The 115,343-nt window shown below is 39.7% G+C and carries 119 protein-coding genes, 1 tRNA gene and 1 rRNA gene (1 of these 121 running past the window's edge); 14 read left to right on the top strand and 107 right to left on the bottom strand.

The annotated features are described in order from the left end of the window. The 4 genes from QM923_RS07735 to pbp2a form a co-directional block, all read right to left on the bottom strand. Nucleotides 1-79 (bottom strand): 16S ribosomal RNA (locus tag QM923_RS07735); the annotation flags it as partial. 229 nt (nucleotides 80-308) lie between these two features. After that, nucleotides 309-380: transfer RNA gene (locus QM923_RS07740), tRNA-Glu, on the bottom strand. A 67-nt stretch (nucleotides 381-447) separates the two neighbouring features. After that, the gene (locus QM923_RS07745; RefSeq protein WP_036756170.1) at nucleotides 448-927 is read right to left on the bottom strand and encodes a sigma factor; all 480 of its coding nucleotides are present in this window, start codon (nucleotides 925-927) and stop codon (nucleotides 448-450) included. Between the two features lie 184 nt (nucleotides 928-1,111). Then, nucleotides 1,112-3,337, bottom strand: coding sequence for a penicillin-binding protein PBP2A (gene pbp2a / locus QM923_RS07750; protein ID WP_414291457.1), 2,226 nt, complete (start codon nucleotides 3,335-3,337; stop codon nucleotides 1,112-1,114). Nucleotides 3,338-3,425: 88 nt separating this feature from the next. Here pbp2a and QM923_RS07755 point away from each other — a divergent pair, with 88 nt between their 5' ends. Then, a complete protein-coding gene (locus QM923_RS07755; protein WP_414291458.1) occupies nucleotides 3,426-4,301 on the top strand; it encodes an RluA family pseudouridine synthase in 876 nt (291 codons plus the stop codon). Between the two features lie 66 nt (nucleotides 4,302-4,367). On the opposite strand, the gene gap is transcribed toward QM923_RS07755, so the two are convergent. From gap to mnmA, 52 genes are all read right to left on the bottom strand, one after another. After that, nucleotides 4,368-5,378, bottom strand: coding sequence for a type I glyceraldehyde-3-phosphate dehydrogenase (gene gap / locus QM923_RS07760; RefSeq protein ID WP_414291459.1), 1,011 nt, complete (start codon nucleotides 5,376-5,378; stop codon nucleotides 4,368-4,370). Nucleotides 5,379-5,687: 309 nt separating this feature from the next. Beyond that, the gene (adhE, locus tag QM923_RS07765; RefSeq protein ID WP_414291547.1) at nucleotides 5,688-8,339 is read right to left on the bottom strand and encodes a bifunctional acetaldehyde-CoA/alcohol dehydrogenase; all 2,652 of its coding nucleotides are present in this window, start codon (nucleotides 8,337-8,339) and stop codon (nucleotides 5,688-5,690) included. A 299-nt stretch (nucleotides 8,340-8,638) separates the two neighbouring features. Further along, nucleotides 8,639-9,052: an MORN repeat-containing protein gene (locus tag QM923_RS07770; protein ID WP_414291460.1), complete on the bottom strand. Its 414-nt coding sequence runs from the start codon at nucleotides 9,050-9,052 to the stop codon at nucleotides 8,639-8,641. Further along, on the bottom strand, nucleotides 9,045-9,482 hold the full coding sequence (locus QM923_RS07775; protein WP_414291461.1) for a low molecular weight protein-tyrosine-phosphatase: 438 nt from the start codon (nucleotides 9,480-9,482) through the stop codon (nucleotides 9,045-9,047). The genes QM923_RS07770 and QM923_RS07775 overlap by 8 nt, the downstream gene beginning before the upstream one ends. Nucleotides 9,483-9,530: 48 nt before the next feature. Next, nucleotides 9,531-9,851 carry a preprotein translocase subunit YajC gene (gene yajC / locus QM923_RS07780; protein ID WP_049494404.1) on the bottom strand — a complete coding sequence of 107 codons (321 nt, stop codon included), beginning with the start codon at nucleotides 9,849-9,851 and terminating at the stop codon, nucleotides 9,531-9,533. A gap of 115 nt (nucleotides 9,852-9,966) precedes the next feature. Then, entirely contained in the window at nucleotides 9,967-11,943 is a 1,977-nt protein-coding gene (gene tkt / locus QM923_RS07785) for a transketolase (protein ID WP_414291462.1), read from the bottom strand. A 118-nt stretch (nucleotides 11,944-12,061) separates the two neighbouring features. Further along, entirely contained in the window at nucleotides 12,062-12,682 is a 621-nt protein-coding gene (locus QM923_RS07790; protein ID WP_414291463.1) for a ribonuclease P, read from the bottom strand. 52 nt (nucleotides 12,683-12,734) lie between these two features. After that, nucleotides 12,735-13,691: an RNA-binding cell elongation regulator Jag/EloR gene (jag, locus tag QM923_RS07795; RefSeq protein ID WP_414291464.1), complete on the bottom strand. Its 957-nt coding sequence runs from the start codon at nucleotides 13,689-13,691 to the stop codon at nucleotides 12,735-12,737. Between the two features lie 14 nt (nucleotides 13,692-13,705). Beyond that, nucleotides 13,706-14,521, bottom strand: coding sequence for a YidC/Oxa1 family membrane protein insertase (locus QM923_RS07800; RefSeq protein ID WP_004251132.1), 816 nt, complete (start codon nucleotides 14,519-14,521; stop codon nucleotides 13,706-13,708). After that, complete coding sequence (gene rnpA, locus QM923_RS07805; protein ID WP_025169334.1) at nucleotides 14,496-14,867, bottom strand: ribonuclease P protein component; 372 nt, start codon at nucleotides 14,865-14,867, stop codon at nucleotides 14,496-14,498. Before rnpA ends, QM923_RS07800 begins: the two co-directional genes overlap by 26 nt. Before the next feature lie 309 nt (nucleotides 14,868-15,176). Continuing rightward, on the bottom strand, nucleotides 15,177-16,514 hold the full coding sequence (locus tag QM923_RS07810) for a PFL family protein (RefSeq protein ID WP_414257345.1): 1,338 nt from the start codon (nucleotides 16,512-16,514) through the stop codon (nucleotides 15,177-15,179). A gap of 9 nt (nucleotides 16,515-16,523) precedes the next feature. After that, nucleotides 16,524-16,790 (bottom strand): ACT domain-containing protein, encoded by a 267-nt coding sequence (locus tag QM923_RS07815; protein ID WP_006149010.1) that lies wholly within the window; start codon nucleotides 16,788-16,790, stop codon nucleotides 16,524-16,526. Nucleotides 16,791-17,053: 263 nt separating this feature from the next. Next, nucleotides 17,054-17,440, bottom strand: a complete 387-nt coding sequence (rplQ, locus tag QM923_RS07820; protein WP_414291465.1) for a 50S ribosomal protein L17 — start codon at nucleotides 17,438-17,440, stop codon at nucleotides 17,054-17,056. An 11-nt stretch (nucleotides 17,441-17,451) separates the two neighbouring features. Next, nucleotides 17,452-18,387, bottom strand: a complete 936-nt coding sequence (locus QM923_RS07825) for a DNA-directed RNA polymerase subunit alpha (protein WP_004251121.1) — start codon at nucleotides 18,385-18,387, stop codon at nucleotides 17,452-17,454. A 43-nt stretch (nucleotides 18,388-18,430) separates the two neighbouring features. Further along, on the bottom strand, nucleotides 18,431-18,814 hold the full coding sequence (rpsK, locus tag QM923_RS07830; protein ID WP_001118385.1) for a 30S ribosomal protein S11: 384 nt from the start codon (nucleotides 18,812-18,814) through the stop codon (nucleotides 18,431-18,433). Between the two features lie 17 nt (nucleotides 18,815-18,831). Next, nucleotides 18,832-19,197: a 30S ribosomal protein S13 gene (gene rpsM / locus QM923_RS07835; RefSeq protein ID WP_004251117.1), complete on the bottom strand. Its 366-nt coding sequence runs from the start codon at nucleotides 19,195-19,197 to the stop codon at nucleotides 18,832-18,834. Nucleotides 19,198-19,214: 17 nt separating this feature from the next. Continuing rightward, nucleotides 19,215-19,331 (bottom strand): 50S ribosomal protein L36, encoded by a 117-nt coding sequence (gene rpmJ / locus QM923_RS07840; protein ID WP_001808836.1) that lies wholly within the window; start codon nucleotides 19,329-19,331, stop codon nucleotides 19,215-19,217. A gap of 24 nt (nucleotides 19,332-19,355) precedes the next feature. Next, nucleotides 19,356-19,574, bottom strand: a complete 219-nt coding sequence (gene infA, locus QM923_RS07845; protein WP_001029883.1) for a translation initiation factor IF-1 — start codon at nucleotides 19,572-19,574, stop codon at nucleotides 19,356-19,358. Nucleotides 19,575-19,691: 117 nt separating this feature from the next. Then, the gene (locus tag QM923_RS07850; protein ID WP_004251114.1) at nucleotides 19,692-20,330 is read right to left on the bottom strand and encodes an adenylate kinase; all 639 of its coding nucleotides are present in this window, start codon (nucleotides 20,328-20,330) and stop codon (nucleotides 19,692-19,694) included. A gap of 155 nt (nucleotides 20,331-20,485) precedes the next feature. Further along, a complete protein-coding gene (secY, locus tag QM923_RS07855) occupies nucleotides 20,486-21,796 on the bottom strand; it encodes a preprotein translocase subunit SecY (protein WP_414291466.1) in 1,311 nt (436 codons plus the stop codon). Nucleotides 21,797-21,808: 12 nt separating this feature from the next. Beyond that, nucleotides 21,809-22,249 carry a 50S ribosomal protein L15 gene (gene rplO / locus QM923_RS07860; protein ID WP_006154715.1) on the bottom strand — a complete coding sequence of 147 codons (441 nt, stop codon included), beginning with the start codon at nucleotides 22,247-22,249 and terminating at the stop codon, nucleotides 21,809-21,811. A 145-nt stretch (nucleotides 22,250-22,394) separates the two neighbouring features. Continuing rightward, nucleotides 22,395-22,577, bottom strand: a complete 183-nt coding sequence (gene rpmD, locus QM923_RS07865) for a 50S ribosomal protein L30 (protein WP_000057241.1) — start codon at nucleotides 22,575-22,577, stop codon at nucleotides 22,395-22,397. A 13-nt stretch (nucleotides 22,578-22,590) separates the two neighbouring features. Continuing rightward, nucleotides 22,591-23,085, bottom strand: coding sequence for a 30S ribosomal protein S5 (gene rpsE, locus QM923_RS07870; RefSeq protein WP_004251100.1), 495 nt, complete (start codon nucleotides 23,083-23,085; stop codon nucleotides 22,591-22,593). Nucleotides 23,086-23,102: 17 nt separating this feature from the next. Then, nucleotides 23,103-23,459: a 50S ribosomal protein L18 gene (rplR, locus tag QM923_RS07875; RefSeq protein ID WP_004251098.1), complete on the bottom strand. Its 357-nt coding sequence runs from the start codon at nucleotides 23,457-23,459 to the stop codon at nucleotides 23,103-23,105. A gap of 83 nt (nucleotides 23,460-23,542) precedes the next feature. After that, nucleotides 23,543-24,079 (bottom strand): 50S ribosomal protein L6, encoded by a 537-nt coding sequence (gene rplF / locus QM923_RS07880; RefSeq protein WP_016466460.1) that lies wholly within the window; start codon nucleotides 24,077-24,079, stop codon nucleotides 23,543-23,545. Nucleotides 24,080-24,266: 187 nt separating this feature from the next. Next, a complete protein-coding gene (rpsH, locus tag QM923_RS07885) occupies nucleotides 24,267-24,665 on the bottom strand; it encodes a 30S ribosomal protein S8 (RefSeq protein ID WP_004251095.1) in 399 nt (132 codons plus the stop codon). 213 nt (nucleotides 24,666-24,878) lie between these two features. After that, entirely contained in the window at nucleotides 24,879-25,064 is a 186-nt protein-coding gene (locus QM923_RS07890) for a type Z 30S ribosomal protein S14 (RefSeq protein WP_001085699.1), read from the bottom strand. Between the two features lie 17 nt (nucleotides 25,065-25,081). Continuing rightward, nucleotides 25,082-25,624 carry a 50S ribosomal protein L5 gene (rplE, locus tag QM923_RS07895; RefSeq protein ID WP_000013542.1) on the bottom strand — a complete coding sequence of 181 codons (543 nt, stop codon included), beginning with the start codon at nucleotides 25,622-25,624 and terminating at the stop codon, nucleotides 25,082-25,084. Nucleotides 25,625-25,647: 23 nt separating this feature from the next. After that, nucleotides 25,648-25,953, bottom strand: a complete 306-nt coding sequence (rplX, locus tag QM923_RS07900) for a 50S ribosomal protein L24 (protein WP_000497691.1) — start codon at nucleotides 25,951-25,953, stop codon at nucleotides 25,648-25,650. 177 nt (nucleotides 25,954-26,130) lie between these two features. After that, nucleotides 26,131-26,499, bottom strand: a complete 369-nt coding sequence (gene rplN / locus QM923_RS07905; RefSeq protein WP_002928796.1) for a 50S ribosomal protein L14 — start codon at nucleotides 26,497-26,499, stop codon at nucleotides 26,131-26,133. A gap of 25 nt (nucleotides 26,500-26,524) precedes the next feature. Then, nucleotides 26,525-26,785, bottom strand: a complete 261-nt coding sequence (gene rpsQ, locus QM923_RS07910; protein WP_000440801.1) for a 30S ribosomal protein S17 — start codon at nucleotides 26,783-26,785, stop codon at nucleotides 26,525-26,527. Between the two features lie 24 nt (nucleotides 26,786-26,809). Continuing rightward, entirely contained in the window at nucleotides 26,810-27,016 is a 207-nt protein-coding gene (gene rpmC, locus QM923_RS07915; RefSeq protein ID WP_000772918.1) for a 50S ribosomal protein L29, read from the bottom strand. A 9-nt stretch (nucleotides 27,017-27,025) separates the two neighbouring features. Beyond that, nucleotides 27,026-27,439: a 50S ribosomal protein L16 gene (gene rplP, locus QM923_RS07920; protein ID WP_002928793.1), complete on the bottom strand. Its 414-nt coding sequence runs from the start codon at nucleotides 27,437-27,439 to the stop codon at nucleotides 27,026-27,028. Nucleotides 27,440-27,442: 3 nt separating this feature from the next. Then, entirely contained in the window at nucleotides 27,443-28,096 is a 654-nt protein-coding gene (rpsC, locus tag QM923_RS07925) for a 30S ribosomal protein S3 (protein WP_000529936.1), read from the bottom strand. Between the two features lie 12 nt (nucleotides 28,097-28,108). Continuing rightward, the gene (gene rplV, locus QM923_RS07930; protein ID WP_000818137.1) at nucleotides 28,109-28,453 is read right to left on the bottom strand and encodes a 50S ribosomal protein L22; all 345 of its coding nucleotides are present in this window, start codon (nucleotides 28,451-28,453) and stop codon (nucleotides 28,109-28,111) included. A gap of 11 nt (nucleotides 28,454-28,464) precedes the next feature. Continuing rightward, entirely contained in the window at nucleotides 28,465-28,746 is a 282-nt protein-coding gene (gene rpsS, locus QM923_RS07935) for a 30S ribosomal protein S19 (protein ID WP_000533766.1), read from the bottom strand. A gap of 102 nt (nucleotides 28,747-28,848) precedes the next feature. Next, complete coding sequence (rplB, locus tag QM923_RS07940; RefSeq protein WP_000512910.1) at nucleotides 28,849-29,682, bottom strand: 50S ribosomal protein L2; 834 nt, start codon at nucleotides 29,680-29,682, stop codon at nucleotides 28,849-28,851. Between the two features lie 17 nt (nucleotides 29,683-29,699). Next, a complete protein-coding gene (locus QM923_RS07945; protein ID WP_001055347.1) occupies nucleotides 29,700-29,996 on the bottom strand; it encodes a 50S ribosomal protein L23 in 297 nt (98 codons plus the stop codon). Continuing rightward, entirely contained in the window at nucleotides 29,996-30,619 is a 624-nt protein-coding gene (gene rplD / locus QM923_RS07950; protein WP_000024549.1) for a 50S ribosomal protein L4, read from the bottom strand. Before rplD ends, QM923_RS07945 begins: the two co-directional genes overlap by 1 nt. Before the next feature lie 24 nt (nucleotides 30,620-30,643). Further along, nucleotides 30,644-31,270 (bottom strand): 50S ribosomal protein L3, encoded by a 627-nt coding sequence (gene rplC, locus QM923_RS07955; protein ID WP_414291467.1) that lies wholly within the window; start codon nucleotides 31,268-31,270, stop codon nucleotides 30,644-30,646. 82 nt (nucleotides 31,271-31,352) lie between these two features. Further along, on the bottom strand, nucleotides 31,353-31,661 hold the full coding sequence (gene rpsJ, locus QM923_RS07960; RefSeq protein ID WP_001284511.1) for a 30S ribosomal protein S10: 309 nt from the start codon (nucleotides 31,659-31,661) through the stop codon (nucleotides 31,353-31,355). A gap of 265 nt (nucleotides 31,662-31,926) precedes the next feature. Then, the gene (locus QM923_RS07965) at nucleotides 31,927-32,559 is read right to left on the bottom strand and encodes a uridine kinase family protein (protein ID WP_414291468.1); all 633 of its coding nucleotides are present in this window, start codon (nucleotides 32,557-32,559) and stop codon (nucleotides 31,927-31,929) included. Further along, nucleotides 32,556-33,152 (bottom strand): anaerobic ribonucleoside-triphosphate reductase activating protein, encoded by a 597-nt coding sequence (gene nrdG, locus QM923_RS07970; protein WP_414291469.1) that lies wholly within the window; start codon nucleotides 33,150-33,152, stop codon nucleotides 32,556-32,558. Before nrdG ends, QM923_RS07965 begins: the two co-directional genes overlap by 4 nt. A gap of 4 nt (nucleotides 33,153-33,156) precedes the next feature. Next, the gene (locus QM923_RS07975; RefSeq protein WP_414291470.1) at nucleotides 33,157-33,663 is read right to left on the bottom strand and encodes a GNAT family N-acetyltransferase; all 507 of its coding nucleotides are present in this window, start codon (nucleotides 33,661-33,663) and stop codon (nucleotides 33,157-33,159) included. A gap of 9 nt (nucleotides 33,664-33,672) precedes the next feature. After that, entirely contained in the window at nucleotides 33,673-34,173 is a 501-nt protein-coding gene (locus QM923_RS07980) for a GNAT family N-acetyltransferase (protein ID WP_414291471.1), read from the bottom strand. A 38-nt stretch (nucleotides 34,174-34,211) separates the two neighbouring features. Continuing rightward, nucleotides 34,212-34,352: a hypothetical protein gene (locus QM923_RS07985; protein WP_414291472.1), complete on the bottom strand. Its 141-nt coding sequence runs from the start codon at nucleotides 34,350-34,352 to the stop codon at nucleotides 34,212-34,214. 11 nt (nucleotides 34,353-34,363) lie between these two features. Then, nucleotides 34,364-36,571 (bottom strand): anaerobic ribonucleoside-triphosphate reductase, encoded by a 2,208-nt coding sequence (gene nrdD / locus QM923_RS07990; RefSeq protein ID WP_414291548.1) that lies wholly within the window; start codon nucleotides 36,569-36,571, stop codon nucleotides 34,364-34,366. A 125-nt stretch (nucleotides 36,572-36,696) separates the two neighbouring features. Then, nucleotides 36,697-38,250 (bottom strand): damage-inducible protein CinA, encoded by a 1,554-nt coding sequence (locus QM923_RS07995; RefSeq protein WP_414291473.1) that lies wholly within the window; start codon nucleotides 38,248-38,250, stop codon nucleotides 36,697-36,699. Between the two features lie 44 nt (nucleotides 38,251-38,294). Further along, nucleotides 38,295-38,429, bottom strand: coding sequence for a hypothetical protein (locus QM923_RS08000; RefSeq protein ID WP_024054483.1), 135 nt, complete (start codon nucleotides 38,427-38,429; stop codon nucleotides 38,295-38,297). An 87-nt stretch (nucleotides 38,430-38,516) separates the two neighbouring features. Beyond that, complete coding sequence (mnmG, locus tag QM923_RS08005) at nucleotides 38,517-40,433, bottom strand: tRNA uridine-5-carboxymethylaminomethyl(34) synthesis enzyme MnmG (RefSeq protein WP_414291474.1); 1,917 nt, start codon at nucleotides 40,431-40,433, stop codon at nucleotides 38,517-38,519. 8 nt (nucleotides 40,434-40,441) lie between these two features. After that, nucleotides 40,442-40,897, bottom strand: coding sequence for an NUDIX hydrolase (locus QM923_RS08010; RefSeq protein ID WP_414291475.1), 456 nt, complete (start codon nucleotides 40,895-40,897; stop codon nucleotides 40,442-40,444). A gap of 140 nt (nucleotides 40,898-41,037) precedes the next feature. Then, the gene (gene mnmA / locus QM923_RS08015) at nucleotides 41,038-42,159 is read right to left on the bottom strand and encodes a tRNA 2-thiouridine(34) synthase MnmA (protein WP_414291476.1); all 1,122 of its coding nucleotides are present in this window, start codon (nucleotides 42,157-42,159) and stop codon (nucleotides 41,038-41,040) included. 305 nt (nucleotides 42,160-42,464) lie between these two features. On the opposite strand from mnmA, the gene QM923_RS08020 reads away from it, so the two are divergent. Further along, the gene (locus tag QM923_RS08020) at nucleotides 42,465-43,268 is read left to right on the top strand and encodes a hypothetical protein (protein ID WP_414291549.1); all 804 of its coding nucleotides are present in this window, start codon (nucleotides 42,465-42,467) and stop codon (nucleotides 43,266-43,268) included. Nucleotides 43,269-43,446: 178 nt separating this feature from the next. Here the strand turns inward: QM923_RS08020 and QM923_RS08025 are convergent, their stop codons facing one another. Further along, nucleotides 43,447-43,644 (bottom strand): hypothetical protein, encoded by a 198-nt coding sequence (locus tag QM923_RS08025; RefSeq protein WP_414291550.1) that lies wholly within the window; start codon nucleotides 43,642-43,644, stop codon nucleotides 43,447-43,449. A 276-nt stretch (nucleotides 43,645-43,920) separates the two neighbouring features. Further along, nucleotides 43,921-44,547, bottom strand: coding sequence for an aggregation-promoting factor (apf, locus tag QM923_RS08030; RefSeq protein WP_414291477.1), 627 nt, complete (start codon nucleotides 44,545-44,547; stop codon nucleotides 43,921-43,923). A 240-nt stretch (nucleotides 44,548-44,787) separates the two neighbouring features. On the opposite strand from apf, the gene sdaAB reads away from it, so the two are divergent. From sdaAB to QM923_RS08045, 3 genes are read left to right on the top strand one after another with little or no spacing between them, the layout of a single operon-like run. Continuing rightward, the gene (gene sdaAB, locus QM923_RS08035; protein ID WP_004251057.1) at nucleotides 44,788-45,459 is read left to right on the top strand and encodes an L-serine ammonia-lyase, iron-sulfur-dependent subunit beta; all 672 of its coding nucleotides are present in this window, start codon (nucleotides 44,788-44,790) and stop codon (nucleotides 45,457-45,459) included. 8 nt (nucleotides 45,460-45,467) lie between these two features. Then, nucleotides 45,468-46,340 (top strand): L-serine ammonia-lyase, iron-sulfur-dependent, subunit alpha, encoded by an 873-nt coding sequence (gene sdaAA, locus QM923_RS08040; protein WP_414291478.1) that lies wholly within the window; start codon nucleotides 45,468-45,470, stop codon nucleotides 46,338-46,340. 23 nt (nucleotides 46,341-46,363) lie between these two features. Further along, nucleotides 46,364-46,996, top strand: a complete 633-nt coding sequence (locus QM923_RS08045) for an HAD hydrolase-like protein (protein WP_414291479.1) — start codon at nucleotides 46,364-46,366, stop codon at nucleotides 46,994-46,996. Between the two features lie 70 nt (nucleotides 46,997-47,066). Here the strand turns inward: QM923_RS08045 and QM923_RS08050 are convergent, their stop codons facing one another. The 5 genes from QM923_RS08050 to QM923_RS08070 form a co-directional block, all read right to left on the bottom strand. Then, nucleotides 47,067-47,471: a DUF805 domain-containing protein gene (locus QM923_RS08050; protein WP_414291480.1), complete on the bottom strand. Its 405-nt coding sequence runs from the start codon at nucleotides 47,469-47,471 to the stop codon at nucleotides 47,067-47,069. A gap of 74 nt (nucleotides 47,472-47,545) precedes the next feature. After that, nucleotides 47,546-48,010, bottom strand: a complete 465-nt coding sequence (locus QM923_RS08055; protein WP_414291481.1) for a DUF805 domain-containing protein — start codon at nucleotides 48,008-48,010, stop codon at nucleotides 47,546-47,548. A gap of 151 nt (nucleotides 48,011-48,161) precedes the next feature. After that, nucleotides 48,162-48,521, bottom strand: coding sequence for a DUF805 domain-containing protein (locus tag QM923_RS08060; RefSeq protein ID WP_414291482.1), 360 nt, complete (start codon nucleotides 48,519-48,521; stop codon nucleotides 48,162-48,164). A 159-nt stretch (nucleotides 48,522-48,680) separates the two neighbouring features. Then, a complete protein-coding gene (locus QM923_RS08065) occupies nucleotides 48,681-50,531 on the bottom strand; it encodes a polysaccharide biosynthesis protein (RefSeq protein ID WP_414291483.1) in 1,851 nt (616 codons plus the stop codon). A gap of 77 nt (nucleotides 50,532-50,608) precedes the next feature. Beyond that, nucleotides 50,609-51,439, bottom strand: coding sequence for a glycosyltransferase (locus QM923_RS08070; RefSeq protein WP_414291484.1), 831 nt, complete (start codon nucleotides 51,437-51,439; stop codon nucleotides 50,609-50,611). 219 nt (nucleotides 51,440-51,658) lie between these two features. Here QM923_RS08070 and QM923_RS08075 point away from each other — a divergent pair, with 219 nt between their 5' ends. From QM923_RS08075 to QM923_RS08100, 6 genes are all read left to right on the top strand, one after another. Further along, complete coding sequence (locus QM923_RS08075) at nucleotides 51,659-52,825, top strand: CynX/NimT family MFS transporter (protein WP_414291485.1); 1,167 nt, start codon at nucleotides 51,659-51,661, stop codon at nucleotides 52,823-52,825. 293 nt (nucleotides 52,826-53,118) lie between these two features. Continuing rightward, nucleotides 53,119-55,101, top strand: coding sequence for a retron Ec67 family RNA-directed DNA polymerase/endonuclease (locus tag QM923_RS08080; RefSeq protein WP_414291486.1), 1,983 nt, complete (start codon nucleotides 53,119-53,121; stop codon nucleotides 55,099-55,101). Between the two features lie 194 nt (nucleotides 55,102-55,295). Continuing rightward, nucleotides 55,296-55,622 carry a PadR family transcriptional regulator gene (locus QM923_RS08085; RefSeq protein ID WP_000273853.1) on the top strand — a complete coding sequence of 109 codons (327 nt, stop codon included), beginning with the start codon at nucleotides 55,296-55,298 and terminating at the stop codon, nucleotides 55,620-55,622. Beyond that, nucleotides 55,609-56,202 (top strand): DUF1700 domain-containing protein, encoded by a 594-nt coding sequence (locus tag QM923_RS08090; protein WP_414291487.1) that lies wholly within the window; start codon nucleotides 55,609-55,611, stop codon nucleotides 56,200-56,202. Before QM923_RS08085 ends, QM923_RS08090 begins: the two co-directional genes overlap by 14 nt. Then, on the top strand, nucleotides 56,195-57,142 hold the full coding sequence (locus tag QM923_RS08095) for a DUF4097 family beta strand repeat-containing protein (RefSeq protein WP_414291488.1): 948 nt from the start codon (nucleotides 56,195-56,197) through the stop codon (nucleotides 57,140-57,142). Before QM923_RS08090 ends, QM923_RS08095 begins: the two co-directional genes overlap by 8 nt. Before the next feature lie 30 nt (nucleotides 57,143-57,172). Next, a complete protein-coding gene (locus QM923_RS08100; RefSeq protein WP_414291489.1) occupies nucleotides 57,173-58,177 on the top strand; it encodes a DUF6574 domain-containing protein in 1,005 nt (334 codons plus the stop codon). Nucleotides 58,178-58,282: 105 nt separating this feature from the next. Here QM923_RS08100 and QM923_RS08105 read toward each other — a convergent pair whose 3' ends face one another. The 10 genes from QM923_RS08105 to QM923_RS08150 form a co-directional block, all read right to left on the bottom strand. Then, nucleotides 58,283-59,143, bottom strand: a complete 861-nt coding sequence (locus QM923_RS08105; RefSeq protein ID WP_414291490.1) for a DUF4299 family protein — start codon at nucleotides 59,141-59,143, stop codon at nucleotides 58,283-58,285. Between the two features lie 123 nt (nucleotides 59,144-59,266). Next, on the bottom strand, nucleotides 59,267-60,253 hold the full coding sequence (gene trhO, locus QM923_RS08110) for an oxygen-dependent tRNA uridine(34) hydroxylase TrhO (RefSeq protein ID WP_254804309.1): 987 nt from the start codon (nucleotides 60,251-60,253) through the stop codon (nucleotides 59,267-59,269). 293 nt (nucleotides 60,254-60,546) lie between these two features. Continuing rightward, complete coding sequence (locus QM923_RS08115; RefSeq protein WP_414291491.1) at nucleotides 60,547-62,037, bottom strand: ABC transporter substrate-binding protein; 1,491 nt, start codon at nucleotides 62,035-62,037, stop codon at nucleotides 60,547-60,549. A gap of 104 nt (nucleotides 62,038-62,141) precedes the next feature. Continuing rightward, nucleotides 62,142-63,062 carry a carbohydrate ABC transporter permease gene (locus tag QM923_RS08120; protein ID WP_414271868.1) on the bottom strand — a complete coding sequence of 307 codons (921 nt, stop codon included), beginning with the start codon at nucleotides 63,060-63,062 and terminating at the stop codon, nucleotides 62,142-62,144. 13 nt (nucleotides 63,063-63,075) lie between these two features. Continuing rightward, complete coding sequence (locus QM923_RS08125) at nucleotides 63,076-64,005, bottom strand: ABC transporter permease (RefSeq protein ID WP_414291492.1); 930 nt, start codon at nucleotides 64,003-64,005, stop codon at nucleotides 63,076-63,078. A 213-nt stretch (nucleotides 64,006-64,218) separates the two neighbouring features. After that, nucleotides 64,219-65,334 carry a DUF4767 domain-containing protein gene (locus QM923_RS08130; RefSeq protein ID WP_414291493.1) on the bottom strand — a complete coding sequence of 372 codons (1,116 nt, stop codon included), beginning with the start codon at nucleotides 65,332-65,334 and terminating at the stop codon, nucleotides 64,219-64,221. A gap of 218 nt (nucleotides 65,335-65,552) precedes the next feature. Next, nucleotides 65,553-67,433, bottom strand: coding sequence for a beta-N-acetylhexosaminidase (locus QM923_RS08135; RefSeq protein WP_414291494.1), 1,881 nt, complete (start codon nucleotides 67,431-67,433; stop codon nucleotides 65,553-65,555). Continuing rightward, nucleotides 67,427-68,296, bottom strand: coding sequence for an ROK family protein (locus QM923_RS08140; RefSeq protein ID WP_414291495.1), 870 nt, complete (start codon nucleotides 68,294-68,296; stop codon nucleotides 67,427-67,429). The genes QM923_RS08135 and QM923_RS08140 overlap by 7 nt, the downstream gene beginning before the upstream one ends. 84 nt (nucleotides 68,297-68,380) lie before the next feature. Further along, nucleotides 68,381-71,026 (bottom strand): alpha-mannosidase, encoded by a 2,646-nt coding sequence (locus tag QM923_RS08145; protein WP_414291496.1) that lies wholly within the window; start codon nucleotides 71,024-71,026, stop codon nucleotides 68,381-68,383. Nucleotides 71,027-71,211: 185 nt separating this feature from the next. After that, a complete protein-coding gene (locus tag QM923_RS08150; RefSeq protein ID WP_414291497.1) occupies nucleotides 71,212-72,492 on the bottom strand; it encodes a glycoside hydrolase family 125 protein in 1,281 nt (426 codons plus the stop codon). A 172-nt stretch (nucleotides 72,493-72,664) separates the two neighbouring features. Between QM923_RS08150 and QM923_RS08155 the strand changes: the two genes are divergently transcribed. Then, nucleotides 72,665-74,752, top strand: coding sequence for a GH92 family glycosyl hydrolase (locus QM923_RS08155; RefSeq protein ID WP_414291498.1), 2,088 nt, complete (start codon nucleotides 72,665-72,667; stop codon nucleotides 74,750-74,752). Between the two features lie 335 nt (nucleotides 74,753-75,087). Here the strand turns inward: QM923_RS08155 and polA are convergent, their stop codons facing one another. The 9 genes from polA to QM923_RS08200 form a co-directional block, all read right to left on the bottom strand. Continuing rightward, nucleotides 75,088-77,721 (bottom strand): DNA polymerase I, encoded by a 2,634-nt coding sequence (polA, locus tag QM923_RS08160; protein ID WP_414291499.1) that lies wholly within the window; start codon nucleotides 77,719-77,721, stop codon nucleotides 75,088-75,090. A gap of 64 nt (nucleotides 77,722-77,785) precedes the next feature. Further along, complete coding sequence (locus tag QM923_RS08165) at nucleotides 77,786-78,907, bottom strand: SH3 domain-containing protein (protein WP_414291500.1); 1,122 nt, start codon at nucleotides 78,905-78,907, stop codon at nucleotides 77,786-77,788. Nucleotides 78,908-79,001: 94 nt separating this feature from the next. Beyond that, entirely contained in the window at nucleotides 79,002-79,268 is a 267-nt protein-coding gene (locus QM923_RS08170; protein WP_004250994.1) for a Veg family protein, read from the bottom strand. Continuing rightward, a complete protein-coding gene (gene dnaB / locus QM923_RS08175; RefSeq protein WP_414291501.1) occupies nucleotides 79,265-80,623 on the bottom strand; it encodes a replicative DNA helicase in 1,359 nt (452 codons plus the stop codon). The genes QM923_RS08170 and dnaB overlap by 4 nt, the downstream gene beginning before the upstream one ends. 42 nt (nucleotides 80,624-80,665) lie before the next feature. Continuing rightward, nucleotides 80,666-81,118, bottom strand: a complete 453-nt coding sequence (rplI, locus tag QM923_RS08180) for a 50S ribosomal protein L9 (RefSeq protein ID WP_004250991.1) — start codon at nucleotides 81,116-81,118, stop codon at nucleotides 80,666-80,668. Continuing rightward, nucleotides 81,115-83,088, bottom strand: a complete 1,974-nt coding sequence (locus tag QM923_RS08185; RefSeq protein WP_462217787.1) for a GGDEF domain-containing protein — start codon at nucleotides 83,086-83,088, stop codon at nucleotides 81,115-81,117. Before QM923_RS08185 ends, rplI begins: the two co-directional genes overlap by 4 nt. 152 nt (nucleotides 83,089-83,240) lie before the next feature. After that, on the bottom strand, nucleotides 83,241-83,789 hold the full coding sequence (hpf, locus tag QM923_RS08190) for a ribosome hibernation-promoting factor, HPF/YfiA family (protein ID WP_006153348.1): 549 nt from the start codon (nucleotides 83,787-83,789) through the stop codon (nucleotides 83,241-83,243). Between the two features lie 79 nt (nucleotides 83,790-83,868). Continuing rightward, on the bottom strand, nucleotides 83,869-84,531 hold the full coding sequence (locus tag QM923_RS08195; RefSeq protein ID WP_414291502.1) for a ComF family protein: 663 nt from the start codon (nucleotides 84,529-84,531) through the stop codon (nucleotides 83,869-83,871). Beyond that, nucleotides 84,528-85,826: a DEAD/DEAH box helicase gene (locus QM923_RS08200; RefSeq protein ID WP_414291503.1), complete on the bottom strand. Its 1,299-nt coding sequence runs from the start codon at nucleotides 85,824-85,826 to the stop codon at nucleotides 84,528-84,530. The genes QM923_RS08195 and QM923_RS08200 overlap by 4 nt, the downstream gene beginning before the upstream one ends. A 55-nt stretch (nucleotides 85,827-85,881) precedes the next feature. Between QM923_RS08200 and QM923_RS08205 the strand changes: the two genes are divergently transcribed. Both QM923_RS08205 and cysK read left to right on the top strand, forming a co-directional pair. Beyond that, entirely contained in the window at nucleotides 85,882-86,517 is a 636-nt protein-coding gene (locus QM923_RS08205) for a YigZ family protein (RefSeq protein ID WP_414291504.1), read from the top strand. Between the two features lie 155 nt (nucleotides 86,518-86,672). Beyond that, nucleotides 86,673-87,599 carry a cysteine synthase A gene (gene cysK, locus QM923_RS08210; RefSeq protein WP_250307859.1) on the top strand — a complete coding sequence of 309 codons (927 nt, stop codon included), beginning with the start codon at nucleotides 86,673-86,675 and terminating at the stop codon, nucleotides 87,597-87,599. An 87-nt stretch (nucleotides 87,600-87,686) separates the two neighbouring features. Here the strand turns inward: cysK and tsf are convergent, their stop codons facing one another. The 25 genes from tsf to QM923_RS08335 form a co-directional block, all read right to left on the bottom strand. Next, nucleotides 87,687-88,727 carry a translation elongation factor Ts gene (tsf, locus tag QM923_RS08215; protein ID WP_414291505.1) on the bottom strand — a complete coding sequence of 347 codons (1,041 nt, stop codon included), beginning with the start codon at nucleotides 88,725-88,727 and terminating at the stop codon, nucleotides 87,687-87,689. A gap of 78 nt (nucleotides 88,728-88,805) precedes the next feature. Further along, entirely contained in the window at nucleotides 88,806-89,585 is a 780-nt protein-coding gene (rpsB, locus tag QM923_RS08220) for a 30S ribosomal protein S2 (protein WP_000268475.1), read from the bottom strand. 500 nt (nucleotides 89,586-90,085) lie between these two features. Further along, the gene (locus tag QM923_RS08225) at nucleotides 90,086-91,423 is read right to left on the bottom strand and encodes an ISLre2 family transposase (protein ID WP_044021360.1); all 1,338 of its coding nucleotides are present in this window, start codon (nucleotides 91,421-91,423) and stop codon (nucleotides 90,086-90,088) included. A 109-nt stretch (nucleotides 91,424-91,532) separates the two neighbouring features. Next, nucleotides 91,533-91,862: a hypothetical protein gene (locus QM923_RS08230; RefSeq protein ID WP_414291506.1), complete on the bottom strand. Its 330-nt coding sequence runs from the start codon at nucleotides 91,860-91,862 to the stop codon at nucleotides 91,533-91,535. 17 nt (nucleotides 91,863-91,879) lie between these two features. Then, complete coding sequence (locus QM923_RS08235) at nucleotides 91,880-92,260, bottom strand: replication initiator protein A (protein WP_002880113.1); 381 nt, start codon at nucleotides 92,258-92,260, stop codon at nucleotides 91,880-91,882. A gap of 26 nt (nucleotides 92,261-92,286) precedes the next feature. Beyond that, entirely contained in the window at nucleotides 92,287-92,559 is a 273-nt protein-coding gene (locus QM923_RS08240; RefSeq protein WP_414291507.1) for a hypothetical protein, read from the bottom strand. Further along, on the bottom strand, nucleotides 92,556-93,374 hold the full coding sequence (locus QM923_RS08245) for a ParA family protein (RefSeq protein ID WP_044021366.1): 819 nt from the start codon (nucleotides 93,372-93,374) through the stop codon (nucleotides 92,556-92,558). Before QM923_RS08245 ends, QM923_RS08240 begins: the two co-directional genes overlap by 4 nt. Nucleotides 93,375-93,496: 122 nt before the next feature. Next, nucleotides 93,497-94,087, bottom strand: coding sequence for a hypothetical protein (locus tag QM923_RS08250; protein WP_414291508.1), 591 nt, complete (start codon nucleotides 94,085-94,087; stop codon nucleotides 93,497-93,499). Between the two features lie 14 nt (nucleotides 94,088-94,101). Next, nucleotides 94,102-95,442 (bottom strand): CHAP domain-containing protein, encoded by a 1,341-nt coding sequence (locus QM923_RS08255; protein ID WP_033584673.1) that lies wholly within the window; start codon nucleotides 95,440-95,442, stop codon nucleotides 94,102-94,104. A 15-nt stretch (nucleotides 95,443-95,457) separates the two neighbouring features. After that, complete coding sequence (locus tag QM923_RS08260; protein ID WP_001107251.1) at nucleotides 95,458-95,709, bottom strand: hypothetical protein; 252 nt, start codon at nucleotides 95,707-95,709, stop codon at nucleotides 95,458-95,460. Between the two features lie 19 nt (nucleotides 95,710-95,728). Further along, on the bottom strand, nucleotides 95,729-97,675 hold the full coding sequence (locus tag QM923_RS08265; RefSeq protein ID WP_414277660.1) for a virulence factor: 1,947 nt from the start codon (nucleotides 97,673-97,675) through the stop codon (nucleotides 95,729-95,731). Nucleotides 97,676-97,685: 10 nt separating this feature from the next. Next, nucleotides 97,686-98,333 carry a hypothetical protein gene (locus tag QM923_RS08270; RefSeq protein ID WP_044021373.1) on the bottom strand — a complete coding sequence of 216 codons (648 nt, stop codon included), beginning with the start codon at nucleotides 98,331-98,333 and terminating at the stop codon, nucleotides 97,686-97,688. Next, a complete protein-coding gene (locus QM923_RS08275; RefSeq protein ID WP_000274176.1) occupies nucleotides 98,333-98,641 on the bottom strand; it encodes a DUF5592 family protein in 309 nt (102 codons plus the stop codon). The genes QM923_RS08270 and QM923_RS08275 overlap by 1 nt, the downstream gene beginning before the upstream one ends. A gap of 147 nt (nucleotides 98,642-98,788) precedes the next feature. Next, entirely contained in the window at nucleotides 98,789-99,070 is a 282-nt protein-coding gene (locus QM923_RS08280) for a BRCT domain-containing protein (protein WP_006151897.1), read from the bottom strand. 8 nt (nucleotides 99,071-99,078) lie between these two features. Continuing rightward, on the bottom strand, nucleotides 99,079-101,232 hold the full coding sequence (locus tag QM923_RS08285) for a pLS20_p028 family conjugation system transmembrane protein (protein WP_414291509.1): 2,154 nt from the start codon (nucleotides 101,230-101,232) through the stop codon (nucleotides 99,079-99,081). 123 nt (nucleotides 101,233-101,355) lie between these two features. Continuing rightward, entirely contained in the window at nucleotides 101,356-101,856 is a 501-nt protein-coding gene (locus QM923_RS08290; RefSeq protein ID WP_134805412.1) for an LptM family lipoprotein, read from the bottom strand. Between the two features lie 82 nt (nucleotides 101,857-101,938). Continuing rightward, nucleotides 101,939-105,067, bottom strand: a complete 3,129-nt coding sequence (locus tag QM923_RS08295) for a VirD4-like conjugal transfer protein, CD1115 family (protein WP_414277658.1) — start codon at nucleotides 105,065-105,067, stop codon at nucleotides 101,939-101,941. A 4-nt stretch (nucleotides 105,068-105,071) separates the two neighbouring features. Continuing rightward, on the bottom strand, nucleotides 105,072-105,317 hold the full coding sequence (locus QM923_RS08300) for a hypothetical protein (protein ID WP_000113751.1): 246 nt from the start codon (nucleotides 105,315-105,317) through the stop codon (nucleotides 105,072-105,074). A 170-nt stretch (nucleotides 105,318-105,487) separates the two neighbouring features. Then, on the bottom strand, nucleotides 105,488-105,925 hold the full coding sequence (locus tag QM923_RS08305; RefSeq protein WP_006154607.1) for a single-stranded DNA-binding protein: 438 nt from the start codon (nucleotides 105,923-105,925) through the stop codon (nucleotides 105,488-105,490). A gap of 76 nt (nucleotides 105,926-106,001) precedes the next feature. Then, nucleotides 106,002-109,700, bottom strand: a complete 3,699-nt coding sequence (locus tag QM923_RS08310; protein ID WP_414291510.1) for an SspB-related isopeptide-forming adhesin — start codon at nucleotides 109,698-109,700, stop codon at nucleotides 106,002-106,004. Between the two features lie 21 nt (nucleotides 109,701-109,721). Then, a complete protein-coding gene (locus QM923_RS08315) occupies nucleotides 109,722-110,534 on the bottom strand; it encodes an LPXTG cell wall anchor domain-containing protein (RefSeq protein WP_414291511.1) in 813 nt (270 codons plus the stop codon). Nucleotides 110,535-110,550: 16 nt separating this feature from the next. Further along, nucleotides 110,551-111,624, bottom strand: coding sequence for a hypothetical protein (locus tag QM923_RS08320; RefSeq protein ID WP_414291512.1), 1,074 nt, complete (start codon nucleotides 111,622-111,624; stop codon nucleotides 110,551-110,553). Nucleotides 111,625-111,637: 13 nt separating this feature from the next. Continuing rightward, the gene (locus tag QM923_RS08325; RefSeq protein WP_414291513.1) at nucleotides 111,638-111,976 is read right to left on the bottom strand and encodes a conjugal transfer protein TrbC; all 339 of its coding nucleotides are present in this window, start codon (nucleotides 111,974-111,976) and stop codon (nucleotides 111,638-111,640) included. Between the two features lie 91 nt (nucleotides 111,977-112,067). Continuing rightward, nucleotides 112,068-113,918: an AAA family ATPase gene (locus QM923_RS08330; protein WP_044021389.1), complete on the bottom strand. Its 1,851-nt coding sequence runs from the start codon at nucleotides 113,916-113,918 to the stop codon at nucleotides 112,068-112,070. A gap of 2 nt (nucleotides 113,919-113,920) precedes the next feature. After that, nucleotides 113,921-115,343: the 3' portion of a type IA DNA topoisomerase gene (locus QM923_RS08335; protein ID WP_414291514.1), read on the bottom strand. Its footprint extends 323 nt past the window's final position; 1,423 of the gene's 1,746 nt are visible here — the last part of the coding sequence; its start codon lies off the right edge, out of view; its stop codon occupies nucleotides 113,921-113,923.

Raw genomic sequence — 115,343 nt, forward strand, 5'->3', positions numbered from 1 at the left:
TCCTCCTTCAGCGTTCTACTTGCATGTATTAGGCACGCCGCCAGCGTTCGTCCTGAGCCAGGATCAAACTCTCATTAAAAGTTTGAGTTCTCACTCATTTCTGTCACTGACAGATTTATTGTTTTTTTCATTGTTCAGTACTACAACATCAGTTGTAGTGCCCTGCACATTGGTTCGTCTTGTTCAGTTTTCAAAGGTCTTTGTCTCTCACTTCTCTCGTGAGCGACAACTATATTAGTATATCACAGCTTCTAATCGTTGTCAATAACTTTTTCAAATTTTTTTCAACTTCTACTGCAACATACCCATAGTCCGTACGGGATTCGAACCCGTGTTACCGCCGTGAAAAGGCGGTGTCTTAACCCCTTGACCAACGGACCGTGAGCTTTTTAACTCTTTCTATTATACCCACTTTTTGAATCTTGTCAAGAACTTAAGATTATTTTTTTATCTTTTTGGAGAAAAATCTCTTAGCACATGCTTCAGTTCTTTCAACATTGCTTTTCTTCCTTTGAATCGCTCATCAGCTAACAATCGTTCAAATAACTCCAATTTTTCTTTTCCTAATCCTGCTCGATACTCTTTAAGCACTTCTTGTAATGCGTAAGACTCATCTATCAACAGCCCCCCTTCGCCTAAGCGATGGCTAATCTCGCTCACTTCTTCATAAGCTTGGCGATCCAATCTTCTTTTGTAACTTTCTTGTTTTCGAACTGCATCCAAAATTCGATTTCGAAACTTTGTTTTGAAGTAGGTATAAAATTCCTTATTTTTATTTTCCTTAAAATCAGGGTGATTTTCTAGTAATTCATGTAGGCAAATCATTCCCTCTTGATCCCAATCTTCTTTTTCCCATAAATGAAGGTAGTATTCTTTTCTACACTTATGTACAATAGCTTTTACTTCGTGGTAATTCATGTCTAACATAGTTGTTCTCCTTTTCTGCCATTAGTATAGCAGAGGTAGGGACGAATTATGACATTTCTTCTATTTTGTTATTTATCTTGTCTGATTTTATTTTTTTGAATGTTTGATATTTCGTTGGGATATCTTTTTAGACTTTTTAGGATATAAAAAGAGACAAGAGCTATGCTCTTGTCTTTTAAAAAAATTATTGGAACAAATCTACAATTGTATCCCAGACGGTTTTTGCCTTTTCTTTAATTTTTGCATCTGAAATAGCTTTTTCTGCTTCATCAATAAGGTTCTGTGCTCGACTTTGAATGTCACTTATAGAGTCAGTTGACTGCCCTCCACCATTGTCAGTTGACTGATTCGGAACATTTTCAGGAGCAATACCATTTATTTTATAGGCGTTTTCAACTGTAAATGTGCTTCCTGGTGTATAAGGAAGAATTGTTTCTGCCATACTTCTAAAAATATGAGCGGCGCCATTCGATGTCGAACCTGCTAGATAATGATTTTCATCGGTTGTCGGGAAACCAAGCCAGTGACTAATGACTACATCTGGCGTATAGCCGATAACCCACTGGTCACTCGTATACACCGGGTTGAAGGCCGCTTCTGTTGTACCTGTTTTCCCGGCCATAACATAACCATCTGGTGATGAACTTATCCCTGTACCGTTTGTGAATGTCCCTAGCATCATGCTAGTCATTTTATCCGCTACGGATTTATCTATCACTCGTTTTTGAGAATTCTTATGCGTAGCAATGACTTGACCACTTGCATTTTCAATACGTGTAATGAAATGTGCTTCAGGCATCAAACCCTCGTTTGCAAATGCTGCATAAGCTTGCGCCATTTGTAGTGGACTAGTTTCCACACCACCACCCAGTGCAACACCCAACACACGATCTACATTGGTTAAGTTAAGCCCGAATCTTTCACCTGATTCAAAAGCCTTGTCAATACCAAGTTCCTTAACCGTGGCTACTGCAGGAAGGTTTAGGGATTCAGCTAAAGCTTGGTACATTGGAACTTCTGGAGATGTTTTGATACCTGCGTAGTTATCTACCTTGTAATCACCATACTCCATAGTATGATTGTCCAACTCTTTATTTAGAGCCCAACCAGCTTCGACTGCTGGGGTATAGACAACTAAGGGCTTAATAGTCGAACCTGGGCTTCTTTTTGATTGAGTTGCATAGTTGAAATTTCGGAAACCAGCTTTATCATCTCCTGCTACACGACCAACAACTCCTCGAACTCCTCCTGTTTTTGGCTCTAGAGCAACACTGCCCGACTCAGCATGAGTTCCATCTTCTGCGGTTGGAAAGAGAGCTGTATTTTCATAAATGACCTGCATATTAGCCTGGTAATTCTGATCTAATTCCGTATATATACGATAGCCGTTGTTCACAATTTCTTCTTCAGTTAAATTATATTTTTCAATTGCTTCATTAACAACAGCATCAAAATAGGATGGATATCGGTAGTCTGAAACTTTACCTTCATAAGCATCTTGCAGTTGAGAGGCCATATCAACACCCGAAGCTTCCGCTTCTTTGTCTTTATCAATATAGCCAGCAGCGACCATGTTTTGTAGAACGGTGTCTCTACGATTAGTAGAATCTTCAATAGAATTCAAAGGGTTATACAATTCTGGCCCTTTAAGCATTCCAGCTAAAGTTGCAGCTTCATCAAGTGTCAGTTGAGAAGCTGAGACCCCGAAGTATTTTTTACTTGCATCTTCAACACCCCAAACCCCATTTCCGAAGTAGGCATTGTTCAAGTACATAGTCAGAATTTCTTTCTTACTATATTTTTTTGTTAGCTCCAAAGCTAAAAAGAATTCTTTCGCCTTTCTCTGTACAGTCTGATCTTGAGAAAGATAGGCATTTTTCGCCAACTGCTGAGTAATTGTAGAACCACCACCTGAGCGTCCGGCCGTCACTATCGCTAGGAAAAAACGAGCATAGTTAATACCATCGTTCTTATAGAAACTTCTATCTTCTGTAGCAATGACGGCATTTTGTAAGTCTTCACTGATGTTCGAAAGTTCGACATAGGTACCTTTTTGACCTGACAAGGCGCCTGCTTCTTTTTCCTCTCTGTCAAAAATCAGAGTGCGAGTTTTTAAAGCGTTTTGCAGGTCTGTAACATTTGTCGATTTTGCTAGAGCAAACAAATAAACCCCAACAAACAAGCTGGCACTAAGCCCAAGAATTAAAAAGATTTTTGTCAGATGATAGCGACGCCAAAATTTTCGAACAGGGCCAATTGCCCCCGCTTTCTTTCGTCCTGCTCTTGAACGCCGTAAATTGCTCGACACACTTTCTTCTTGTTCCATTCCATTCATTTCTGTTTTTTCAATTTCAGATTCTTCTTTTTTAAATAAAGAAAGAAATTTTTCAAATAAGGTATCTAATTTCATGCGTATATTTTATCATCTTCCCCATAGGAAGACAAGAATTTTGCTAGTTCCCCTGTCCAAATAAATTGATTTTTGTTACAATATCAGTATGAAATTTACCTTTACGATTCCCAACTCTCTACCCGAAATGACTGTCAAACATTTTCTAGAAGAACAGCTGTTAATACCTCGAAAAATAAGGCACTTTTTGAGAATCAAGAAACACATCCTCATTAATCAAGAAGAAGTCCACTGGCATCAAACGGTCAAGGCTGGAGATGAGTGCCAATTGATTTTCGACGAGGAAGATTATCCTACAAAAAAAATTCTCTGGGGAAATCCCAAACTTGTCGAAGAAGTCTATCAAGACCAACATTTAATTATCGTCAATAAACCTGAGGGTATGAAGACACATGGAAATCAGCCAGACGAGATAGCTCTTCTCAATCATGTCAGCGCCTATGTCGGCCAAACCTGCTATGTTGTTCATAGACTAGATATGGAAACAAGCGGTCTCGTACTGTTTGCGAAGAATCCATTCATTCTTCCTATCCTTAATCGCTTATTAGAAAAGAAAGAGATTTCTCGAGAATACTGGGCTCTGGTTGATGGAAGATTAGCGGCTAAGGACTTTATCTTCCGAGATAAAATCGGCCGCAACCGCCACGATCGTAGAAAACGAATAGTTGACCCCAAAAACGGTCAATACGCCGAAACTCATGTAACTCGGTTAAAACAATTTCAAAACAAAACCAGTCTCGTTCGGTGTAGATTAAAAACAGGACGTACTCATCAGATCCGAGTCCACCTATCTCACCACGGACATCCAATCCTCGGGGACCCTCTCTACAACCCACACTCAAAAAACAAGAGACTGATGCTTCACGCATTTAAACTATCCTTTATCCACCCTCTGACTTTAAATAAATTAAGCTTTACCGCACTCTCAGATACATTTGAAAGAGAATTAAAACAAAATGGATGATAAAATCATCCATTTTTTTAGATACAAAAAGCAAGACCGACTGGTCTTGCTTTTTTGACTCAGAAATTATTTAGCAATATTTGCGAAGTATTCAAGAGTACGAACAAGTTGTGCAGTGTAAGACATTTCGTTGTCATACCATGAAACAACTTTAACCAATTGTTTACCATCAACGTCAAGAACTTTAGTTTGAGTTGCGTCAAACAATGAACCGTATGACATACCTACAACGTCTGAAGAAACGATTGGATCTTCAGTGTAACCGTATGATTCGTTAGCAACAGCTTTCATAGCTGCATTTACTTCATCAACAGTAACGTTCTTTTCAAGAACAACTACCAATTCAGTTACTGATCCAGTTGGAGTAGGAACGCGTTGTGCAGCTCCGTCCAATTTACCGTTCAATTCAGGGATAACCAAACCGATTGCTTTAGCAGCACCAGTTGAGTTAGGAACGATGTTAGCAGCACCAGCGCGTGCACGACGAAGGTCACCTTTACGGTGTGGACCGTCAAGGATCATTTGGTCACCAGTGTAAGCGTGGATAGTAGTCATCAATCCTTCTACAACACCGAAGTTATCTTGAAGAGCTTTAGCCATTGGAGCCAAGCAGTTTGTAGTACATGAAGCACCTGAGATAACTGTTTCAGTACCATCAAGAATATCGTGGTTAGTGTTAAATACGACTGTTTTAACATCTGATCCACCAGGAGCAGTGATAACAACTTTCTTAGCACCACCAGCATGCAAGTGTTTTTCAGCAGCTGCTTTAGTAGCAAAGAAACCAGTTGCTTCAAGAACGATTTCTACACCATCGTTAGCCCAGTCGATTTGTTCTGGATCGCGTTCAGCAGAAACTTTAACGAATTTACCGTTAACTTCGAATCCACCTTCTTTAACTTCCACAGTACCGTCGAAACGACCTTGAGTTGTGTCATATTTCAACAAGTGTGCAAGCATAACTGGATCTGTAAGGTCGTTGATGCGAGTAACTTCAACACCTTCTACGTTTTGGATACGACGGAAAGCAAGACGACCGATACGACCGAAACCGTTAATACCAACTTTAACTACCATTAGTGATTTCCTCCTTATGAAAATCATGAAAATTTTATTGTGAAAAGAGTAACTTGAATCACTACAAATCACCTTTCAACAATCCTATTATATAACTATTTTAGTTTTATTGCAAGCGCTGGCCTTGATTTTCACTTCAGTTTTCTACTTTCTAGATACACAATTTTATATAGATTCCCTTTGTCAAAAGTCTATCAACATACATCTTTATAGTTATTTACAAAACTTTTTTGTTAAACTTTTAACCGCTTCTATTTTGAAAAACTATAAAAAGAGACAGGATTACTCCTGCCTCTGACCGATAATCAATTATTTAAGACGTCCTGGTCTTTCTTTGTAACCATAGTAAGCATCTTCGATGATTTCTTGCATATGATCAACCATTGGAAGACGTGGGTTTGCAGGTGAACATTGATCTTCATAAGCAAGGAAGGCCAATTCACGAGAATGTTCTTTCCATTCTTTCTCGTCAACACCTTGTGCTTTGAAGTTCATTTCGATACCTACGCGCTCACCGAGTTCGTAAACAGCTTTAGCATAAGATGCAACCCCTTCTTCTGGAGTAGAAGCTGGAAGTCCAAGCATACGAGCGATATCTTGATATTTCTCATCTGCACGGTAGTAGTTGTACTTAGGCCATGTAGCTGTCTTAGCTGGACGTGTACCATTGTAACGGATAACGTATGGAAGCAAGATTGCATTTGTACGTCCGTGAACTGTGTGGAATTGTGCACCAATCTTGTGAGCCATTGAGTGAGAAATTCCTAGGAAGGCATTAGCAAAGGCCATACCAGCAATAGTTGAAGCGTTATGCATTTTCTCACGTGAGTGGAAGTCTGCATTCTTAACTGAGCTTTCAAGGTTTTCAAATACGAGTTTGATCGCTTGAAGAGCAAGACCGTCAGTGTAGTCGCTAGCCATTTGTGATACGTAAGCTTCAGTCGCGTGAGTCAATACGTCCATACCAGTGTCAGCAGCAACAAATCCAGGAACTGTCAACACCAAGGCAGGGTCTACGATTGCCACAGTTGGTGTCAATGAGTAGTCAGCGATTGGGTATTTACGGTTGTTTGCTTTATCAGAGATAACGGCAAATGGAGTTACTTCAGATCCTGTACCAGATGTTGTTGGGATCGCAATAAATTTAGTCTTCTTACCAAGCAATGGGAACTTGAAGGCACGTTTACGGATATCCATGAATTTTTGTACCAAGTCACGGAAGTCCACTTCTGGTTGTTCGTAGAAGAGCCACATAACTTTGGCCGCATCCATTGGTGATCCACCACCAAGAGCGATGATTGTATCTGGTTTGAAGGAACGCATAATCTCAGTACCACGTTCAACTGTAGTGATATCTGGGTCTGGTTCTACATCTGCAAAGATTTGGTAAACAACCTTATTGCGACGAAGGTCAAGTTGTTCGATGATACGATCAAGGAAGCCAAGCTCTACCATAGCGTGGTCAGTAACGATCATGACACGCTCAACGTCACGACATTTTTGAAGGTATTGAATTGAATCACGTTCAAAGTATGTTTTTGAAGGAAGTTTCATCCATTGCATGTTATTTCTCCGTCTTCCGACTTTTTTGATATTCAAGAGGTTAATGGCGCTAACGTTATCCCCAACTGAGTTACGTCCGTAAGAACCACATCCGAGTGTCAATGATGGCAAGAAGGCATTATAAACATCCCCGATACCACCGAAAGTAGAAGGTGAGTTACAGATAACACGAATAGCTTTAACAGCTTTACCAAATTCTTTAGTCAGTTCTTCATCAGCAGTATGGATGGCAGCTGAATGTCCAAGACCGTTAAATTCAACCATTTGACGAGCTTTAGAAATACCATCTTCACGGCTTTCAGATTTCAAAACTGCGATAACTGGTGACAATTTTTCACGAGTCAACGGCTCGTTTTCACCAACTTCTTTACATTCTGCAGCAAGAATGTTTGTTCCTTCTGGAACAGTAAATCCTGCTTGTTCTGCGATCCAAGTTGCTGGTTTACCAACGATGTCAGCGTTCAATTTTGCACCAGCACAGTTTTTGCTATTTGCTTTCACACCGAAGCAGAATTCTTCAAGAAGAGCTTTTTCTTTTTTGTTTACAAAGTAAGTGTGGTAAGATTTTAACTCTGCTACAAATTCATCATAAATTTCTTTATCAATAATAACCGCTTGTTCAGAGGCACAGACCATACCATTATCAAATGATTTAGACATTACGATATCGTGAGCAGCTTGGCGAATGTTAGCTGATTTTTCAACATAAGCTGGAACGTTTCCGGCACCTACCCCAAGAGCTGGTTTTCCACATGAATATGCAGCTTTAACCATGGCATTCCCACCTGTTGCAAGGATTGTTGCAACACCTTCGTGGTTCATCAATGCGCTTGTTGCTTCCATAGATGGTTCAGTAATCCACTGTACACAGTTTTCAGGAGCTCCTGCTTTAATCGCTGCATCACGCACGATTTGAGCAGCGTGAGCTGATGATTCTTGAGCTGATGGGTGGAATGCAAAGACAATAGGATTACGAGTCTTCAATGAAATCAACGCTTTAAAGATTGCTGTTGAAGTTGGGTTTGTTGTTGGAGTGATACCACAAACAACACCAACCGGTTCAGCAATAAGAGTCAATCCTGTCACATCGTCTTCTTCAATAACACCAACTGTTTTAGTGTGGCGCATGTTGTTTACTACGTGCTCACAGGCAAACAAGTTTTTAGTCGCTTTATCTTCAAATACTCCACGTCCTGTTTCTTCAAAGGCATGTAGAGCCAATTCTCCGTGGGCATCAAGAGCTGCAACTGAAGCTTTTGCTACAATATAATCGACTTGATCTTGGTCAAGTTTACGCATTTCTTCAAGGGCAACTAAAGCTTTTTGCACCAAACCATCGACATGCTTTTCAGCAGCGAGTTTCTTTTCCTCTGGTGTTACAGTTTTTTTATCAGCCATATTTTCCTCCATAGCTTTCAAGGATTGTAAGTCCTTTGTTAATTTTTTCACAATCTTATTATAACTCTTTTTTCAAGATTTGTAAACAGTTTCATAGAAATTTCACAAACTTTTTTTATTCGCTTGTGAAAATAATTTTGCACAGCCCTACCCATACGCTTTTTAGCTTATACTTTGTGAATAATCCCATAAAACTTTTATTTTTCACAAACTTCATTGTAAAAGGGTATTGAAAGGCATCTCAATTTCCATGTAAGCGCTTTCTGTGGGTGCGGTATATTACCCCCTCTAAGAGGAGGTTATTGTGCTTGTTGGAAGAGCCCTTGTTTAAAGTCGCCTTCATAGACAACTTCTTGCTCTGTAGTCAGTTTTCCTTTTCCTTCAGCTTGGCCATTAACAAAGCCCCCTTCATAAACCCAGCCTTCTTTAGCTTGGTAGGTCCCTTTACCGTTAAATGCTCCATTTTTAAATTCACCAGTATAAGTGTCGCCATTTGAGAAGGTCATTGTGCCTTTGCCATTCATCTTTCCACGAACAATACTTCCATCATATACAAGTGAATCGCCATCCAGTTTTAAAACTCCTTGCTTAGGCATATTCCCTACAAATACAAATATAGCACAAAGAGCTATGACTACTACTGTTGCAATTTCCAAACGAGGACGCGTTATATAGACACTGTACTTATCATAGAATTTCTTTAAATTATCCATTTTTTGCCTCATTTTCTAAACGTGTTAGCCAAGCTTGGCAACCAGTTAAAACTCGATCATAAGTTTCATCAAAATCACCTGTATACCATGGATCAGGAACACCCTCAGAAGCAAATGCCTCTAGCTTGTGTTGTTGGTCTTGAGGACACATCCGAGTCAAATCTAGAAGATTGGACTCGTCCATTCCAATGATATAGTCAAAATACTCAAAATCTTTTTTAGAAATTTGTTGTGATGTTTTTGATGAATCGTAAGGAATCTCGTGAGCTTTAAAAATTTTCTGAGTTCCTTTGTGAATTGGATTTCCATGTTCCCAAGAAGAAGTTGCTCTACTTTGAATCTCATAATCATCGGTTAAAGATTTCATAACAAATTCTGCCATAGGACTACGGCAAATATTACCAAGACATACAAAAACAACTTTCTTCATTATTGTTCCCCATCTTCATAGAAAAAGGGGTATGAGATCCACCCCGTTTTATTCTTCAATCGCGCTTTCACCATCAACAACTGTACCTTCTGATGTAACAGCCTCTTTAAGTGGCAAGACAGATTTGATAGCTCCAAGTTCAAAAGTCAAGTAAACTCCGTCTACATCAAGTACGATCGTTCTGTTTTCGGTATCAACTTCATCAACTGTACCGTATAAACCACCGATAGTAATGACTTCATAGCCTTTTTGAAGTTTATTGAGACTCTCCATGCGTTTTTCAGCTTGTTTCTTTTGAGAACGTTGCATAAAGAACATCAAGGCAAACATCCCTACAAGCATAATCACAAATGTTAAATTTGGATTCATTGTATTTTCTCCTTTGTAATTCAGATAAAACTACTATATCAAATTTCACTATTTTTTACAAGATTGCACCTTAGTTTTAGTTCAATAAAAAACCAGAGCAAAGCTCTGATTTTTCTTATTTCAAGTTGTTTACAAGTTCTACTAAGTTTTCAACTGTAAATCCATACTCTGCCAACACTTTTGAAGCTGGGGCAGATGCTCCAAAGGTATCAATACCGAGAACTGCTCCATCAAGACCAACGTATTTATACCAGTTTTGAGTCGCTCCCATTTCAACCGCTACACGGCGACGAACTGCATTTGGTAGGATTTCTTCTTTGTATGCGACATCTTGTGCATCAAAGACATCCGTAGATGGCATGCTGACTACGCGAACTTTTCCACCTTGACTTGCCAATTCTTTAGCAGCTGCAACAGCTAGATTAACCTCTGAACCTGTTGCAATCAAAATCGTGTCAAAGTCTTTAGTATTTTCATAGACAACATAAGCACCTTTCGCAACCTTATTAAAGTCTGTTCCTTCTTCAACAGTCAAGTTTTGACGAGTCAAGACGAGGGCAGTTGGTGTTTTCTCACTATTCACTGCAAGATACCAAGCTGCTTGAGTTTCACGCGCATCTGCTGGACGGAAAACGTTGAGATTTGGAATCGCACGAAGTCCTGCCAAGTGCTCAATTGGTTCGTGAGTTGGTCCATCTTCACCAACTGCGATTGAATCGTGAGTAAAGACATAGGTTACAGGAAGACCTTGTAGAGCTGACAAACGAACTGCCGCTTTAAGGTAGTCTGAGAATACGAAGAAAGTTCCACCGTAAACTCGAAGTCCACCGTGAAGAGCCATTCCGTTCAAAACTGTACCCATTGCAAATTCACGAACACCAAATTGGATATTACGGTTCAAGCGATTTGCATCGTCCTGAAGTCCGTCAGTTTTGATGTAAGTCATATTTGAATGAGCAAGGTCAGCTGATCCACCAAGGAAGGTTGGCAATTTAGCAGCCACTACATTTAAAGCATCTTGGCTTGAGTTACGAGTTGCTTGAGAGAAGCCATTTTCTAAAGCTGGGAAGTCTTCTGGAGTCAATTCAACTGGATCACGTCCTTCGATGATGGCTTCCACTTCTGCAGCAAGCTCTGGGTAAGCTTCTTTATAATCTGTAACTAGTTTTGTCCATGCTTCATATGCTGATACACCTCGGTCCGCAACATTTTCTTTGAAATCAGCATAAACTTCTGCTGGGATTTCAAATGGTTCGTAGTCCCAACCAAGGGCTTGACGAGTTGCAGCAGTTTCGTCTGCACCAAGAGGAGCACCATGTACGGCATTAGTTCCTTGTTTGTTTGGCGAACCATAACCAATAACAGTTTTTACTTCAATCAGAGATGGTTTCCCTGAAACCTTAGCTTCTTCAATAGCTGCTTGAATAGCTTCTAAGTCTGTCCCATCTTCAACCAAGGCTGTATGCCAACCGTAAGCATTGTAACGATCACGAACACTCTCTGTGAATGAATCTTTTGTCTCACCGTCCAAGTTGATATCATTTGAATCATAGAGAACAACCAATTTGTCAAGTTTCTGCAAACCTGCGTAAGAAGCAGCTTCACTTGAGACACCTTCCATCAAGTCACCATCTCCACAGATAACATATGTGTAGTGATCAAAGATGTTATAACCTTCGCGGTTATACTTGGCTGCAAGGAAACGTTCTGCTTGTGCAAAACCTGTCGCAGTTGCAATCCCTTGTCCTAGAGGACCTGTTGTTGCATCAACCCCTGCTGTATGACCAAATTCTGGGTGACCTGGAGTTTTAGAACCCCATTGACGGAAGCTCTTCACTTCATCCATGCTCACATCTTCAAATCCAGAAAGGTGAAGAAGGGCATAGAGAAGCATTGATCCGTGACCCGCTGAAAGAATAAAACGGTCGCGGTTGATCCAGTTTGGTTGAGCTGGATTGATACGAAGTTCTTTAGTGAAAAGGCTGTAAGCCATCGGTGCTGCACCCATTACCACCCCTGGGTGACCTGAATTCGCTTTATTAATAGCGTCAATACCCAAGAAACGAATAGCATTAACAGATAGATTTGACATAGAATTTCCTTTCTCTTTGAGGTGATAAGTTTATCACATATCCTATTCTACTATTATATGAAAAAACAGATAGAATAGCAATAAAACAATTTACTATAAAATGACTCAGCCGATTATACTAATTCCTAGTAGCTTGATAGTAAGGCAATAATATTTCAAAAGCCCTATCCAGTTCATCTAAAATCTTATCTAGAGTTTCTTCATCGGTCACTGGAACATCAGCTTTTATTATTACTTTGCGAATCTCTTGGTTAGATAACTGTTGTCTTAAAAGTTGTCTATTTCCCTCAGTAGCTTGTACTCTATAGCTTTCATCGTTTTTCTGAACCCAATAATAGATTCCATCAACCACTGGGATATCCAATATTTTAGCCTGTTTTGACAAGGTAGTCTCATCTTTCTTTCTCTCTACAAAGCTGACTTCTATAGAGATTCCCCAATTATTCTGATTTCCATACAAACGAAGAGCCATCATGGGCTCTGTTACATACCCCTCTCTCTGTAAATAAACCCAGAAATGTGGTCGTAATCTCTGCGCTTGATTCATCCATTGACTGGTGGGGTGTAAATTCCAATCGGAATGCCTAGCTTGAAAACATTTCGCTAGGTGAGTAAATGCCTTTCGCGCTTCCTGCCCTTTTTGACGCAGGTCTAGCATTTTATCCTTTTCAGCTCCTGCTTTTTCAGGATTCCGGTACTGTTCCCCTTGATAAGCAAGATAGTCCTTGATTTCTTTCATTTTATTCCTTCTTTAGTTAGAAAAAAATCAGGTTTCCCCTGATTTTTCATTTTTATTCTGTGTCAACTACAACGTAACGATTTGGTTCGTCACCTTCAGAGTAGCTAGTAACACCTTCCATTCGTGAGATGATACGATGGATAATTTTACGCTCGCTGCTTGACATTGGATCTGTCATCTGACTACGGCCTTCTTCCAAGACACGTGTAGCTAATTTTTGAGCATAACTTTGTAACACTTCTGCACGATGTTCTACATAATCATTCACGTTGATAGTAATGTAGAAAGTTTTTGAATAACGATTGTAGAGGTAATTTTGTGCCAAAAGTTGAAGGGATTTCAAAACCTTACCATGGTAACCAATGATACGGCCTGGCTCATTTGTATCAATTTGCATGTTGATAGAGCGACGGTTAGAGGTGCTAGAAATAGTCCCCTCAACATCCATATCATCAATGATTGCTTGAACATAATTGGTTACTTCTTCAACAACCTTTTCGGTGTCGTATGTTGGCTCGACTTTCAAACCAAGAATTTCTAAGTCGCTGCCTTTTTCAGGCTCAACTTCATCTTGAGTTTCTTCAGGTTGCAATTCTTTTAAAACTTCAATATGGCCTGTTTCTTCTAAAATCGTGCTGGCTTCTTTATCATTCTTAAGAATTTCAGCCTTAACTTCTTCAGAAATTTCTTGGCCTTCTTCTTCAATTTTCTTGATAGCTGCAACTACATGTCCCAAATCAACGGTCGCTTCGCTGACTGTTTTAACTGGATCATTTTGATCATTAATTTCCTTTGGAACACCTTTGATTGCTTGCTGATTTGCTTTTACAACGGTTGTCTCACTGATTGCTTCGATATCAACTTGAGCTTGTTTTGTACCAAAAAGTCCAAAAAATCCCTTTTTCTCTCTCGAAACAACTTTGATATGAGCTTTCATTCTAGGAATATTTAATTCATTCAATCCCTTTTGGATTGCTTCTTCAACTGTTGAACCTGTAAATAATACCATTATCAGATTTCTCCTTACTTTTTCTTTTTCTGTGCTTTCTTTAGAGCTTTTCTTTTCTTAACTTCTAAATCCTTCTTAGCTTGCACATCAGCTTCACGCTCTGCAATGATTTTGAAGGGGTTGTTCAAAAGGTATGTTTGCAATACTTGATAAGCATTTGAAACCGCCCAGTAAAGAGCGACACCACTTGGAGCAGATATTGCAAAAAAGAAGATTATAACAGGCATCCCATACATCATACCTGTCATTGCACCATTTTTCTCAGGCAAAGCTTTATTTGAAAGCCAGCTACTGAGGAAGGTGAATAGGGCAGCTAAAATAGGTAGTACGAAAGTAGTATCAGCTCCACCTAGATTGAACCATAAGAAGTGGCCTGTCTTCAAAAAATCTACGTTTGATAAAGCTTGGAAAAGAGCCAATAGAATTGGCATTTGAATCAAAAGCGGCCAGAAGGATGCAGATTGCTTAATGCCTAATTCTTTAAATAATTTACGTGTTTCCTGATCTAGCTTAGTACGACTTTCCATATCGCGACCTGGATAACGTTCGCGCAATTCTTTGATAAGAGGTTGCGCCTCTTGCATTTTTCTGGAAGCCACCATTTGTGTTTGAAAGACTGGTAACAGTATTGTTCTAATCAAGACTGTGAACAGAATAATCCCTAAACCAATGCTGACATCAAATGACAAAAATCGAATAGTTTCAGCAAAAAAATAAACAAGTTTACTCCAAAAGTCTGCAGAATCTGCAGATACTTCACTAGTTGCACAAGCAGTCATTACCAACAAGGACAAACCTAACAAACTAGTCAATTGTAATTTCTTCTTCACTCTTATTTCCTTCCTGGTAAATCTTTGCTAATCTCAAAACATGAAGTAAGTTTTTTTCAATTTCTGCATATTCTAATAGTTCAACGCCTTTTCGAGCAATCACAACAAAATCGACATTATCAACAAGTTGATTACTATTTTGAATGAGAACATGCCGGATTCTTCTCTTGATTTGGTTTCTTGTCACAGCATTTCCTAATTTTTTACTGACTGACAAACCTACTCGAAAATGTGTTTCATTGTTTTCTAATCGATAAATAACAAATTTTCGATTAGCTACACTTGCTCCCTTTTTAAATATGGCGTCGAAATCTTTCTCTTTTTTTACACGAAAGCTTTTTCTCAAAAATTCTACTCCATCTAATAAAACTACTACTATTATACCATAATTTTTCAAAAAGCCAATCATGGCAAGGTTTTAGGCTGGTTTGACTTCGAAAAAAGTAGCCATTCTTAAAAAATTTGACCAGAATCAATGAAATTTTACTAGTTTTTTAAAGAATACAAAACAAAAGCCACTCTTACGAGCGACTTTTGTAGGAGATTATTATGAAAAAGTTTAGGATTTCTATTAAATAAAGTTAGGAGGTCTTTATTTAATGATTAGAGTATACACACCTATCCTTAAATTGAACTTAAATCATTTTATTTTTTATTAATTTTTAAAACTATGAATTGGAGCTGGAATCTGTCCTCCACGAGCAATGAAATCAGCCGAAGAAGCTCCATTGACTTTCATAACTGGGGCAGTTCCTAGCAAGCCACCAAACTCAATCATATCGCCTTCTTTACCCTTTGGAATGATACGGACAGCTGTGGTTTTCATATTAATAACACCAATTGCTGCCTCATCCGCAATCATAGCCGCAATCGTTTCTGCCGGGGTATCTTCTGGAATGGCAATCATATCCAATCCAACTGAACAGATAGCAGTCATGGCTTCTAATTTCTCAAGATTTAGGGAACCATTTTGCACTGCTGCTATCATACCCTCATCTTCTGAAACTGGGATGAAAGCACCTGACAGACCACCGACTTGGTTGCAAGCCATTACTCCGCCTTTTTTTACTTGGTCATTTAAAAGAGCTAAAGCGGCAGTCGTCCCATGAGTCCCAACTGTTTCCAGTCCCATTTCTTCCAGGACCCGAGCTACTGAATCCCCCACTGCAGGAGTAGGTGCTAAACTCAAATCAACAATCCCAAAATCAACACCTAGTCTTTCACTAGCCATCTGGCCAACTAATTGACCAATCCGAGTAATCTTGAAGGCTGTCTTTTTAACAGTTTCAGCAACTACATCAAAGCTTTGGCCGCGAACTTTTTCTAGGGCACGTTTGACTACACCAGGCCCTGAAACACCTACGTTGATAATAACATCAGCTTCACCAACACCATGAAAGGCTCCGGCCATAAAAGGATTATCCTCAACTGCATTGGCAAAAACGACAAGTTTTGCAGCCCCCATATCTGAAAGCTCAGCTGTCTCCTTGATAATTCGACCCATATCAGCTACAGCAGTCATGTTGATTCCAGACTTAGTTGATCCAATATTTACTGACGAGCAAACTTTATCAGTTTCAGCTAAAGCACGTGGAATCGAGTTGATGAGTATTTCATCTCCTTTTTGGTAGCCTTTTTGAACTAAAGCAGAAAAACCACCAATAAAATCTACGCCAATTTCTTTTGCTGCTCTATCTAAAGCTTTGGCTAATGGTACATAGTCCCTTGCATTTGTAGCAGCACCAATTAGAGAAATCGGTGTTACTGATACACGTTTATTGACAATAGGTATACCTAACTCAGCAGCAATTTCATCACCGACTGCCACTAAATTCGCCGCCTTAGTCGTAACTTTTTCATATATTTTATCTGCAGCTCTATCAATATCCGGATCAATACAATCAAGAAGAGAAATTCCCATGGTAATGGTACGAATATCAAAATTCTGCTCTTCAATCATTGCAATAGTTTCGGTAACTTGTCTAATATCCATAAGCACCTCCTAGATATTGTACATAGCATCGAAAATAGCCGCGCTCTGAATATTGATTTTGACATTCAAGGTCTGGCCAAAGGCTTCAAACTCATTTCTTAGTTGAGTAAAATCATGTTTTTCATCACTGGATACTACAGCCATCATGGTAAAGAACTCATCCAAGACAGTTTGTGAAATATCATCAATATTTAATCCTAATTCAGCAATCTTAGTCGCAACACCTGCAACAATACCACCCTTATCTTTTCCAACAACAGTTATAATAGCTTTCATATTGGTCCTCCATCTTCGAAATCATAGAAAAATAACCATATCTAAATTTTTCTTTTTTCTCAGTATAGCACATTTACTTCAAAAAAACTAAAAAACGCCTGCTTACGAAATTGTTCTTAAAAGAAAAACAATTTCGTAAACAAGCGTCTACCCTACCATCTTATGATGAGTGTTCCCGCTAGGACAAAAGTCCTAGCGGTAGACCAGAGCTAGACTAAGAGCACGAGGCTCCATCATCATAACACTCAACAAAATTGATGATTTTATACTAATTCGATGATCGCCATTGGCGCTGCATCACCACGACGTGGTTCAGTTTTAAGGATACGAGTGTATCCACCGTTACGGTCTGCGTAACGAGGTGCGATTTCTGAGAACAATTTTTGAAGTGCTGTAGTAGAAGTGTACTTATCAGTTACTTCATCATAGTTTTCAGATGCGATTTCATTACGTACGAAAGCAGCAGCTTGACGACGTGCATGCAAATCACCACGTTTACCTAGAGTAATCATTTTTTCAACAGTTTTACGGATTTCTTTAGCACGAGCTTCAGTTGTCACGATTGATTCGTTGATCAAAAGGTCAGTTGTCAAATCGCGAAGCATTGCTTTACGTTGTGAGCTAGTGCGTCCTAGTTTACGGTAAGCCATGTATTCCTCCTTTATTTATCTTTTAATCCAAGACCCAAATCAATGAGTTTGAGTTTCACTTCTTCCAAACTCTTGCGTCCAAGATTTCTTACTTTCATCATCTCTGCTTCAGATTTTTCTGTCAAATCATGCACAGTATTGATACCAGCACGTTTCAAACAGTTATATGAGCGTACAGACAAGTCAAGTTCCTCAATCGTACGTTCCAAAATACGGTCGTCCGATTCAGTATCAGCTTCTTTCATCACTTCTGCAGATTTAGCAATCTCTGTAAGATTTGTAAACAAATCAAGATGTTCTGTCAAAATACGTGCTGAAAGCCCTAAAGCATCTTCTGGAATAATAGTTCCATTTGTCAAGATTTCAAGGGTTAATTTGTCGAAACCATCATTGCTTCCTACACGAGCAGGTTCAACTTGATAGTTAACTTTTGTAACTGGTGTATAAATAGAATCTACAGCAAGTGTTCCAACTGGGGCATTATCTTTTTTATTTTCATCTGCAGGTACATAACCACGACCAGTGTTTACAGTCATAGTTGCTTTAAATGAAGCACCTTCTCCGATTGTGAAAAGATAATGATCTGGATTTACGATTTCAATATCACTATCAGTTAAAATATCTCCGGCTGTCACTTCAGCAGGACCTTCAACATCAAGTTCAATAGTCTTTTCGTCTTTTACATATGATTTAACTGCAATACCTTTAATGTTCAGAATGATTTGCATCACGTCTTCGCGAACACCAGGAATTGTATCAAATTCATGTAATACTCCATCGATATCGATAGATGTAACAGCTGCTCCTGGAAGAGAAGCAAGAAGTACACGACGAAGAGAGTTACCAAGTGTTGTACCGTATCCACGTTCTAGTGGTTCGATTACAAACTTGCCATAATCTTTATTTTCATCAATTTTTGTTATATTTGGTTTTTCAAACTCGATCATTTAGTTACTCCCTCTTAAACGAAAAGCAGTGTAAAGGTAATGATTATACACGGCGACGTTTTGGAGGACGAGCACCATTGTGTGGCACTGGAGTCACATCACGAATTGCTGTTACTTCAAGACCAGCGGCAGCAAGAGCACGAATAGCTGACTCACGACCAGAACCTGGACCTTTTACAGTAACTTCAACTGATTTAAGACCGTGTTCTTGTGCAGATTTAGCAGCAGCTTCTGAAGCCATTTGAGCAGCAAATGGTGTAGATTTACGAGAACCTTTGAAACCAAGAGCACCAGCTGATGACCAAGCGATTGCATTACCATGCACATCAGTAATCATAACAATAGTGTTATTAAATGTAGCGTGAATATGAGCAATACCAGATTCGATATTCTTTTTCACACGACGTTTACGTGTTGGTTTAGCCAAGACTTTTACCTCCTATATTATTTTTTCTTACCAGCAATCGCAACAGCTTTACCTTTACGAGTGCGAGCGTTGTTTTTAGTGTTTTGTCCACGGACAGGAAGTCCACGACGGTGACGGATACCACGGTATGAACCGATTTCCATCAAACGTTTGATGTTCAAGTTCACTTCACGACGAAGGTCACCTTCAACTTTAATTGCATCCACTTCACGACGGATAGCATCTTCTTGATCTGATGTAAGGTCACGAACACGAATATCTTCTGAAACTCCAGCAGCTGCCAAAATCTTTTGAGATGTTGCAAGTCCGATACCATAGACATAAGTCAATGAGATAACTACGCGTTTGTCATTTGGAATATCAACTCCAGCAATACGAGCCATGTTTTCTCCTTTCTATCTTATCCTTGACGTTGTTTGTGTTTTGGATTTGCTGGGCAAATTACCATAACACGACCATTACGACGAATTACTTTACAGTATTCGCAAATTGGTTTGACCGATGGTCTTACTTTCATTTCTTATCCCTCCAAGTTTTTCGATTATTTAAAGCGGTAAGTGATACGTCCACGTGTCAAGTCATATGGACTCATTTCAACAGTAACACGATCTCCCGCTAAAATACGAATATAGTTTTTACGAATTTTACCAGAAACTGTTGCTAAAATCTGATGTCCATTTTCAAGTTCAACCGTAAACATTGCATTCGGCATCGTATCGACTACTTTGCCTTCAACTTCAATCACATCGTCTTTTGCCACGCAAAAGTACCTCCCTAAATTTCGATTTGATGCCTCTAGACACAGAGACAACAATTATAAGTCAGACTAACTCAGTATAACATTTGTCAAGACATTTTGCAAGCCTGAAAAACGCTTTTATTTCAAATTTGTCAATACCTTTTCGATATCTTTAAAGACATCATTGATATCTTGGTTGCCTTCGATATCATGTACTAGACCTTTAGCACGATAGTGAGCAATGATTGGTTCACCTTGAGCAATATTGACATCCAAACGACGTTTTACTGTCTCAGGTTTATCATCTTCACGTTGGTAGTAATCTTCCTCTTTGTAATCAACTGGTGGGTTGAATACTTTATGGAAAGTTTCGCCAGTTTCACGGTGAATGATACGACCACTCAAACGTTCAAGTAGGCAAGATGGATCTACTTCGATGTTGATAACACCTTCAAGTTTAATTCCAAGTTCAGCCAATGTTTTATCTAAGGCATGAGCTTGCTCAATTGTACGTGGGTAGCCATCCAACAAGAAACCAGTTTCTTTAATATCATCTTGAGAAAGACGTTCTTTAACAATTCCATTTGTAACTTCATCTGGAACCAATTCGCCTTTATCGATATAAGACTTAGCTAGTACACCCATTTCAGTTTGGTTAGCCATTGCTGCACGGAACATGTCTCCTGTTGAGATGTGGGCAACGTGAAACTGTTCAACAATTTTCGCTGCTTGTGTCCCTTTACCTGCACCAGGTAAACCCATAATCAAAAGATTCATGATTCAAACTCCTTTTTTGTATTTAAATAGAAGCAAAAATTCATTTCAACTCCTATTTAAAAACAAAATAGAAGAGAGGAGATAAAAATCTGACAATGTCTTTGATTTTTACACTCCACTCTCTGAGCAATAGTGAATTTTATTTTCTATTACAATTATTCTGTTGTATCTAAGAAACCAACATACTTACGTTTCAATAGATAACCTTCCAATTGTTTAATTCCTTCGATACCTGTAGAGATAATGATTAACAAGCTTGTTCCCCCAAAAGCGACAACTTCTGAAAGACCAAATAAATCTTTAGCTACAATAGGTAGGATAGAAATCACACCTAGGAAGATAGATCCGACTGTTGCGAGACGACGAAGAAGTTTTGACATATATTCTTCTGTCCCTTTACCAGGACGGACACCATGGATATAAGCTCCACTCTTTTGTAAATTTTCTGCTGCTTTCTCTGGATTGATCTGTACAAATGTATAGAAGAATGTAAAGAGAATGATCAACAGAGCATACAAAGCAACACCTGTCGGAGTTGAAGTAGACACCAACTCTTGAGCTGTTTTAACCCACTCCCAATCAAGACCAGACGCACTTACAAATTGTAAGATTGCAGCTGGTGCTGCTGTAATGGAGCTAGCAAAGATAACAGGAATAACCCCAGCAGGGTTAATTTTCAAAGGAAGATAGGAACTTGATGGCGCACCTTGAGCTACCTTTGTATACTGAATTGGAATCTTATATTTAGCTTGTTCAACGTAAGTTGTAAAGTAAACAATCAACAAAACAGCGATGATTAAAATAGCGACAAAAATGAGAGACGATGTCATACGATCACTTGGTACATTGACAAAGTAATCCACATAAATGCCCTTAATCATGTCAGGAATTGAAGCAACAATCCCTGCAAAGATAATCATGGAAACACCATTCCCATACCCTTTATCTGTAATTTGCTCTCCTAACCAGGTTACAATCATGCTACCTGCTGTGAGGATTGCCCCAATCACAAGAAAGACCTGTGGTGTAAGTGGAACAGTCAAAAGCTTAGCTCCAGACAGAGCGTTAAAACCTGCAGTTATACCGACTGATTGCACAAACGCAAGCACTAATGCAATATATCGAGTTGCTTGATTTAACTTTCTACGGCCAACTTCCCCTTGTTTACCCCACTCTACAAATTTTGGCAATAAGTCCATTTGTAAGAGCTGGACAACGATTGAAGCTGTGATGTACGGACTAACTCCAAGTGCAAAAACCGAAAAGTTTTTCATGGCATTACCTGACACCAAGCTCAACATATTCAAGAAAGATAGCCCACTCAAAGCGTTCAAACTATTTGCATTTACCCATGGTACAGTGATACTAGTACCAATACGAAAAACAAATACGATGAAAATTGTAAATAAAATTTTCGATCGAACTTGTTTAACCTTGAGAGCTTCTTTTAATAATTTAAAAAACATAGGTCACCCCTCTTAGATGACTTCTACAGAACCACCTTTAGCAGTGATAGCTTCCTCAGCAGATTTTGAGAATTTAGCTGCTTTCACAGTTAATTTCTTAGTCAACTCACCGTTACCAAGAATTTTAATACCTGATTTTTCAGCTTTAACAATTCCTGATTCTACAAGTACCACTGGAGTTACTTCAGCACCGTCATCAAAGGCGTTTAATTGATCAAGGTTTACAATAGCATATTCTTTAGCGTTGATGTTTGTAAATCCACGTTTTGGAAGACGACGGAACAATGGAGTTTGTCCACCTTCAAAACCAAGACGTACACCGCCACCGCTACGCGCTTTTTGACCTTTTTGACCACGACCAGATGTTTTACCATTACCTGATGAAGTACCACGACCAACACGGTTACGAGTTTTACGAGAACCTTCTGCAGGTTTCAATTCATGAAGTTTCATTTATATTTCTCCTCTTTGTGTAAAATGCTAGCGCCGATAAGAAAGAAAAGGTTGTCTCTCTTATCAACTCGCCTATACGTTTGTCATCTAAAATGACTATATCTAGTTTTAGGGGATGAGTAGATGCACATCCCCTAAAATTTTATTAGTTTACTTCTTCAACTGTTACCAAGTGAGATACTGCAGTGATCATACCACGGATAGCAGCGTTATCTTCTTTAATAACAGAGCTGTTCAATTTGCCAAGTCCAAGTGCTACAACAGTTTTACGTTGTGATGGAATGCGTCCGATTGGAGACTTAGTCAAAGTAATTTTAATTTGAGCCATTTTATCCCCTTTCTTATGCCAAATCAGAAACTGAAATACCACGAAGGGCAGCAACTTCTTCAGCGCGTTTCAATTGTTTCAAACCTTCAACAGTTGCACGAACAATGTTGATTGGAGTGTTAGAACCAAGTGATTTAGATGTAATATCTGCCACACCTGCCAATTCCACAACGGCACGAACTGCACCACCTGCGGCAACTCCAGAACCTTCTACAGCTGGTTTCAACAATACTTTAGCTCCACCGAATTCTGAAAGAACTTCATGTGGGATTGTTGTTCCAACCATAGGAACTTCGATCAAGTTTTTCTTAGCATCTTCTACTGCTTTGCGGATTGCTTCTGGAACTTCTTGAGCTTTACCAGTACCAAATCCTACACGACCATTGCGGTCACCAACAACTACAAGAGCTGCGAAACGAAGACGACGTCCACCTTTAACAACTTTTGTAACACGGTTAACAGCAACTACGCGTTCTTCAAGTTCTACTGCATTGTCTTTAAATGCCATTTTCTAGTGTCCTCCTATTAGAATTTCAATCCGTTTTCACGAGCTGCATCAGCCAAAGCTTTCACACGTCCGTGATATAGATATCCACCGCGGTCGAACACCACTTCTGAAATACCTTTAGCACTTGCACGTTCTGCAACGAGTTTACCGACAGCAACGGCTTGTTCAGTTTTAGTTCCTTTTGAAACTTCTTTGTCAAGAGTTGAGGCACTTGCGAGCGTTACACCCGCTACGTCATCAATCACTTGAGCGTAGATGCCTGTATTAGAACGGAATACGTTCAAACGTGGGCGATCAGCAGTTCCAGAGAGTTTTCCGCGAACGCGACGGTGGCGTTTTTGGCGGAGTTTGTTTTTATCTGGTTTAGAAATCACAGTTTTCACCTCTTTAATTTTAAATCGTGTGCTATGCACAAAGTTGGTAATGAGGTTGGTGGTTGAAAATCAACCACTCAACATTATTTACCAGTTTTACCTTCTTTAAGACGAACATATTCGCCAACGTAACGGATACCTTTACCTTTGTATGGCTCTGGTGAACGAAGGCTACGTACGTAAGCAGCTGTTTGACCAACTTTTTCTTTTGAAATTCCGCTGATAACGATAGTCGTTGGGTTTGGAAGTTCAAAAGTAATTCCTTCTGGAGCTTCAACTTCGTCTGGATGTGATTTACCAACAGCCAAAACAAGTTTGTTTCCTTGAAGTTGAGCACGGTAACCAACCCCACGCATTTCAAGTTCTTTCTTGAATCCTTCTGAAACACCAATAACCATGTTGTTCAAAAGTGCACGAGTAGTTCCGTGGATAGTTTTCATTTCTTTTGAATCGTTTGGACGGTGAAGAGTTACTTCAGTACCTTCCACACGGATTTCAATATCTTTTGAGAACTCACGAGTAAGTTCTCCTTTAGGTCCTTTTACAGTTACAACGTTGTCATTGTTAGTGAGTTCAACACCAGCAGGCAACACGATAACTTTATTACCAATACGTGACATGTTTTTATTCTCCTGTTAAATTGTCAGGCCATAAAGGCCAGTTTTCACGGGGTTAAATCGATTTCTCGATTTAAAGGAATATTTAGGTTTTGATTTCAAAGTGAATCGAGGCATTGTCTCGCAGGCATAACTTTGGGTTAGGCAAGAGACGATAACGAAGAGTCACAAAGAAATTGGGAGCTAAATATTACCAAACGTAAGCTATAACTTCCCCACCGACGTTCTTTTGGCGAGCTTCTTTATCAGTAAGCAAACCTTCAGAAGTTGAAAGGATAGCAATTCCAAGACCGTTAAGTACTTTTGGAAGATCTTCACGTTTTTTGTAGACACGAAGTCCTGGTTTAGAAACACGTTTCAAGTTAGTGATAACTCGTTCACCGTTTGCTCCGTATTTAAGGAATACACGGATGATGCCTTGTTTGTCATCTTCGATGATTTCTACGTTCTTAACAAAACCTTCGCGTTTAAGGATTTCAGCAATCCCTTTTTTGATGTTTGATGCAGGTACTTCAAGTACTTCGTGTTTTGCTTGGTTAGCGTTACGAATACGAGTTAGGAAGTCTGCGATTGGGTCAGTCATAACCATTTTATTTTTCTCCTCTTACTAGTAGTTTGCAAGTTGCACTTGCTAGTTAATGTTTGAGCTAGGCTCAGAAAGTTTTGATACTTGCAAATGAGAGCATACTCATTTGAACACGAGCTACAACCTGGGCAAAAAAGATAGATTTGTCTTGGAGCATCGCTCCTGCACCAAATCTCCTATTTTTACTGGGGTTGTTACGCTCTTTGTATCATGATATTACCAAGATGCTTTTGTTACACCAGGGATTTGACCTTTATATGCCAATTCACGGAAGCAAACACGGCAAAGTTTAAACTTGCGGTAAACTGAGTGTGGACGTCCACAACGTTCACAGCGAGTGTATGCTTGAGTAGAGAACTTCGCTGGGCGTTTGTTCTTAGCAATCATAGATTTTTTAGCCATTAGTTATACCTCCTATATTATTTTGCAAAAGGCATTCCAAGGCCTGTAAGCAATGCACGTGACTCTTCGTCAGTGTTAGCAGTAGTTACGATAACGATGTCAAGACCGCGAGTTTTGTCAACGTCATCAAAGTTGATTTCTGGGAAAATCAATTGCTCTTTCACACCAAGTGTGTAGTTTCCGCGTCCGTCAAATGATTTTGTTGGAACACCGTGGAAGTCACGTACACGTGGAAGTGATACTGAAACCAATTTATCCAAGAATTCGTACATACGTTCACCACGAAGGGTAACTTTTGCACCGATCGCAACACCTTCACGAAGACGGAAGCCGGCGATTGATTTTTTAGCTTTAGTGATAAGTGGTTTTTGACCTGAGATAAGCGCCAATTCTTCAGCAGCTTTTTCAAGGCTTTTAGCGTTTGATACAGCTTCACCAACACCCATGTTCAAAACGATCTTATCCACTTTAGGAACAGCCATCACTGATGAGTAGTTAAATTGTTCTGTCAATGCAGGAACTACTTCATTAAGATATTTTTCTTTTAAACGATTTGCCATTATACTTCTCCTTTCCTTCGTGATTAATCAAGCACTTCGCCTGATTTTTTGTTGTAGCGAACTTTTTTACCGTCTACAAATTTGTAACCAACACGACCAGCTACACCATTTTTGTCTAAAACTTGAACGTTTGATACGTGGATAGCTGCTTCTTTTTCGATGATACCACCTTGAGGAAGCTCGTTAGTTGGACGTTGGTGTTTCTTAACGATGTTAACACCTTCAACGATAACTTTGTTTACTTTTGGAAGGGCAGTAAGGACAACAGCTTCTGTTCCCTTATCTTTACCAGCGATTACGCGAACTTTGTCGCCTTTTTTTACAAACATTTTTTTCTCCTTTTATTCTTACGCCCAATGGGCACCCTGGCTAAGCCAGGGGACTGTGTTTGTTTGTTTTTGCTCTGTAAAAATTAAAGCAATCCTTCGTCAGTTTCAACTCACCTAACTTAAGTTATGCTTTCGTCTTACTTCCTAGACTTGTTTTAATTTTATTTGAGCAATCAATTAAAGTACTTCTGGAGCAAGTGACACGATCTTCATGAAGCCACCTTCACGCAATTCACGTGCAACTGGGCCAAAGATACGTGTTCCGCGAGGAGTTTTGTCGTCACGGATGATAACTGCTGCGTTTTCGTCAAATTTGATGTATGAACCATCAGCACGACGAGCACCTGATTTAGTACGAACGATAACTGCTTTAACAACGTCACCTTTTTTAACCGCACCACCAGGAGTAGCTTGTTTTACAGATGCCACAATAACATCACCGATGTTTGCAAATTTACGTCCTGAACCACCAAGAACTTTGATAGTCAAGATTTCGCGAGCACCGCTGTTGTCTGCGACTTTCAAACGAGTTTCTGTTTGAATCATTTCAGTTTTCTCCTTTCAGGTTTGATTAGATGATGACCGCTTCTTCAACAACTTCTACAAGACGGAAACGTTTTGTAGCTGAAAGCGGGCGAGTTTCCATGATACGTACGATATCGCCTTCTTTGGCAACATTGTTTTCATCATGTGCTTTGTATTTTTTAGAGTAGTTAATACGTTTACCATAGACTGGGTGGTTACGTTTTGTTTCAACTACAACTGTGATTGTCTTGTCCATTTTGTCAGATACAACACGTCCAACAAGAACTTTACGATTATTGCGTTCCATTGAAATTTCTCCTTCCCTAGTCTATTATTTCGCTTCAGATTGAACTGTTTTGATACGAGCGATTTGTTTTTTAACTTCTTTCAAGCGAGCTGTTTGTTCTAATTGACCAGTAGCAGCTTGGAAACGAAGTTCGAACAATTCTTTTTTCAATTCGTTTTCGCGCTTCGCGAGTTCTTCTTGAGAAAGACCACGAAGTTCTTTAACAAATTCTTTTACTTCATTAAGTTTCATGCCTTCTCCTTATTCTGCTTCACGTTTTACGAATTTACATTTAACTGGCAATTTGTGGCTTGCAAGACGAAGCGCTTCGCGAGCAACTTCTTCAGATACACCAGCAACTTCAAACATTACTTTACCACGTTTAACTGGTGCTACCCAACCTTCAGGCGCCCCTTTACCAGATCCCATACGAACCCCGATAGCTTTAGCTGTGTAAGATTTGTGTGGGAAGATTTTAATCCAAACTTTACCACCACGTTTCATGTAACGAGTCATGGCGATACGAGCAGCTTCGATTTGGCGGTTAGTGATCCAGTGGCTAGTTGTAGCTTGAAGACCGTATTCACCGAATGCTACTTCTTTCCCACCTTTAGCTTCACCGCGCATTTTACCACGGAATTCACGACGGTGTTTAACACGTTTAGGTACTAACATTGGTTATTTACCTCCTTTAGTGTTTTTACGAGCTGGAAGAACTTCACCACGGTAGATCCATACTTTAACACCAAGTTTACCGTATGTAGTATCTGCTTCTTCCCAAGCGTAATCGATATCTGCGCGAAGTGTGTGAAGCGGAACTGTTCCTTCAGAGTATCCTTCAGCACGGGCAATATCTGCACCGTTCAAACGACCTGATACTTGAGTTTTAATTCCTTTAGCTCCAGCACGCATAGCACGTTGGATTGCTTGTTTTTGTGCACGACGGAAAGCAACACGTTGCTCCAATTGACGAGCAATTCCTTCACCAACAAGGTGAGCATCCAAATCAGGTTGTTTGATTTCGATGATGTTGATGTGTACTTGTTTACCAGTCAATTTGTTAAGTTTTGCACGGAGTGCATCAACGTTAGCACCACCTTTACCGATAACCATACCTGGTTTAGCAGTGTGAAGTGAAACGTTAACTTTGTTTACTGCGCGTTCGATTTCAATAGTTGAAACGGCTGCGTCAGCTAGTTCTTTTTGAACGAATTTACGGATTGCAAGATCTTCATGAAGGTAATCCGCGTATTCTTTTTCAGCATACCATTTGGCATCCCAATCACGGATGATGCCGACACGCATACCAATTGGATGTACTTTTTGACCCACGATTTTACCTCCTTATTTTTCTGCAACAGCTACAGTGATGTGAGCTGTACGTTTGTTGATTGGTGAAGCTGAACCTTTCGCACGTGGACGGAAACGTTTCATAGTTGGTCCTTCGTTTGCGAATGCTTCAGATACTACCAAGTTAGCTTTATCCAAACCAAAGTTGTTTTCAGCGTTAGCTACAGCTGAGTTCAAAACTTTCAAGATGATTTCAGCAGCTTTGTTTGGAGTGAATGTCAAAATTGCGATTGCATCGGCTACGCTTTTACCACGGATGTTGTCAAGAACAAGACGTGATTTACGAGGTGAAACACGTACTGTGCGAGCCATTGCTTTAGCTGAAGTAATTTCTGCCATTTATGTTCTCCTTATTTTCTACGTGTCTTCTTGTCGTCTGCGGCGTGACCTTTGTAAGTACGAGTTGGTGCAAATTCACCAAGCTTGTGACCTACCATGTCTTCTTGGATGTAAACAGGTACGTGTTTACGTCCATCATAAACTGCGATAGTGTAACCAATGAAACTTGGGAAGATCGTTGAACGACGTGACCAAGTTTTGATAACTTTTTTCTTTTCGTCGTTAGCTTGAGCTTCAACTTTTTTCATCAAATGCTCATCGACGAAAGGTCCTTTTTTAAGACTGCGTCCCATTTTTATATTTTCTCCTTTAAATGTTGTACCACAGCGGCTTGCGCTCTCAACGAGCGCTACCGAGCTGGCGGATTATCTAGCGCTTAAGCGACTAGTTTTAAATTATTTCTCGTTGCGACGACGAACGATAAGTTTGTCAGATTTCGCTTTCTTGTTACGAGTTTTAAGACCAAGAGCAGGTTTGCCCCATGGAGTTGATGGTGCTTTACGACCAACTGGTGCTTTACCTTCACCACCACCGTGTGGGTGATCGTTAGGGTTCATTACAGAACCACGAACTGTTGGGCGGATACCTTTCCAACGGCTACGTCCTGCTTTACCAAGGTTTACAAGTCCATGTTGTTCGTTTCCGACAACACCAACTGTTGCACGACAAGTTCCAAGAATCATACGAACTTCTCCTGATTGAAGACGAACAAGAACGTATTTACCTTCTTGACCCAATACTTGAGCAGAAGCTCCAGCAGCACGTACCAATTCTCCACCACGACCTGGTTTCAATTCGATGTTGTGGATCAAAGTACCAACTGGAATGTTAGCAAGTGGAAGAGCGTTTCCGACTTTGATATCTGCTTCTGGACCTGAAACGATACGTTGACCTACTTCAAGACCTTTTGGAGCGATGATGTATGCTTTCACACCGTCAGTGTAGTGTACAAGAGCGATGTTTGCAGAACGGTTTGGATCGTACTCGATAGTTTTAACAACTGCTTCAACGTTGTCTTTGTTACGTTTAAAGTCAACCAAACGGTAGAAACGTTTGTGTCCACCACCTTGGTGACGAACTGTGATACGACCGTTGTTGTTACGACCAGCCTTGCTCTTCAATGCAACAAGCAATGATTTTTCAGGAGTGCTTGTTGTGATTTCAGCGAAATCCAAAGAAGTCATATTACGGCGACCGTTTGTTGTTGGTTTATAAACACGAATTCCCACGATATTTCCTCCTTAGATTATTCAGCTTCAGCTGCAAACAACTCGATTGCTTTTGAATCAGCTGTAAGAGTGATGATAGCTTTTTTAGTTTTGTTAGTAAAACCAGTGTAACGTCCAACACGTTTAGCTTTAGGTTTTACGTTGATTGTGTTAACATTTGCAACTTTAACACCTTCGAAAGCAGCTTCAACAGCTTGCTTGATCAAAAGTTTGTGTGCACGAGTGTCAACTTCAAATACATATTTGCCTGCTTCAAGTTGAGCCATTGAGCTTTCAGTGATAACAGGTTTTTTGATAACATCATACAAATTCATTATGCAAGAACCTCCTCGATTTTAGAGATAGCTGCTTGAGTAACAAGAAGTTTGTCACTATTTGCGATGTCAAGAACACTTGCAGTTGTAGCAGTCGCAACTTTCACGTTTGGAAGGTTACGAGCTGAGAGAGCTGCGAATTCGTTTCCTTCTTCAAGAATAACAAGGACTTTAGAATCGATGCTCAAAGCTGCAAGAACTTTTGCAAATTCAGCAGTTTTTGGAGCTGTAAATTCAAGAGAATCAACGGCTACAAATTTGTTTTCAGCAACTTTCTCTGAGTAAACAGATTTAAGCGCAAGGCGACGAACTTTTTGAGGAAGTTTGTACGCATAGCTACGTGGAGTTGGTCCGAAGACGATTCCACCACCACGCCATTGTGGAGAGCGGATAGAACCTTGACGAGCACGTCCAGTTCCTTTTTGACGCCATGGTTTGCGTCCGCCACCTGAAACAGCTGAGCGGTTTTTAACTGCGTGAGTTCCTTGACGAAGGCTAGCACGTTGGCTGATGATCACATCAAACACAACAGATTGGTTTGGTTCGATACCAAAGATTGCATCGTTAAGAACAACTTCGCCCGCTTGTTTACCAGTTTGGTCGAATAATGTTACATTTGCCATTTTGACTGTATTCCCCTTTCCTTATTATTTACCAGCTTTAACTGCTGACTTGATAGTGATAAGAGATTTCTTAGCACCTGGTACGTTACCTTTGATAAGGATAACGTTCTTTTCTGGAACAACTTGTACAACTTCAAGGTTTTGAATTGTTACGCGGTCGCCACCCATACGTCCTGCAAGGTTTTTACCTTTGAATACGCGGTTAGGTGCAACAGGTCCCATAGAACCTGGACGACGGTGGTAACGAGAACCGTGAGCCATAGGTCCACGTGATTGTCCGTGGCGTTTGATAACACCTTGGAAACCTTTACCTTTAGATGTACCAGTTACATCAACAATGTCTCCAGCTGCGAAAGTTTCAACTGTGATTTCAGCACCAACTTCCAAGCCTTCAACGTTTTTGAATTCACGAATGAAGCGCTTAGGAGCCGTGTTAGCTTTTGCTACATGTCCTTTAGCAGGTTTGTTGCTCAATACTTCGCGTTTGTCATCGAAACCAACTTGGATAGCGTTGTAACCATCTGCTTCAACAGTTTTAACTTGAAGAACAACGTTTGGAGTTGCTTCGATAACTGTTACAGGGATCAATTCGCCAGCTTCAGTGAAGATTTGAGTCATTCCCACTTTTTTCCCTAAGATTCCTTTTGTCATGAGAAAATAGTTCCTTTTCTATATTTTTTATTCAAAAAGTTTTTAACGAGCGTTTTTTATGCTCAAGGTTTCAAACTTTAGATTAAAGTTTGATTTCTACGTTTACACCACTTGGAAGATCCAATTTCATCAAAGCGTCAACTGTTTTTTGAGTTGGGTTGATGATATCGATTAAACGTTTGTGTGTACGCATTTCGAATTGTTCGCGAGAATCTTTATATTTGTGAGTCGCACGAATGATTGTGTAGAGGCTACGCTCAGTTGGAAGTGGGATTGGACCTGCAACTTCTGCACCTGTACGAGTAGCTGATTCTACGATTTTAGCAGCCGCTGTGTCAAGCGTACGGTGTTCGTAAGCTTTCAAACGGATACGGATTTTTTTGTTTGCCATCTTTTTCTCCTTTTCGTCTATTTAAGATAATAGGCTAGCTCCACAAGAAAACCGACGCGCGTTGCGTGGCAATGCAACCGAGCGTGTCGCAACCTCTTGCATCAAAGCTAAGACTGTAATTTACAGCACCATAATAGAATAACACAAAGCCCCTGCGATTGCAAGGGATTTGACAGGATTTTTTTAATTTTTCGAATGAAACTGTTTTCTTATCGCTCCTTATCTCAAAAAAGCATAAATGAAGAGCAAATTTTTATTTTTTCTTCTATATATTATTCATAATATTCGTTTTGATCTGAAATTTATCATTTGATTGATTTATCAAGATATCCGCTTTTGACTCGGTTTCTTTATAGTATTGCAGATACTGTTCTCGTCTCATTTGCTGACTAGCCAATATAAAGGATGCATCGCCATTTCTCACAGTCGTATCTCGAGCTAGACGCCTTTTTAATTCTGTTTCTTCGTCCACGTAGAAGCAGATGGTTTTGTCAAAGAGTTCCTTGGGTAGAAAACCCACAGACATCCCTTCAACAATCAGAATCGGTTTTGCTCCCGATAAGACCTCACTAGCCTTCCAAGGTTCATCTATTGTTAAGACATCCATACCCGCCTGTAAGGCTAGGATGTCTCTCCGCAAACTTGCCAGTTCATGCGCCACTGGCAGACAGGCTGTCACCTTTTGATCAGGTGCTTGCTTTGGTACTACCAGGTGACGTTCTGAGGTGATATAGGGATCTGTTTCTAGCAAATTTACTGTAGTAGAATCTAGGGCTTGATATAATTCCTGAGCAAAAGTTGATTTCCCTGAAGCTCCATGGCCGTAGATACCCAGCGTTTTTACTTTTCCAGACTCTATTTCTGATACTAGTCTTTCTATTAAGTCTTTTTCCTTCATTCTCTCTTCACCTGTTCATAGCTTTGCTTCCCATCATTAAGCTTGTCCCAAATAACTACTTTTCCACTTTCCAGAGATTTTTGCACATCGATAATTCGTTGATTGGAAGAGCCGCGGAACTGAAGCATGAGATTTCTCTTGCTTTTATCATACCGTCCATCAACCAAGATATCAATCATAGATAAAAGTTCGAGTTTGTCAGGAGTCTCTAACATCATTTCTTCCCATGTGTATCCCGTCCAAGACCAGATATCTTTTTCTGGCAATTCTTTCCGTATACGTTTCACGAGAGGCAAGAGAATTCCTGTATTTAGGAAGGGTTCTCCTCCTAATAAAGTCAAGCCTTGAACATAGGGTTGGGCTAGGTCTGCTATGATTTGCTCTTCCAACTCTGGGGTATAAGGTATGCCTGCATTAAAGGACCAAGTCGCTACGTTGTAACAGCCCTCACAGTGAAACATACAGCCTGCTACGTAAAGGGAGTTGCGCACCCCTTCTCCATCCACAAAGTTAAAAGCCTTATAGTCAATGATACGCCCCTTACTAAGCTCCTCACTTTTCCACTCGCCTGGTTTTGGTGTATTCCAAGTCATCCTTCTACTCCAAATCTATCCAGTAGCGCTGACTTCTATCTATTGTATTTTCGTAAACACCACCAGCGGAGAGAATTGTGCGGCGGCTGGCTTTGTTGTCTTCATCGCAGGTAATCAGCACTCGTTCCAATCCTTGCTTTCGAGCCTCTGCTAGTCCTAATCTCAACTGCTCCTTCCCATATCCTTTGCCTCGTTGACTGGGACGGATAGAATAGCCAATATGACCGCCTTCCACAAATAATTTGTCATTCAAGGACAAGCGCAGGGCTAAAAATCCCAAAGGCAAGCCAGTCTCATCAAAGGATAAAAATTTGATTGCAGGAACCCAGCCTACTGGCAGGTTGGCAGCATCCTCCTGCTGCTCTACAATCTTTAAACAATCCTCATAATCCTTTGCTCGCTTCCAAGCGGAGCCCATGCCACCGTGCATATAGGATTTTGCTGCATCGAACTCCGCAATCATCTCTAATATCGCTTCTTTATCTTCCAAAGTTGGTCGTCTTAGCTCCATGTTTCCTCCTTAATCGACATCAATCCAATAGCGCTCCGTTCCGTTTCGAACATCCTCCAACTCCCCACCATTAGCTAAGATAACGGCTCGGCTTGCTTGATTTTCTGTGCTACAAGTCAGCAGTGCTCGTTTAATATTCTTTCCCTTAGCAACTTGCAAACCTTGTCGGAGGGATTCTTTGGCGTAGCCCTTACCTCTTTCAGACGGGCGGATGGAATAGCCAATATGGCCCCCATTTTCTAGTAAGTAGTCATTTAATCGGAGACGAAGGTTGAGAAAGCCAAGAGCCTGGTCTGCTACGTCAAAACTAACCAGCTGGATAGCAGGAACCCAGTTTTCAGGAATATCGAGTCCCGCTTCCGCTTGAAGATTTTCTTCTAGCCACTCTTCATAAACAAAATTCTCAGCATCCCAAAATCCGCCATCGTGGGCTGATTGAGTCTGTTCAAACTCTGCCATCATCTCTAAAACTGTTTCTTTATCTGCCAATCTTGGTCTGCGTAGTTCCATATTCCCCTCCCTGCTATAAGAAAAGTGAGAGGGAACTCTCACTTTTTCTTATTTTTGTTTAAAAATTGTTCTCTAAGGCTAGCCACTCGGTCTTTTTTATTACTTCCACCTTTTGAATGTTTCTCGTGGAATCGTTGAACCAAGGCCTTGCCTTTATCATCTAATTGATATTTTCCCATGCTATCTCTTTCTAATTTCTTACTTCATGTCCTGCCGTTTTAATAGTAGAACCGTTCATGTGTTTGACACGCGCAGCAATTTCCTTATGACGTCCATTAACCATCGGACGTGCTTGAGGATTCCCTAAATAACCACAAGTTCGTTTAACAACATCTACTGTTTTAGGATCATTATTACCACAGTTGGGACAAGCAAATCCTCTCTCAGTAGGTTCAAAATCTCCTTCAAAATCACACTTGTAACAGCGGTCAATCGGAGTATTGGTTCCGAGATAACCTACACGATCATAAGCATAGTCCCAAACAGCTTCCAAGGCCTTTGGATTTTGTTGGAGAACTGGATACTCACAGTAGTGGATAAATCCACCTGATGCACCCGCTTCTGGATAAACCTTCTCAAAATCTAGTTTTTCAAAAGGAGTTGGATTTTTACGCACATCATAATGGAAGGAATTTGTGTAGTATTCTTTATCAGTAATATCTGGAATAGAGCCGAATTTCTCCGTATCCAAGCGACAGAAGCGGTCTGTCAAACTTTCAGACGGCGTTGAATAGATAGAGAAATGGTAACCATATTGGTCAGACCATTCTTCTACTCGACGTTTCATATCGCGAATAATATCAAGGGTGAACTCTTTGGCTTCTGGATTATTTTCCCAATGATTACCAAAGAAGACTGTCGCTACCTCGTACAAGCCAATATAGCCCAGAGAGATAGTCGCACGACGATTCTTAAAGAGTTGATCAACACTTTCTTCTTTTCCAAGACGACGTCCGAAGGCCCCATATTGATAAAGAATTGGTGCATTAGCTGGAGTGGCTTCCTTGGTTCTTTCCACACGGTAAACCAAAGCATCTTCCGCGATATTCATACGCTCATTGAAGATTTCCCAGAACTTGTTCATGTCTCCTTCGGACTCAAGAGCGATACGAGGAAGATTGACTGTCACAACTCCTAGGTTCATACGGCCCGAATTGACTTCTACTCCATTTTCATCCTTCCATCCTTGAAGGAATGAACGGCATCCCATCGGAACTTTGAAAGAACCAGTCAACTCGACAATCTTATCATAAGACAAGACATCCGGGTACATGCGCTTAGTTGCACACTCAAGAGCCAACTGCTTGATGTCGTAGTTAGGTGAGCCTTCCTCTAAGTTAAGACCTCTTTTTAGCGTAAAGATGAGTTTAGGGAAGATGGCTGTACGGTGTTCTGAACCAAGCCCCTTGATACGAATATTCAGGATTGCCTTTTGAATTTCACGTTCAAAACGACTGGTTCCTAGACCGAAACCAAGAGAGGTAAATGGCGTTTGCCCATTTGATGTAAAGAGGGTATTAATCTCGTACTCTAGAGATTGCATGGCATCGTAGATGTCTTTTTGGGTTTTCTTCCAGGCATATTCTTGGCGCTTGTCAGGCAGAACCCATTCCTCCGCATCCTTGAGGTGCTTTTGGTAATTTTTCTCTGCATAAGGAGCCAAAACTTCATCAATACGGTCTGCTGAACAGCCTCCATACTGACTTGATGCAACATTGGCGATGATTTGTGAAATCTGTGCTGTCGCAGTTTGGATAGACTTGGGACTCTCTACCTCAGCATTCCCAATCTTAAAACCATTTTCCAACATGCCCTTGAAATCAATCAAACAGCAGTTGGTCATAGGGGTATAGGGACTGTAGTCCAAATCATGATAGTGGATATCCCCTTTTTGATGGGCATTAGCCACATGTTTAGGAAGCATTTGAAGTCCGATGGATTTCCCAACAATCCCTGCTGTCAAATCACGCTGGGTATTAAAAACATCACTATCCTTATTGGCATTTTCATTGACAACCGCCTGATCTTTATTGAGAAGTTTATGAATACTAAAGTTGATATCTGTCGCTTTTGAGCGCTCAAAATCCCTCTGAGTCCGATAGGTGATATACTCCTCAGCCAAGGCGTATTCTTTTGCTTCCAACAACTCGTGTTCTACGATATTTTGGATTTCATAGATTTTTACACCTTGTGGGAAACGGCTATGAATTTCTTCAACGATACGTTCAACTAGGGTACTAAGTCGCTTTTCGACTAAAGGGGTTACATCCATAACTTTTTCAGCAGCCTTATGAAGCGCTTTGTCAATCTTGTCTACATCAAAAATTACACGTCTGCCGTCACGCTTTTCAACGAATAAAGTCGGATCAGGGACAGCCTTCTCTTCCAATACAATCATATCCATACCCTTTTCTTAAATATAATATTGATTCTAAAAAGTATTATATCACTAAAAAAATAAAAATCAATATCTTGTGTTAAAAAATAAAATTTTTTTAAAATTACACAAGATATTGATAGTTTTTATTTTAATTTATAGAGTTTAAAATCTTTGAATTCACTTTGAACCGCTTGATAATTTTCAGCTAAAAGTTGCTCAACTTCTGTCCAAAGAGATGTTTTGGTATTCACTACAATCATCTTTGGTTGATTATCTCGTAGATCATTTACAAGTTTAGTACGATTTGTATCAAGTCCTGTATGCAATCTAGGCGAAAGCAACTGACTAGCAGACAAGCGTTCGCTAGCTTTATAGCTACTTGTCAGATTATCCCAAACATAGATACGATCTGTAGCTTGCGTTTCCCCTTTGACTTTAGTTTCGATGGCTGTACGTTCTTGATATAGTTCAGCATGAAGTAAATATCGTGATACTACAGGTGCTAAGAATAGGTAAGCAAGAGCTAAAATTGGTAGATAGATATTTCCTTTTACAAAAGCTCCCCACACCGAAGTTTCTCCTCTAGATCGTCTACGGCGATTCGCTCCTTCCGCTTTCTCTGTTGGAATTCGTGTCAGCAAAAGAAGCGATAAGAAAGGAAGGAACTCAATCATACGACTACCATGGATAAGATCTGTAGAAAAAATCTCTAAAATTAATACCAAAATGACAGCTATTGAAGCAGAGATTGATAAGACTGACTGTTTCAATGGTTTAGATTGGAAGAGACCTGTAAATGCTAGCATCAATGCTCCAAGAGCAATTGCTAACAATCCATAAAAGAGGATATTGTCGAGTAATCCCGAGTTAGACGTAAAGTTTAAACTATCTAATGGATAAAGGATTTGACTAATGGCATTTCCGAAACTGCCTTTATAAGCTGTGTAGTATCCAATTGGATAAAAGAAGATTGAAAAACCAAGGCCCGCTGCAAAAAATTGATAGAGACCATGATTCAAGTTATTGCGACCAACATTAAAAGCTGTTAGAGCAAAAAACAAAACAAATCCATACAAAGCTGTGACCACGGGCGCAAAGAAAAATGCTAGAGCCAAGCTAGCTCCAATCCGGATAAATCCTTTGTCATGACTTGGTTCTGACAAATAATCTGTTACTAAACTCAAGGCATAGAACAAGAATGGAAGGGCTAGAATAGTTGCATATCCCCCACCAAAACTAAGAGCACTAGCCAGGACATAAAAGACCGTCAACACTTGTTGCGATTGCTTGTTTTGTTCCGTCAGATTGTAAGCCGAACGGAAAAGAAAGAATCCGGCACCTACTAAGGCCAACCAATTAAAAACAGCAAACAAAATACTGCCCTTGGTTAAATACTGTAAAAAGTAATAGAGGAGCCCACTAGTCCCAAAATAATCTGTGTAAATAGCTCCGCTCTGATGCATAGCCCATCCAATATAAAAATCTTGAGACTGCTCCGGACTTATTAACCCTAAGAAGAAGGGTAAAATTACGGACACAAGCACCACTAGAGTACTCAAAAAGAGGATATTCAAAAATGGTAAGCGGGCAGGCTGACGAGTTTCAACCTCGAGTTGCTCCTCATTTTCTACTGGAGCATCCTGACTTCCCATCCAAGTTGGAGTTGGTTCGTCTTCTAATCTGCCATATACGTTCATTCGCTCTCTCCTATATTTTAATTTGTTCTAGTATATCAAAAAGTCTAGTTCTTGTCAGCCTTTGGCGGACGTTCGCTCAACTTTTCAGACAAGGTAACAAAGCGTTCAATCTCATAAAAACGATGATATGAAACTCTTTTATAGCGGTCTAAAAAATTTTTTTCTTCTACTGTCAGCATAGTCATTTCTCCTTTTCTCTTAATTCGAAAAATGAAGAAAAAACTAAAAAAAGCTGAATTTTCATTAGAGAATTCAGCTTTTTATTTTTAGTCAGCTTTCTTTTCTAAGTTTTTAGAAATGCTTCGATTTTTACCTTCTAAATACACCATAAGAATAGAAATATCTGCTGGGTTTACTCCTGAAATACGGCTAGCTTGGCCGATGGTTTCTGGATTGATGAGCTTAAACTTCTGACGAGCTTCCGTCGCGATAGAGTCAATATCATCCCAGTCAATATTCGCTGGAATCCGTTTTTCTTCCATGCGTTTCATCTTGGCAACCTGATCCATGGCTTTTGAGATATAGCCTTCGTACTTGATTTCTGTTTCAATCAATTCGATAATCTTGTCATCTAACTCTTCAGCAGCAGGTCCGATGAAGGCCACCACATCTTGGTAAGAGACTTCTGGGCGACGAAGGAATTCCTTGGCTGTCACCGCATCTGTCAATGGCTTGAAGCCCATCTCCTCAACCTTAGCATTTGTTTCCTTGACTGGCTTGAGTTTGATGCTGTCTAAACGCTTCATTTCATTTTCAAATTGATTTTTCTTGATTTCAAAACGAGCCCAACGTTCATCGTCAACAAGCCCAATCTCGCGCCCCATCTCAGTCAAACGCATATCGGCATTGTCATGACGGAGGATGAGTCGGTATTCTGCACGACTGGTCAAGAGACGGTAAGGTTCAATGGTCCCCTTGGTCACCAAGTCATCAATCATCACTCCGATATAACCGTCACTGCGCTTCAAAATTAACTCAGGCTTGCCTTGGATTTTCAGCGCTGCGTTGATACCCGCGATAATCCCTTGACCAGCTGCCTCTTCGTAACCAGATGTACCATTTGTTTGACCAGCTGTGAAAAGTCCTGAGATTTTCTTGGTTTCTAGAGTTGCACGCAACTGATGAGGCAAAACCATGTCATACTCAATGGCATAACCTGTACGCATCATCTCTGCATTTTCCAAACCTTTGATAGAATGAACCAAGTCACGTTGGACATCCTCAGGAAGACTGGTTGAGAGACCTTGCACATAAACTTCTTCTGTGTTTCGTCCTTCTGGTTCTAGGAAGAGTTGGTGGCGTTCCTTGTCTGCAAAACGCACAATCTTGTCCTCAATCGACGGACAGTAACGAGGTCCCACTCCCTTAACCACACCTGTAAACATAGGCGCACGATGGAGGTTGTTTTGGATAATCTCATGACTGGTACCATTGGTGTAGGTCAACCAGCACGGTACTTGGTCTTTGACATAATCTTCATCACGTGAAGTGTAAGAGAAGTGATTTGGCGCCTCGTCCCCCGGCTGAATCTCTGTCACATCATAGTTGATAGAGGAAGCCTTGACGCGCGGTGGAGTTCCTGTCTTGAAACGACCGATTTCAAGTCCAAGTTCCTTGAGATTATTAGCTAGATTAATAGAAGCTAGACTGTGGTTTGGCCCTGATGAGTACTTGAGATCTCCGATGATGATTTCCCCACGGAGGGCTGTCCCTGTGGTTACGATAACGGCCTTGGCAGCATACTCTTGATGGGTAGCTGTACGAACACCGACAACCTTGCCATCTTCCACCAAAATCTCATCAATCATTGTTTGACGAAGGGTTAGATTTTCTTGATTTTCAACCGTCTTGCGCATTTCCTTAGAGTAAAGTTCCTTATCAGCCTGCGCACGAAGGGCACGGACAGCTGGTCCCTTCCCAGTGTTAAGCATCTTCATCTGGATGTAACTCTTGTCAATGGTCTTAGCCATCTCCCCACCAAGGGCATCCACTTCACGAACGACAATCCCCTTGGCAGAACCACCAATAGATGGATTACATGGCATGAAAGCCAACATTTCAATGTTGATGGTCGCAAGCAAGACCTTGCAACCCATACGGCTCGCAGCTAGGGAAGCTTCGACCCCCGCATGTCCCGCACCGATTACAATAATATCGTATTCTTCCGTAAAATTATAAGTCATTTTCTCTCCTATTCCTCAAAATGAATGTGTCTTAGTTGGCCGTCCCAAGCTGGTAGGGCTGTTTTTAAAAAGGCTGGAACTAGTTGGAAATCCTCAAGCTTGTCCAAGTCAATCCACTCACAGGGCTGCCTTTTCTCATCTTCCTGCATGGTCAATGGGGCATCCTCAAGCTTGTCCACCAGATAATGAAACTCAATGTTGTGATAGGAAACACCGTCCTCTTCAAAACGATTTTCAACCACAAAAGCTAGCTGTCTAGCCTCAGCTTTGACACCCAATTCTTCCCTCACTTCACGGACTACCGCGTCTTCCGTGCTTTCATTGACTTGAATCGCACCGCCAATGGTGTAATACTTGCCCTTATCTTTGGTGACTAGGAGCTTGCCATTTTGAAGAATCAAAGCTGTCGCCCGAACGCCAAAAACTGTGTTCCCCACCTTTGTCCGAAAGTCTTGCTGAGTCATTCTTGTCCTTTCCCTTAAACGACACAAAAACAGTCAAAACTCGTAAGAAGTGCAGGACAAAAAAGCCTGCAACATCCATGAGCTTTGACCATCATTTCTATTGCTTTTATTATTGTAGCAAATTGAGAACATTTGTCAATCTAAATGTACTGACAAACTTGTCCATTGCGGTAGGCATTGTCAATCAAGCCACCACCAAGACACTCTTCGCCATCGTAAAAGACAACTGCCTGTCCTGGTGTAATGGCGCGCTGAGGTTCTGCAAAGATGACTTCAGCCTTATCTCCTTTGACATGGACGGTCACCTTAGAATCAGGCTGACGATAGCGGAATTTAGCCGTGCATTCTAACGTAAATTCCTCTGGCATATCACGAGTAAAGTGGACCTGACTGGCTTCTAAGCTAGTTGACATAAGCGAGTCATGGTAGAATCCTTGACCTACATAGAGAATATTCTGACTCAGATCTTTTCCAACAACGAACCAAGGGGCATTGTCCCCACCGTGTTGCCCGCCGATACCGAGTCCGCCACGCTGACCGATCGTATAGTACATCAGACCAGCATGCTCACCCATATCGCGACCATCCACAGTCATCATTCGACCAGGCTGAGCTGGTAAGTAGTTGCTGAGAAATTCTTTAAAGTTCTTTTCTCCAATAAAGCAAATCCCTGTTGAATCTTTCTTCTTAGCAGTCGCAAGGCCTGCTTCTTCTGCTAGTTTGCGAACTTCAGGCTTTTCCAAATGTCCCAATGGGAACATGGTCTTTTGTAATTGTTCTTGTGAAAGTTGACTGAGGAAATAGGTCTGATCCTTGCCATTGTCCACGCCACGAAGCATGTGAACGATGCCATCCTCATCACGCGCCACTCGGGCATAGTGCCCAGTCGCTACATAATCTGCTCCCAAGGTCATCGCATAGTCCAAAAAGGCCTTAAACTTGATTTCCTTGTTACACATAACGTCTGGATTTGGCGTGCGTCCTGCACGGTATTCCGCTAGGAAATACTCAAAAACGCGGTCCCAGTACTCTTTTTCAAAATTGACAGAGTAGTAAGGAATGCCAAGTTGGTCTGCCACTGCAGCCACATCCTTGTAATCTTCGGTCGCCGTACAGACGCCGTTTTCATCTGTGTCATCCCAGTTCTTCATGAAGATACCAATCACATCGTAGCCCTGCTCCTTGAGCAAGAGAGCCGTCACCGACGAATCAACACCACCACTCATCCCCACGACAACACGTGTTTTAGAGTTATCACTCATGGTAGTTCTCCCATCTATTCGTTTATTCACGATTGAAGGTCGTGTTTGCTATCACGATTGAAGGTCGTTTGAGCAGTTTTCATTATAACATGCTTGGTTATAGAAGACAAGGAAGATGCTGACAAACCTAGCCACCTCTTTTATAAATACATGAAGATAGGATACAAAAGAAATCAATCCATTCCCAAATCTCTATTCTCTTTAAAAACTTATTTTTAAAATCAACTAAAAATGATATACTTTAATAAGGAGGAATGCGCACATGATTCCATATATACACCATCATCCATGTGCGTAGAACTAATGTGAACAACTACAAAGATATTCTAAAATCAAAAAATACTATTTTTATTATTACACTTATTGCAGGTATTGGACTTTTGACAGGCTTAGTCCTCCATCAAGAAAAAATCCAAACAGAGAGAGGGAACGTTGCTCTCATCAAACAACAAAAAAATCAACAAGATGTCGAGCAAGTAAAAAACGCTATTAAAGACTTCAATATTGATTCTGAAACCATTATAGAAGATTGGAAAAAAATTCAAGAATTAAAACCAACTACTGATGAAGGCAAAAAGACATTAGCAGACTTTCTCGCTTCTACTGCCGATAAAGTCACAAATCATTATAGTGAAAAAGCTTTGAAATTAGATATAAAGGATTCTGATAGCCAGTTTCAAGATAAACAAACACTTGAGACAGCCATCACTTCCTTACAAAAAATACTAGACATCATTAAAAACATTAATTCTGCCAGCGACCAAGCTGCTCTTGAAGAAAAGATAAAACCAATTCAAGAACTAATCTCTAAATTCCAAAAACAAGTTGAAGTCTTGACCAAAAAAGAAGAAGAAAAAACTACCCAAACAGAAACGACTACTAGAGATGCCGGACTAGAAGCCAGCCGTTCAGAAGATAGTAGCTATATTCAAAGCTATCCAGAAACAAATGGAAGCATATCTAATTCCCAAGCACCTGCAACGGACCAATACTCAACTGATAGTGCTAGCAGGGGAGGAGATAATGGCGCTAATACAGGAGGTCAAACTGCTGATTCTTCCGGTTCTCAAGCAGAGTCTAATAGCGATACAACCCGTTCGTCTAACTAATAATCTAGATGGCGAAATCCCATAAACTTGTAAGCCCTCAACACCAATGTTTATAATGATCTCTCATCAAATATAAACACACAAAAAGAGCCTTAAACGGCTCTTTTTTAGGGCTCTATGATATTGGTAGCAGGTTAATTCCCTATAGATATTATGGAGCCAATTATTGATAAAAACTTTAGTCATCTTTGTCTCTATAAAAATATTTTCTATACACCCTTGATAATATCAAAAGTAATGCCCATATCGTACTAAGAGCTATAATAATAGAATTTATTGGATTTATTTCAGTATGTCCAATCACTAGTCCAATTATTGGACTAGTAGACATGCTTAGATATAATAAAAATGACAAAATATGATGTTGCTGCTGAATCTCTCAACTCTTTATCTTTACAATGGTGATAAGTTACTTTGCAAGCAGCTTTGCTACACTCTCTTGGAGGAAGCAAAAATAAGCAGACAGTATGACACACTTGCGTTTTCCTATATTCGTATAGGCATTTGTACTAATGATGCTCAGTTGATACAAAATGGACTCTCCTTAGCTAAGCTAGTAGAAGATGAACACTTACTAACAGAACTAGAGCGAGAAGTCGATATCTTTGTAAACAAAAAAGAAAGTCATTGAGACTTCCTTTTCTATATCTTCTTAATACCAACCGTTGTTAAGCCAGAAGTTCTTAGCAACTGTCCATGAACCGTAACGTCCTGCAACATAAGCGTCTGCTACACGTTCTTGGTTTTCAGCTGAGTAGTCGCCGTTCAAGTAAGAATCTGTCAATTGGTAACGTCCAATGTAACGTCCGTTTGTCGCTGTGTAGCTACCGCCTGATTCTTTTTGAGCGATCCATTCTTTCGCTTCTGCTTCAGATCCACTTACAGTTGCAGCTGGAGCTGAGTAGCTTTCTGCTGCTGCAGGTGCTGAAGCTGGAGCTTCGTAAGTTTCTTCATATGTAGTTTCTTCTACAACAGTTTCAGCAACTGCTGGAGTTTCTTCAACTTCTGCTACAGGAGCTTCTGTTGTTGTAGTTTCAGCAACTGGAGCTGTCCCATCAATAACCAATACTTGGTCAATAAAGATAAGGTCAACATTTTTAATGTTGTTCAATTTAGCTAATTTTTCAACTGTTGTGTTGTAAGTCTCAGCAATTTCTGAAAGAGTATCTCCAGGTTTAACTGTATAAGTTTTTGTTTCTTGTGCAAAAGTAAGTGATGGTGCAAGGAAAGCAAGTACAACTGCAAATCCTGCAAGTTTAGTCTTAATGTTTAATTTCATTTAAAAAAGTTCTCCTTTTTTCTTATACTACCATGATACCTTTCTAATGTTACTATTTGTTAACGAATTTGTGTAGAAATGTTACAAAACTGTGATTTATTTACTTAAAAAAGCCACTTTTTGTTACAAAACCCTTGTTATAAAAGCTTTTTAATCTTTTTATATATTTCAGAAAGTAATTAAGCACTTACATCTAATCTTTGCTATAATAGAAGTAAGAATCTTTTTAAGGGGAAACAGATGCAATCACTTCGTTTTCAATCTGTCTTTGATATCATTGGACCAGTCATGATTGGGCCATCTAGTAGTCACACGGCAGGAGCTGTTCGTATCGGTAAAATCGTTTCATCTATCTTTGATGATACTCCAACGGAGGTTGAATTCCAGCTTTTTAACTCTTTTGCAAAAACCTATCGTGGACACGGGACAGACCTTGCCCTTGTAGCTGGTATTTTGGGAATGGATACGGATGATCCTGAAATTCCAAATAGTTTAGAAATCGCCCATAAGCGTGGCATTAAAATCGTATGGACCATCCAAAAGGACAGTAATGCTCCCCACCCAAATACTACGAAAATCACTGTTAAGAACGATCGTAAGACTATCAGCGTAACAGGAATTTCAATCGGCGGTGGAAATATCCAGGTAACAGAATTAAATGGTTTTGCCGTATCTCTCAACATGAACACCCCTACCATCATCATCGTCCATCAGGATGTTCCAGGTATGATTGCTCATGTGACAGAAGCTCTTTCTCGCTTTGGCATCAACATCGCCCAAATGAATGTAACTCGAGAAAAAGCTGGCGAGAAAGCAATCATGATTATTGAAGTTGATAGTCGTAATTGTGAAGAATCTATCGAAGAGATTCGGAAAATTCCTCATTTACACAATGTCAATTTCTTTCAATAGGAGAAAATATGTTTTACTCTATCAAAGAATTAGTCGAACAAGCCGAACTTGATTTCCAAGGAAATGTTGCTGAGCTCATGATTAGGACTGAGTATGAGCTAACTGGTCGTGAGCGTGAGGAAGTTCTCCTCCTCATGGAACGTAACCTCGAAGTCATGAAAGCTTCCGTCGAGCTTGGTCTCAGCGAAAAGAAATCTCGTAGCGGTTTGACAGGTGGTGACGCTGCCAAGCTCGACCACTACATCAAAAAAGGAAAGACCTTATCAGACTTCACTGTCTTGTCTGCCGCCCGTAACGCCATTGCCGTTAATGAGCACAATGCCAAGATGGGCCTTGTGTGTGCGACACCAACCGCAGGTAGCGCAGGTTGTCTTCCTGCAGTTCTCACATCTGCTATTCAAAAGTTAGATTTAAGTCATGAACAACAACTAGATTTTCTCTTTGCTGCTGGTGCTTTTGGGCTCGTCATTGCTAATAACGCTTCTATCTCGGGAGCTGAAGGAGGCTGTCAAGCCGAAGTTGGATCCGCCTCTGCCATGAGTGCCGCCGCCCTAACTCTAGCTGCAGGTGGAACTCCTTATCAAGCGAGTCAGGCTATCGCCTTCGTTATCAAAAATATGCTCGGTCTTATCTGCGATCCCGTTGCAGGTTTGGTTGAAGTCCCATGTGTTAAGCGTAATGCCATGGGAGCAAGCTTCGCCTTCATCGCAGCTGATATGGCTTTAGCTGGTATTGAATCAAAAATCCCAGTTGACGAAGTCATTGATGCCATGTACCAAGTAGGCTCTAGCCTCCCAACTGCCTTTCGTGAAACTGCCGAAGGTGGTCTCGCAGCCACACCGACAGGCCGTCGCCTTCAAAAAGAAATCTTCGGCGAATAATTTCAAGATTACTAGGAGAATCAATGTCATCCCTATCAGCCATCTTTTTCGACTTAGATGGAACCCTTGTGGACAGCTCGATCGGTATTCACAATGGCTTCACCTATACTTTTGAACAATTGGGAGTCCCTAGTCCAGACGCAAAAACCATCCGTGGTTTTATGGGGCCGCCATTGGAAACTAGTTTCGCTAGTTGCTTACCAACTGAGCAGATTGAGCTAGCTATCCAGCTTTATCGTTCCTACTATAAGGATAAGGGAGTTTACGAAGCTAAGCTCTTTCCACAAATCATGGAACTACTCACTGAACTAGCCCAACAATATCCTCTCTATATCACGACAACAAAAAATACTCCGACAGCAGTCCATATGACAGCTAATTTTGAAATCGATCATTTCTTTGACGGCATCTATGGTTCAAGTCCTCAAGCAGTGCACAAGGCAGACGTCATTCGCCAAGCTTTGGCAACTCATAAATTGGACCCCGAAAAAGTAGTCCTTATCGGAGATACTAAGTTTGATATGATTGGCGCCCAAGAAACTGGCATAAAAAAACTAGCTGTTACTTGGGGATTTGGTGAAGAAGAAGAGTTGATGAGCTACCAACCTGACTGGGTTGCACATCAGCCAGCTGACATTTTACGTCAACTACAATAGAAGATTTTAAAAAAACACTCCAATTTTATTGGAGTGTTTTTAACTAGTGATTACTTCGGTCTGCCATTTATTAGCCAGACACTTCCTTGCTTGGCATTGCAAGTAGGATTAACAGGGTAACACCTTCTAGCGAAAGCACAGGAAGAAAGATAAAACCACTTAAGATAGCTAGCAATGGAATCAATTCAAAAAAAATGAAAGCCCAATGAAAGCCAGCGTCGCGTAAACGACGGACTCTTAGAGCTAGGCTAGGAATAAATAACACCATAAACAAAATGATATAAAGACTTAAGATGGCTACGCCTGAAATTGGGTCTACTTCTTTTCCGTCATTCAAAATCATTTGAAAATAGATAATATAAAGTGGGATACAAAAAACATTATTCATCAACCAAACCCACCAAAAATCCGGACGCGTTGAACGGCCTGTGAAATCTAAAAACCCTTTAAAGAAATTTTTATAAGCGTTAATCATAGGATACTCCTAATTATATGTTAAACAAGACATGAGAACTACCAGACAAGATTCAACCGTAAAACAAAAATCTCTTAGTTCTTATCTGATTCTTCGAATGGTGTATCTTCGATGGCTTCTTCATTTTTGACTGCTTGAGATTCACTATAGTTTACCACTTCAGTTTCTTTTGTCGGCATAGCATGTAAAATCAAAAGGGCAATCTCTCCCATAGGGGCGAAGCGAAGGAAGATAAAGGCCCAGTGGAATCCGGCATCACGCAAACGACGAACTGATAAAGCTAAAGTCGGTACTAAGATAGCTAGGTAGAAAATTGCATAAATAATGACAACTAAACCCAAAACCATAAAAGTAGATTCGCTCACTGAATCGTCTATTGAATCCATCACGATACTAAGAAATACAGTGTAGAAATAGATAATCCAGAAAGGAATAGAAAGGATAAAGTTTCCTAACCAAACCCACCAGTAATCCGAGCGCGTCGAACGACCAGTGAACTCTGCATAATTCTTAAAAAAATTCTTATACGCGTTAATCATATGATACTCCCAACTTTTATTTTATCGGTAGAGACTAAACTGTACAGTTATAGAACACTCCCAAATCTAGTAAAAGACCTGGGAGTGTTAGCAAATTATTCGACAAGCCTGAAAATTCTTCGTCCTTGTAGTATTCTTCAGATAGTTGAACTTATAATGTTTCCTTTGTCGGCATAGCTAACAAGACTAGTAAAGCAAATCCTCCAATCATTGGGATAAAGCCAACGAAAATGAGTGCCCAATGGAAACCAGCGTCACGGAGACGACGAACTGTCAACGCAAGCCAAGGCAAGAAAAGTGCCAGACCAAAAATCATGTAGATAATAGAAAGACCACCCAAGGCAAGAAAAGCACCCTCGCTTCCTTCGCTAAATATAGCATTAAAGTATGCTGAATAAAGAGGGATAAGAAGTAGTATGTTTGTTAACCAAACCCACCAATACTCTGAACGTGTTGAACGGCCTTCAAAATCTACATAACCTTTAAAGAAACTTTTATATGCGTTAATCATAAGTTACTCCCTAATTTTTTTATTTACTATAGTTTATCATATCTGTTCAATAATAACAAGTTTGTTCAAAAAACGCTGAAAGTCTCTCGAAATCTAGAAAAAAAGATACTATCTACTCTTTCTCATAAACAGAAGTCGCAGATAATATCTCATCTATTTTTAATCAACATGAGTTGTTTCGTTAGCAAAGCTGATAATAGCTCTCTTCAATTCAGCACCTTGCAAGGTACGGAACTCTTCAATCTTCTGATTGATCATCTCAAGAGGCATCACATTTACTTTACCAACAAAAATCTTGTCCATTACTTGATTGTCCACTAATTCAGTTGATACAAGCAACTCTTCATATAGTTTTTCACCTGGGCGAATACCTACTTCTACGATTGGAATTTCATTTTCAGTATGACCACTGAGTAGAACCATTTTCTTAGCCAAATCGTAAATGCGTACAGGTTTACCCATATCAAGGATAAAGACTTCCCCATCCTTGGCATAAGCTCCTGCATGAATCACCAAACGACTAGCTTCTGGAATGGTCATAAAGTAACGAGTCATTCGGAAGTCTGTCACCGTTACAGGCCCACCTTCAGCGATCTGACGTTCAAAGACAGGAATTACACTACCACGGCTACCTAGTACGTTACCGAAGCGAACCGCACAATAAGTAGATTGACTACGTTGATTAAATCCAGTGACAATCAACTCAGCAACACGTTTAGTTGCTCCCATTACGTTTGGTGGATTAACGGCCTTATCTGTCGAAATCATAACCATTTTTGGAACTCGTGCGGCGTCAACTGCTCTAGCAACATTATAAGTCCCAAGGATATTATTCTTAAAGGCTTCTTTTGGATTACGCTCCATCATAGGAACATGTTTATGAGCTGCAGCATGGTAAACAATCGCTGGTTCGTACTGTTCAAAAACTTGAAGCAAACGATCGTAATCTTGAATATCGGCAATGACAGGAACAAAATCAATTTCCTGGAATTTACGAATTAATTCATGGTAAATCAGATAAATAGAGTTTTCTCCATGACCGAGCAAAATGACACGTTCAGGATTGAATCGACTGACTTGACGGCAGATTTCTGAACCAATTGAACCTCCGGCTCCAGTCACCAAGATTGTTTTGCCAGTGATTTCAGAACCCAGGCGTGATTCATCGAGCTGAATCTCCTTACGTCCCAACAGGTCCGTGATATCAATTTTCTGGAAACCACCTGCTTGAGGCTGGAGACCTTGCACAACTGACTCAATCATCGGCATCTTAAAGCATTTTACACCGATACGGTTACACATTTGCAGAATTCGTTCATATTCAGATGGATCTAGAGACGGAATCGCAACGATAACTTTTTCAACCCTGTAGCGTTTAGCCAATTCTGGTAGATCATCATAAGAACCCAAAACTGGGATTTTCCCAAGTTTTTGTCCTTTTTTCTTTTCATCATTATCCAAAATCCCAACTAGTTCAAGGTCACTAGTAGGATGTTGGTAGCTGTTCATAAAGAGCGCGCCACCATCACCAGCACCAATCAAGAAGGTACGACGGTGTTCTCCATCTCCATTTCCCTTTTTACGTCTTGAGTAAATCAACTGCCAAGTGATACGAGGAAGTAGAATCAAGAAGGTAGTTAATAGGATAAAGAGTACGATAAAGCGGATAGAAAAGAGCGGCAAGAAAGCATAGCAGATCACATAAGATAAGACACTACTGATAGTTACTCCGAAGAAAATCTTCATGAAATCTGTTATTTTGCTATATCGACTAATACTAGCATTAAGCCCCCAGAATCCAATCATCAATTGGTAGAAAAGGAAGGTTAGACCTGTATAAATGACATAGTCTACCGGGGCTGGATTAATCAAGCCATAAAATAGAATATAGGAAACAATGATTGATAAAACCATACTGGTGATGTCAAAAAATCCCCAGAATACTTGTTTTTGTTGTTTATTTAATACTTCAACCAGATCAATTACATAATCTGTCATTTTTTTATTCATGTGAATGGTATCCTCCTACACAGAATCACATTTTCTAGTAATCTTCAGATAAATTTTTAAAATCTAATTAGCTTCAATTACTTGCTTTTTCTTAGAAGTTTCAAAAATATAAACTGTCGCACAAATCCTGGACATAGGGCAACGACAACTTGGATTAAAACACTTTTCAGATATTCGCCATAAGAAATCTGTCCACGAGCGTGCATTCTTTGACGTGCTTGGCGATAGAGTTTGAGATAGCGAAGACCTCCACGGCGTTCAAACATCCCCGCTCCCACGCGCACCTTACATAGAATTTGATCCACATTTCCAGTTCGAGCTCCTGCACTAATCATATTGAGCCAGAGAAGATCATCTTCCATATAAAGGCCATCCTCGTAGTTACCAGCCTTGAGCACCATTTCTTTTTTGAACATAACAGTCATATGATTAAAGGCACTTCTCATACGTTGGTAGGCAATGATATCCTCATGCTTAGTCGGTACACGACGGTAAGACACAATCTCGTCAGGTTGGTCGATAAACTCTGCGATATGACCACCTAGTAGGTCCAAGTTTTCTTTTTCCATCAATTCGAACTGCTGTTCGAAACGGTCTTCAACAGCAATATCATCTGTATCCATACGAGCAATGACGTCATATTGGCACTGTAAGACACCGTACTGAAGCGCTAAACCTAAGCCGCGATTTTGCTCAAGTGGGCAACGTTTGATTGGAATACTTGACTGTGCTTCCAATTTCTCCAAAACTTGATACAGTTCAGGTGTCAGCGGACCATCTTCGACGATGACCACTTCGCTAGGTTTGAGCGTTTGATGTATGATACTCTCTACTGCCTCTTCTAGAAAGACTGGATTTTCTTTAACATAGACTGACATCAGGATGCTAAATTTACGATTTTCAGACACAGTAGTTCTCCAATGTATAGATTTTCTTTCACTATTTTATCACAAATTTTCAGACTTTCCTATTTTTATTTGAATTCCAGAAAAAAACTAGTAAATCTATCCTTCTTTTTTCCCCATGATTTCGCTCAACTAAGGAGCGGATTTTCTCACACCATCTTGACATCTATTGGAAAAAGCCTTAAAATAAGCTGTTATCAAAATCAGTTTATTGAGGTTCACATGAAAAAACGATCACTCTTTTTTATTCTAGGAATTATCTTAATCGGAGCGGTCTTAAGAGCTCCTTTTACGGCCTTACCAACTGTTTTGGGAGATATTGCTCAAGGTTTAGGAGTTGAGGTCAGTTCACTTGGGGTTTTGACCAGCCTTCCTCTCTTGATGTTTGCTCTTTTCTCCTCTTTTGCGACGCGTTTGGCTCAAAAGATTGGCCTCGAGCATCTTTTCACCTATAGTCTCCTCGTCTTAACCGTCGGTTCAGTGATTCGTATCTTCAATCTTCCCCTTCTCTATCTGGGAACCTTACTCATCGGAGCAAGTGTCGCTATTTTTAACGTACTTCTTCCTAGTATGATTCAAGCAAACTACCCACAAAAGATTAGCTTCCTGACAACGGTTTATGTGACGACTATGGGAATCGCGACAGCACTAGCTTCCTACCTCTCTGTACCCATTACTCAGGCAACATCTTGGAAGGGGCTGATTCTCTGCCTGTCCATGGTCTGCCTGCTAACCTTATTGGTCTGGTTCCCCAACCATGGCCACAATCATTTCCTAGAAGGGCATGAAGAGAAAAAAGAAAAAGAGAATATCCTAAAAAGCAAGCAAGTTTGGGCTATTATTGTCTTCGGTGGACTTCAGTCCCTACTCTTCTATACCAGCATGACCTGGTTACCAACCATGGCCATCAGTGCAGGGCTAGCTCATACAGATGCCGGACTTCTGGCTTCTATCTTTTCACTAATTAGCATTCCCTTCTCCATGACCATTCCAAGTTTAACGACGCGTTTGTCAAATCGTCACCGTCAAATCATGTTAACAATCATCTCTCTGGCTGGTATGTTAGGAATTGCCATGATTCTATACCCGAGCAACAGTTTCTTGTATTGGTTGGTTGCCCATCTCTTGATTGGTACTGCCTGTAGCGCTCTTTTCCCTTATCTCATGGTTTGCTTCTCCATCAAAACCAGCTCTCCTGAAAAGACGGCTCAATTATCTGGACTTGCCCAGACCGGTGGTTACATTCTAGCGGCCTTTGGACCAACTCTCTTTGGTTACAGTTTTAACATGTTCCAGTCTTGGGTTCCAGCGGTACTGATTCTTCTAGTAATTGATATCATCATGACAATCGCCCTCTTTATGGTGGATCGAGCGGATAAAATCCTTTAAAAAACTTTAGAATTTACTACAATAAACTCACTTTTCAAGCTAGACATCTGTCTGGCTTTTTTGGGTGATTTCAAAAAGTTTTAAACTAATACAGTTTAAAACTAGATTAATAGGTTATTTTTTGATATAATACAACTGCGTATGATTAGATTTTTGACTTGTGTGTTCGCAAGTATTAACATCAATGTTATAAGAATGTTTGGCTTCACATAGTTTTATTAGCTTAAGGTTTCTTTATACTAACAATCTCGTTCGCGTAAGAGTTATCATACGCTTTTTTTATAGGAAAAATGATGACTAAATTCAATCAACTACAGACAAAAGATGACTTTGCTAAACTCCTCGGTTTGAAAAGTGCTAGATACATCAATTATTTATTGTACAATATACAAACTGATAACTTATATAACACTTTCCCTATCCCTAAAAAGAATGGAGGAGAAAGAGTTATACATGCCCCCAAAAAAGAGTTGAAGTTCCTACAGAAAAAACTGGCTAATGTTTTATGGGAATGTTACCTTGAGAGCATCGAATCTAAATTTAAAGATAAAAACTTTAAGACACCTGTTTTGTCCCATGCATTTGAAAAAGGAAAAAGTATTATTACTAACTCTCAGATGCATCGAAATAAAAAATACATTCTTAACATTGACTTGAAAAATTTTTTTGATTCTTTTAATTTCGGAAGAGTAAGAGGCTTCTTTATAAAAGATAGAGATTTTGCTGTTTCACCAGAAATTGCTACTGTAATTGCACAAATTGCATGTTATCAAGGTAAGTTACCACAAGGGGCCCCATCTTCTCCAATCATTACAAATTTAATCACTAGAATTCTAGACTATCGAATTGTCAAAATTGCAAAAAAATATCGTTTTACATATTCCAGATATGCCGATGATATGACTTTTTCGACTAATCGTGAATTAAACTCCAATAAATTAAGAGCGAGTAATGAGTTAGAAAACTTTTTAACTGAATTAGAAGAGGTGATTGTCTCATCTGGTTTTGAAATTAATCCTAAAAAAACACGATTGAGCAACAACATGCAACGTCAAGAAGTTACTGGGTTAGTTGTAAACAAAAAAATAAATGTAAAAAGAGAATATATAAAGAATACTCGAGCAATGGCTTTTAAATTATATAAAGATGGAGTTTTTGAAATAGATAAAAAACCAGGAACGCTCAGTCAACTAACAGGACGTTTTGCTTTTATTTTTCAAATAGATCAATACAATAATTACCTACTCTATAAAAAATCATTAATACAAAATAATCTGGATTCACAAAAATATTTATTAAAAAGTAATTCATCAAAGAAATCTGACTCAAAATATTATTGGAAGTATATTTTTTATAATAAAGACTTACGAAAAGAATTATTCTATAATAAAAAACATAATACATATAATTTACCTAATGAGTTCTACAGTATCTCAGAAAATGAAAAAGAAGTTTATATGAGTTTATTTAATTCCAAAGAAAAAGAATATAAAAAATTTTTGTTTTATAGATACTTTTTCGGAAATGACAAACCCATGATTGTTACAGAAGGAAAGACAGATCCTATATATATTAAAGCAGCTTTAAAAAATCTATATCAGGATTATCCAGAACTTATTGAAAAAGATGGAAATAAGTTTAGATTTAAAATTGAATTTCTAAATCATAGTAATACGGTAGAATATCTATTTAATATTCCTGAAGGAGGAGAAGGATTTAAATATTGGTATAATTATTTTTCTAATCAAATACCCGCAAATTTTTTTAAGCAACGTTTCCCTACAAAAGACGACGGTAAGGATGTCTATAAGGAACTATTCCCTAATTATATGGAGTATTTTTCTAATTTAACATCAAAAGAACCTAAAAATCCTACTATATTTTTATTTGATAATGAACCATCTGGAAATCCACTTTTTAAATTTGTAAACCATGCTAAAGATTTAGAAATTAATAACAACAATTTAGATCAAATCAGAGGGAGATCTTTTTCTAAAATCACTAAGAAAAGAAGTTTATATATAATGGCAACTCCTTTAATGTATAATATGCATGACGGCAATTCATCTGATATTGAAGACTTATTATTATCTAAAAATTCGGCACCTACTTTAAAAGGAAAAAAATTTCATAAAGACGGAGGACCTTATCATTACGGAAAAGAAATTCTTTCAAAGCATGTTCTAAAGAATTATACGAAATTCGATTTTACTGAGTTCATTCCTTTGCTAGACGGCATAAGAGATAATATCCTAGATTATAAATCATTATTCTAACTTATCTTTAAATATAGTTTTATGTGATACAACTGATGTTACACTATTTCCTCCAATCTTCTAGTTTTTACTAGGAGATTTTTATATATAAAAATTTTACACATATTGCTTGACAAGGCTTACATTTAGATGTATGATGTATGTGTAGAATAATTATATATAAAATTTTTACATACTAAAAAAGGAGGTGCCCCATGTATTTTCCAACATCATCGGCCTTGATTGAATTTCTCATCCTGGCCATCCTAGAACAAGGGGATTCCTATGGTTATGAGATTAGCCAAACCATTAAACTCATTGCCAAAATCAAGGAATCCACCCTCTACCCCATCTTGAAAAAACTGGATACCAACCGCTATCTGACTACATACTCTCGCGAATACCAAGGTCGGATGCGCAAATACTACTCTTTGACAGAAATCGGAGAGGAGCAACTCTTTGTCCTTCGAGAAGAATGGACACTCTACACTGACACTATCAACGGCATCATAGAAGGGAGCATTCGCCATGACAAGAACTGAATATTTGAATCAGCTTGAAGCCTATCTGATGAAGCTGCCTCAATCTGATCGCATCGAAGCCATGGACTACTTCAAAGAACTCTTTGATGATGCTGGTCCAGAAGGTGAAGAGGAGCTAATGGCTAGCCTCGGTAGTCCAAAAGAGGCTGCCCATGACATCCTGACTACACTTCTTGATAAAAAAATCAACGAAGAAAATTCCAATAAGAACAACCGACAAGTTTTACAAATCGCAATCCTCGCACTTCTGGCTGCACCTATTGGGATTCCAGTCGGAATTGGTCTTCTCATGGCTATCATCGGGATTTTTATCGCTGCGGTCAGTGTACTTTTAGCCTTCTTTGCTGTATCGGCAGCTGGAATGGTTCTCGGAGCTGTCCTCCTATTTGAAAGCTTCTACGTTCTGGCTGAATCTACATCTGCTTTTATGCTGATTTTTGGTGGAGGTTTGCTAGCTATTGGAGCTTCATCTTTAGTTCTGTTGGCAACGTCCTATGTGACCCGTTTCTTTGGAATACTAATCCTTCGACTTATTCAGTGGATTCTTAATAGAGGAAAGAGAGGTGAAAGTCATGCGTAAATTAACAAAAGGATTTCTTATCTTTGGTGTTGTTACTAGTATCATCGGTTTTGCCATGATCATCATCGGCATCCAAACCGATGGTGTCAGAAGCCTCCTTGCAATGTCTCAAAATCCAGTATTTGAAAGCCGAATGGACGAACTCGTTTTCGATCAAGATATCGAAAATCTTAACATCTCACTAACACAACATTCGCTCGTCATTACGGAGTCAAACGATGATAAGATTCACCTTCAGTATCACCCGACCATCTCTGAAAAAGAAAATCTTCAACACTCTATCAAAGAGAAAAGTCTTGAAATAACTGATACCAAGTCAACTACACGTCGCTCTGTAGGTTCTAGTATCCAAGGTATCCTCTTTATCGCAAGCGGAATTTCTAGCCGCAATGATGAAGTTGTTCTCTCATTACCAAGAGGAAAAGAATTAAAAAATCTAACTGCCCAGGTAAACCATCGTATCCTTTCAATTGCCAATGCAAAACTCAGCAATGCCAAGATTCTGTCAAATGGCTATCTTCTTCGTATCACTGATAGCGAGATCAAAAATAGCCAACTGATCACAACTGGAATTGTCAATGTATTTGAAACCAGTCTAACAGATAGTCGCATCCAAGCAGACCATGAACATATCTCTGCTGAGGATATTCAAGTACATGGTAAGGTAGAGCTAGAGTCAAAAAAAGATATGGTCATCAAGCTAGCTAAAAAAGAACTTGAGAGAATTAATGTAGAACTTTCTTCTGACCATGGTTCCATCTATCATCGTAGTCGGGAAGGATATAATCCAAACGAGGAAAACAAGGAAGATGAAGAGTTCTCTAATCCTTACAAATCAGAGAAAAAAGATACACAAGATTTACTTGTCGCAAAAGCTGGTCAAGACATCAATCTACCAAAAGAGGATGTTCGCTCGCCTTCTTATAGACATCATGAATAAAAAGTTACTAATCAAAAAGGAGGTCTTATCATGACTCAAGAATGGTTCGAAAGTGCTGATTTCGAGAAAACAGCCAACAATGAGAAAAAAGATAACCCATCTGACCCAGTCATTCCCCAAGAAGAGTTAAAAGAAAAAGAAGAATTGCCAGTGGTTGAAGAAAGCCTTCAAGCCAATCCTGAAGAACAAGAAGCTGACCTAGAGAAAGTAGAGAGTGACGAACACGAAGAAATCGTTGCAAAGACAGACAAGTCAGAAGAACCTGTAGAGACTGAAGAACAAGAAGAACTGGCAACAAAGACAGACCAAGCAGAAAAACCAGTTAAGGAAGCAGCTCAGCCTAGCAAATCTTTGGAAAGTCCATTTGTCCCAGATCTTGTCCCTACAAAAACTGCAATCTTCAAAGAAGAATTGGCTGATTTTTGGGTCTGGTTACAAGGTGCTCTCAAAGAGCCAACAGCAAGCATTGGTTCAGATAAAAAACATAGTTATAACGCCTTTGCACTACTAACTATCTTTTCTGCTACAAGTTTTCTCTTTGTAGTTTATCACGCCAAACAAGGCTACTATGGTCGTATGGCAAGCATCGATGCTCACTTCATGGAACAATTCCCATCTCTCAATCTCTTCTCGGTCTTCTCCATCCTAGTAGCGACAAGTTTGTTCTACTTTTCAATCCTCATGGGTGGATTTGTAGTCAAACGTTTTGTCGACCAGGACAGTGATTGGACATTAGAAAGAGCCTTTCAAGCACATAGCAGACTCTTGGCTATCCCAGTTCTCTTGACAGGTATTGCTAGTTTCTTCGCTCTTTTTAATGGTCTACGATTTGCAGTATTGCTTTGCTTGATTAGCATTGGTCTGACTCTCTTGGCCAATCTCTACATCATCTCAAGACCTAGCAAGGATAGTCAAACCGATCCCTTCTATCGCCTTCTCTTAGCTTTCCTAGTCAACGGTGGTGTCCTATTTCTCTTCTTCCTAGCAGAAATGGCACTTGTTTTCGACTATCTTCGAATCCTTGCTTTTATGTAAGATAAAATCCTGTCACTCTGACAGGATTTTTTTGTGTACACAAAAAGCAGATCAAACGATCTGCCTTTTCACATTATTTAAAACCAATATCTTTTATTTATGCCTCTAGTTACCTTTTACTAAGTTATCAAAATCTTCCCCTGAAACAGGACCTACTTCTACTTGGTTAGCATCTAAATCCTGATAAAGTTCTTTTGGAAGAGCTTCTAAGAAGGCTTTGTAATCTAATCTAGCTACCGCTTCATAGTCTTCTGGTTTTGAGCCATCCCCAGAGATTTTTACCAAATCAATCTCCCAAACAAGTTCCTTGCCTACCAATTGCTCAACGTAAGGAGCAGGAATCACCGGTTCTTTTGGCAAAATGGTTTTTACTCCCAGAGCTAGGTGGTAGACCCCATGAACCTTACCTTCACCATCTGGATAGAATTTAGCACTGGAAGGATAGGCATCAGACCCTTGAACTTTCTTGACCAACTCTTCAAAACGTGCCAAGCCATCTTCTTCTAAGAAACTTTCCAAATCTTTCTTATCAAAGTAGACAGGTGATAGAATACCCTGGCAGAAACCTAAACGAGCAGCCTTATCAGCCAGATAGTTCTTAACCGTTTCTTGGAAATAGTTTTCCAAATCAAAGTCTGCCAAGCCTTCAACTGCTTCACCAACCTTGCTAGACAAAGCCCGCAAGAGCTCTTCTACTATCTCCCAGTCAGCTCTTGTAATCAAGTCAGGAATAATTACTTGATAGCCGTTTTGAGAGTCAAGGTAGCGAACTTTAAAGAGAAACTGAGATTTTCCCACAACAGCACACTCGATATACTCAAGACGATTGAGAGGTTGACGGAGGTAAACAGCATCATAACTATGCGACTCTAGGCCTTCTACTAAGCCTAAAATTGATTTAGCTGTAAGAATCTCCTGTTGTCCTAAAATACTTTGTTTATTTGGAATAAAAAATGTCTTCACCATAATGGTCTCCTTTGAAATCGTTTACATATAGTATACACCATTTTCCTGAAAGATGCAGAAACAAATTTAAGATTTTTTAGTCAAAAGCATAGAAAAACAGCCCTTTAGGACTGTTAATGTTTATTATACAACTTCAGAATGGTCTAGGCTCTCACCAATTGCTGCTAAACGCTCGATGACTTGATCTTGTGTCAATTCATGTTCTAAAACATAGCGATTACGTGGGTGAACACGGCACTCGTGCGAGCAACCACGAAGATATTTGTCTTCGTTGTCTTCTGATGCCAAGATACGGCGGTTACAGAATGGATTTCCACAGTTGACATAGCGTTCACATGGTGTTCCATCAAACCAATCTTTCCCTACAATGGTTGGATTGACATGGTTGACATCAACTGCAATACGTTCGTCAAAGACGTACATTTTTCCATCCCAAAGTTCCCCTTGAACTTCTGGATCTTTCCCATAAGTCGCAATTCCTCCATGCAATTGACCGACATCTTTGTAGCCTTCACGTACCATCCAACCTGAGAATTTCTCACAGCGGACTCCACCTGTACAGTAAACAACGACACGTTTATCCATGAATTTTTCCTTGTTATCACGAACCCATTGTGGTAATTCACGGAAATTGCGGATGTCAGGACGGATAGCCCCACGGAAGTGCCCAAGGTCGTACTCATAGTCATTACGAGTATCAAGGACTACTGTATCTTCATCTAGGAGGGCTTCTTTAAATTCTTTTGGTGACAAGTAAGCTCCTGTTGTTTCAAGAGGATTGATGTCATTGTCAAAGTTATCATCCTCTAAACCAAGGTGAACGATTTCTTTTTTGTAGCGAACAAACATCTTCTTGAAGGCTTGCTCACTTTCTTCATCAATCTTGAACCAGAGGTCTTCCATACCTGGAAGGCTGTGAACGTAGTCCATGTATTTTTGCGTTGTTTCGTAGTCACCAGAAACGGTTCCGTTGATTCCTTCGTCAGCCACTAAGATACGCCCCTTGAGGCCAATAGACTTACAGAAAGCCAAGTGGTCTGCAGCAAATTGTTCCGCGTTTTCGATGGGAACATATTTATAGTAAAGTAAAACTCGAATATCTTTTGACATGTGCTTCTCTTTTCTAAGATTAAATTATCAGAATTTTTCATTCAACTATACCAGTATACTCTCCCAAGAAAGCGAATGCAATTTATTTGACCGAAAAATAAAAAACAAGACCCATTTTCAGATCTCGTTTTAATTAAATATTCGATGAAGAAAACTTAACAAAAAGATATCCATGGCCTGTCTTGACTAAAATACCTATCATGATCCAAAAAAGAATCACCACCCCGTCTGGAAAACTCCAGACAAGGCAGTGATCGCATCTTTTAGGAATGAATACACGAAATCAATTATTCTTATGATTTTTTGTTTTTCAAGAATTCGTCGTATTGTTTTTGCATTTCATCCAATACTTTTTGGTAAGCACCTTCAGATTTAAGTTTTTCCATCAATTCTGGAATAGCTTTTTCTGGGTCTACAGTACCAGTGTTGATAGCTGTATCGAATTGTTGCATAGTGTTAGTGATAGCTGAGATTTCAGATTTCACGTTGTCAGTGTTGAAGATGAATCCAAGCGCTGGAGATTCTTTTGCAGTTTCCAAGTCTTTCTTAGATTGTGCAATTTGCTCATCTGTAACGTTTTCGTTGATGTAAAGGATCCAGTTGTTACCAGTGTTCCATCCTGACATGTGAGTGTTTCCTTTGTATCCATCAAGGACTTTAACACGGTTTTCTTTACCTGCAACTTTTTCCCAGTTCTTGCCTTCTGGACCGTAAACAAGACCGTTCAAGAGTTCTGGGTTAGTGTTCAAGAGGTTTAACACTTCCATTGCTTTTTCTTTGTTCTTAGAGTTGTTTGAGATTACAAAGTTAGCAACTTGAGTTGTTTGGTTTTTCTTGATGAAGTTAGTAAATGGTTTGATTTGGATATCTCTGTTAGCAACACGAGAAAGCAAGCTGCTACCGTAGTCAGCTGGTCCTACTGTTTCTTCACGAACAAGCCAAGTATCTTGAGTAAGGTCATATGAAGTTTCGCTTGTTGCTACGTCTTTTGGAATGTATCCTGCTTCATAGTATTTGTGAAGAGTCTTCAAGTGTTCTACGAAACGAGGAACTTCGTAACGGTTTACGATCTTAGTAGTGTCGCCTTCAAGGTCGATAACGAATGGAAGACCATTTGCAACTGGGTAGTCAAAGTTTTCTGATGGGATAAAGTTTTTACCAACAGCGAATGGCATTACATCTGGAGCTTTTTCTTTGATTTGTTTCAATACTGGTTCAAGTGTTTCGTATGAAGTTACACCTGAGATATCGATTCCATATTTTTCAAGAAGTGGGCCGTTGAAAGCAAAGTTTTGTGAAGATGCAACGTTGGCTGCAACTGGAACAGAATAAATCTTACCGTTTATAGTGTTACCTTTGATGTAAGCTGGGTCAAGTGCTTTGTAAAGGTCAGCTCCTTCTTTCTTGTACAATTCTGTCAAGTCAGCATAAGCACCTTTTTGAGCGTTTACGACATAGTTATCTGCAAAGGCGATATCATAGTTTTCACCTGATGAAGTGATAACTGACATTTTCTTGCCGTAGTCACCCCAACCAAGGTATTGGATATCCAATTTAGCACCAACTTTTTCTCCGATGATTTTGTTAGCATTTTCTAGCAACTCATCCAAGTTATCTGGTTTGTCACCGATTTGGTACATTTTGATAACAGTCTTATCACCTGATGACGATGATGATTCAGCAGCTTTTTGGTTGTTTCCTTTAAGGTTACCACAAGCTGCAAGTCCAGCAGCCAAAGCTAGAAGGCTAGCTGAAGTAAAAGCATATTTTTTCCAGTTTTTCATGATAAAAACTCCTTTTTTTATTTTTAAATTTAAAACAATTTTAGTGATCTACTTTTCACAAGAAAAGTTAGATAGGGTAGAGAAAACTTGTTTCTCAGTGTCTCTTATTCTTTAACACCACCGATAGTTAAACCTTTTACAAAGTAGCGTTGGAAGAATGGATAGAGAATCGCAATCGGAACAGTCGCAACAACGACCATGGCCATACGACCTGTTTCTTTTGGTAAGGCAACAGCAAGTTGTCCTGACATCCCAACTGACTTAGCAATGTAATCCATGTTGTTTTGAATTTGCATCAGCAAATATTGCAATGGATACAAGTTATCACTCTTGATGTAAAGTAGGGCATTGAACCAGTCGTTCCAGAATCCAAGTGCTGTCAAAAGTGTGATAGTCGCAATCCCTGGAAGAGAAAGTGGTAAACAGATTTGGAAGAAGATCCGAGCCTCACTAGCCCCGTCGATACGAGCTGATTCGAGGATTGCTTCTGGGATGGTCTTCTTGAAGAAGGAACGCATCAACATGATGTTGAAAGGTGATAGAAGCATCGGAACAATCAAGGCCCAAATAGTATCACCAAGGTGAAGCAATTGAGTTACCACGATATAGCCTGGTACCAAACCAGCATTGAACAACATACTAAGAAGAGCGAAAACTGTAAAGAATTTGCGATACTTAAACGTTGAACGTGAGATGGCATAAGCGTAGGTTGTGGTGATGAATACGTTTGTTAATGTACCAACCACTGTCACAAAGGTTGAGATAAAGAGCGCTTGTAGAATCTTGTCCTTGAACTGAGCCAAGAACTCAAAACCATCTAAACCAAATTGTGATGGGAAGAAGCTATATCCATATTGAACGATACTCTTCTCATCTGTAATTGAGATAATGATTACAAAGATGAAAGGCAAGATACAAGAGAAGGCCAGCAAACCAGATATGATACTAAAGAAGATATCTGCCTTTTTGCTGAAGGAGTGTATGCCAACATTATCAATTTTTTCTTTTTGAATTTTTTTTGCCATATGCTCCTCCTTTCTAGAATAGTGCTGAGTTAGGATCAACACGTCTTGCAAGTAAGTTTGATAGGATAACGAGAATCAAACCGACGACTGACTGATAGAGACCGGCTGCTGACGCCATTCCGATATCTGCTGTCTGAGTCAATCCGTTAAAGACATAAACGTCCAAAACGTTTGTTACACTATAGAGCTGACCAGCGTTGTGGGGGATTTGGTAGAAAAGACCGAAGTCTGCACGGAAGATGTTTCCGACTGCAAGGATGGTCAATACTGTCACAAGCGGTGTCAACTGAGGGATGGTTACGTTACGGATACGTTGCCATTTGCTAGCACCATCCACTGTCGCTGCTTCGTAGTAAGTTGGGTCAATACCCATGATAGTTGCGTAGTACATTACACTACTATATCCAAAGCCTTTCCAGATACCTAGGAAGAGGAGAAGGTAAGGCCAGATGCTTACATCAGCGTAGAAGTTAATACCCTTCATTCCAAGAGCTTCTAAGGTGTGGTTGATAAGCCCTTTATCGATGTTTAGGAAAGCATCTGTAAAGAAACTGATGATAACCCAAGATAGGAAGTAAGGGAACAACATAGATGTTTGGTAGATTTTAACCATTTGCTTAGAGCGAAGTTCACTAAGGATAATGGCGATACCAACTGACACAACCAAACCGATAAAGATAAATCCAAGGTTGTAAAGTACTGTGTTTCGAGTGATGACAAAGGCATCTTTCGAACTAAACAAGAATTTAAAGTTATCTAGTCCGACCCATTTACTATTTATAATACTGTGGACGAATCCTTCACCAGTCATATGGTAGTCTTTGAAGGCAACCACATTTCCAAATACTGGGATGTAGAAGAATAAAATCAACCATAGTGTCCCTGGTAAAACCATTAAGAGAAAAATCCAATTATCTCTCAAAGTTTTTGAAAACTTGTTCATAATTTCCTCCCTTTTTATTTTCTAAAACTTGATAATCTCACAATTTTTAGACTTGATAACGTTTACAAAAATAGTATACTCTTATTTTTAGGACAGTTTAAACTACAAATTATAGAAAAAACTCCACAAATTATTTTATGTGGAGAACTTTTTTTATATAAGAATAGGTTTCATGGGAAACGCTTTGCATACGATAAGTGTATTTCCGCTTTACTAATTGAAAACTTGTTCCAATATTGGGTGATGAAACTCGACAAAATGAACCTGGGCATTTATGATAGCCCCTGATTCATTTTTATCAATCTCTGGTCTTCCTTCGGTGTGTAAAAGAGTAGGATTACCATCCTTGTAGCCAAAGAGAATCACCTCTGTCTCTGCTTCATTCACATAGCAAGCTAGGATTTCAAACTGACCAGAACCTGAGCCTGCAATATACCCATACCATTTAAAAGTATAGCTCTCTCCATCCACTTGTCCAAATTGCATCATCTGATCCGGAACTGCAAGTCCATAATAACGACCATATGTTGCTAGGTTAGTAGACTTAAATCTTTCACCTTTACTATCTGAATAGGACTCCATGGCAATTTTTATCTTATCTGTTAGAGCACTATAGTCTGTATCTGGCTCATTCTCTGTAGCTACGCTTGTTTTTAAGAGAAATTCCTTAAAACCTTGCGCTAAATCTGCGTTTTCAGTCTCTTCAAAATTCGCAGCACTGATAGTTTCTAGTGTCTTATCGGCATACAAGACCTGTGCTTGCCCATCCTTGAGAGTAAATAGGTAGAAATGTCTGGCTTGATCGTCATAGTAGGCATCCAAAACCAAGTAATCATAGGCATTGTCACTGGACACCCCGAAAATATTCCATCGGACTCTTTTCTTAGAAACAGTTGTTGTTTCTATTTTTTTGATGAGTTCATTTTTTTCGTCAAAGTTTCTATGCTCCAGTCTATGATAGGACTGTCCCATAGAAGCAGCCCAGCTTGCAAATTCTTCCTGCCACTTTTCGGTATTGTATTGGATTAGCTTCTGAAAATCCGAGTAGTTCTTCATAATCAAAGCTTGGTCAGTCGGATTAGATAACTGGAGTTCTTCCATAGCTACAACGGTGGCAGACATGGGAGATTGAACAGTTGTATCCTTGGCTTCTTTTTCGTATGCAAGAGCCTTTTGATAGGAATCCGCTAGGTAGTGAAAATAGTTGGTTACTTCCTTGGTTTGTTGCTCCCTTGATGTTGACTGACTAGTTACGCTATCTTCTGTCGCCTTGTGGCAAGCAGATAAAACTAGCACACTCGCACCTAGGACTAGTAGTAGATTTTTCATAGTCAAACCTCCAAACTATCCTTATACTCAATGAAAATCAAAGAGCAAACTAGGAAGCGAGCCGCAGGCTGTACTTGAGTACGGCAAGGCGAAGCTGACGTGGTTTGAATTTGATTTTAGAAGAGTATTATACCTTCATTATACTCCTTCCCAACCTCCAAATCAAAAAACATCTCCATGTATTTAAAAGGAGATGTTTGGATATCTGTGATAAATTTCTAGGTCGTATAAATAGTGGATGCTGTCGCAATAGTATGCCACTGGTTGGCTGTCGTTGCTGCGAAGTCCTTGTCTGCGTAAAAGTCAGTAAATGGAAGAATTTCGACTTCTAATTCTTCGATGCAGTCAATTTGACCAGCCAAATAAGTCTCGATACGGCTTTCTGCTCGCTTGATGCGTTGCAAGAGCCCACCCATACGGATATCTACTGTATCCAAGCCAAAGACCTTGTTTTCTTTCAACCATTGCTGACTAAAGAGCTTGTGGAAGGTTTCAATCTGGCTTCTTAATTTTGGTAATTCTTCCCTAGCGATTTGTTGCAAGCTCTCTTTATCACCTGCTTGATAGGCTTGACGAATGCGTCGGCCTACATCGACTTTACTACTTAAAATAGCATTCAACTGAGCCTGAGTTTCGAAAAGATAAGCGTAGACTCCAGCTTTTTCTGTAATGTCAGAAAGAGTCTCAGCTGCCTGGGCAAAGTGAGGCTTGTCCTGTTCAGGTGTCATGTGCTTGTCAAGAATTGGGCAGAGAACATCCTGATAAAAGGTATAGCGGTTGGGGTTGATACCATGTATATTACCTGGTAGGTCTGGCAATAGGTTGGCTAGATCCAGCTGCATAAAGTCCTCAACGGATAGACCTGTATTGGTCTTGAAATGGGCAGATAGACGTTCTAAATCATTGCGGTAGCTGAGTTCCGCCCAGATCTGTAAGCTTGGCAGAATAGAGAACTGGGCTGTTTCTCCACCATTATCTGCCCAGCCAGTCACGATGACTTCCCTAATCTGGTTGGCACGGCAGGCTTTATTGGCTTCAATAGCTACTAAGCGGCTAAATTGGTTGTGTGGTGTAAAACCAATCCATTTCCAAGCACCACCTGCAAAGGCGATATCCTGGCTAATCTTGTGGTGATTACCGAAGTTACGGTTGTATTTTTCTTCGCTATCCTGATAATAATCCCAGTAAACCAAGGTCACACGGTCTTTAAGGCGGTCAAGAAAAACTCGTGTTTCCTCTGGAATTTCCACATCACGGTCGTACTGGCCATCTGCTGACATGAGTTTGAAGAACATATCGCTCCACATTTGGCAGTGGAAACCATACTTATCTGCAATATCCAGCACGCGCTCCAAATGTTGACACATGAGGAGGCTACGGTCCACAACACCGTTTAAGATGAGGTAGCGTCCCAAACCAACCAAGTGGGCTTCGTCCATGCCGATATTAACCTTGCGTGTCTGCAGTTTAGACAGAGTAGCAAACATACCGTCGATTAGGTCGTAAACTTTTTCTTCGCCGATGAGGAGAATGTCCTCTACATCACGAAGTTGCTGGACTTCCTTGACACCCCATTTGACAAAGGCTGATAAGTGGGCCAAGGTCTGGATACAAGGAACAAAAGTCATGTCAAACTGCTGGGCATAGGCTTCGATTTCCTGTAATTCCTCAGCTGAATAAGCCCCGCGGAAATAACCAAAATAAGGTTGCCCTTCAATCTGATAGGTGTCTTCCATGTAGAGCTCAAAGGTTGAATAACCCATCAGAGCTAGAAGTTCAATCATCTGCTTGGCAGATGCAACATTTAACACTGCATTTCGGGAACAGTCTGCCATGTAGGCTAAATCTTCATAAGCCGCTTGCTCCTCAATCTCCACCTTATCACCTTCTTCTAAAGCTGTTGCGAGAACAGACAAGGCGCGATAGAGTTGGTGAGGTTTGCGATAAGTCAATTGATATTCTCCGCCCTCACCCTTGATAGAGATAGAAGCTTGGTCAGACTGAGCGACTGCCACTTCTACATCTGGTAGAGAAATGTGCTTTTGAAGTAAGTCTATAGCTTGCTGTTGTTTACTGCTAATTCCGGTAAAATTTACCATTGGTTTTCCTCCTGTAACCAGTTGACAAGGGCACCGTAGAGATTGGCATCTGCCTGATAGGTGCAAGCTTGAATCACTGGAGCAATTGTATATTCTTCATAATTTTCGACAAAAGCATCTACTGCTTTTTGCACCCCTTCGATAAAATCTGGGTTCTGACTGATAGAGCCACCTAGGCTGATGACATCTGGGTCGATCAGGTACTGAATATTGAGTAGTCCTTGAGCTAGATTACGATTCATCCGCTCAATGGCTTCTTGACAAAGGGCATTGCCTGTTGCAGCCTCTTGGTAAACCTTTCGGCCATCCCAATCGGTTTGACCAGATTTTTCGATGACATAGCGAACCATGCTTCCTGTAGAAGCTAATAGTGACCAGTTGTTGAGTTTTTCTGCTGGTTCAATAGTTGTCATGTAACCAAACTCTCCACCCAAGCCATGGCGACCACGGTGAATTTTGCCATTGATAATCATGGCTCCACCGATCCCTGTACCAATAACGACACAGGCTGCATTTTCAATCTCAGGATGAGCTAGCAGTTCACTAAGTCCAACACAGTTGGCATCATTTTCTAGATGGACAGGGAGTTGGTGATGAGCAAGGGTCTCATACCATGAAAAACCATGGATGTAAGGAATAGCACTAATCCCCTCAATCACTCCTGTTTCTTGATTGACTGCACCTGGCACACTCATGGCAATCCCACGATAGTCCTGTTCTGACAAGCGTTGGTCCAACCAAGCCAATAAATCTTCTAGAGTTTCTGGAGTTGGGGTGCTGGTCTTATCTAAAATCTTTCCATCAGGAGTTAGACTAGCAAACTTAATGCCAGTCCCTCCGATATCAATTGTTGCAATGGTCATTGCTTTCACCTGCAAAAAGGAGCGAATCAGCAGTTGGTTCTTACTTTTTCGCTCCTCCTTTCTTTTTATGTTTACTTTTTGAAATTAAATTTCTTCTTTTTGAATGAGTTCTGTACGAATTTCCTGTGGTGCCAATAGTCCTGAATGGACTGGGTATGGGCGTTCCAACAAGTCAAGAATGGTTTGTTGTTTTTCAGACACACGGATATTTTCTTGACTCATGTTGTAGTAGCGAAGGACATAACCTTCTTCATTCTCAGCCACCTTAAAGGCTGTTGGGCAGACTTGTGGCAAGTTCAGGGCCAGATGGTTAAAGAGACTACCCGTTGCTGCAACGCTACCCTCTTGTTTTGCAACTTGAAGAGCTGTAAATGGCACCTGGAAGGCTTTGGCACGACGGAAGGCTGAGAAGCGTTCCCCTGCTTGGTGACATTCTACTGCAAATTCAACTTCAATATCACGCAAGCACTGAGCTTCCGGTGTTGGGAAGTAGCCCCAGTCACCGAGTTCGCCTGAAGCACGAAGAAGGGTTACAGCCATGGTGTCATCTCCAAGGATTTCGTATTCGTGCAATCCTTTATTGGATACGGTCACTCCTTTTACATCATCATACAAGCTGACAAAAGCTTGTTGGTGTTGTGGATTTTCAGGATTTTCCCAAGAAGCTGCTGGTTTATTTGGTCTTGTCACAACTTCATAGATGCTTTCAGAATCATTGCTTGGACGAATGTTATGAGTTTTCACCAAGAGACGAATGCGGTGGTCTTTGGCTGTATTAGTAAAGCGAGTCTTGAAGCGAATCTGTGGATTGTCCACAAAGACGGTCATCTCAGTTTCAAGAGGAATGGTTGTCAACTCTTCTGAACGACCTGCATCTCGTTTCATGAACTCGATGATGCCTCTTTGTTCTGCATCCAATTTTTCATCTGCGCTAACTGGAATAGTCAAGTCATGTTTGAGCAATACCTTAGCATATCGAGCATTGTTTTCTAGGACTTCATAGCCTTTCAGTTGAGCATAAATTGGCTCAGTCCCTTTTGGTTGGAAGTAAATGTACTCGTTACCAATATCTCCACGGTCCTCGAATTGGATGAAATCTTCGTAAGCTTCGTTTGTAGTCTTGTCATAGACTGTGATTCCTTCATCTACACTGACAGTTACGAATGGGGTATCAATGACTCCATTTTGATAAATACCATCACGGTAATCTACTTGACCTTCGACCAATTGGAAGCTTGCCCAAGAAAGCGGTGCAAGGTGGACTGGGATTGTCACGCGCACTTGGCGTGCAATATATGGTTGGCGGAATTTATCCTTAGGCAAAGTATAGCCAAAACTTGCTCCCAAGTCTTCAACCTTGGCTTCAAGGATATGGCCATCCAAATCTTCAACATGGTAATCTGGCAAGGTCACGGTTGCTATCTTCTTGTAACCTTCAGTCGGATGCAATTCTTTAAAATCACAAGTCACAACATCCACTACAACACTAACTGTATCAACCTTGTCATGTAAAGCTGTGTTGACAACGGTAAAGAGGTGGTCGCTTTGCGCTTCCTGAGTTGCTATTTTATGTTTCCACTCGTTAAGAAGATTACTCTTAACAAAATTCCCGACTTGGTTGACCTTGGCAAAACGAGTTTCCATTTCACGGTGAACTTCGTCAATACTACAGCCACAGATACTATCGTGCGGTGCATTTTGCAGAAGTACTTTCCAAGCATAGGTCAATTGATCCTTGTGGTTGTGTCCTCCAGTGATAATGGTTAATGGTTCCACGACCTGCTCTAACAAGTTGCTATTTTCTTGGAAGGCTTGTTTGAGGTAAATACGGGAAGAAGATGTGTTAGCAAGAGTATACCAACCATCCGTTTCCTGACTGGTCAACTCACCTGTGACCGTTGATAATTGTTCAGGAAGGGCACTTTCCAGTGCTTGGACATATTCATCAAATGAGCTATGAATAAAGGTCACGTCAGGGAAGAGTTCGTTTGCCACACGAATGGCTTCGCTCAGATTTCTCTGAACAGGTTGGTGGTCACAGCCGTTCATCATCAACCATTGGTTGGTCGATGCATAGTCACGAACGTCTGCTAATTTTTGCTTCCAGAAAGTCAAGGCTTCGTCTTTATCCACTGGAATTTCATTCCCGTTACTGTACCAGTTAGCAAAAAGAATGCCGAGTACACGGCTACCATCAGCCCCTTGCCAGTACATCTCAGAAAATTGAGAGGTAAACTGTTCATCTTCAAGGACTTGATTGTCAAATCCGATTGGCTTGACACCGCGACCAAAGGCTGCTACGTGAATACCTGATTTTTGAAGGATTTGAGGAGCCTGCCCCATATTTCCAAAGGTATCTGGGAAGTAACCAATTTGAGTAGATTTGCCCCATTTAGCGCATTCCGCTTGTCCAATCAAAGTATTGCGGACGTTAGCTTCACTGGAAATCAAGTAATCATCCTGCAAGATATAGAAAGGCCCAATCTTCAACTTGCCTTCGTCGATATAACGCTGCACCTTGTCACGGTTTTCAGGGCGAATTTCTAAATAGTCATCGAGGACAATGGTTTGTCCATCCAAGTGGAAGCTCTTGAACTCAGGATCATTTTCAAAAAGATCAAACAGATTGTCAAAAAGTTCCACCAATTGCATACGGTGACTTTCAAAAGGTAGATACCACTCACGATCCCAGTGACTGTGAGAGATGATATGTACAACAACATTTTCCATGAGTAAAACCTCATTCTAACTTAAATTTAAAAATATATTTGTGATTCTTTCCTAGAATCAGTTGAGCGAAAACGTGCTCCTTATACTCAATGAAAATCAAAGAGCAAACTAGGAAGCTAGCCGCAGGCTGTACTTGAGTACGGCAAGGTGAAGCTGACGTGGTTTGAAGAGATTTTCGAAGAGTATTAGCGAATATCTAGGTAATCCAAGACCAATTCGCAGAACATCATGTTGGCCCATGAGAACCATTCACGTGAGTAGAGTGTCGGATCATCTACGTGGAAGCTTTCGTGCATGACTCCAGTACCACCATCGCAGGCAACCAACTGGTCTAATAAATGTTTTTTCTCAGCTTTATCTGTAGCTGTCAAGCCTTGGATAGATAGGGCAATCGGCCAGATATAACGATAGAAGGTATGAGAGCTTCCGAGACCGCTAGCGTATTCTCCTTGGTAGAAGTAGGGATTTTCAGGGCTGAGAATGGTGCGACGAGTTGCTTGATACACTTCGTCATTGACATCACAGTAACCAAGATATGGAGCAGCTAACAAACTTGGTACGTTAGGGTCGTCCATGATGCTAGCATTTCCTAAACCGTCTACTTCAAAGGCATAGATCTTCTCGCCCTTGCTGTTAGTCGTGTAGGCGTAATTTTCGATTCCTTCTTGGATTTCAGCTTGCAGACGTTTAGCATCAGCAATGATGCTTTCACTATCGGCTAGATTCAATTCTGCAAAGATTTCTTGGACATATCCCAAAACAACCACCGCAAACATATTTGATGGAATCAAGTAGCTATACTGACAGCAGTCATCACTTGGACGAAAGGCTGACCAGGTCATTCCTGTCACGGCAAAGTCAGGTCCAAAACCATCATTAACCAAAGTGTCTTCCTTACGGTCGGTATCACGAACAAAGCGATAAGGAGAGTTCTTGTGGTCTTGCTCCACCGTCCAAAGATGAAGAATCTCCTTGGTCGCCGTAACAAAAGTTTCATCAAACTGGCTAGTCTCACCAGTTTCCTTCCAAAGAAGGTAAGCCAATTGCAAGGGATAGCAAAGCGAATCTACTTCATACTTGCGTTCCCAAATCCAGCCATTGAGGTCTGTATGGTCTGTCTCGTGATGACCCTTCCAGTTCTCCTCAATATTGAAAGAGTTGGCATAGGGATCCTTGAGAATCAAAGTCATCTGGCGTTTAACCAAACCAGCAATGGTCTGGCGCAAACGAGGGTCTCTTTTTGCCACATGAAGGTATGGTCTAAGCTGAGCAGTCGAGTCCCGAAGCCACATAGCTGGGATATCCCCAGTCAGCACAAAGGTCGAGCCATCTTCTAAGATTTCAACTGTATTGTCTAAAGTGTCTGTATAGCAACGCTCAAAGACATCCACCCATTCAGGATGTTCCTTGGCTCTCTCCGCTACCTCATCTAGCCACTCTCTGACGATTTCTTTAGAATAAACCATAAACTATTTTGCCTCTTTCAAACAAATTTTCATTTTCAGTATATAGCTTTTAGTCCAGAAAATATATACACAAATGTTAGTCATTATTCTACAAAATTGTTATATTTTGAAGTCATTTTCTCAAAGTATCCTTTTTCTGATATAATGTAGAAAACTACAGAAGGAAATCGCTATGAAGCCTATACTTGAAACCATTGATACCCGCTTTGGCACCGCGAGCAAGCATGCCTTTTCTCGGGGAAATACCCTACCTTATGCTGGAGTGCCTTTTGGGATGAATTACTTTGTTCTACAAACTAGTGACCAGGAAGGGTCTTGGTTTTTTGATCCCCATCTTCCCATATTTCAGGGTATTCGACTAACCCATCAGCCTAGCCCTTGGATTGGCGATTATTCTTGGTTGCTACTGACTCCTGTTACAGGAGAAATCAGTGGCGACACCCTCTTCCATCGTCAGTCTTCTTATAACCTTAATCGTGCTATTTTCAATCCCCATTTTCTAAAGATTTTTTCTGAACGTTACCAGATTGAAACTCAACTCACACCTACTTGCTATGGGGCTTCTATTCAACTAAGACAGATACAAGGCAAGAAGATCTCACTCTATCTGCATGCAGCTGATGATTTATCATTAGAGCAAGTAGATGAGCGTACTGTCAGCCTTGGTCAAAGCGGATTAACCGAAACCAACAAAAGTCCCCTCGTCATGTTCACTGCCCTCGCATTCTCTACGGATATTCTATCTATCTATCAAGTGGGGCAAAACTGGCGTATCGACCTAGCCGGAGCAGAAGCTCTAGTTCAACTAGCTACTTCTTTTATTTCTAAAGAACAGGCCCTCTTTAATCTGCCTAGAAAAGACTTTGAAGAAACGAAGTCAGAGGCTAAAGCAAATTGGGAAGACCTTCTAGGACGTTTTGATGTCGTGGAAACTGGCTCTGTAGACCGAACATTTTTTGATCACTGTCTTTATAGACTCTTTCTTTTCCCACAAACCTTCTATGAGGTAAATGAGCAAGGCGAGACTATTCATATAGACCTTGCTTCAGGAACGATTAAGTCTGGTCTGCTCTTTACCAACAATGGTTTTTGGGATACCTTCCGCACTTCATTCCCACTCTTTGCCTTGATTATTCCAGAGCACTATCGTCAGTTTCTTGAAGGTTTCCTCAATAGCTATAGAGATACCGGGTATCTCCCTAAGTGGCTGGCTCCTGACGAAAGAGGAATGATGCCTGGGACTTTGATTGATGGCCTTCTTGCAGATAGTGCCTGCAAGGATATGGCACCTGAACTTGAAGAAGAATTTCTCAAAGCCATGATTGAAACTGCGACCAAGGCAGATCCAAAAGCTATCAATGGACGACACGGCCTGGCCCAATACCAAAAGCTAGGATACCTATCCACGGACTTCCATGAAAGTGTCAGTCATACGCTAGATTATGCCTACAGCGATTTTTGTATCTCTACTTGTGCAGCAAAATTAGGTCAAGAAGAGCTAGCTCAAACCTATGCTCAATATTCTAAAAACTATCAGAATCTATTTGACTCTGAGACGGGTTACATGAGGGCGCGTGATGTAGATGGCAACTTCCGTCCTGACTTTTCTCCCTATAGTTGGGGTCGTGACTACGCTGAGTGTTCAGCTATTCAAGCCAGTCTCGGTGTCCTACACGATATTTCTGGACTTAGCCAACTAATGGGTGGAAAAGAAGCCTTTAGCAACTATCTTTTGAAAGCTTGTCAAAGTCTCCCACTTTTTGAAACGACTGGCTATGGATATGAAATTCATGAGATGAGCGAGATGGCAACAGCGCCATTTGGTCAACTAGCCATTTCCAACCAACCAAGTTTCCACATCCCCTATCTCTTCCGCTACAGTAGTTATCCCCAATATACCAGTCTCTTAATCAAGACCCTCCGTCAAAAAGCCTTCCGAGCTAGCTGGGATGCTTATCCGGGCGATGAGGATAATGGTAGTCTTTCGGCTTGGTATGTCTGGTCTGCTCTTGGGCTTTACCCAACCTGCCCAGGAAAAGCAAGCTATGATCTTGGAATTCCGCTCTTTAATCACCTTCGTGTCTATCTGACAGAAACAAATCAGTGGTTGGATGTTCGTACTCAGCAAAATTATGAACACTTCCACTTTGTCCAAGGCTGTCAACTGGACGGAAAAGAAAAACAAAGCATCAGCCATCAGGAATTGCTCAATGCCAAGACTCTCGACTTTACCCTCAGCTGGTTACCGAAGCATAATTAGTAGCTAGTTGCTTCTAAGTTTTCCACAGGTTGTGGAAAAAGATAGAATACTAACACGCCTGAAAAGGATATAAAAGAACTCTCTCTCATTAAGTTTGACTAGCTCCTTAAGCCCCCAAAAAATCTACTCCTACAAAGATTACTAGTTACTAGTATATCGTAAATGATTCCTGCCTCTTGTTTTCATACCACTTTATGATTGACTATCAAATTGATAAATAGTTTTCCACAGGTTGTGGATTATCTCAAATGATTTCTCCGGAAGTTACCATTCCAAATTTGATAAAATCCCCTCAATAGACTGAGGGGATTTTTGTCTTTAGTTTTAAACAAGCTCTACTTAGCCTCATACCAAGTCACGCCTTCATTTTCATCAGCAATCAGGGGCACACTGAGTTGAATGGCTTCTTCCATGGTTTGTTTGACGATTTTTTTAATGGCAGCCAATTCTGACTTAGGCACTTCAAGAACAATTTCATCGTGTACTTGTAGAAGCATCTTAGTTTGATAACCACCTGCTACCAAGGCTTTATCTAGCTGAATCATGGCAATTTTGAGAATATCTGCAGCCGATCCTTGAATAGGTGAGTTGATAGCTGTACGCTCTGCAAAACCACGAATGTTAAAGTTACGCGAATTGATATCTGGCAACTCACGACGACGTTTGAAGAGAGTCTCTACATAACCCTTATCACGCGCCTCACGAACCACTTCATCCATGTAGTTTTTAATACCTGGGAAGCGTTCAAAGTAAGTGTCGATGTATGCTTTAGCCTCTTTACGGCTGATACCTAGGTTATTGGATAAACCAAAGTCTGAAATTCCGTAAACCACTCCAAAGTTGACAGCCTTGGCATTGCGACGGTCGTTTGGAGTCACATCCTCAGGACGTTCAATTCCAAAGACACGCATGGCTGTCGAGGTATGAATATCAGCTCCCTCTTGGAAGGCCTTGATTAAGTGCTCATCTTTAGAGATATGCGCCAAAACTCGCAACTCAATCTGTGAATAGTCCGAGCTGAGGAGGACACTGTCCTCCCATTCTGGTACGAAAGCCTTACGGATAAGGCGACCTTGTTCCAAACGAACAGGAATATTTTGCAAGTTTGGATCCACACTAGATAGACGCCCTGTCTGAGTCAAATCCTGCACATAGCGCGTGTGAATCTTGCCATCCGCTAAAATCCAATCCTGTAAACCAATCACATAAGTCGATTGAATCTTAGCAATCTGACGATAATCTAAAATTTTCTTGACGATTGGGGCAATAGGAGCTAGGCGCTCTAACACATCCACTGCTGTTGAATAACCTGTCTTGGTTTTCTTGGTGTATTCTATAGGGAGACCTAGCTTTTCAAAAAGTAGTTCGCCCAACTGCTTAGGCGAGTTGATGTTAAACTCCTCACCAGCCAATTCATAAATCTCTTGAGTTAGCTTTTCAATGACAAGCTCATTTTCAGCTTGCATCTCGAGTAGAGTTTCTTTTTTAACCTTGATCCCAGCGATTTCCATCTTAGCAAGAACAAAGGCCAGAGGCTGCTCCATGTCATAGAGAAGGTCCAATTGTCCATTTTCACTTAATTTTTCAAGTAAAACAGGCTCTGTCTCAACCAGCACAGCAACCTTGCGAGCCAAGTGCTCCAAGAAGGTTTCTCTCTCAGGGATAGCTTTCTTGACACCCTTACCATAGAAGGTTTCATCATCAACCAAATAAGTTTGACCATAGAGACTAGCAATGGTTGAAATTTCATTATTCTCTACAGTAGAGAGAAGGTATTTGGCCAAGCGACTGTCAAAAGCAGGAGCCTGCAAGTCCAAACCAAAGCGATTTAAGAGCACTTTAGCTTTCTTAAAGTCATATACTTTCAGAGGTGTTTTTTCTAGAAAATCCTTAAGAATCGGATCCTGCAGAAGTTCCAGCTTATCTGTAGCATAGAGCTTGTCTCCACAAGACCAGGCAAAACCAACCAAATCATCTGTATGGTAATTTTCACCAAAAAGTTCAAAGTGGAAGATAGAGTCGGCACTCAGCATATCTTCAGTCACTTTGTCCACCACGGTGAAATTCAAAGTCTCAGCTTGGTTAGTCTGAGAAGCATTCAAAGCCTGCTTGAGTTGTTTAAAGCCCATCTCATCGTAGAATTTCCCAAGGTTTTCCACATTTGGTCCACTATAGACCAAATCATCTAGACCTATCTCGATTGGTGCTTTCGTATCGATGGTAGCTAGTGTTTTAGACAGAAAGGCTTGTTCCTTGTCATTAACAAGATTTTCCTTCATCTTGGAAGCCTTCATGCCATCGATATTTTCATAAATACCTTCCAGCGAGCCGTGTTCTAACAAGAGCTTGATCCCAGTCTTTTCACCAATCTTGGTCACCCCAGGGATATTATCAGACTTATCCCCCATGAGTGCCTTAAGATCAATAAACTGAGCTGGGGTAATCCCCATCTTTTCCATGAGATATTCTGGAGTAAAGGCCTCAAACTCGGCGACACCTTTCTTAGAAATCTCAACCACTGTATGATCATCCGTCAGCTGAATCAAGTCCTTGTCTCCGCTGACGATGGTCACATCAAAAGAATCCTTTTCAGCCAAGCGACCAAGAGTTCCAATGATATCATCCGCCTCATACTGAGCCAACTCATAATGGCGAATTCCAAGATGGTCTAGCATCTCACGAATGAAGGGAAATTGCTCACGAAACTCATCTGGAGTCTTAGCACGACCACCCTTATAATCAGCATACATCTCTGTACGGAAAGTCGTTTTTCCCGCATCAAAAGCAACCAAAATATGACTCGGTTGGACACGCTCCAGTAGGTGATTTAGCATCAGATGAAATCCGTAGATTGCATTGGTATGTAGTCCATTGTCATTTTTAAAACGATCCAGTTGCTGGTAAAGTGCAAAAAATGCTCGGAAAGCAACTGAAGATCCATCAATCAATAATAATTTTTTCTTGTCCATACACCCATTATAAAGGAAAGCAGGGAAAAATACCATTGCTAAGAGTTAGATTATCGGTCAAGGCTTATTGGGATGTTTGTTCTACTCGCGCACCATTGCTGTCAACTTGGAACCCATCGATAGTCGTATCTACTGCTAATTCTCCAGATGCGTTCACGTAATAATGTTTCCCTGAGAGCTGGAACCACTGACTTGTCTTCATAGCACCCGAGCTTTCGAGATAATACCAGATGCCCTTATCCTTTAACCATCCTGTCTGCATTTCTCCAGACGATTTCAGGTAATACCACTTGGAACCGTCTTTTAGCCAACCGGTTCTCATGGCACCACTTGTTTGGAAATAGTACCAACTGCCGTCTATTTTTTTCCAACCAAGAGCCACTTTATCATTTTCATAGTAGTACCAGATTGTCCCCTGTTTTTCCCATCCATTCTTAGCAGTTGCTGTCTTAGCTATCTGGACATATCTGCGATTTCCAGTTCGGGATAGATAACTAATCCACTTATAGCCATCTTTTTCAAGAGTCTGATCGTAATGAACACTTTCTCCAGGATAGTAATAGTCAATAATCTCAGCCGCTTGTGATGGCTGGTTCATAATAGCAGCTTTTTCTGTAAAAACATGGGTTCCACTAGATACTAAAGTTGGTTGATAATTCCCTGTACTAGCCTGTCCTACATCTTTAAAATGAATGAAGCCAGTCATAGAGCTCGCCTTCACAATTCTACGATTGTACTTCTCTCTAATACCATAATTGTACTCCTCGATTTCAATCATGTCACCAAGGACATTGGATACCCAGGCTACGTGGCCATACTGTCCGCTCGCATCCCAAGCTATAGAGCCAATTGCTGGATTCTGATCGACACGATAGCCTTCTCTTTTAGCCCGATATCCCCATTGATTTGCATTTCCATACGCAGCTGGTAACTCAAAACCATTTACACTGCTAAGACGAAAGGCAGCAAATGAAGTACACTGTCTTGAGTACATTCGCCACTTATCAATTTCTTGACTTCCATTTTTATAATAATAGGGATAATCATCTCCTCGTGCCAGTGAGCCATTGTTTGCCTGATTGGCATGAACAGCTCCTCCACCAAACAAAAAAGCACCTGCTAACAGTAGGGAAGCTGTCCCCACTGTCGTTCTCTTAAGAAAAGTTCCCTTGTTACTATATGTCATTCATTCTCCTTCGAATAGATAAATTTTTGAGGTTGACCTCATTTATATCATTCGAAAGAAAAAGAAAAAAGTGAGAAAACTCCCACTTTCAACCTTAATCCAAATAGTGAATCAAATTCTTTTCCGTTAAAATATCAGAATACGTGAAGGATTCAACGTAGACGTTGGCCTGTTTGTCCCCTTCAACATCCCCAAATTCAACGATAAAGAGTGATGGATAAACTTCAATAAGTCTTCCCAAGCGATTCTTTTGGCGTTTACGACCATTTTCCAAGGTCATTTCCACGACTTGTCCTTCATGCGCCTTGATTTCTTCTTTGATTTTTTTCATCTTGGCTACATCTGTAAATGCATCTGTCATCTTTGTTCCTCTCTCTTCGAAATACTTGAAAACTTGTTATACTCTTTTTGAAAAATCAATTCTACCGTTCCACGTGCACCGCTACGGTTTTTCTCGATAATAACTTCTACCTTGTTATTCGGAAGACCTTCCTCTTCTTCGCCACCACGCTCATAATAGTCATCACGATAGAGAAAGGCGACGATATCCGCATCTTGCTCGATAGATCCTGACTCACGAATATCTGATAATACAGGCCTTTTATCTTGACGTTGTTCAACACTACGTGACAGCTGACTTAGCGCGATAACAGGCACCTTCAGTTCCTTGGCCAGAATTTTCAACTGACGTGAAATCTCTGAAACCTCTTGTTGACGGTTCTCACGACCAGTCCCTGTAATTAACTGCAGGTAGTCAATCAAGATCAATCCAAGATTGCCTGTTTCCTGAGACAATTTTCTGGCGCGTGAACGAATCTCCGTAATTCGAATTCCAGGGGTATCGTCAATATAGATACTTGCTTTTGCAAGATTACCTTGAGCAATCGTATATTTGCGCCACTCTTCCTCAGTCAATTGCCCTGTACGGATAGAGTGAGACTCTACTAGTCCTTCGGCAGCCAACATACGGTCAACCAGACTCTCAGCACCCATCTCAAGCGAGAAAATTGCAACGGTCTTGTCTAGCTTGGTTCCAATATTTTGAGCAATATTCAAGGCAAAAGCAGTCTTACCAACCGCAGGACGAGCAGCAAGAATAATCAACTCCTCCTCGTGCAAACCAGTTGTCATATGATCCAGGTCCTGATAACCAGTTGCAATCCCCGTAATATCCGACGTTTGTTGTGATCGAACTTCCAGATTCCCAAAATTAAGATTTAAAATGTCACGAATGTTTCTAAAACCACTACGATTTGCATTCTCACTGACATCGATCAAACCTTTTTCTGCTCTAGCAATGATTTCATCTGCTGGACTAGAAGCCTCATATGCTTGATTGACAGACTCTGTCAACTTAGCAATCAAACGACGAAGCGTGGCTTTCTCTGCTACTATTTTTGCATAGTATTCAGCGTTTGCAGAGGTTGGTACAGAGTTGATAATCTCAACAAGGTAGGACAAGCCACCAATGTTTTGCAAATTACCTTGATCATCTAATATCGTACGAACAGTCGTTGCATCAATGGCTTCGCCTCGATCTGACAAATCAACCATGGCCTGAAAAATCAAACGGTGAGCATACTTAAAGAAGTCTCGAGAGTCAATATATTCTCGAACAAATACGAGTTTACTCTCATCGATAAATATAGCTCCCAATACCGATTGTTCTGCCAAAATATCCTGGGGCTGAACTCGTAGTTCCTCTACTTCTGCCATCAGACTTTCCTTCCTTTTACAAAATCATTACTCAAATCTAGCTTAGCCTTCTTTTACACGAAGATTGATGACGCTAGTTACATCCTGATAAATTTTTACCGGAACATCAATCAAGCCAACTGCTCGAATTGGAGATTGAACTTGAATATGACGTTTATCAATTTTAATTCCAAATTGTTTTTGGAGCTCTTCCGCAATTTTCTTGCTAGTAATTGAACCAAAAGTTCTTCCATCTGGACCAACTTTTTCAACAAACTCAACAATTGTTTCTTCTGCTTCAAGTTTCGCCTTAATTTCTTGTGCTTCTGCAAGAAGTTGAGCATGTGCTTTTTCTTCAGATTTTTGCTTCCCGCGCAACTCACCAATTGCTTGTGAAGTCGCTTCTTTAGCAAGGTTTTTCTTAATCAAAAAGTTTTGCGCATAACCTGTTGGCACTTCCTTGATTTCGCCTTTTTTCCCTTTGCCTTTTACATCTGCTAAAAAGATTACTTTCATTCTTCTGTCTCCTTTTCTCTAATTTCATTAGAAATAACGGTTTTTAGTTTATCACCTGCTTCTTGCAGAGTCATATCTGTCAGTCGGGCAGCTGCCAGGTTGAAGTGGCCTCCACCTCCCAACTCTTCCATAATCCGTTGCACATTGATCTTACTTCGACTTCGTGCAGAAATGGAAATATCCCCTTGGCTGTTTTTAGCAATGACAAAGCTAGCTTCAATACCTGACATAGCTAACATAGTATCAGCCGCTTTACTAATCACTACAATATCATACTCCTTATCATCCTTGGCCTGAGCTACAAGAATAGAAGGTTGTACGGCCTGTCCTTGCAAGATTAGCTCATTAACCAATCGATACTCTTCAAAGTCAGTCGCCGCAAGTTCTTGAATTACAATACTATCACTACCACGTGTTCTTAGATAACTTGCCACGTCAAAGGTTCGACTAGTTACACGAGAAGTGAAATTCTTAGTATCCAGCATCATACCTCCCATAAGAACACTAGCTTGGATACGACTTAAGCGTGCTTTCTTAGAGTTTTGGAATTGAATTAACTCTGTTACAAGCTCGCTCGCGCTACTTGCTCCACTCTCGATATAGGTGATAACAGCATTTTCCGGGAAATCCTGATCTCGTCTATGGTGGTCAATAATGATGGTTTGTGTAAACAAATCATAAAACTCTTTTGACAAGGTTAAAGCTGTCTTAGAGTGGTCGACCATCACTAGCAAGGAACGATTAGTGACCATTCCCATAGCTTGAGTTAGAGGGATGAGTTTTGTTACTCCCTCATTCTCTAAGAATTGAATGGCACGATGAATGTCCGGAGACATTTGTTCTGCATCATAGACCACATAACTTTCATCCAAGACGTTACTCGAGAACAATTGCATACCAACAGCAGAGCCTAAAGCATCCATGTCTAAGTTTTTATGACCAACCACGAAGACATGGTCAACGCTTCTCAACTTTTCAGAGATTGCCGTCATCATTGCTCTTGTACGTGTTCTTGTTCGCTTAATAGAAGCTGCAGAACCACCACCAAAATAAATTGGATTTTTCGTCTCATCATTTTCTTTTACAACGACCTGGTCTCCACCTCGAACTTCTGCAAGGTTGAGATTTGATAAAGCAACTTTACCAATACCCTCATGATCGCCATCACCGTATGACAAGCCCATACTCATGGTTAAGGCTAAATCTCTCTGCTTAGCTTCTTCACGGAAGGTATCAATTACAGAAAATTTATCCTGCATCAATTGCTCTAATACCGTATAGTCGGTAAATAAGTAGAAACGATCCATGGTTACTCTACGAGAAAACATCTGATGTTTTCCGGTAAACTCTGCGACAAAATTCGCAACAAAACTATTAATGTGACTGATGTCAGATTCAGATGTTTCGTCCTCTAAATCATCATAATTATCTACCGAAATAATACCAATAACAGGGCGACTTGTAACCAATTCTACTGTGGCTTCGTACTCTCCAGAAACGTCAAAAAAGTAGAGTACACCAGAATTTCTATCTAGATGTACAGCATAACGTTTTTCTCCCACATTTGCATAAATTCCAGGAGAAGATATGGATGTTTTTATAATTTCTTGAACTTGAGGAAGATCAATTTCTCCATCTTCCGTTGTCAGCATTAACTCTGCGTAGGGATTGAACCACTCAATCTCACTACTTTCCATGTTTAGTTTGACAACTCCAACCGGCATCTGTTCTAAGAGTGAACTTAAACTATCTTCCGCCTGATGGTTTACGTACTGAATTTGTTCAATTTCTGTTTTTTGATAAGATTTCTTCTGAAAATAAAATAGCAAAAGAAATGCCACCATCAAGAAAAATAAGCATGCTATTGTGACTAGGTTATTTTGAAGAAAAATAACCAATACAGTCATGATTATAAAGGCAATCCCAACAAATAAGTATATAAAAAAGGGATTCAATTCATTTTTTTTCATTACAAACCTCTTGCGCAATATTATACCATATTTGCACTGAAAAAGCGACCTCTAAAGAAGGAATAGCACTTGTGCTCAAATGTAGTATTCATGAACACAAAAGGTGGTTTACACTAGTGTAAACCACCTTTTTAATCTAAGCATATTAAGTATTATGATTCTTTCACTTCAAGAAGACCAATATCTCCATCTTCGCGTCGATAAATGACATTTGTTGTTTCATCTTCAACATCGATATAAATGAAGAAATCATGCCCCAATAAGTCCATCTGAAGAAGTGCTTCTTCAAGGTCCATTGGTTTTAAATCAATTTGTTTTGAACGAACAACTTTAGGTTGAGCAGCATCTGTCTCTTCTACCAAGGCATCTGTAAATAGTTGGCTAGTAGAAACTTTATTTCTGTTCTTACGTTCAATTTTAGTTTTATTTTTACGGATTTGGCGCTCAATCTTATCTGTCACCAAATCAATAGATCCATACATATCTTGAGAAACGTCTTCTGCACGAAGAGTTATAGACCCAAGCGGAATTGTTACTTCTACCTTAGCAGTCTTTTCACGATACACTTTCAAATTTACACGCGCATCTAATTCTTGATCTGCTTGGAAGTATTTTTCGATCTTTTCGAGTTTAGAAACTACATAATCACGAATTGCTTCAGTTACTTCTAGGTTTTCACCACGGATACTATATTTAATCATATAAGTACCTTCTTTCTAAACATATTTGTTTTTCTACATTTATTATAACGCTTTCATAATCTTTTTGCAATCTTTTTCCTCATCTTACGAGGGAAAATGTTTTAACCTCTTCTGCTCCTGCATTTTCTAGCATACTCTTGACACGGTTAACAGTCGCTCCAGTCGTATAAATATCATCAATCAATAGAATCTTTTTGGGAATCCTACTGTCTTCTTTAATAAAAAACGGAAGTTCCGTGGCCAAACGCTCCGAACGATTTTTAGAAGAACTGGCTTTCTCTTCTCTTTTCCCTAATACATCCAGATGGGAAAGTCCTGCTGCTTCTATTAGGCCTGCAACCTGATTAAAACCTCTTTTTGCATACCTCTCAGGGCTTAAGGGTATTAAAATAAAATGATAATCCTTGTATTTTTTTAAATTCTCTTTTAAAATCATAGCAAAAACCTTTCGGAGAATATAATCGCCATCAAATTTGTAACGATTAAAGAAGTCTTTCATGGCTTGATTATAACTAAAAATCGCTTCATGGCTTACTTCAATCCCTTCTTTACACCAAAGTTGACAATCTTGACACGAAATTGACACTCCTTTTTTATGACAATTTGGACAATGTTCTTCCCCAATCATTTCAAAACTTGAGTAACAAGCTAAACAAAGTGAGCTCTCCTCCTTTTTCAAAAAAAGAAGCTCTCCAAAGGTTAGATTTTTCTTCAAATGTTGGCCACATAGTAAACAAATCATAGACCTGCCTCCTTGTTCATCAGTTTAATTTCTTTTATAGCATTCTTAATCGAACGATTTAATCCATTATGAAAGAAAATTAGATCTCCTGTAGGTCTATCCATGCTGCGACCTACACGTCCTCCAATTTGAATGAGGCTTGATTTTGTAAAAAGACGATGGTTTGCTTCTACGACACAGACATCAACACAAGGGAAGGTAACTCCGCGCTCCAATATTGTTGTGCTTATCAATATGGTCAATTCCCTATCCCTAAAAGCTTGAACTTGCTCTAATCTATCTTCAGTAACTGAGGATACGAAACCAATTTTCTCATTTGGAAATTTCTCTTGTAAGATTTCCTTCAACTTCTCTCCCTTTGTAATTTCTGATGCAAATATTAGTAAGGGGTAGCCAGTTCTTCTCTGGTTTTCAACATATCTTTTTAGCTTTGGTGGTAGGCGAAACTTATCCAAACATTTATCCAGATCAGATAGCCAAACAGGTTTGGGAATAATTAAAGGATTTCCATGGAACCGCCTTGGCAGGCTTAGTCTTTTTAGCTCCCCTAAGCGAACCTTCTTATCCAACTCATCTGTAGAAGTTGCAGTGAGAAAAATTCTGAGTCCATTTTCCTTTACACAATTATTTACAGCTTTGTAAAGCATCTTGTTGTCAACATAAGGAAAAGCATCTACTTCATCTACTATTAGTAAATCAAAAGCATGATAAAACTTTAATAATTGATGTGTTGTCGCAACAACCAGAGGGGTTCGAAAATATGGTATAGACTCTCCATGCAGTAAAGCTATTTCGCAAGCAAAGTCATTCTGCAATCGCTTATACAATTCCAAACAAACATCTATCCGTGGACTTGCTAGACAAACTGCGCCACCATCATTAATAACTTTCGCAACAACTTTATAAATCATCTCTGTCTTCCCAGCGCCAGTCACTGCATGAACTAAAGTCGGTTGCTGGTTCTCTATTGCTTGAAGTAAGCCATCTGATACTTTCTCTTGAAATGGAGTCAATTGTCCCTTCCATTTAAGAACATCTTGTTTAGGAAAATCTTCTTGAGGGAAATAATATAAGGCCTGATCACTCCTAACTCGCTTCATCAACAAACATTCTCGGCAGTAATGAGCATTAATAGGTAGAGACCATTCATCTTGAATCATACTATCACATCGTTGGCAGAAGAGTTTCCCCTTCTCTTTTATCATGCTTGGCAGCTTCTCCGCCAGTTGTCGTTCTTCAGGGCTTAATTCTTGTTCTGTAAAAAGTCGACCAAGATAATTTGGATTTATTTTCATACTTCTTTATTCGTAAAATCTAGAACTTTAGACTATTTTTTAGTACAATAAAAATATGGAATTTAGAACGATAAAAGAGGACGGACAAGTCCAAGAAGAAATCAAAAAATCACGATTTATTTGTCATGCAAAACGTGTCTATAGTGAAGAAGAAGCTCGTGCCTTTATCACTGCTATCAAAAAAGAACACTATAAGGCTACCCACAACTGCTCTGCTTTTATTATCGGTGAGCGCAGTGAAATCAAGCGAACCAGTGATGATGGAGAGCCAAGTGGAACTGCTGGTGTACCTATGCTAGGAGTTCTAGAAAACCACAATCTTACTAATGTCTGTGTAGTTGTTACCCGATATTTTGGTGGTATTAAGCTGGGTGCCGGAGGCCTCATTCGCGCTTATGCAGGAAGTGTCGCCTTAGCTGTCAAAGAAATTGGCATTATTGAAATCAAAGAACAAGCAGGAATTCAAATTCAAATGAGCTATGCTCAATATCAAGAGTATGGGAATTTTCTTAAAGAACATAATCTTATGGAACTCGAAACCAACTTTACAGATCAAGTTGACACAATTATCTTTGTCGATAAAGAGGATAAAGAGGATACCAAAGCTGCCCTCATAGAATTTTTTAATGGGAAAGTTATTCTAACAGATCAAGGTTTACGAGAAGTTGAAGTCGCTGTAAACCTTGTGTAAAGCACTTTTAAATATCTTCCCTCAATTTTTAGATTTACACTGACTATTTTTCTGATTGTTATAAAAAAATCCTATCGCTTCGATAGGATTTCTATATTTTACAAAAGTTTAAGATAGCGTTATACTAGAAGCATCTTATATAAAGAGGTGCTAACATGGCTATTTATAACAATATCACAGAACTTATCGGAAAAACACCGATTGTTAAATTGAATAATATTGTACCAGAAGGTGCAGCAGACGTTTACGTAAAACTAGAAGCTTTTAACCCAGGTTCATCCGTTAAAGACCGCATCGCTCTTAGTATGATTGAAAAAGCAGAACAAGAGGGTAAACTGAAACCAGGATCTACTATTGTAGAAGCAACAAGCGGGAACACTGGTATCGGTCTTTCATGGGTTGGCGCTGCTAAAGGTTATAAAGTTGTCATCGTTATGCCTGAAACAATGAGTGTTGAACGCCGTAAGATCATCCAAGCTTATGGTGCTGAACTAGTCCTCACTCCCGGTAGTGAAGGAATGAAAGGTGCGATTGCTAAAGCGCAAGAAATTGCTGCTGAACGCGATGGTTTCCTTCCATTACAGTTTAATAACCAAGCTAACCCAGAAGTTCACGAAAGAACAACAGGAGCTGAAATTCTAGCTGATTTCGGGGCTGATGGTTTAGATGCCTTTGTTGCTGGTGTTGGTACTGGAGGAACTATTTCTGGTGTCTCTCACGCTCTTAAATCGGCTAATTCAGACATTCAAGTTTTTGCAGTTGAGGCAGACGAGTCAGCAATCTTATCAGGTGAAAAACCAGGACCTCACAAAATTCAAGGTATCTCTGCAGGATTCATCCCAGAAACACTTGATACAGAAGCTTATGATGGTATCGTTCGCGTGACATCAGACAATGCTCTTGCGCTTGGTCGCGAAATTGGTGGAAAAGAAGGCTTCTTGGTAGGTATTTCTTCTGCCGCAGCTATCTATGCAGCAATCGAAGTTGCTAAAAAACTTGGGGCAGGTAAAAAAGTCCTTGCGCTTGCACCAGATAACGGAGAACGTTATCTATCTACAGCGCTCTATGAGTTCGAAGTCTAGTCTCCTAAATACAAAAAGCCCTTTAACAAGGGCTTTTTAATTTTTTCTATATGAAAAAGGAAGCAAATCTGCTTCCTCTTTTTATTATTAGTTATTCAAAGCTGCTGCCATTGTAGCTGCAACTTCAGCTTCAAAGTCATTTGCAGCTTTTTCGATACCTTCACCAACTTCAAAGCGAGCGAACTCAACTACTGAAGCGTTAACTGATTCAAGGTATGCTTCAACTGTCTTGCTGTCGTCCATGATGTAGACTTGTGCAAGAAGTGTGTATGCTTGGTCAACTTTAGTGTTGTCAAGCAAGAAGCGATCCATTTTACCTGGAATAATTTTGTCCCAGATTTTTTCTGGTTTACCTTCTGCTGCCAACTCTGCTTTAATGTCAGCTTCAGCTTGAGCGATAACTTCATCAGTCAATTGTGCTTTTGATCCATACTTCAAGTGTGGAAGAGCTGGTTTGTTAACCATTGCACGGCTTTCATTATCTTGGTCGATTACGTGATTCAATTGAGCCAACTCATCTTTAACAAATTGCTCATCCAATTCTTTGTATGAAAGAACCGTTGGTTTCATCGCAGCAATATGCATTGAGATTTGTTTAGCAAGGGCTTCATCTCCACCTTCGATTACAGAGATAACACCGATACGTCCACCATTGTGTTGGTATGCTCCAAAGTGTTGAGCATCAGTTTTTTCAAGCAATGCAAAACGACGGAATGAGATTTTTTCTCCGATAGTTGCTGTTGCAGACACATAAGCTGCTTCAAGAGTTTCACCTGAAGGCATTGTCAATGCAAGTGCTTCTTCGTTGTTAGCTGGTTTACCTTCAGCGATTACTTTAGCTGTAGCATTTACCAATTCAACGAATTGAGCATTTTTCGCAACGAAGTCTGTTTCAGCATTTACTTCAACTACTGCTGCAACGTTACCATTCACAAATACACCAGTCAAACCTTCTGCAGCAACACGGTCAGCTTTTTTAGCTGCCTTAGCCATACCTTTTTCGCGAAGCAATTCAATCGCTTTTTCGATATCACCTTCAACTTCGACCAATGCTTTCTTAGCGTCCATGACACCAGCACCAGATTTTTCACGCAACTCTTTAACAAGTTTAGCTGTAATTTCTGCCATTTTGATTCTCCTATATTTTTTAAAAATAGGAGAGCCGGGCTAAGCCCCGCCCTCCTAGGTAATGATTACTTATTTGAATTAAGCGTTGTCGCCTTCTACAACTTCAACGATTTCTTCGATTGAGTCTGCTTGAGCTTCTGAAGCTGCAAATTCTGCTTCAACTGCTGCTGCGTCTTCGCCTTGACGACCTTCGATGATAGCGTCTGCCAATTTAGCTGTGATCAACTTAACTGCGCGGATAGCGTCATCGTTAGCTGGGATGATTACATCGATATCATCTGGGTCAGTGTTTGTGTCAACCATCGCTACAACTGGGATACCCAATTTTTTAGCTTCTTTAACAGCGATTTGCTCTTTATGTGGGTCAACTACGTACATTACATCTGGGATGCGAGGCATGTCTTCGATACCACCCAAGAATTTTTCAAGACGAGCGCGTTGTTTGTTAAGAAGTGCAACTTCTTTCTTAGGAAGAACATCAAAGATTCCTTCTTCTTCCATACGTTTGATTTCTTTCAAACGAGCGATACGTTTTTGGATTGTTCCCCAGTTAGTAAGGGTACCACCCAACCAACGGTGGTTGATGTAGTATTGACCTGAACGTTCTGCTTCTTCTTTAACAGCGTCAGCAGCTTGTTTTTTAGTACCAACAAACAATACAACTGCATCGTTAGCTGCTGCATCACGCATAAAGTCGTATGCTTGGTCAGCGTATTTTACAGTTTGTTGCAAGTCGATAACGTGGATTCCGTTACGCTCAGTGAAGATGTACTTAGCCATCTTAGGGTTCCAGCGACGAGTTTGGTGACCAAAGTGTACACCAGCCTCAAGAAGTTGTTTCATTGAAATTACTGCCATGAGTATTTCTCCTTTTTTGTTTTTTCCTCTTCTCGATTTCAGCTTGCAAAACAACCCAAAGGCAACAGTTTCACAATTCATCAAGAATGAGTATTATCGTTCACACGACAAGTTTCATTTTACCACAATTTCTCAATATTATCAACCTATTTTGATAGTTTGTATGCGGTAGAATTTTTTAGAACGCCTAAATTCATAATTTTTTAGGAGAACATCACCGAGTTTTAAAAAAAGACTGAACAAATTTCTTGCTCAGTCTTGACATTGATACACTTATCAGGTATCATTAATTAAAGACTGAGTAAGAAGGACGAGTTCTTACTCGGTAAGGCGAGAAGTGTTAGCGCACTTTTCGTCTTTTTTTATTCGATTAATTTAAGTAGATTATAACACATTTTTACACACCGTGCAAGCATTTTATATTTGATTGTAGCACAAAAAGACCTTTTTTTTAAAAAGGTTATTGTTGTATAACTTTTTATATACTTTGTTATGTACTTCTATTGTTTTCGGAAGTAAGATAATCTTTTACTATCAGGGTAACATTGATATCTAGATGTATTTTCTTTACCCGTTTTACTCATTCTTTTTTTAATGGTATAAGCAGAAACTTCCTCTAAAGAAATAAATTTTTCATAATCTTCTCTCCAGTTGCCAAAAAATAGTTCCCTCAAAGAATCTTCATAATTCAAAACAATTATCCTACTCATCGTTTCAGCTCCAGCAAGTGTCCAGTACATTCCTCTTTTTTTCATTCTATAAGTGACCTTACGATGCTGACTCTCCATTATCCCGATTCCTGCATGACTGAATCCCCTTTGTTCAGCTGGTTTAGTGAATTGGAAATTTCTCAATATTTTACTCTTGAACTTCTCAAATGACTCTTGTTCTTCTTCTGTCTCGATATAACTTTCAGTTGTATCTAGGACAGTTCTCATTAACTGCTTGTCATGTTGCTTAATCGCCTGGAAAGCTCTCTCTAATAGATCTTCAGAGTAAAATTTTAAATAATTCTTCAACTCCTTATTTACATGGTACGCATCCCAGAAATGTTCGTGGCGCTTAATTCGTAAAACCTTCGCAATATCTTTGAAAACATAGGGTGTATATCCATGACCTCCATCAGAGTTCGTAATCAATAAAGTCTGATCCGTAACTTCGTAATTATTGAATAGATAATCGATTACCTGCTCCCTCACTAAGCGATTGTCAAGACCAATAAATTCCTTTTTGTCCAGGAGCTCAAATCGATTGCTGCCAACTTTCTGGCTCCCTGTATGAACTACAAAATGGGATAAATCGTAATGCTTATTATCCTTCTGTGTGTCACGTGCTTTGACCATTACACCATCACCCTCAATATAAATAACCTGGGCTTTTCTTTTGCTAACCTCTTTATTCTCTTCATAATATCGATAGCCTTCTCTTTCCTCCAATAGCTTCTCACAGATTTTTACAGCTTTTACCACAATTGGCTTTGTGATAGAGATGTGATAAGTCAATTGAATCACCTGGGTTACTTTATCATATGGCATCAAAGTAGATAATTTGGCCACCTGATACATAAATTCCCAGGAGAAGCGGACGTTCTTCTGAAGCCCTAACTTTTCATCTACTGGAATGACCCAATGATCTCCCTTTTTCCAACGTCTTCTTCTGAAAGTAAACTCACCAAATGTAAAAGCGACGGTTCGCTCCATTGAATGGATACAGGTATAGCCCTTTGCTTTCATGACTGGAATCATCTCCTCATCATACCTAGAAACAAAGTTATAAAATTCTTTTGCATTTTGAAACAGCAATTGATTTTTTAGTTCTCTCTCATCAAAGAAAGCCATTCAGAATCCTCCCTTATTAAAATTACGCTTATTTTAATAAATTTTGACCTGAATGTTCAAATAATCCTTTGTTCTGACAAAAAAAGAGCCTATCTTTTCAGATAAACTCTTACTTATCATACCAGGGTTTCTCTTTCTTACTCAAATAGGATTTGCTCATTTCAATAGTAGCTATCCCCATAGGAATCAAAATAATACTCCATAAAACCGTCACAATTCCATCTGCAATAAAGCTAAAACCACCTGTAAAGTGAAGTCCCAAATACAGTAATAATACAACTGGAAGGAAAGCTGGAGCGAATTTTAAAACAGCCAATCCTAAAACGACTATAAACACCATACTAAGACCAAATGTCTTATAGAACATATAGATAGCTATAGCTCCGATAAAAATAAAGAACAGCTGAACAAGTCTTTTAATATCAATGAAAATCATCATAGATTCCTCCTACTTTATCAGTAATATTTTAAAATCTCATCTGTTAGGTAAATTCTATTGGGTAGATTGGATCCTTGGCGGACTTCTTCAATTAAACCATGATTCTTTAGCTTCTTTTTCAAAGAAATCACTTTACTTTTACCTGATTGAAGAGCCTCCATTAGCTCCTCTATAGGGTAACATACAAAAGTATTTCCATTTTCATCATATCCTTTTAATTCAAAGTCAACTGCAGCTCTTAAACGATTTAATAAAAGCATGTAGAGAAAAATTCCACTACTCTTCAAATCATTGAACTGTGGGTTGTCTATTATTGGACGAGGGATGACAATTTGTCCTGAATCTATTGCTGCTGAAGAAAATTCAGGAATATCTGATAGATTTGATAAGTATTTCATTGCTGCATTTCCTTTCTTATGGAACGCTATTTTTTCTTTCGCTCCATCTTTTCCCATTCTCTTATAATCAGATTCTCGAGATAAGATGAAGCTGATTTTTCACCGTGATGCTCTACTAAAGCATCTAACATATCATATCGAACATTATGATGCAGAGAGAAAGGAAAACGTTGCTTTTTGTTATAGCTGTCAGGAGACTTTCTAGCCTCCTGATTTTGTTTCTTCGAGGAAAGAGTCTTTTCTCTCTTTGGTGTACTTTGGAATGTTTGTTTTACTTGTGCGAATCGATTCTCTGTCATGCTACCTCTCCTTCTAACACACTCAAAATATTTTCATATACGTAGTTTATATTATCATAAAACTTTTGATGTGTCTCTTTTTGGTTAGCTGTCATCTCTTCATGTTGCTCAAATACACTCTGACTGATCACAAGACTTTTAGCCATGAGCTCTTTCTCCTGGATAGATCCCAGGTAAGCCTGATCTTCTTCAACAACTTCTAAAAATTGTTTACATGTATCTGTTACATTGTTTCCAACGTACTTAATCTTATTTCCAATAAGATAAGGTTCTGCTTTAACATAGCTTTTCTTAGTAATAACTTCGATAGCTTCGCTCTTAATGAAGTCTACAAAATTTTTCAAAGATAACCAGGCACGAAAACCATTAAGAGAGGCATCAGAAACAGCCAAGACAATATCTGACACAGCTATAAAATTTGCTGTAACTAAACTCTCATCATTGTGCGTATCAATTAGAATGACATCAAATTGTGCTTCTAACTCTTCGTAATGTTCGCTAAACCACATAAACAACTGGAGATATTTGTTGTTTCGACTAGCAAGATCTAACTGCTCATCTGTCAAACGCTCATCACCACAAATCAAACTGAGATTTTCTGATATTGGAACAATTTCGTACTCTCCAGTCGTAAATATATCATAGACAGTTTTCTCACATTTTACATCAAATGTTCTTGTCAAATTGCATTCCCAAGCTCCATCAATGAGTAGTGTTCTAAGCCCCTTAACACGTGCCAACCAATCCCCTTCATTAAAGGTATCTGTAGTCTTACCACCGCCACCTTTTCCTAAGTTTGTTGTCTGAATCTTCATGATTCCCTCCTTGACAATTGTGTATTTTGTTATATAACTTTTTATATACTTAATTATACCTAAAATAACTTTACTTGTCAATATAAAAGCACAAAAAGTTATATAACTTTTTGTGCAACTTGTTATCCGTATGTACCACCTATATTTCCACCAACATAGGCTTTTAGCTGGATTTGTTGAACCGTAGTATTGAAATTTCCAACGAAATAGCTGTTCTCTTCTCCATTTTTAGTTAGAACAACCAAAAATTGAATCACATCATCTGATTCAGTTGGCATCACTTCCAATTGTTTAGGTTGAAAATCATACTGATTCGTCAGAAGAGCCATCGCAAAGGTTTGAACCATCGCATTCTGTGTCATAGATAAATGATTCTCGATTGTTCCCTTGACATTTGGCAGAAAATTCGTCTTTTTTATATCTGCTACCGCTTCTTCAAAGGCTTTTAACACTTCTTTTTTGTCTTCTGAGCTTGCCTCTGCGTAGGGGCGTTCTAGTTTTAACTTAGCTGTCCGATAATTCTTCTCGTCTGCTGTTTCTTCTTTGGAAGACGGCTCGTTTTGAGTGGTTCCTGAAGAACTCACCTGGGCTGTTTCTTCTATTTTAGTTTGTTGAGATGGCCTGAAACTCGATACAATCCCTATTCCTGCCAAAATCAATAGAATACCTACTACAATCGATACAACCATATTCTCCTTTATCCAATCAATCATTTTATATACTCCTTTTAATTTGAACTTAATTTAGCTTCTCTGTCATCTGGATAAGCAAAAGAGATTACCTGTTCTTGTTGTTGTGATTTAGTCCAAATACGATAATTCCATGTATATGGAGTTTTGAACTGATCCCAACCACTCAGAGGTGTATTTTGTTCTACAAATAAGATAGAGCCATTCTCGAAAACATGACATACAATTCCAGTATGACCATATCCTCCACCTCCTACTTGTGTAGAAAAAATAGCGCCTCTTTTGGGTGTAGCCTTAACTGAATTTCCAAATATTGCAGCCCATGCTGCTGCCTGATCTTTCCCATTACCTTGAACTGAACCAGAATGCCCCCATAAGTGATTTCCAATACTAATTGTAAGATTCACACATTGTCCAGCATACTCGTCACTTCCAGGATTATACCATCCTGTAGACTTAGCATAATCCATGCCTAAGCTCTTAGGATCAATAATGAATGGTTTCAAGCTATCTGGTAAGTCTTCTGGTTTGTACCCCCACGCAGTCGCATCTGAAGGGACAGTTCCCGTTCCATCGGTACTGCTACCTGACTCACCACATCCACTTCTCTCAGCTGAAGAAGACACCGCACTATCTGAAGAACTGATATCTTGTGTACTGGATCCTTCAAAAGGCTTCTCGCCATGAGCAGCAATAGCTTCCTTATCAAGCCACTGATACTTCGTACCTAGTTTTTGGTACATATCAGTTAGTTTGCTCTTATAAGTGCCATCTGTGGCCCATCCACCATCTGCTATAGCAGATAGGCTAGCAATACCATTTGTATTGTTTATAGCCCCTTTATAGAGTGTCTGGTGAGCCATAAACTCAGCTTTCCCTACGATCCCTGCATCGTAGCTAGAGAACCAAGTATAAGCTCCTCCTGTACCGTCTCCGACATTCGCTCCAGGCTTTGTCCCACTTAAATCAACACTATCTTCACCATACGTCGCAAGAGTAACTGGAAAATTACTTTTACTAGAGGTTTTAACACCTCCCATATTGTGAGCTTTCCAGAAAGAAGTACCATTAGGATTCGTAAAATTGAAGCCATTCTCTATCATTGTTTGAGTGATAGAGGCTGAAGGTAGGAAACCTCCTGCCTTCCAAGACAGGATGTAGGCTTCCTTATGCTTTTTTACAAAGTCATCGATGGAACCATCAGCTGAAGAAACTGTGGAGTCGCCAGTTGAAGATGTTGTTTCTACAGCACCACAATCATTTCTTCCATTATTGGTTACAGCTCCCATTATCCCAACTAACATGGTTATCCCAACATTGATAATTAATAGGAGAGCCACAAAAGGAATGAGGATCTTCAGTTTAAATATTTTTTTCATGGATACCTCGCTTATTTACCATAATCCTAATATTGTTCGCAAAATTCCATAAAAAACTAAAAATACAATAAATCCTATTCCAATCTTCTTGAGACCGTTCAAAAACTCCTTATCTCGTTCTTTTTGTGCTTCCAGGCGTTTTGGATCAGATTCTCCCTCTGAAGCGAAATAATCTCTTTCTTGTTGCATGCGATATTTACGAATCAATACGTATTGATCAAATCTCTGCTTAGTCCTGGCAATCATTCCTAGTTTATTTTTGGCCATTCTGGTTTACCTTCCTTTCTTACTCAATACCGCCATAGCGCTCAACTTCAGGGGCTAACAGCTGTTGGTTAAAGACCAGATTTCCTACCCCTGCAATATTCATGAATAACTGTCCTTTCGCCAGACGAGGCAAAGTCTCTAGTTCAGACTGGTTCATTGATCCAGATAAGGCGTTAGCTAGTAGAGGAACACTGGTTTCGTCCGTCTGAGCAAAAACTCTATATTGCATCAGACCAAAAATCCTCTGGACTGCCGTTACGTACGGATCCTTATGAGTGCCAATCCCCGTCTCAAACAGAATCCCTCGCAGTGAATTAACAGACAATACAACACCAGCAAAGTTTTCGCCCATTGTATCAATCATATCAGCCAGAAGGTTGACACTACTTTCATGCTTAGGGTCAATGAGTGTCTGTGCCCCACTAATATTGACAATATAGTGCTGCATATCCATCTCCGTTAAGTCAGGACGTCTCTTCAGTAATTGCTTACAGCGTTTTCCGTTATTGACAATATCAGCTGAGACAAGTGAAAGAACAGAGAATATCTGAACATTTAACAAATGAGGGGCGTTCTTCAACCCTGAGAAGTCAAATGTTACAACTTGCTCTGAAGAGATATCTTGAAATTCGGTTGTTCCCTCGAAAATTTCTGCGTTTGTTGTCAATAGTTCGTTAAACGTATTGTAAATACGCTTAACAGCCTTGTGTTCGGCTTCATCCGCACTAGTTTGTTCCAGCCGACGTTTGTAGGCATCAACAAACAAAATAAAATCAGACAGAATAGGATACTCTTCCTTCACAATATCCGTCGCTTTCAGTTTTTCTGGATTCAACGAAGGATTTCGAGCCCACAATTCTTCCTCAATATAGAAATCATTCAGGAGAGTTCCAAATGTAATTAAATCGTCTCCTGTCACTTCATTATTCAGGAGTTTATAGATACTCTTCAGTTTCTCGATATGAAGGTTGTAAGATTTCTTCTTATCAATTTCAGTTCCTGCTTCATTGGTTACTGTTGGAAATACCTGGAAGATATTGATACGGTTAGCCTCTCCTGATAAATCAAGAATCAATCCATGTTGTTTTCGTGTCTGATCAAGAAACTGGCCAGTAGCATCAAAGTTACGAATATAATGACCCTTCGCATAGAGACCATCTGTGTGTTTCATAAGAAAAGATCGTTGTCCCATCTTTGGATTTCCCGATAGGATCATAAAGGAGCGTGTTCTTTTCTCGTCACGTTCTAGAAAATTGAAATTTACTGCTCCGTTTGTTGGAGTCCATCCAAGATAGAAGCCTTTCTCATCTTCTAGCTTCGTATGATTAAAGAAATATCCACCAGCTATTGAGTGAGCTGGAGTCGGTATCCCTCTTCGATGATTGGGCAAATCAATCTGATATTCGGCTGGAATAAATGGAGCATGGTATTCAAAATCTAATTCTCCAGACAGAATAGTGGATTTGAATTTCGACGTTTTGTCTTTGACTTCTTCAACCCTCTTAAATAATTCTTCTTTTGTTGATGCAAACACAAAGACACGAATATACATCCCATACATAGCTATATTTCGCTTATCAATTTCACGGCTTAGTTTATTAAGATTATCAATCTCATCTAGTTCTTTCCGATTATTGGTTAGTTTACTATTGTTTGTAATCCGTGTTGACTTCTCTTCAATAGAGTCCTCAATCTCTTTTTGAAGCTGTCTGTTATCCTCCTTGTACAGTGACAGGAAGGAACGTGTACCAGGAATCAACAACAATTCAGAAAGCCAAAAACGATCCATCCCTTCAGTTGGATACTCATAATAGTGTAAGACCGTATGGTGCCCATCTCCACTTATCCAGGAGCGGTCATCCTTTTGAAAATCAATATTTCCTTGCGGTTGAATCTGGCTAAGAAAAGCAAGGTCATATCCTTCATTTTTTAGTTGTCTTTGTCTACGTTTTGATAAATCAGGCATGCTATCCCTCCTACACTTTCTCATTCATATTGTTGTATTGCTTTATAATTTGAATTTTCTTCCTGTAGCTGATATTTTGTGGAACAAAATCATTATTTCCATAGGTTTTAGCCTTCCGAACCAATTCGTCCAATTCAGTTGTTGTAGGTGCAAATAGCCACAGTATAAACTCTGTATTATAGACTTCTTGTCGGATGCTTTCTTCAACTTTAATTTGGCTTTGAAGCCAAATCTCACGATCCTTGAGTTGTAAAAAACGTCTATCGTTTACTGATAACTTGGACATATCTTGTCGCACTAAATCCAAATGATGGCGCAAGTCAGAAATTTGCGTGTCTGTATTTGTTGGCAAAGTTGTCGTCTCCACTTGGATATTCGGTCCAAATCGAGTCAACCAGGTTTCAAAATTTTCAATGGTTCTCATAACTTCGTTATAAGACATCGAACCTAGATCTTTACCTGGTATCTCCATCAGCTGCAAGTAGCCATAATCAACTAACTGGATATAAGCCTGGCTGTTTGGAATGATTGATTTTACATCCAACAACTCAACGCAAGAATGCAAATCAAAATATTCCTGCGTTTGTTTCTTTGTTTCTTGAATACGTCCCAGCGGACGTTTCTCATTTTTTGGAGGTTGAATTTGTTTAATCGCCATTATGGTTTTCTCCTTCTGATATAATTCAAGCTAATATAACGTTTTCTTCTTCGTCTGAAGAAAAGAAACATGCTGTGCCAATTCTTTTTGCCACCGTTAGCTGGTAACACCAGATACAAACTCAGAACTGGTGTTAAAAAAATGAATGCGAACATCTGTATCCACTGGCTTTTAGGAAAGATTTTTAAGCCAACGCTCAAAGCGATTACTCCAGTAATTCCTACAAAAGCAATATCTAGGATAAGAAGGCCTATAATCTTAATTTTGGCATAGATATCTCTAGGTACACCGTATTTTTCACCGTACATGAATTTCTCCTTTATATTTGTTTTGACACTCACATTATAATGAATAATCGAAAATATCTTTTAAAGGGACAATAGCATTTTTGCCATTATCTTTCAGGAAGTAATTACACAAAAAGTTATATACTTTTTTGCACAATAAAAGAAGCCTCAATCTTGAGACTTCTTAACTAAATCAAAGAATGATTCTTCAGAAAGAAAAGTAATCAATTGGCCTTCTGATAGTCTTCTAAGCGCTGCATCATGCTTCTTAGAACTTTTATCTGGATCAAAAAGATTCAACTGCTTGTGTCCTACAACCAATATATCTGTCCTAGAAGACACATAGTTTTGCACGACAGCCCCTTTACTTTCTAAAAATCGTATGGCTTCTTCTCTAGTTAGAGGACGTAAGCTTCCTGTGATAACAATATTCTTCCCTGTTAAATCCATAATTCATCCTATTCCTCCTCTTCAGGACTTTCAGCACCTGTGATATGATGTCCTCCCTGCATACGCTGTCCTGCTTGTTGCATCTGTTGGTTCATGTAATTCATTTGACTCATGCTCTGTTGAAACTTTTGTTGAGAAGAGTCTGGTTGTTTCGGTGCTTGTGTCGATTCTACAACTGATGGAGATGAACCTTGTGTTGGTGGCTCCATTCCTCCAGTTAGATGAGATGAATCTTGAGTTGGTGATGCTGATCCTCCGGTTGGATGAGATGAATTTTGGATTGGTGGCTCCGTTCCTCCAGTTAGATGAGGTGAATCTTGAATTGGGGACCCTATTTCTTCAGCTGAAGGAGTTGAATCAACAATAGGTGCATCCGTTGTTCCTGGAGCGATTGGTGGCTCAGGAATGTCAACTGGTCCAAATTGATCAATTCCAGGAACCGCATCGTTTTTCAAAGCGTTATAGGTCGCATTTTGAGCAGAGGCGGCTTTATCATCCAAGTTATTTAAAGCATTGCCAACTGCACCTTTCGTATTTTGCATGGCTTCAAATGCTTTCCATTCTGCTAAATCAACCATATTACTTACACCACCTTTGGCCGCATTCATCAAGCCCTGGTCTTTTATAGAGTTCAAAGCACCTTGAATACCACCTCCAGTTCTGGCAAGACTATTCCCCAGAATCTGACTGCCTTTAGACAGGGCATCTGGAGTTTTTTTAGCCATATCCATACCAAATTGACCAAGCGCCATACCGCCATTAAAGACACCTCCTGCTCCAGCCGCAAAGGCATTGCCCATCATCATAGCACCAAGCAATTGTTGAGCTGTTTCGCTATGTCCTGTTGAAACTCCAAGCCAGCGTTCAATCATGGCCACTCCTTGCATTGCCGCAAAGAATACTCCAATATAGACAAAGGCAGCTGCAAGACACTGCTCCCACATGTTCAGCCCATCAAAGAATCCGCCTGAAAGCTTAGATACTGCTGAAACAGAAAGGATTGGTAAATCTCTGAAAATCTCAAGTGTTACACGCATAATAATAACCTCAAAGAAGATTCCTGCTAAGGCACCTCCAATGGTTCTTAACAACTCTTTATATTTCTTTGAATTTGATAGAGAACTATATCCAAGAATTGGAGAAATCATTGCTTCAATCAGAATATCAAAGATTGATTTAACGAGCTTAATGATCATGCTGACCAATAGAACAACAAGGATAATATACTGGAGGAACATCCCTATCCAGTTGACTTTATAGCGCATATAAACGGATTCAAAAGCACTCAATTGATTAATGACTCGGTGTTCTGTAATACTTTCAACTCCAGTATTATTGGAATTTAACTTATGTAGGAACAATCCTTTAATTCCTGCTACTTTGTCGTTTTTCTGTATATCATCTAACATTTTTGGATTTGTCGTACCATAGTTTGCTCCAAAATCAATCTTGGTCGCAAAATCTGCCGTATCACGTTGGTCAGAATTATCCGTGATATTATTGACAGGGGTAGAACCCTCCTGAACAGGCTTGATATAGCCATAATCATCCATTGGAAACAACTCTGTAGAAAAATCTTTGTATATTAAGACTTTTAGGTCTACCACATTATTTTTCATAGGTTGAAGAGCCAAGGAGGAAGTTGGTTGACTACCAGATGGCGCTTCACTGGAGACTGTCTGGATAGACATGGCATCCTGTGCCACTGCTGTTGAGATGGTGGTCAAAGCTAAAGGCAAAACCGAGGTTACTGCAGTTACCAAAAGGAAATTAATAATCACCCCCTTATACTTTACTGGCTTAGTAAAGACTCCTACGACGACCGACACAACCAAAATCAGAGTAAACAAGGACGTTCCTAATATCTGAAACCAGTAGAAAAATTGACCAATGACTGTCTTCTGATCCCCCAAATATCCGAAAAGCCCAAAGAGCTTGAACATATTATTAAAAACATGTTCTAGGCTGGAAGTGATTTGATAAAGAGCCTTGGCAATCCCTCCTGGCAAATAGGCTAGAAATGCCATAAATGCAGGAGTCGGTTCTAAATAGTTTCCCCAGTAGGAATAGAATTCCGCCAGTTTTTTTGCATTCTCGCCTGTGATTTCACCATTGAGATCCTTGACCTCATTCATCAAATCTGAAAAGGTTTGATAGTGCACTAAAGGTACCTTCTTTCTTTTTAAGATACCCCTATCATATTCGATAATAACAAAATCGTTTTTAAAGGGACAATGAAATTCTGACAACAAAAAAGCCTCAAGTAATTGAGACTTTTCTGTAAGTTAATCTGCTGTTCCATTAAAATCATAGAAAGCATTGTCTTCTTTATAGCCACGACGTAGCTCAATGATTCGGATTTTTTTACCACCCTCGGTCAAGACGACTTGATAATAAGCCTCTGCTTCTTCAGGCTTACCTATATCCCTATAATCAACAGCGATTGTAAAAGTGTCTTTTCCTTTCAGTTGACTTTCTAAACTAACAATAGTTCCCCTGAAAGAGGCTGGAATCGACTTTACTTGTTCTTCTGAAAGCACACTGTAGTTAATACTTTCACCGTCGTTATTTGAAATAGTTCGCTTTTCTTTGTCAAATTTTAAGGTAGTTCCTACTCCACCTTTAAAATCAAGACTCTCATAACCATCTTCTTGTGAAAAGCCTGTATAGCTATCTTTTAGCACATTTTTAGCAATAGAATCAGGTGATTTTTGACCACAAGCTCCAAGTATAATCAAGGCTAAACCTACTAAAACAATTCTTAAAAAGTACTTTGCTTTCATCATTAATCTCCTAACCATTGTTTATTTTATTATAGCAAACAGCTTTTTTTCTTGCAAGTGTTTATATAACTTATTGTATATCTTTTTAGATAACTTCATCCGCAAAGAAGTCGTCTCCATCATCATAATAATCATAGTCGCCTTGAATGACATTAGCTACAGTTGCCTGAAATAGTTCATCTGTGGAAGTAAATGATTGGGATTGTACCTTTTGTCCTTTACTATGACGACCTGATAGTTTAGGAGTTTCTCCATTGTTGCTGAGGAGAGGCATGGTCAAACGTTGCCTCCAGTCTATGATGTTGTTGAAGGCTGTACCTGCATCAACTGCGATTTCCTGAAGTTCTAGCTCACGGTGCGCACTTTCGACTGGAATATCCGCAAGAGTCATCGATGTATCAAATTCCTCTTGTAAAAACATGTACTTGTAAGGGAAGCTGTTCTTATCATGTGCGAAGATTGGATCCGTTGTGACCTTACGTCCAGCATTATCCCGTCCCTTGACTCCACGTAAGATAACCGCTTCTCCTTCCTGGAGCTTGGCCAATTGTGTTGGTGTCAACAACTCTTGTTTTGGATTCTCGACAGCTACATTTGGATTGGCTTCGTCCAAGATATTGCTGGAGCGCCGTCTTCTGGTGATGGTACGTGTACCCAGGTCAGCACTAAATTTCTTATTGGTATCTGAAGATGTTGTTTTAACATAAACCTTCAATGAACAGTTGTCCATAATGGTTCGAGCAACATTTTGGCCGTATTTATCATCCAATTGCTCCAGATTTTGAATCCATAGGTAATAGAGAATATTTTGTCCCAATCCAATAGATATTTTTGTATCCATGTGAGGAATCGCAGGGATATTTGTAAACTCATCTAAGATATGGAGAATCCGATTAATACATTTACGACCACTTGAGAGAGCAAGCTCATAGTTAGCATTGAATAGCTGATCTAAAAATAACGAAACAATACCATTATACTCTGTTCGGTTTGGCGGTGTTACCAGGTAGATGACTTTCGGTTTATCTGAATAGACCAGTTCAATATCCGACTCCTGAAGAAGATTTTTGGTATCTTCTTTATTCTTAAGGACGGTTATATCGATATGATCTAAAATCGGCTTCTTGCTATACTCATCTAGTTCCAGACTATCTCCGTTTCTTCGATAGACTTTTTCAGCTGAAAATTGAAAGATTTGATCTCGAACAGGGGAATGCCCATTGTTCTTATGATTGAAATCAATCGTTACCGTAAACTGATCTGGAAGTTTAGGCTCAATGGCATAAGTAAGATAGCCTTCCCCGTCAACTAAAGCCGTCGCTTGCTTTATATAATCGACTTTCTTTTCGACTTTACCCCACTTCTTCAATCCTGTAATCGTTACTTTAGCAGTTTTGTGCTTGAACTCATTTTTAAGTTGACTATTGGTGCTTGATCTCAACTTGACAGACAATCGACGTGGGAAGCCAACAGACTCTAAATCAATAGAGTTTTTAGAAGTCAGTTTGGCCACGTTGTCTTGCAAGAACAGGTTGATTCCTGTCATCATGCTAGAGTAGACATTCCCTTTAGTCTCATCACCACCAAAGTCTGAAGCACGAAATTCGATATCAGCCATTTGTCTAAATTTCGAGAATTGTTGTTGATTGACTTGTCTCAAATTATCAAAATAGACTGTGATTTTTGACTTTTTCGACACTTGTTGTTCTCTGCTTGGATTCTCGACGATTTCTCCAGCACTATCTACAAAGACTTCTTCAGACCCCATTGTCGCCAAGAATTTCGCAACGTTAGGGATCGTAATGGTATCCCAGGCATCGTCTTCACCATTTTGAACGGTTTCATTAGCTCGATCCATCAAAGCCATTGTAAGAGCATTAAACAGGGATATAGATGACTTACGGAAGTATTCAGCATTCCCCTTCTCTCCACCTTTTTGTTTCGGATAAATTGATTCTGCGACTGCATTGACATAGGTTTGAGTTTTCTCATAGTAGCCCTTCTTTGCGGCAGCGATGGCTAGAGCTAGCGGATTGAAAGACATAGACCAATCCATATTTTGGAAAGAAAGAACATTGACATCATAGTCACGTTGCCTCATGAGTTTGTAGGAGGCTTGATAATGTTCCCCTTTCGGGTCTGCTAGTACCATCGATGGCTGCAATTCAGCACGACTGTTGATTTCAATTGCTGGAGTAATATGACCTTCACCCTTACCTGAACGAGTCATCCCAATTCCTAACAGATTCGTCGGCTTATCTTCAATGTAATAATATCCAGAAGGAAAAGCTAACATGCCTAAAATCCGCTCCGCATTTGTCACGTATCGGCTCATTTTTCTATTTTGCCATAACATTTGAGTTCTCAGTGTTTGTCCTGCTAAATCATGAGTCAGTTCATGAAGTACAGGAGCTCCACCTTCACCTGGATAAGTTAAATCTTTATTGGGGATCTTTTTGTATTGACGACGAATTTCATTGATCGTCACAAATCGGTCATCTCCTTCTTCATTGTTGTTATAGTCTCGAAACTGCTCGAAGTTCACCCAGGCAGATCTCCAGGCGAAAACTAATCCCAGTAAAAAGATTGGAAATGCTAAAATTGGTGCTATTAAGAAGACTTTAGCGTTCAATAAACTTTGAAATAAGAGGCTGTTTAAGTCAAAGTTTACGGCCTTACTAGCATCTTTAAACGACCAGGCACTAAAATAGAGAAAGCGGATTGTAGCTCTCAAAACAGTAACCAGGTAATTGGTTAAGATAAAAGCAATAAAGCTAAAACCTAATCCCATATAAACGAAGCTGCGATAACTTTTAAAATAAAGAATCGGTTTCATTTCTTTATCAAACCGTTTTCGTTCCCGTTTTACAAAGGGAATCATATAAACAATTCGAAAGAGAATATTCCAAAGAATGAGGGAGACAAGCGCAATGATTTTTGGAATCAATAACTTTACCCATTTGAACAGCCCTCTGGCTGATTGCTTCCATACCTGTTCCCAATCAATCGCTTTGCGACCTTTCCAACCTCTTTTAAAAATCTGCTGAAGAAAACTCTTGCTTTTTAGTAACCGCTGATACTGCCTTAAAAAGTAAGGTTGAAAGAGTCTGAAGAGGTAATAACCTGCAACTCCTAGAAAAAGGAGGGTATTGAACCAACTGGCTCGAATCACTTGGATAAGGGTGTAAAATACTACTTCAAATAACTCAAACAAACTACTACCCCCTCACACCTTCCAAGAACCATTCCATTTTTCGAGTATAGAAGCTCGAAAAGAGAAATATGTGAAACTGTAGCCTTGGAGAGGCTTTTTCATAACGGTGAAAGTAACTTTCTAACCATTTCTCTCCATCCAACTGAAGAACATTCAATCGACTGGATCGACTTTGTTCTAAGTAATTGGTCACCTGAAGAGATTCTGCAATCAATTCATCAGACAGATAATTGTATTTTTGTCTTGCCATTGTTGCACTCCTTTCTTATTATTTTTTAATTCCCCTCTATTCTAAGGGATAATATCAAATTCTTTGTTAAAGGGACAAAAGATATTGTTATACCATAAGTTATATAACTTTTTATACAATAAAAAACCACAAAAAAAGCACACAAGTGTCCTTGTATGCTTTCAATCCCTTTAGAACGGGGAATCCACATCTATTGGTTCAGGATAGGATGGAGGATTAGAACTTGGTGTCGGCTGAGAAAAGCCCTGTTGTTCCTGCTTACGTCGGTTAGATGCCTCCTTATTTTCAAGGAAAGTGATTCCTCCTTGTTGGTTTGGTGAAATAAACTGATACGTCCGACGTTGATCTTGTTCATCGTTATATGGTCGTTGGATAATTTCTCCTTTTAAGAGAATTGGAGAGCCCTTAGATAGGCTCTGAGCCATCAATTCCGCTTGTTTTCCATAAACTTGTACATGGAAGAAACTAGGGATTGGTTTATTTGTATCATCAGTCATACTCGAATCACAAACAAATTCAAATTTGAAACTGACGTGACCGTTTGGAGTTCGGCCCACTGCATCATTTGGAATGAATGCAACACGTCCAGAAGCGATAAATACTTGCATTTTTTCTCCTTTCAATAAAGACCACAAGAGAGTCTTTATTCAACTTGTGGTCATCATTTCATTTTAGTTCATCAAATTAGTTTTCTTTCGACTTACGAAGGCCTGCAAGACTCAATAATCCCAAAATCATTCCCACAACTGGAAGCATGCTTGCTGCTGATCCTGTGTTTGGAAGTGATGGTTGAGGATTTGGTTTTCCTGGTTTTTCAGGTTTTGGAGGTTCTGGCGTTGTTGTTGTCACTTTCGCCGTCATCTCTTGTAAATTCACTGTATTGATAAAGGTATTTTCAACCTTCCCAGCCGAGATACGTTCCACCTCGATGTAGAAGTCCGCATCGAAGCTACCCTTAACTCCCAAAGAGTTTAAGAAGTCCTGATTGATAACATACGACCATTTGCCTTCTTTTTCGGACCATTTAACGGTCACAATTTTCTTAAGGAAGTTAGGATCAGTATCCTGGTTCACTTCAAACAAGAAGGCATAAGCTGTACCTTTGGCAATCTTGTCACCAGCCTTGACTACTTTACCATCCTTCAGGATGACATCATGTGGCAAGATAAGGTCTTTAGCAGCTGTGTACTCTGTCCCCTTGAAAATCCCTGACCACTTACCTGTGAATCGATCATGAACCACATCCAACTGGTCACTACCGTCATATTGGAAGAGGCTATCGTGCTTAGCAGGCACGGTTACGCCATCTAGTAGATAGCGAATATATTGGCCAATCTGTACTTCTTGACCGTCCAGGACTTTCTTGTTATCCTTTTGGTCCAAAGCGTGTTTCTCTGGCTTCACATCTGGTACTTCAACAGTCACAAGGTTTGACTGATAGCTGTTACCAAAGTCGATTTGTTTAAAGTTATTCTTGACTTTCTCCCCTGCTTTAACCAGGAGTTTAGCTGGGAGATCAATCGTCACGTTTTTATTTTGTTTCACGTAGTTTTGGTAAAAACTCTTAGAATCCTTCGCTACCCAGAGATAGAACTCTCCTCTAGGTTGCAGGTTCAATTCCTTCAAGATTTTATTGATTGCATCGGTACGTCCTTTGTCTGAAAGCACGTGATGCATGTCAAACAAGCTTTTTACGTCTTTACCAGCAGCAGTCATTTTGATATTGCCTTGATAAACTGAGAATGCACCATCTTGAACATCATCCAGGATAGCAAACTTCTTACCAAGTGCTTGTGCTGAAGCAAGAGTTTTGGTGTATGGACTATAATCAGTCACCAATCGGAAGGTCACGTTGCGATCAAATGTTGTTGCACCGTTGATATCCTTACCAGAACGATCCAAAACAGCTTTGACTGGTTTTGGTGGTTTTGGTGTTTTGGTGGTAACAGTGTTTGAGTACACCTCGTATTTATTCACTAACACTTTATAAGTGTTGTCATAAAAACCTTTATCATAGATTGGCTTCCAGGTAATTACAGGAGCTGCTAGACGCTTCCCTTCGTAGGTTGCAGTAAAGGTATACGTATTCTTTCCTGCATCATAGGCAACGCCCCATCCTGCTTTCTCTGCAGCTGCTTTCGTCACAGTTACATCAGGAACAGCCCCAGCTTCGAGTGGATCAATGATGGTAATCTTGTCACCTTTTTTAAGGTTAGCATAGATATTATCATGATGCAATGTATAAAGCTGAGTAGCATTTTTAGCTACTGTTTGACCGTTTGTATTGGTCTTATCTGTATCTGCTACAGATTTGCGGACAACTGGCTTATACTGCAATTTGTAGCCGTGATAGCTTGCAGATAATTTCTGATTTTTGGTTTCAGAAAGAGTTTTAAGCGCCAAGGTTGGCTTAACTGGATTCTTCGCTTTGACCAATTCAGCTGATACAGGTTCTGGCTTAACTGGATTCACGGTTGTTTTAGTAATGGTTGCAGTAGCTGGAACTTCAACAACTGGCGTTACAACCTTCGTATTCAAAGCGAACCAATAGGTTTGGCCATTTGGATTATCTGGTCCATCCCATTGGATAAATTCGGTTGTGAAGGCTGTCCCTTTCTTGAAAACACCAAGTGCAGCGCCCTTGTATTGGTAAGGTGAGTCAGATGTATCCCAAAGATGACCCACATCTTCTTGGCGGTTGTAGTCTTCAGCGTAAACATAACCATAATTCTTGTTATAGGTTACAGTTGAGCCGTTAATTTCAACATGAGTTCCGTTAATGGCTTTCGCACCTTCCCAACCAATAATATTATGGTTGAGTGAGGAATAGGTCAGGGTTGCAGGAGTCTTTTCACTTGCTTGGAAGGCTACTTCTTTCCCATCCACATTGTAGTAGTAGGTATCCGTAACCAAGAAATTCATGTAGTCTGCTGCTCCACCAGCTCCATCATTACGAGCTACTACGAATCCTTCTGTTGGATCATTCAGGACATAGACATCATTCAATCCTGTCTTCCCTTGATTAAGAATCTCGAATTTTCGATGGATACGAGAAATATCATGCTTTTTACCATCCGCAGTTGAAACAGTCAAACCTTTCAGATTAGTGTAGTCAACTTCTGTTTTCCATCCAGTGCCAACATCCTTGTATTTCAAGATTTTAGTTGAGTCAAGAACTCGAGTATACCCTGATGTCCCATTTGATGAGGCAATGTAATCTTTAGTAGTTACATTCGCTCCTGAAGCAGAGGACTTCATTGTTGCTTCAGGATTTGCTGTCGCAACGCTGAGGGCTTGCAAGACTACTTCTTTTGTGTACCCTTCTGTACTTGTTTTAGATTGAAGTTCATTGTATTTCTTCTGCCAGTCAGCTTGTGCTTTCTTAGCCTTGTCATAAGCTACTTGGTTTTGTTTCCCAATTTGCTTAGCTTCATCAGCTGAAGAAATTTCTTGGGTTTTAGAATTGAGAAGTACACCAGATTTTTTCAAATCCGCTGATTTACGATCAGCATCTTGATTGACTTGATCACTAGCATTCTTCTTCTCTGTGTAGGCAGCCATCAGGGATTTGTTAAGCTCCACTTTGCCTTTTGCTGCTGCAATAGCTTGTTCATTTTGTTTCTTCAATGCTTCGACTTCTGCGACTGAAGAGACTGTACGTGTAACGACTTTAACGTCAACCTTTTCTTTCTTCAGCTGTTCAGATGCGCTTTCTACCGCTTTGTTTAGAGTAGTAGCTTGTTCAACAGTAGCATCATACTTAGATTTTTCATCTTGGTATGTTGTTACGGCTTGTTGGTTATCTGACAAGACCTGTTTAGCTGTTTGAGTAGCTTTCTTGTTTTTGTCTGCTGAACCATCTGTAGCAGTCGAACTGTCATTCGTCACTGAGACAGTTGTTTCCCCTCCATGCTTGGCTTTTTCATCAGCTACAAATTTATTGTTAGCGTGAATAGCTTCCTGTGCTTCCTTGAAAGCTTCGTTGTTTTGAACTTGTTTTGTAGTTGTAGCTTCAAGTTCCTGAACTTGTTTATCCTGATCTTGTTTAATCTCAGACTTAGACTGTTCAAGTTTTGGAGCAGTGGTATCTGTTCCCTTATCAACAATCTGAGTTTCAGAAACGTTCACCCCTGCTTCTTTTGCTTTTTCAGCAGCCTTTGTAACTGATCCATTATCAATCGCTACAGACTGGCTTCCTGTTGCTTTACCAGCTTGTGTAGCATAAATGTTATTGTCGTTTTTGCTTTCAGGCTGAACTGCTTCATCCGCAAATGCTGAACCTGCAGAGAAGACTACAATCCCTGCAACTGCAATTCCTGATACTAGGCCTTTAGCCCATTTTTTCTTACGGAAATATCCGTGTCCTTGTGTTTTTTCTGTCATTTTTCTTTCTCCTTCACTTAATTAAAATAGTTTCTTCTTGTAGACGTAGCTGACTGCCGTCAACAACATTCCACCGATTGCACCCAGAATGCTTTCTGCTGTCCCTGTATTTGGGAGTGTTTTGAGCTTGCCATCTTTGTCAGTAACAGAGATAGTCTTATCTTCGTTAACTGTTCCGCCAACTTCTTCTGGAGCCACTACAGAACCATCCGAAAGGACTACGTTACCATTTTGAGTGCTGACAATTGCAACTCCTGTATTTGTTTCAACAGGATCTTTTATCACATCGTGAACCACCTGTCCTGTTGAGCTTGAAGTAGTTCCAATTTGTGACTTACCTTGCTGGTTCGCTTGATCAGTTGTTTTTGGCTTTTCAGCTGGGACTCCATCAAGGCTACCTGCATTATCCTTGTCCTGTGGCTTGTCTGAAGGTGCTGGTTTATCTGTTGTCACTCCGTCAAGACTTCCTGCGTTGTCTTTGTCTTGTGGTTTATCTGATGGTGTTGGTACACCATCAAGGCTACCTGCATTATCCTTGTCCTGTGGCTGATCAGAAGTTGCTGGTTTATCTGTTGATACCCCGTCAAGACTTCCTGCGTTGTCTTTGTCTTGTACACTTGGCGTTGTTGGGTCAACTGGAGTAACTGAAGGCTCTGTTGGCTGAGTTGCTGGTGCCTCTGTTTCTGTTGAAGCGCTAGGTGTTGTCGGCGTAACAACTTCTGTTGCTGGGGCAGAAGAATCAATCGGTGTAAGCTCGTCAGCTGATACAAATCCAGCTTGTGCAAGTGCGATTGTTGATAGTGCTAGTGTAGCTAAAACTTGTTTCTTGTTCATTTTAATTTTTCCTTTTCTAATTTTTAAGATAATTTGATTCTTTTGGTTCTGTTTCTACAACAAATCCATATTTTGAAGAATCAGAAGCTTTTACATCAAAGGTTAATCTAACGCTAGATGATTTATCCCCTTTTTTGACGGACAAGATATAGGAAACCGTATATTTTTGAGTTTCTGAATCATAATTCAATTTTTCTAAAATAACTGATTGTAAAATCCCTTCTTTTGGTTTGGTAAATTTTGCATCACCTTCAGAAAGAAAATCTACTAGATTTTCTTTTTTGCCCGAGTAATAAGAAGGTAAGAAATGACGACTAAATACATCAACTTCATTTTTCGTTGAGATAAGATGTTGAGTATTTTTTTGTTCCTGATATAAGAAATTTACTTTTTCAGACTGGCTTGATAGTTGAGCGAAAGCAAAAAATACACCAACGATATTTACTACTGCAAGCACTCCTAAAAAACCTAAGAATAGATAAAATTTCTTCAGAGAAACTGATTGCTTTTGAGATACGGAAGACACAACATCTGTTTGTTCCCTTGCATTTGGAGCAGGTGGTAGGCGATTGGGTTGTGAAACAGCCATCGTCTCACCTTCAGCTGGGAAAATAGGAAGAGAAGAATCAGACAATCCCATACTTTGTTTATATACAGGATAAATCTGGTTCTCAAAATACTCCCTTTTTTCTTGATAGCTGTAATTTGCAAATTCAGAGCGAGTAAGTATCGCTTGAATGAGGGGAAGCAAGAGGTTTTCATAGTCTTCAGTAATCAGAAATGGACTAGCGTAAACCTCTCCTTCTGTTACCACGCTTTTCCCTTCCAGATGGGCGATTGCTACTTTTTTCAGCTGAAACTGACCATACATCTGTTTCAACTCTCTAAATAACAACTCTGCCTGTTGAAATGTTAGGTAGGGGAAATTTTTTGAAATCCGCTGAGAATAACCTGAACTATGATCCAATACATCGATGATAGCAAGTAACTCACTATCATCCTCTGGACCTCTTCCATCTTCCCAGGTAATTTCTAGAAATAGATCATCTGTAATCGTACAGCGACCTTTATTAAAGAGTGAAAAAGCCATAAATCACCACCCCTTAACTTTTCACGAACTCAAAAATCCATTCAATAATACTTGGTCCCGCTGAAACACCAATAATTGCAATTGCAATTGATACCCAATGTTTTTTCATTGAGGCTTTTAACTCCCGTCCACCAAACGCATAAATGAGCGAGGTGACAACGGCAGCTAGACCAAATAGCGCAACACTGACTAGCTGAACTTTTGTAATTCCTTGTTTTGCCAAGTTATCCGACTTAACAAATGGATCGTCCGCATACACGGTAGATCCTGTTAGGAATAGGGAAAGGCTCAATAAAAACATCTGTGATTTTGTTTTTACTTGCTGAATTTGTCTTGTCAAATAATTTTTCATAGAAATCCTCCTTTGTTTTTTTGACAACGTTAGTATAATAGATAATTGAAAAAAATTTTTTAAAGGGACAATCATTTTTTTAAGGTGAGTTTTAAGAAAATAATGCTTCACCAAATGACGTATTTTCAGCTTCGACCTCGAATAATATTTTTCTTTTGTCTTCACGGTGATACTCATCTGGTGCATCACCTTCTACCCAAAGATGGAAATGATACTCTTGGTTGGGATCAGATAAGTTCAGAAACTCTTTAGAAATTAAAGGAAGTACTTTATGCTTAATCACTCTTTCAAGTGGCCGTGCACCGTCCTTTATATTTGTTCCTACATCCAATAAATAAGTAACCAAACTTTCTTCGTAAGAGAGAGTCAACTTTTTATTCTTCATTCTTTCTTGAATTTCTGATAGCTGTTTGACAATAATTTCCTTATTCACTTCCTCGTCTAACATGTTAAAAATCAATTTATATTCAATTCGATTGAGAAATTCTGGTCGGAATTTAGTCTCCAACTCCAACGTCATGCTCTTTTCAAACTGAATTTTATCCCTATCGGTTAGCTTTTTAAAATTCCCTTTCAATTCGTACTGCTTAATAATTTTTTGAGAACCAATATTCGTAGTAATAATGACAATCGTATTCTTAAAGCTCACTTGCCTTCCAGTTGAATCAGTCAAACGTCCTGCATCAAGTACCTGCAAAAATAAATCTACAACTTCCGAGTGTGCTTTCTCCACCTCGTCGATCAGAATAACGCTATAAGGTTTCTGTTTAATCTTCTCAGTCAATTGACCTTTCGTTCTAGTTTGACGATCGCCAATCAGCTTTGTGATATCTCCCTTTTGTTTATACTCAGACATATCAAAGCGAATGATTGCATCCTCATCATCAAACATCCCCTCTGCCAATGCCAGGGCAAGCTCTGTTTTCCCAACTCCTGAAGTTCCTAAAAACATGAAGGAAGACAAGGGCTTTCTTTGATCCTGTAAGCCAGCTTGTGCAACAGTTATAGCGTTCACAACAGCTTCTACAGCCTCATCTTGGCCTTTAACACGTCGTGACAGCTTTTCTTTTAAACCATCTAGCCTTTCCTTGTCACCTTTCAAAATCGTCGTGACAGGAATACCTGTTTTATTTTTCAGCACCTCTGCAATTTCTTGCTTACCTACATGGCCTAACCCATTTGTAGAACAAATTGTCGCTGCTTCATCTATTAAGTCAAAGGCTTTATCAGGTAAAAATTGATCAGGTATGTAGCGAACAGATAGAAGTACAGCTTGTTTTACAGCATCGGAACTAATAGACACCTGGTGAAATTTTTCATAAATAGTTTTAGCTTGTTCAAGAATTTCAATCGCTTGAGTAGTTGTTGGCTCATCAACTATAATTGGCTGCATCCTTCGCTCTAGCGCTCGATCCTGTTCGACATACTCATGAAATTCATCTAAAGTAGTTGCGCCAATCAATTGCATCTCACCACGTGACAAAACTGGCTTTACAATATTTCCAGCATCCAAAGCGCCCTTATCTGAACCACCAGCACCAACAATAGTATGAAATTCATCAATAAAGAGAAGATTCTCTCCTTTGGTTTCTACCATCTCCTCAATAATTTTTTTAAACTTAACAATAAATCCTCCATCCTCATCTGACATTAAGCTAGATAGTTCCAGAGAACGCACGGTCAAATTTTTTAATTTTGGAGATACCTGGTTTCTTAAAATGGCTAAAGCAAATCCTTCAACAATAGCTGTTTTTCCAACTCCAGCTTCTCCTACCAAAATAGGATTATTCTTAGTTCGCCTGAGAAGAGTGGTCTGAACAGCTTCTACTTCTTTATCACGTCCGTACACCTGATAATCTTCCGCTTTTTTTGAAACTTTTTCTGTCAAATTATCTGTATAACGATCTAAATAGGGTGTTTTTTTCTTTTCTTCAGTAGTCACACTTAGTCACCTCTTTCTTTTACTTCCTTGATTTGAAGAGTGAGCTTATCTTTTATCGCATCCACAAATTCTCGTGGATTGATTGTCCCTTCTCCAATCTGAGATAGAAACATTTCCCAGCCTCCTGTTGTCTCTGGATCAGAGAATTCATTGTCATAGAGATAATTGATAAGTAGATAGGCCTTATTGGTGGGAGTTAGTTGACCTGTTTTTTTATCTTTAACAACATAACCCTTACTTTGAATTTTTTTAATGATTTCTCCTCTAGTGGCTTGTGTTCCCAAGCCATATTTAGGAAATATTTGGCCAATCAATTGGCTTTCAGTTAGTCTTTTAGGTGGTTTCGTTTCACCCCCTACAATCTGAACCTGCGTATCAATTTTATCTCCCACTTGATAATCAGGAACTTCAACTGGACCTCGTACCTTTCGTGAACTCCATTCAGCCCATCCTAATTTATGAAGCGTTCTACCCTTTGTTTTAAAAACAAGACCATTATTTTCTACTTCAATTGTTTTGGTTGAATAATAACAATCATCCGCAAACATCAAGATTGCCTGCTTCACAACTGCTTCATAAATCAGTCGTTGGTCAGTTTTTAAATTTGAAAGGTTTGGAATTCTTTCAGTCGGAATCAAGGCTGAGTGGCTTGTACCAGATACTTTTTCATCATTGACATAATCTTCTCTAGGCTCCAGAAACGCTGGCTGAAAATGACAATTAATAGCTTTTTGATAGGCAGATAGATTTTCTTTTAAATCGTTAAACTCAAATTGATTGATGTATTCTGAATCTGGTCGTGGATAGGAGAGAAATCCTTCCAAATATAGTCCCTCAACAATGCTCTCTGTTTTATCTGAGTCAAATTTCCAAGCACTTGCTGCAAAACTTTGTAATGCAGACAAGGTAAATAATTGTGGAGCTGATTTCTGATGATTTTCTACCTCAACTGAAGAAATAACAGAGGTGGTTGATAATCCCCTTGAAGAGGCCAAAATAACCTCACTATCCTTAGTTTTGTCTTTTGTGGTGAAAAATACCCCATTTTTCTTATCCTCCAACTGAAGCTTCCAATATTTTTCTGGAGTAAAGTTGCGAATCTCTAAATCATTCTCACAAACTAGTCTGACCGCTGGTGTTTGAACTCGGCCAACAGATAGATGGCTACCTTTTGTTCGAGGGAGTTGCCCTCTTGCTTGAAGATCAATCGTTGCAAGAGGTGATAAATTCATGCCTACCAACCAATCGCTTTGTGCACGTGCTTCAGCTTCTAAATAGTAATTATAGGTTTCTGAAGGTTCCTTCAATTCCTGAAGAGCTTTTTGAAGAGTTTTCTTTGTCATGGAGCTTGCCCAAAGACGTTTCCAAATTTTCTCCTTGCCTCCTGGTATATGCGATAAAATAGAGTACGCAATCCGCTCTCCT

Source organism: Streptococcus infantis, assembly GCF_047463275.1.
Lineage (GTDB): Bacteria > Bacillota > Bacilli > Lactobacillales > Streptococcaceae > Streptococcus > Streptococcus infantis_AF.

What these genes read in the sequence shown, in the direction of transcription:
- QM923_RS07745 (WP_036756170.1), bottom strand. Translation starts at nt 927, where the DNA reads ATGTTAGACATGAATTACCACGAAGTAAAAGCTATTGTACATAAGTGT.
- pbp2a (WP_414291457.1), bottom strand. Translation starts at nt 3,337, where the DNA reads ATGAAATTAGATACCTTATTTGAAAAATTTCTTTCTTTATTTAAAAAA.
- QM923_RS07755 (WP_414291458.1), top strand. Translation starts at nt 3,426, where the DNA reads ATGAAATTTACCTTTACGATTCCCAACTCTCTACCCGAAATGACTGTC.
- gap (WP_414291459.1), bottom strand. Translation starts at nt 5,378, where the DNA reads ATGGTAGTTAAAGTTGGTATTAACGGTTTCGGTCGTATCGGTCGTCTT.
- adhE (WP_414291547.1), bottom strand. Translation starts at nt 8,339, where the DNA reads ATGGCTGATAAAAAAACTGTAACACCAGAGGAAAAGAAACTCGCTGCT.
- QM923_RS07770 (WP_414291460.1), bottom strand. Translation starts at nt 9,052, where the DNA reads ATGGATAATTTAAAGAAATTCTATGATAAGTACAGTGTCTATATAACG.
- QM923_RS07775 (WP_414291461.1), bottom strand. Translation starts at nt 9,482, where the DNA reads ATGAAGAAAGTTGTTTTTGTATGTCTTGGTAATATTTGCCGTAGTCCT.
- yajC (WP_049494404.1), bottom strand. Translation starts at nt 9,851, where the DNA reads ATGAATCCAAATTTAACATTTGTGATTATGCTTGTAGGGATGTTTGCC.
- tkt (WP_414291462.1), bottom strand. Translation starts at nt 11,943, where the DNA reads ATGTCAAATCTATCTGTTAATGCTATTCGTTTCTTGGGTATTGACGCT.
- QM923_RS07790 (WP_414291463.1), bottom strand. Translation starts at nt 12,682, where the DNA reads ATGAAAGAAATCAAGGACTATCTTGCTTATCAAGGGGAACAGTACCGG.
- jag (WP_414291464.1), bottom strand. Translation starts at nt 13,691, where the DNA reads ATGGTATTATTTACAGGTTCAACAGTTGAAGAAGCAATCCAAAAGGGA.
- QM923_RS07810 (WP_414257345.1), bottom strand. Translation starts at nt 16,514, where the DNA reads ATGGATATTAGACAAGTTACCGAAACTATTGCAATGATTGAAGAGCAG.
- QM923_RS07815 (WP_006149010.1), bottom strand. Translation starts at nt 16,790, where the DNA reads ATGAAAGCTATTATAACTGTTGTTGGAAAAGATAAGGGTGGTATTGTT.
- rplQ (WP_414291465.1), bottom strand. Translation starts at nt 17,440, where the DNA reads ATGGCTTACCGTAAACTAGGACGCACTAGCTCACAACGTAAAGCAATG.
- QM923_RS07825 (WP_004251121.1), bottom strand. Translation starts at nt 18,387, where the DNA reads ATGATCGAGTTTGAAAAACCAAATATAACAAAAATTGATGAAAATAAA.
- rpsM (WP_004251117.1), bottom strand. Translation starts at nt 19,197, where the DNA reads ATGGCTCGTATTGCTGGAGTTGATATTCCAAATGACAAACGCGTAGTT.
- rpmJ (WP_001808836.1), bottom strand. Translation starts at nt 19,331, where the DNA reads ATGAAAGTAAGACCATCGGTCAAACCAATTTGCGAATACTGTAAAGTA.
- QM923_RS07850 (WP_004251114.1), bottom strand. Translation starts at nt 20,330, where the DNA reads ATGAATCTTTTGATTATGGGTTTACCTGGTGCAGGTAAAGGGACACAA.
- secY (WP_414291466.1), bottom strand. Translation starts at nt 21,796, where the DNA reads ATGTTTTTTAAATTATTAAAAGAAGCTCTCAAGGTTAAACAAGTTCGA.
- rplO (WP_006154715.1), bottom strand. Translation starts at nt 22,249, where the DNA reads ATGAAACTTCATGAATTGAAACCTGCAGAAGGTTCTCGTAAAACTCGT.
- rpmD (WP_000057241.1), bottom strand. Translation starts at nt 22,577, where the DNA reads ATGGCTCAAATTAAAATTACTTTGACTAAGTCTCCAATCGGACGCATT.
- rpsE (WP_004251100.1), bottom strand. Translation starts at nt 23,085, where the DNA reads ATGGCATTTAAAGACAATGCAGTAGAACTTGAAGAACGCGTAGTTGCT.
- rplF (WP_016466460.1), bottom strand. Translation starts at nt 24,079, where the DNA reads ATGTCACGTATTGGTAATAAAGTTATCGTGTTGCCTGCTGGTGTTGAA.
- rpsH (WP_004251095.1), bottom strand. Translation starts at nt 24,665, where the DNA reads ATGGTTATGACTGACCCAATCGCAGACTTCCTAACTCGTATTCGTAAC.
- QM923_RS07890 (WP_001085699.1), bottom strand. Translation starts at nt 25,064, where the DNA reads ATGGCTAAAAAATCTATGATTGCTAAGAACAAACGCCCAGCGAAGTTC.
- rplE (WP_000013542.1), bottom strand. Translation starts at nt 25,624, where the DNA reads ATGGCAAATCGTTTAAAAGAAAAATATCTTAATGAAGTAGTTCCTGCA.
- rplX (WP_000497691.1), bottom strand. Translation starts at nt 25,953, where the DNA reads ATGTTTGTAAAAAAAGGCGACAAAGTTCGCGTAATCGCTGGTAAAGAT.
- rplN (WP_002928796.1), bottom strand. Translation starts at nt 26,499, where the DNA reads ATGATTCAAACAGAAACTCGTTTGAAAGTCGCAGACAACAGCGGTGCT.
- rpsQ (WP_000440801.1), bottom strand. Translation starts at nt 26,785, where the DNA reads ATGGAACGCAATAATCGTAAAGTTCTTGTTGGACGTGTTGTATCTGAC.
- rpmC (WP_000772918.1), bottom strand. Translation starts at nt 27,016, where the DNA reads ATGAAACTTAATGAAGTAAAAGAATTTGTTAAAGAACTTCGTGGTCTT.
- rplP (WP_002928793.1), bottom strand. Translation starts at nt 27,439, where the DNA reads ATGTTAGTACCTAAACGTGTTAAACACCGTCGTGAATTCCGTGGTAAA.
- rplV (WP_000818137.1), bottom strand. Translation starts at nt 28,453, where the DNA reads ATGGCAGAAATTACTTCAGCTAAAGCAATGGCTCGCACAGTACGTGTT.
- rpsS (WP_000533766.1), bottom strand. Translation starts at nt 28,746, where the DNA reads ATGGGACGCAGTCTTAAAAAAGGACCTTTCGTCGATGAGCATTTGATG.
- QM923_RS07945 (WP_001055347.1), bottom strand. Translation starts at nt 29,996, where the DNA reads ATGAATTTGTATGATGTTATCAAAAAACCTGTTATCACTGAAAGCTCA.
- rplD (WP_000024549.1), bottom strand. Translation starts at nt 30,619, where the DNA reads ATGGCAAATGTAACATTATTCGACCAAACTGGTAAACAAGCGGGCGAA.
- rplC (WP_414291467.1), bottom strand. Translation starts at nt 31,270, where the DNA reads ATGACAAAAGGAATCTTAGGGAAAAAAGTGGGAATGACTCAAATCTTC.
- rpsJ (WP_001284511.1), bottom strand. Translation starts at nt 31,661, where the DNA reads ATGGCAAACAAAAAAATCCGTATCCGTTTGAAAGCTTACGAACACCGT.
- QM923_RS07965 (WP_414291468.1), bottom strand. Translation starts at nt 32,559, where the DNA reads ATGAAGGAAAAAGACTTAATAGAAAGACTAGTATCAGAAATAGAGTCT.
- nrdG (WP_414291469.1), bottom strand. Translation starts at nt 33,152, where the DNA reads ATGACTTGGAATACACCAAAACCAGGCGAGTGGAAAAGTGAGGAGCTT.
- QM923_RS07975 (WP_414291470.1), bottom strand. Translation starts at nt 33,663, where the DNA reads ATGGAGCTAAGACGACCAACTTTGGAAGATAAAGAAGCGATATTAGAG.
- QM923_RS07980 (WP_414291471.1), bottom strand. Translation starts at nt 34,173, where the DNA reads ATGGAACTACGCAGACCAAGATTGGCAGATAAAGAAACAGTTTTAGAG.
- QM923_RS07985 (WP_414291472.1), bottom strand. Translation starts at nt 34,352, where the DNA reads ATGGGAAAATATCAATTAGATGATAAAGGCAAGGCCTTGGTTCAACGA.
- nrdD (WP_414291548.1), bottom strand. Translation starts at nt 36,571, where the DNA reads ATGATTGTATTGGAAGAGAAGGCTGTCCCTGATCCGACTTTATTCGTT.
- QM923_RS07995 (WP_414291473.1), bottom strand. Translation starts at nt 38,250, where the DNA reads ATGAACGTATATGGCAGATTAGAAGACGAACCAACTCCAACTTGGATG.
- QM923_RS08000 (WP_024054483.1), bottom strand. Translation starts at nt 38,429, where the DNA reads ATGCTGACAGTAGAAGAAAAAAATTTTTTAGACCGCTATAAAAGAGTT.
- mnmG (WP_414291474.1), bottom strand. Translation starts at nt 40,433, where the DNA reads ATGACTTATAATTTTACGGAAGAATACGATATTATTGTAATCGGTGCG.
- QM923_RS08010 (WP_414291475.1), bottom strand. Translation starts at nt 40,897, where the DNA reads ATGACTCAGCAAGACTTTCGGACAAAGGTGGGGAACACAGTTTTTGGC.
- mnmA (WP_414291476.1), bottom strand. Translation starts at nt 42,159, where the DNA reads ATGAGTGATAACTCTAAAACACGTGTTGTCGTGGGGATGAGTGGTGGT.
- apf (WP_414291477.1), bottom strand. Translation starts at nt 44,547, where the DNA reads ATGAAATTAAACATTAAGACTAAACTTGCAGGATTTGCAGTTGTACTT.
- sdaAB (WP_004251057.1), top strand. Translation starts at nt 44,788, where the DNA reads ATGCAATCACTTCGTTTTCAATCTGTCTTTGATATCATTGGACCAGTC.
- sdaAA (WP_414291478.1), top strand. Translation starts at nt 45,468, where the DNA reads ATGTTTTACTCTATCAAAGAATTAGTCGAACAAGCCGAACTTGATTTC.
- QM923_RS08045 (WP_414291479.1), top strand. Translation starts at nt 46,364, where the DNA reads ATGTCATCCCTATCAGCCATCTTTTTCGACTTAGATGGAACCCTTGTG.
- QM923_RS08050 (WP_414291480.1), bottom strand. Translation starts at nt 47,471, where the DNA reads ATGATTAACGCTTATAAAAATTTCTTTAAAGGGTTTTTAGATTTCACA.
- QM923_RS08055 (WP_414291481.1), bottom strand. Translation starts at nt 48,010, where the DNA reads ATGATTAACGCGTATAAGAATTTTTTTAAGAATTATGCAGAGTTCACT.
- QM923_RS08060 (WP_414291482.1), bottom strand. Translation starts at nt 48,521, where the DNA reads ATGATTAACGCATATAAAAGTTTCTTTAAAGGTTATGTAGATTTTGAA.
- QM923_RS08065 (WP_414291483.1), bottom strand. Translation starts at nt 50,531, where the DNA reads ATGAATAAAAAAATGACAGATTATGTAATTGATCTGGTTGAAGTATTA.
- QM923_RS08075 (WP_414291485.1), top strand. Translation starts at nt 51,659, where the DNA reads ATGAAAAAACGATCACTCTTTTTTATTCTAGGAATTATCTTAATCGGA.
- QM923_RS08080 (WP_414291486.1), top strand. Translation starts at nt 53,119, where the DNA reads ATGACTAAATTCAATCAACTACAGACAAAAGATGACTTTGCTAAACTC.
- QM923_RS08085 (WP_000273853.1), top strand. Translation starts at nt 55,296, where the DNA reads ATGTATTTTCCAACATCATCGGCCTTGATTGAATTTCTCATCCTGGCC.
- QM923_RS08090 (WP_414291487.1), top strand. Translation starts at nt 55,609, where the DNA reads ATGACAAGAACTGAATATTTGAATCAGCTTGAAGCCTATCTGATGAAG.
- QM923_RS08095 (WP_414291488.1), top strand. Translation starts at nt 56,195, where the DNA reads ATGCGTAAATTAACAAAAGGATTTCTTATCTTTGGTGTTGTTACTAGT.
- QM923_RS08100 (WP_414291489.1), top strand. Translation starts at nt 57,173, where the DNA reads ATGACTCAAGAATGGTTCGAAAGTGCTGATTTCGAGAAAACAGCCAAC.
- QM923_RS08105 (WP_414291490.1), bottom strand. Translation starts at nt 59,143, where the DNA reads ATGGTGAAGACATTTTTTATTCCAAATAAACAAAGTATTTTAGGACAA.
- trhO (WP_254804309.1), bottom strand. Translation starts at nt 60,253, where the DNA reads ATGTCAAAAGATATTCGAGTTTTACTTTACTATAAATATGTTCCCATC.
- QM923_RS08115 (WP_414291491.1), bottom strand. Translation starts at nt 62,037, where the DNA reads ATGAAAAACTGGAAAAAATATGCTTTTACTTCAGCTAGCCTTCTAGCT.
- QM923_RS08120 (WP_414271868.1), bottom strand. Translation starts at nt 63,062, where the DNA reads ATGGCAAAAAAAATTCAAAAAGAAAAAATTGATAATGTTGGCATACAC.
- QM923_RS08125 (WP_414291492.1), bottom strand. Translation starts at nt 64,005, where the DNA reads ATGAACAAGTTTTCAAAAACTTTGAGAGATAATTGGATTTTTCTCTTA.
- QM923_RS08130 (WP_414291493.1), bottom strand. Translation starts at nt 65,334, where the DNA reads ATGAAAAATCTACTACTAGTCCTAGGTGCGAGTGTGCTAGTTTTATCT.
- QM923_RS08135 (WP_414291494.1), bottom strand. Translation starts at nt 67,433, where the DNA reads ATGGTAAATTTTACCGGAATTAGCAGTAAACAACAGCAAGCTATAGAC.
- QM923_RS08140 (WP_414291495.1), bottom strand. Translation starts at nt 68,296, where the DNA reads ATGACCATTGCAACAATTGATATCGGAGGGACTGGCATTAAGTTTGCT.
- QM923_RS08145 (WP_414291496.1), bottom strand. Translation starts at nt 71,026, where the DNA reads ATGGAAAATGTTGTTGTACATATCATCTCTCACAGTCACTGGGATCGT.
- QM923_RS08150 (WP_414291497.1), bottom strand. Translation starts at nt 72,492, where the DNA reads ATGGTTTATTCTAAAGAAATCGTCAGAGAGTGGCTAGATGAGGTAGCG.
- QM923_RS08155 (WP_414291498.1), top strand. Translation starts at nt 72,665, where the DNA reads ATGAAGCCTATACTTGAAACCATTGATACCCGCTTTGGCACCGCGAGC.
- polA (WP_414291499.1), bottom strand. Translation starts at nt 77,721, where the DNA reads ATGGACAAGAAAAAATTATTATTGATTGATGGATCTTCAGTTGCTTTC.
- QM923_RS08165 (WP_414291500.1), bottom strand. Translation starts at nt 78,907, where the DNA reads ATGACATATAGTAACAAGGGAACTTTTCTTAAGAGAACGACAGTGGGG.
- QM923_RS08170 (WP_004250994.1), bottom strand. Translation starts at nt 79,268, where the DNA reads ATGACAGATGCATTTACAGATGTAGCCAAGATGAAAAAAATCAAAGAA.
- dnaB (WP_414291501.1), bottom strand. Translation starts at nt 80,623, where the DNA reads ATGGCAGAAGTAGAGGAACTACGAGTTCAGCCCCAGGATATTTTGGCA.
- rplI (WP_004250991.1), bottom strand. Translation starts at nt 81,118, where the DNA reads ATGAAAGTAATCTTTTTAGCAGATGTAAAAGGCAAAGGGAAAAAAGGC.
- QM923_RS08185 (WP_462217787.1), bottom strand. Translation starts at nt 83,088, where the DNA reads ATGAAAAAAAATGAATTGAATCCCTTTTTTATATACTTATTTGTTGGG.
- hpf (WP_006153348.1), bottom strand. Translation starts at nt 83,789, where the DNA reads ATGATTAAATATAGTATCCGTGGTGAAAACCTAGAAGTAACTGAAGCA.
- QM923_RS08195 (WP_414291502.1), bottom strand. Translation starts at nt 84,531, where the DNA reads ATGATTTGTTTACTATGTGGCCAACATTTGAAGAAAAATCTAACCTTT.
- QM923_RS08200 (WP_414291503.1), bottom strand. Translation starts at nt 85,826, where the DNA reads ATGAAAATAAATCCAAATTATCTTGGTCGACTTTTTACAGAACAAGAA.
- QM923_RS08205 (WP_414291504.1), top strand. Translation starts at nt 85,882, where the DNA reads ATGGAATTTAGAACGATAAAAGAGGACGGACAAGTCCAAGAAGAAATC.
- cysK (WP_250307859.1), top strand. Translation starts at nt 86,673, where the DNA reads ATGGCTATTTATAACAATATCACAGAACTTATCGGAAAAACACCGATT.
- tsf (WP_414291505.1), bottom strand. Translation starts at nt 88,727, where the DNA reads ATGGCAGAAATTACAGCTAAACTTGTTAAAGAGTTGCGTGAAAAATCT.
- rpsB (WP_000268475.1), bottom strand. Translation starts at nt 89,585, where the DNA reads ATGGCAGTAATTTCAATGAAACAACTTCTTGAGGCTGGTGTACACTTT.
- QM923_RS08225 (WP_044021360.1), bottom strand. Translation starts at nt 91,423, where the DNA reads ATGGCTTTCTTTGATGAGAGAGAACTAAAAAATCAATTGCTGTTTCAA.
- QM923_RS08230 (WP_414291506.1), bottom strand. Translation starts at nt 91,862, where the DNA reads ATGATGATTTTCATTGATATTAAAAGACTTGTTCAGCTGTTCTTTATT.
- QM923_RS08235 (WP_002880113.1), bottom strand. Translation starts at nt 92,260, where the DNA reads ATGAAATACTTATCAAATCTATCAGATATTCCTGAATTTTCTTCAGCA.
- QM923_RS08240 (WP_414291507.1), bottom strand. Translation starts at nt 92,559, where the DNA reads ATGACAGAGAATCGATTCGCACAAGTAAAACAAACATTCCAAAGTACA.
- QM923_RS08245 (WP_044021366.1), bottom strand. Translation starts at nt 93,374, where the DNA reads ATGAAGATTCAGACAACAAACTTAGGAAAAGGTGGCGGTGGTAAGACT.
- QM923_RS08250 (WP_414291508.1), bottom strand. Translation starts at nt 94,087, where the DNA reads ATGATTGATTGGATAAAGGAGAATATGGTTGTATCGATTGTAGTAGGT.
- QM923_RS08255 (WP_033584673.1), bottom strand. Translation starts at nt 95,442, where the DNA reads ATGAAAAAAATATTTAAACTGAAGATCCTCATTCCTTTTGTGGCTCTC.
- QM923_RS08260 (WP_001107251.1), bottom strand. Translation starts at nt 95,709, where the DNA reads ATGGCCAAAAATAAACTAGGAATGATTGCCAGGACTAAGCAGAGATTT.
- QM923_RS08265 (WP_414277660.1), bottom strand. Translation starts at nt 97,675, where the DNA reads ATGCCTGATTTATCAAAACGTAGACAAAGACAACTAAAAAATGAAGGA.
- QM923_RS08270 (WP_044021373.1), bottom strand. Translation starts at nt 98,333, where the DNA reads ATGGCGATTAAACAAATTCAACCTCCAAAAAATGAGAAACGTCCGCTG.
- QM923_RS08275 (WP_000274176.1), bottom strand. Translation starts at nt 98,641, where the DNA reads ATGTACGGTGAAAAATACGGTGTACCTAGAGATATCTATGCCAAAATT.
- QM923_RS08280 (WP_006151897.1), bottom strand. Translation starts at nt 99,070, where the DNA reads ATGGATTTAACAGGGAAGAATATTGTTATCACAGGAAGCTTACGTCCT.
- QM923_RS08290 (WP_134805412.1), bottom strand. Translation starts at nt 101,856, where the DNA reads ATGATGAAAGCAAAGTACTTTTTAAGAATTGTTTTAGTAGGTTTAGCC.
- QM923_RS08300 (WP_000113751.1), bottom strand. Translation starts at nt 105,317, where the DNA reads ATGGCAAGACAAAAATACAATTATCTGTCTGATGAATTGATTGCAGAA.
- QM923_RS08305 (WP_006154607.1), bottom strand. Translation starts at nt 105,925, where the DNA reads ATGCAAGTATTTATCGCTTCTGGACGTGTTGCATTCATTCCAAATGAT.
- QM923_RS08310 (WP_414291510.1), bottom strand. Translation starts at nt 109,700, where the DNA reads ATGACAGAAAAAACACAAGGACACGGATATTTCCGTAAGAAAAAATGG.
- QM923_RS08315 (WP_414291511.1), bottom strand. Translation starts at nt 110,534, where the DNA reads ATGAACAAGAAACAAGTTTTAGCTACACTAGCACTATCAACAATCGCA.
- QM923_RS08320 (WP_414291512.1), bottom strand. Translation starts at nt 111,624, where the DNA reads ATGGCTTTTTCACTCTTTAATAAAGGTCGCTGTACGATTACAGATGAT.
- QM923_RS08325 (WP_414291513.1), bottom strand. Translation starts at nt 111,976, where the DNA reads ATGAAAAATTATTTGACAAGACAAATTCAGCAAGTAAAAACAAAATCA.